Source organism: Methanoculleus sp., from assembly GCF_020696975.1.
GTDB lineage: Archaea > Halobacteriota > Methanomicrobia > Methanomicrobiales > Methanoculleaceae > Methanoculleus.
In genome coordinates this window covers 1-114801 of sequence record NZ_JAJGBK010000003.1, presented here as the reverse complement: position 1 = coordinate 114801, position 114801 = coordinate 1, and the positions used below count along the sequence as shown (strand labels likewise).

At 59.7% G+C, this 114801-nt stretch carries 114 protein-coding genes and 4 tRNA genes (1 of these 118 only partly in view); 46 read left to right on the top strand and 72 right to left on the bottom strand.

What is annotated here, in order from left to right; genetic code table 11:
• The 3 genes from QZ650_RS00870 to QZ650_RS00860 form a co-directional block, all read left to right on the top strand.
• A protein-coding gene (locus QZ650_RS00870) for a PAS domain S-box protein (RefSeq protein WP_292520226.1) crosses the window boundary here: on the top strand, positions 1–1241 show its 3' portion. Its footprint begins 1099 nt before the window's first position; the window shows 1241 of its 2340 coding nt (coding positions 1100–2340); its start codon lies beyond the left edge, outside the window; its stop codon occupies positions 1239–1241.
• Positions 1242–1387: 146 nt separating this feature from the next.
• Positions 1388–1828, top strand: coding sequence for a YkgJ family cysteine cluster protein (locus QZ650_RS00865; RefSeq protein WP_366829884.1), 441 nt, complete (start codon positions 1388–1390; stop codon positions 1826–1828).
• A 228-nt stretch (positions 1829–2056) separates the two neighbouring features.
• Positions 2057–2560, top strand: coding sequence for a GNAT family N-acetyltransferase (locus QZ650_RS00860; RefSeq protein ID WP_292520228.1), 504 nt, complete (start codon positions 2057–2059; stop codon positions 2558–2560).
• 105 nt (positions 2561–2665) lie between these two features.
• Here QZ650_RS00860 and QZ650_RS00855 read toward each other — a convergent pair whose 3' ends face one another.
• The 6 genes from QZ650_RS00855 to QZ650_RS00830 all read right to left on the bottom strand — a co-directional run bounded on the left by QZ650_RS00855 (position 2666) and on the right by QZ650_RS00830 (position 10154).
• Positions 2666–4708 (bottom strand): M13 family metallopeptidase, encoded by a 2043-nt coding sequence (locus tag QZ650_RS00855; protein WP_292520231.1) that lies wholly within the window; start codon positions 4706–4708, stop codon positions 2666–2668.
• A gap of 191 nt (positions 4709–4899) precedes the next feature.
• Positions 4900–6162, bottom strand: a complete 1263-nt coding sequence (locus tag QZ650_RS00850; protein WP_292520233.1) for a hypothetical protein — start codon at positions 6160–6162, stop codon at positions 4900–4902.
• Positions 6163–6299: 137 nt separating this feature from the next.
• A complete protein-coding gene (locus tag QZ650_RS00845) occupies positions 6300–7904 on the bottom strand; it encodes a hypothetical protein (protein ID WP_292520235.1) in 1605 nt (534 codons plus the stop codon).
• A gap of 329 nt (positions 7905–8233) precedes the next feature.
• Positions 8234–9079, bottom strand: a complete 846-nt coding sequence (locus QZ650_RS00840) for a cache domain-containing protein (RefSeq protein WP_292520237.1) — start codon at positions 9077–9079, stop codon at positions 8234–8236.
• A 179-nt stretch (positions 9080–9258) separates the two neighbouring features.
• Complete coding sequence (locus tag QZ650_RS00835; protein WP_292520239.1) at positions 9259–9753, bottom strand: hypothetical protein; 495 nt, start codon at positions 9751–9753, stop codon at positions 9259–9261.
• Positions 9754–9860: 107 nt separating this feature from the next.
• The gene (locus QZ650_RS00830; protein WP_292520242.1) at positions 9861–10154 is read right to left on the bottom strand and encodes a hypothetical protein; all 294 of its coding nucleotides are present in this window, start codon (positions 10152–10154) and stop codon (positions 9861–9863) included.
• Positions 10155–10360: 206 nt separating this feature from the next.
• Between QZ650_RS00830 and QZ650_RS00825 the strand changes: the two genes are divergently transcribed.
• Both QZ650_RS00825 and QZ650_RS00820 read left to right on the top strand, forming a co-directional pair.
• Positions 10361–10897, top strand: coding sequence for a PRC-barrel domain-containing protein (locus tag QZ650_RS00825; RefSeq protein ID WP_292520244.1), 537 nt, complete (start codon positions 10361–10363; stop codon positions 10895–10897).
• A gap of 99 nt (positions 10898–10996) precedes the next feature.
• Positions 10997–11125 carry a hypothetical protein gene (locus tag QZ650_RS00820; protein ID WP_292520246.1) on the top strand — a complete coding sequence of 43 codons (129 nt, stop codon included), beginning with the start codon at positions 10997–10999 and terminating at the stop codon, positions 11123–11125.
• On the opposite strand, the gene QZ650_RS00815 is transcribed toward QZ650_RS00820, so the two are convergent.
• From QZ650_RS00815 to QZ650_RS00800, 4 genes are read right to left on the bottom strand one after another with little or no spacing between them, the layout of a single operon-like run.
• Positions 11122–11910, bottom strand: coding sequence for an ABC transporter ATP-binding protein (locus QZ650_RS00815; protein ID WP_292520249.1), 789 nt, complete (start codon positions 11908–11910; stop codon positions 11122–11124). The genes QZ650_RS00820 and QZ650_RS00815 overlap by 4 nt on opposite strands.
• Entirely contained in the window at positions 11910–12962 is a 1053-nt protein-coding gene (locus QZ650_RS00810; RefSeq protein WP_292520251.1) for an iron ABC transporter permease, read from the bottom strand. The genes QZ650_RS00815 and QZ650_RS00810 overlap by 1 nt, the downstream gene beginning before the upstream one ends.
• A gap of 11 nt (positions 12963–12973) precedes the next feature.
• Positions 12974–14194, bottom strand: coding sequence for an ABC transporter substrate-binding protein (locus QZ650_RS00805; protein WP_292520252.1), 1221 nt, complete (start codon positions 14192–14194; stop codon positions 12974–12976).
• Positions 14191–14718 (bottom strand): hypothetical protein, encoded by a 528-nt coding sequence (locus QZ650_RS00800; protein ID WP_292520254.1) that lies wholly within the window; start codon positions 14716–14718, stop codon positions 14191–14193. The genes QZ650_RS00805 and QZ650_RS00800 overlap by 4 nt, the downstream gene beginning before the upstream one ends.
• 191 nt (positions 14719–14909) lie before the next feature.
• Here QZ650_RS00800 and QZ650_RS00795 point away from each other — a divergent pair, with 191 nt between their 5' ends.
• The 10 genes from QZ650_RS00795 to QZ650_RS00750 all read left to right on the top strand — a co-directional run bounded on the left by QZ650_RS00795 (position 14910) and on the right by QZ650_RS00750 (position 24471).
• On the top strand, positions 14910–15533 hold the full coding sequence (locus QZ650_RS00795; protein WP_292520256.1) for a DUF3800 domain-containing protein: 624 nt from the start codon (positions 14910–14912) through the stop codon (positions 15531–15533).
• Between the two features lie 48 nt (positions 15534–15581).
• Complete coding sequence (locus QZ650_RS00790) at positions 15582–17198, top strand: IS1634 family transposase (RefSeq protein ID WP_292522441.1); 1617 nt, start codon at positions 15582–15584, stop codon at positions 17196–17198.
• Positions 17198–17953: an FkbM family methyltransferase gene (locus QZ650_RS00785; protein ID WP_292517435.1), complete on the top strand. Its 756-nt coding sequence runs from the start codon at positions 17198–17200 to the stop codon at positions 17951–17953. Before QZ650_RS00790 ends, QZ650_RS00785 begins: the two co-directional genes overlap by 1 nt.
• 24 nt (positions 17954–17977) lie before the next feature.
• Positions 17978–18709: a methyltransferase domain-containing protein gene (locus QZ650_RS00780; RefSeq protein ID WP_292517438.1), complete on the top strand. Its 732-nt coding sequence runs from the start codon at positions 17978–17980 to the stop codon at positions 18707–18709.
• A 96-nt stretch (positions 18710–18805) separates the two neighbouring features.
• Positions 18806–19765: a polysaccharide deacetylase family protein gene (locus QZ650_RS00775; RefSeq protein WP_292517441.1), complete on the top strand. Its 960-nt coding sequence runs from the start codon at positions 18806–18808 to the stop codon at positions 19763–19765.
• 319 nt (positions 19766–20084) lie between these two features.
• Positions 20085–21065 (top strand): glycosyltransferase, encoded by a 981-nt coding sequence (locus QZ650_RS00770; RefSeq protein ID WP_292517443.1) that lies wholly within the window; start codon positions 20085–20087, stop codon positions 21063–21065.
• A gap of 210 nt (positions 21066–21275) precedes the next feature.
• Positions 21276–22067 carry a glycosyltransferase family 2 protein gene (locus QZ650_RS00765; RefSeq protein ID WP_292517446.1) on the top strand — a complete coding sequence of 264 codons (792 nt, stop codon included), beginning with the start codon at positions 21276–21278 and terminating at the stop codon, positions 22065–22067.
• A 209-nt stretch (positions 22068–22276) separates the two neighbouring features.
• The gene (locus QZ650_RS00760; RefSeq protein ID WP_292518082.1) at positions 22277–22537 is read left to right on the top strand and encodes a glycosyltransferase; all 261 of its coding nucleotides are present in this window, start codon (positions 22277–22279) and stop codon (positions 22535–22537) included.
• Between the two features lie 207 nt (positions 22538–22744).
• Positions 22745–23494: a phosphocholine cytidylyltransferase family protein gene (locus QZ650_RS00755; protein ID WP_292517449.1), complete on the top strand. Its 750-nt coding sequence runs from the start codon at positions 22745–22747 to the stop codon at positions 23492–23494.
• Complete coding sequence (locus QZ650_RS00750) at positions 23491–24471, top strand: NAD(P)H-dependent glycerol-3-phosphate dehydrogenase (RefSeq protein ID WP_292517452.1); 981 nt, start codon at positions 23491–23493, stop codon at positions 24469–24471. The genes QZ650_RS00755 and QZ650_RS00750 overlap by 4 nt, the downstream gene beginning before the upstream one ends.
• A gap of 8 nt (positions 24472–24479) precedes the next feature.
• Here QZ650_RS00750 and QZ650_RS00745 read toward each other — a convergent pair whose 3' ends face one another.
• The 4 genes from QZ650_RS00745 to QZ650_RS00730 all read right to left on the bottom strand — a co-directional run bounded on the left by QZ650_RS00745 (position 24480) and on the right by QZ650_RS00730 (position 29424).
• Positions 24480–25751, bottom strand: a complete 1272-nt coding sequence (locus tag QZ650_RS00745) for a CDP-glycerol glycerophosphotransferase family protein (protein ID WP_292517455.1) — start codon at positions 25749–25751, stop codon at positions 24480–24482.
• A gap of 232 nt (positions 25752–25983) precedes the next feature.
• Positions 25984–27054, bottom strand: coding sequence for a glycosyltransferase family 2 protein (locus tag QZ650_RS00740; protein WP_292517458.1), 1071 nt, complete (start codon positions 27052–27054; stop codon positions 25984–25986).
• A 10-nt stretch (positions 27055–27064) separates the two neighbouring features.
• Positions 27065–28498, bottom strand: coding sequence for a nucleotide sugar dehydrogenase (locus QZ650_RS00735; RefSeq protein WP_292517461.1), 1434 nt, complete (start codon positions 28496–28498; stop codon positions 27065–27067).
• Entirely contained in the window at positions 28495–29424 is a 930-nt protein-coding gene (locus QZ650_RS00730) for a Gfo/Idh/MocA family oxidoreductase (RefSeq protein WP_292518084.1), read from the bottom strand. Before QZ650_RS00730 ends, QZ650_RS00735 begins: the two co-directional genes overlap by 4 nt.
• Positions 29425–29548: 124 nt before the next feature.
• Between QZ650_RS00730 and QZ650_RS00725 the strand changes: the two genes are divergently transcribed.
• Together QZ650_RS00725 and QZ650_RS00720 are read left to right on the top strand one after the other, a co-directional pair.
• Entirely contained in the window at positions 29549–31027 is a 1479-nt protein-coding gene (locus QZ650_RS00725; RefSeq protein WP_292517465.1) for a flippase, read from the top strand.
• Positions 31028–31141: 114 nt separating this feature from the next.
• Positions 31142–31576, top strand: coding sequence for a GNAT family N-acetyltransferase (locus QZ650_RS00720; protein WP_292517467.1), 435 nt, complete (start codon positions 31142–31144; stop codon positions 31574–31576).
• Between the two features lie 45 nt (positions 31577–31621).
• Here the strand turns inward: QZ650_RS00720 and QZ650_RS00715 are convergent, their stop codons facing one another.
• Positions 31622–32074 (bottom strand): DUF5814 domain-containing protein, encoded by a 453-nt coding sequence (locus QZ650_RS00715; protein ID WP_292517471.1) that lies wholly within the window; start codon positions 32072–32074, stop codon positions 31622–31624.
• The gene (locus tag QZ650_RS00710; RefSeq protein WP_292517475.1) at positions 32071–32697 is read right to left on the bottom strand and encodes a DUF2150 family protein; all 627 of its coding nucleotides are present in this window, start codon (positions 32695–32697) and stop codon (positions 32071–32073) included. Before QZ650_RS00710 ends, QZ650_RS00715 begins: the two co-directional genes overlap by 4 nt.
• Positions 32698–32832: 135 nt before the next feature.
• On the opposite strand from QZ650_RS00710, the gene larE reads away from it, so the two are divergent.
• Together larE and thiI are read left to right on the top strand one after the other, a co-directional pair.
• Positions 32833–33606 (top strand): ATP-dependent sacrificial sulfur transferase LarE, encoded by a 774-nt coding sequence (gene larE / locus QZ650_RS00705; protein WP_292517478.1) that lies wholly within the window; start codon positions 32833–32835, stop codon positions 33604–33606.
• Complete coding sequence (gene thiI, locus QZ650_RS00700) at positions 33594–34772, top strand: tRNA uracil 4-sulfurtransferase ThiI (protein WP_292517481.1); 1179 nt, start codon at positions 33594–33596, stop codon at positions 34770–34772. Before larE ends, thiI begins: the two co-directional genes overlap by 13 nt.
• Positions 34773–35100: 328 nt before the next feature.
• Here the strand turns inward: thiI and pscS are convergent, their stop codons facing one another.
• Together pscS and QZ650_RS00690 are read right to left on the bottom strand one after the other, a co-directional pair.
• Positions 35101–36279, bottom strand: a complete 1179-nt coding sequence (pscS, locus tag QZ650_RS00695) for an O-phospho-L-seryl-tRNA:Cys-tRNA synthase (RefSeq protein ID WP_292517484.1) — start codon at positions 36277–36279, stop codon at positions 35101–35103.
• The gene (locus tag QZ650_RS00690; RefSeq protein ID WP_292517488.1) at positions 36276–36458 is read right to left on the bottom strand and encodes a hypothetical protein; all 183 of its coding nucleotides are present in this window, start codon (positions 36456–36458) and stop codon (positions 36276–36278) included. The genes pscS and QZ650_RS00690 overlap by 4 nt, the downstream gene beginning before the upstream one ends.
• A gap of 130 nt (positions 36459–36588) precedes the next feature.
• On the opposite strand from QZ650_RS00690, the gene QZ650_RS00685 reads away from it, so the two are divergent.
• The 4 genes from QZ650_RS00685 to QZ650_RS00670 are packed head-to-tail and all read left to right on the top strand — an operon-like array spanning position 36589 to position 43525.
• Positions 36589–37749: an exonuclease SbcCD subunit D gene (locus QZ650_RS00685; protein WP_292517491.1), complete on the top strand. Its 1161-nt coding sequence runs from the start codon at positions 36589–36591 to the stop codon at positions 37747–37749.
• Positions 37736–40909, top strand: coding sequence for an SMC family ATPase (locus tag QZ650_RS00680; protein WP_292517494.1), 3174 nt, complete (start codon positions 37736–37738; stop codon positions 40907–40909). Before QZ650_RS00685 ends, QZ650_RS00680 begins: the two co-directional genes overlap by 14 nt.
• Entirely contained in the window at positions 40909–41949 is a 1041-nt protein-coding gene (locus QZ650_RS00675; RefSeq protein ID WP_292517497.1) for a DNA double-strand break repair nuclease NurA, read from the top strand. The genes QZ650_RS00680 and QZ650_RS00675 overlap by 1 nt, the downstream gene beginning before the upstream one ends.
• Positions 41927–43525, top strand: a complete 1599-nt coding sequence (locus tag QZ650_RS00670; protein ID WP_292517500.1) for an ATP-binding protein — start codon at positions 41927–41929, stop codon at positions 43523–43525. Before QZ650_RS00675 ends, QZ650_RS00670 begins: the two co-directional genes overlap by 23 nt.
• Before the next feature lie 76 nt (positions 43526–43601).
• On the opposite strand, the gene QZ650_RS00665 is transcribed toward QZ650_RS00670, so the two are convergent.
• Both QZ650_RS00665 and QZ650_RS00660 read right to left on the bottom strand, forming a co-directional pair.
• Complete coding sequence (locus QZ650_RS00665; RefSeq protein ID WP_292517503.1) at positions 43602–44111, bottom strand: nucleotide-binding protein; 510 nt, start codon at positions 44109–44111, stop codon at positions 43602–43604.
• A 12-nt stretch (positions 44112–44123) separates the two neighbouring features.
• The gene (locus tag QZ650_RS00660) at positions 44124–44996 is read right to left on the bottom strand and encodes a formate/nitrite transporter family protein (RefSeq protein ID WP_292517506.1); all 873 of its coding nucleotides are present in this window, start codon (positions 44994–44996) and stop codon (positions 44124–44126) included.
• A gap of 764 nt (positions 44997–45760) precedes the next feature.
• Between QZ650_RS00660 and QZ650_RS00655 the strand changes: the two genes are divergently transcribed.
• A complete protein-coding gene (locus QZ650_RS00655) occupies positions 45761–47653 on the top strand; it encodes a chloride channel protein (protein WP_292517510.1) in 1893 nt (630 codons plus the stop codon).
• Positions 47654–47659: 6 nt separating this feature from the next.
• Here QZ650_RS00655 and QZ650_RS00650 read toward each other — a convergent pair whose 3' ends face one another.
• The 13 genes from QZ650_RS00650 to QZ650_RS00590 form a co-directional block, all read right to left on the bottom strand.
• Positions 47660–48925: a Coenzyme F420 hydrogenase/dehydrogenase, beta subunit C-terminal domain gene (locus QZ650_RS00650; RefSeq protein ID WP_292517514.1), complete on the bottom strand. Its 1266-nt coding sequence runs from the start codon at positions 48923–48925 to the stop codon at positions 47660–47662.
• Positions 48926–48928: 3 nt separating this feature from the next.
• Entirely contained in the window at positions 48929–50989 is a 2061-nt protein-coding gene (fdhF, locus tag QZ650_RS00645) for a formate dehydrogenase subunit alpha (protein WP_292517517.1), read from the bottom strand.
• 125 nt (positions 50990–51114) lie between these two features.
• Entirely contained in the window at positions 51115–51972 is an 858-nt protein-coding gene (locus tag QZ650_RS00640; RefSeq protein ID WP_292517520.1) for a site-specific DNA-methyltransferase, read from the bottom strand.
• A gap of 59 nt (positions 51973–52031) precedes the next feature.
• Positions 52032–52250 carry a hypothetical protein gene (locus QZ650_RS00635; protein ID WP_292517523.1) on the bottom strand — a complete coding sequence of 73 codons (219 nt, stop codon included), beginning with the start codon at positions 52248–52250 and terminating at the stop codon, positions 52032–52034.
• A 325-nt stretch (positions 52251–52575) separates the two neighbouring features.
• Positions 52576–54327, bottom strand: coding sequence for a circadian clock protein KaiC (kaiC, locus tag QZ650_RS00630; RefSeq protein ID WP_292517527.1), 1752 nt, complete (start codon positions 54325–54327; stop codon positions 52576–52578).
• A gap of 159 nt (positions 54328–54486) precedes the next feature.
• Positions 54487–56145, bottom strand: a complete 1659-nt coding sequence (locus QZ650_RS00625; RefSeq protein ID WP_292517530.1) for a PAS domain-containing sensor histidine kinase — start codon at positions 56143–56145, stop codon at positions 54487–54489.
• A gap of 44 nt (positions 56146–56189) precedes the next feature.
• A complete protein-coding gene (locus QZ650_RS00620; protein ID WP_292517533.1) occupies positions 56190–56534 on the bottom strand; it encodes a circadian clock KaiB family protein in 345 nt (114 codons plus the stop codon).
• A gap of 18 nt (positions 56535–56552) precedes the next feature.
• Positions 56553–56873: a circadian clock KaiB family protein gene (locus tag QZ650_RS00615; protein WP_292517536.1), complete on the bottom strand. Its 321-nt coding sequence runs from the start codon at positions 56871–56873 to the stop codon at positions 56553–56555.
• Between the two features lie 175 nt (positions 56874–57048).
• A complete protein-coding gene (locus QZ650_RS00610; RefSeq protein WP_292517539.1) occupies positions 57049–57861 on the bottom strand; it encodes a phosphoribosylformylglycinamidine synthase subunit PurQ in 813 nt (270 codons plus the stop codon).
• A 1-nt stretch (position 57862) separates the two neighbouring features.
• Positions 57863–60715 carry an AIR synthase-related protein gene (locus QZ650_RS00605; protein WP_292517542.1) on the bottom strand — a complete coding sequence of 951 codons (2853 nt, stop codon included), beginning with the start codon at positions 60713–60715 and terminating at the stop codon, positions 57863–57865.
• A gap of 278 nt (positions 60716–60993) precedes the next feature.
• On the bottom strand, positions 60994–61521 hold the full coding sequence (locus QZ650_RS00600; RefSeq protein WP_292517545.1) for a GNAT family N-acetyltransferase: 528 nt from the start codon (positions 61519–61521) through the stop codon (positions 60994–60996).
• Between the two features lie 327 nt (positions 61522–61848).
• Positions 61849–61921: transfer RNA gene (locus QZ650_RS00595), tRNA-Thr, on the bottom strand.
• A gap of 95 nt (positions 61922–62016) precedes the next feature.
• On the bottom strand, positions 62017–62292 hold the full coding sequence (locus QZ650_RS00590) for a DUF504 domain-containing protein (RefSeq protein WP_292517548.1): 276 nt from the start codon (positions 62290–62292) through the stop codon (positions 62017–62019).
• A 143-nt stretch (positions 62293–62435) separates the two neighbouring features.
• Here QZ650_RS00590 and mmp10 point away from each other — a divergent pair, with 143 nt between their 5' ends.
• Entirely contained in the window at positions 62436–63662 is a 1227-nt protein-coding gene (gene mmp10 / locus QZ650_RS00585; RefSeq protein WP_292517551.1) for a methyl coenzyme M reductase-arginine methyltransferase Mmp10, read from the top strand.
• Here mmp10 and QZ650_RS00580 read toward each other — a convergent pair.
• The 3 genes from QZ650_RS00580 to QZ650_RS00570 form a co-directional block, all read right to left on the bottom strand.
• The gene (locus tag QZ650_RS00580; protein ID WP_292517553.1) at positions 63643–65541 is read right to left on the bottom strand and encodes an ATP-binding protein; all 1899 of its coding nucleotides are present in this window, start codon (positions 65539–65541) and stop codon (positions 63643–63645) included. The genes mmp10 and QZ650_RS00580 overlap by 20 nt on opposite strands.
• Positions 65542–65660: 119 nt before the next feature.
• Entirely contained in the window at positions 65661–66227 is a 567-nt protein-coding gene (locus QZ650_RS00575) for a hypothetical protein (protein ID WP_292517556.1), read from the bottom strand.
• A complete protein-coding gene (locus QZ650_RS00570) occupies positions 66224–66904 on the bottom strand; it encodes a diphthine--ammonia ligase (protein ID WP_292517559.1) in 681 nt (226 codons plus the stop codon). Before QZ650_RS00570 ends, QZ650_RS00575 begins: the two co-directional genes overlap by 4 nt.
• A 234-nt stretch (positions 66905–67138) precedes the next feature.
• Here QZ650_RS00570 and QZ650_RS00565 point away from each other — a divergent pair, with 234 nt between their 5' ends.
• Positions 67139–67330, top strand: coding sequence for a hypothetical protein (locus QZ650_RS00565; protein ID WP_292517562.1), 192 nt, complete (start codon positions 67139–67141; stop codon positions 67328–67330).
• Positions 67331–67668: 338 nt separating this feature from the next.
• On the opposite strand, the gene QZ650_RS00560 is transcribed toward QZ650_RS00565, so the two are convergent.
• The 5 genes from QZ650_RS00560 to QZ650_RS00540 form a co-directional block, all read right to left on the bottom strand.
• Positions 67669–67741 (bottom strand) — tRNA-Asp (locus QZ650_RS00560).
• A gap of 30 nt (positions 67742–67771) precedes the next feature.
• A tRNA-Leu gene (locus QZ650_RS00555) sits at positions 67772–67856 on the bottom strand.
• Positions 67857–68058: 202 nt separating this feature from the next.
• Complete coding sequence (locus QZ650_RS00550) at positions 68059–68871, bottom strand: ZIP family metal transporter (RefSeq protein WP_292517565.1); 813 nt, start codon at positions 68869–68871, stop codon at positions 68059–68061.
• 651 nt (positions 68872–69522) lie between these two features.
• The gene (locus tag QZ650_RS00545; protein WP_292517568.1) at positions 69523–69741 is read right to left on the bottom strand and encodes a hypothetical protein; all 219 of its coding nucleotides are present in this window, start codon (positions 69739–69741) and stop codon (positions 69523–69525) included.
• 217 nt (positions 69742–69958) lie between these two features.
• Entirely contained in the window at positions 69959–70180 is a 222-nt protein-coding gene (locus QZ650_RS00540; protein ID WP_292517571.1) for a hypothetical protein, read from the bottom strand.
• Between the two features lie 383 nt (positions 70181–70563).
• On the opposite strand from QZ650_RS00540, the gene QZ650_RS00535 reads away from it, so the two are divergent.
• Positions 70564–71388, top strand: coding sequence for a DUF6293 family protein (locus QZ650_RS00535; RefSeq protein WP_292517573.1), 825 nt, complete (start codon positions 70564–70566; stop codon positions 71386–71388).
• 67 nt (positions 71389–71455) lie between these two features.
• Here the strand turns inward: QZ650_RS00535 and QZ650_RS00530 are convergent, their stop codons facing one another.
• Complete coding sequence (locus tag QZ650_RS00530; protein WP_292517575.1) at positions 71456–72526, bottom strand: hypothetical protein; 1071 nt, start codon at positions 72524–72526, stop codon at positions 71456–71458.
• Between the two features lie 179 nt (positions 72527–72705).
• Here QZ650_RS00530 and QZ650_RS00525 point away from each other — a divergent pair, with 179 nt between their 5' ends.
• Entirely contained in the window at positions 72706–72987 is a 282-nt protein-coding gene (locus QZ650_RS00525; RefSeq protein ID WP_292517578.1) for a hypothetical protein, read from the top strand.
• A 219-nt stretch (positions 72988–73206) separates the two neighbouring features.
• Here QZ650_RS00525 and QZ650_RS00520 read toward each other — a convergent pair whose 3' ends face one another.
• Positions 73207–73479 carry a hypothetical protein gene (locus tag QZ650_RS00520; RefSeq protein WP_292517581.1) on the bottom strand — a complete coding sequence of 91 codons (273 nt, stop codon included), beginning with the start codon at positions 73477–73479 and terminating at the stop codon, positions 73207–73209.
• A gap of 695 nt (positions 73480–74174) precedes the next feature.
• Here QZ650_RS00520 and QZ650_RS11835 point away from each other — a divergent pair.
• On the top strand, positions 74175–74897 hold the full coding sequence (locus tag QZ650_RS11835; RefSeq protein WP_366829723.1) for a helix-turn-helix domain-containing protein: 723 nt from the start codon (positions 74175–74177) through the stop codon (positions 74895–74897).
• A gap of 99 nt (positions 74898–74996) precedes the next feature.
• Here the strand turns inward: QZ650_RS11835 and QZ650_RS00515 are convergent.
• The 14 genes from QZ650_RS00515 to QZ650_RS00450 all read right to left on the bottom strand — a co-directional run bounded on the left by QZ650_RS00515 (position 74997) and on the right by QZ650_RS00450 (position 85689).
• Positions 74997–75107: transfer RNA gene (locus QZ650_RS00515), tRNA-Met, on the bottom strand.
• 72 nt (positions 75108–75179) lie between these two features.
• The gene (locus QZ650_RS00510) at positions 75180–76655 is read right to left on the bottom strand and encodes an acetyl-CoA carboxylase biotin carboxylase subunit (RefSeq protein ID WP_292517583.1); all 1476 of its coding nucleotides are present in this window, start codon (positions 76653–76655) and stop codon (positions 75180–75182) included.
• Between the two features lie 16 nt (positions 76656–76671).
• Positions 76672–78420, bottom strand: a complete 1749-nt coding sequence (oadA, locus tag QZ650_RS00505; protein WP_292517586.1) for a sodium-extruding oxaloacetate decarboxylase subunit alpha — start codon at positions 78418–78420, stop codon at positions 76672–76674.
• 54 nt (positions 78421–78474) lie between these two features.
• Entirely contained in the window at positions 78475–79128 is a 654-nt protein-coding gene (locus QZ650_RS00500; RefSeq protein WP_292517589.1) for an energy-coupling factor transporter transmembrane component T, read from the bottom strand.
• Positions 79110–79808 carry an ATP-binding cassette domain-containing protein gene (locus QZ650_RS00495; RefSeq protein WP_292517592.1) on the bottom strand — a complete coding sequence of 233 codons (699 nt, stop codon included), beginning with the start codon at positions 79806–79808 and terminating at the stop codon, positions 79110–79112. The genes QZ650_RS00500 and QZ650_RS00495 overlap by 19 nt, the downstream gene beginning before the upstream one ends.
• Entirely contained in the window at positions 79805–80476 is a 672-nt protein-coding gene (locus QZ650_RS00490) for an energy-coupling factor ABC transporter ATP-binding protein (RefSeq protein ID WP_292517595.1), read from the bottom strand. The genes QZ650_RS00495 and QZ650_RS00490 overlap by 4 nt, the downstream gene beginning before the upstream one ends.
• Positions 80473–80973 carry a biotin transporter BioY gene (locus QZ650_RS00485; protein WP_292517598.1) on the bottom strand — a complete coding sequence of 167 codons (501 nt, stop codon included), beginning with the start codon at positions 80971–80973 and terminating at the stop codon, positions 80473–80475. Before QZ650_RS00485 ends, QZ650_RS00490 begins: the two co-directional genes overlap by 4 nt.
• Positions 80974–81195: 222 nt before the next feature.
• On the bottom strand, positions 81196–82176 hold the full coding sequence (locus QZ650_RS00480; RefSeq protein ID WP_292517601.1) for a biotin--[acetyl-CoA-carboxylase] ligase: 981 nt from the start codon (positions 82174–82176) through the stop codon (positions 81196–81198).
• Between the two features lie 16 nt (positions 82177–82192).
• Positions 82193–82612, bottom strand: a complete 420-nt coding sequence (locus QZ650_RS00475; protein WP_292517604.1) for a DUF2111 domain-containing protein — start codon at positions 82610–82612, stop codon at positions 82193–82195.
• Positions 82613–82619: 7 nt separating this feature from the next.
• Positions 82620–83198, bottom strand: coding sequence for a hypothetical protein (locus QZ650_RS00470; protein WP_292517607.1), 579 nt, complete (start codon positions 83196–83198; stop codon positions 82620–82622).
• A complete protein-coding gene (locus tag QZ650_RS00465) occupies positions 83195–84631 on the bottom strand; it encodes an RtcB family protein (protein ID WP_292517610.1) in 1437 nt (478 codons plus the stop codon). Before QZ650_RS00465 ends, QZ650_RS00470 begins: the two co-directional genes overlap by 4 nt.
• Positions 84632–84640: 9 nt before the next feature.
• Positions 84641–85048: an archease gene (locus QZ650_RS00460; RefSeq protein WP_292517613.1), complete on the bottom strand. Its 408-nt coding sequence runs from the start codon at positions 85046–85048 to the stop codon at positions 84641–84643.
• A gap of 3 nt (positions 85049–85051) precedes the next feature.
• Complete coding sequence (locus tag QZ650_RS00455) at positions 85052–85321, bottom strand: hypothetical protein (RefSeq protein ID WP_292517616.1); 270 nt, start codon at positions 85319–85321, stop codon at positions 85052–85054.
• Between the two features lie 53 nt (positions 85322–85374).
• Positions 85375–85689: a DUF2551 domain-containing protein gene (locus tag QZ650_RS00450; protein WP_292517619.1), complete on the bottom strand. Its 315-nt coding sequence runs from the start codon at positions 85687–85689 to the stop codon at positions 85375–85377.
• 470 nt (positions 85690–86159) lie between these two features.
• Between QZ650_RS00450 and QZ650_RS00445 the strand changes: the two genes are divergently transcribed.
• From QZ650_RS00445 to QZ650_RS00425, 5 genes are all read left to right on the top strand, one after another.
• Positions 86160–87014: a protein translocase subunit SecF gene (locus QZ650_RS00445; protein WP_292517622.1), complete on the top strand. Its 855-nt coding sequence runs from the start codon at positions 86160–86162 to the stop codon at positions 87012–87014.
• Positions 87011–88471, top strand: a complete 1461-nt coding sequence (locus tag QZ650_RS00440) for a preprotein translocase subunit SecD (RefSeq protein ID WP_292517625.1) — start codon at positions 87011–87013, stop codon at positions 88469–88471. Before QZ650_RS00445 ends, QZ650_RS00440 begins: the two co-directional genes overlap by 4 nt.
• Before the next feature lie 60 nt (positions 88472–88531).
• Entirely contained in the window at positions 88532–88819 is a 288-nt protein-coding gene (locus QZ650_RS00435) for a thioredoxin domain-containing protein (protein WP_292517628.1), read from the top strand.
• Positions 88816–89466 carry an NADPH-dependent F420 reductase gene (npdG, locus tag QZ650_RS00430; protein ID WP_292517631.1) on the top strand — a complete coding sequence of 217 codons (651 nt, stop codon included), beginning with the start codon at positions 88816–88818 and terminating at the stop codon, positions 89464–89466. The genes QZ650_RS00435 and npdG overlap by 4 nt, the downstream gene beginning before the upstream one ends.
• Before the next feature lie 131 nt (positions 89467–89597).
• Complete coding sequence (locus QZ650_RS00425) at positions 89598–90143, top strand: aldolase (protein ID WP_292517634.1); 546 nt, start codon at positions 89598–89600, stop codon at positions 90141–90143.
• On the opposite strand, the gene aglJ is transcribed toward QZ650_RS00425, so the two are convergent.
• Positions 90114–91040 carry an S-layer glycoprotein N-glycosyltransferase AglJ gene (gene aglJ, locus QZ650_RS00420; protein ID WP_292517637.1) on the bottom strand — a complete coding sequence of 309 codons (927 nt, stop codon included), beginning with the start codon at positions 91038–91040 and terminating at the stop codon, positions 90114–90116. The two genes, QZ650_RS00425 and aglJ, sit on opposite strands and share 30 nt — an antisense overlap.
• 39 nt (positions 91041–91079) lie before the next feature.
• Here aglJ and QZ650_RS00415 point away from each other — a divergent pair, with 39 nt between their 5' ends.
• Positions 91080–91673 (top strand): DUF99 family protein, encoded by a 594-nt coding sequence (locus QZ650_RS00415; protein ID WP_292517640.1) that lies wholly within the window; start codon positions 91080–91082, stop codon positions 91671–91673.
• Here the strand turns inward: QZ650_RS00415 and QZ650_RS00410 are convergent.
• The 10 genes from QZ650_RS00410 to thiC form a co-directional block, all read right to left on the bottom strand.
• On the bottom strand, positions 91647–92093 hold the full coding sequence (locus QZ650_RS00410) for a universal stress protein (RefSeq protein WP_292517643.1): 447 nt from the start codon (positions 92091–92093) through the stop codon (positions 91647–91649). The two genes, QZ650_RS00415 and QZ650_RS00410, sit on opposite strands and share 27 nt — an antisense overlap.
• 56 nt (positions 92094–92149) lie before the next feature.
• A complete protein-coding gene (locus tag QZ650_RS00405; protein WP_292517646.1) occupies positions 92150–92674 on the bottom strand; it encodes a type IV pilin in 525 nt (174 codons plus the stop codon).
• Positions 92675–92981: 307 nt separating this feature from the next.
• The gene (locus QZ650_RS00400; RefSeq protein WP_292517649.1) at positions 92982–93323 is read right to left on the bottom strand and encodes an Lrp/AsnC family transcriptional regulator; all 342 of its coding nucleotides are present in this window, start codon (positions 93321–93323) and stop codon (positions 92982–92984) included.
• Between the two features lie 5 nt (positions 93324–93328).
• The gene (locus tag QZ650_RS00395) at positions 93329–93565 is read right to left on the bottom strand and encodes an LSM domain-containing protein (protein ID WP_292517653.1); all 237 of its coding nucleotides are present in this window, start codon (positions 93563–93565) and stop codon (positions 93329–93331) included.
• A 176-nt stretch (positions 93566–93741) separates the two neighbouring features.
• Positions 93742–94839 (bottom strand): fructose-1,6-bisphosphate aldolase/phosphatase, encoded by a 1098-nt coding sequence (gene fbp, locus QZ650_RS00390; protein ID WP_292517656.1) that lies wholly within the window; start codon positions 94837–94839, stop codon positions 93742–93744.
• Positions 94840–95240: 401 nt separating this feature from the next.
• The gene (locus QZ650_RS00385) at positions 95241–95699 is read right to left on the bottom strand and encodes an Hsp20/alpha crystallin family protein (protein ID WP_292517659.1); all 459 of its coding nucleotides are present in this window, start codon (positions 95697–95699) and stop codon (positions 95241–95243) included.
• A 63-nt stretch (positions 95700–95762) separates the two neighbouring features.
• Positions 95763–98186, bottom strand: coding sequence for a CDC48 family AAA ATPase (locus QZ650_RS00380; RefSeq protein ID WP_292517662.1), 2424 nt, complete (start codon positions 98184–98186; stop codon positions 95763–95765).
• A 66-nt stretch (positions 98187–98252) separates the two neighbouring features.
• Positions 98253–98822 carry a 5-formyltetrahydrofolate cyclo-ligase gene (locus tag QZ650_RS00375; RefSeq protein WP_292517665.1) on the bottom strand — a complete coding sequence of 190 codons (570 nt, stop codon included), beginning with the start codon at positions 98820–98822 and terminating at the stop codon, positions 98253–98255.
• Positions 98823–98880: 58 nt separating this feature from the next.
• Entirely contained in the window at positions 98881–99297 is a 417-nt protein-coding gene (locus QZ650_RS00370; protein WP_292517669.1) for a carboxymuconolactone decarboxylase family protein, read from the bottom strand.
• Between the two features lie 554 nt (positions 99298–99851).
• A complete protein-coding gene (gene thiC, locus QZ650_RS00365; protein WP_292517672.1) occupies positions 99852–101126 on the bottom strand; it encodes a phosphomethylpyrimidine synthase ThiC in 1275 nt (424 codons plus the stop codon).
• A 177-nt stretch (positions 101127–101303) separates the two neighbouring features.
• Between thiC and QZ650_RS00360 the strand changes: the two genes are divergently transcribed.
• From QZ650_RS00360 to QZ650_RS00315, 10 genes are all read left to right on the top strand, one after another.
• Positions 101304–102002, top strand: a complete 699-nt coding sequence (locus QZ650_RS00360; RefSeq protein WP_292517675.1) for an anaerobic ribonucleoside-triphosphate reductase activating protein — start codon at positions 101304–101306, stop codon at positions 102000–102002.
• A gap of 213 nt (positions 102003–102215) precedes the next feature.
• Positions 102216–102764, top strand: coding sequence for a dephospho-CoA kinase (locus QZ650_RS00355; protein ID WP_292517678.1), 549 nt, complete (start codon positions 102216–102218; stop codon positions 102762–102764).
• Positions 102761–103534, top strand: coding sequence for a sugar phosphate isomerase/epimerase family protein (locus QZ650_RS00350; RefSeq protein WP_292517681.1), 774 nt, complete (start codon positions 102761–102763; stop codon positions 103532–103534). Before QZ650_RS00355 ends, QZ650_RS00350 begins: the two co-directional genes overlap by 4 nt.
• Positions 103522–104475 carry a ribonuclease Z gene (gene rnz / locus QZ650_RS00345; protein ID WP_292517684.1) on the top strand — a complete coding sequence of 318 codons (954 nt, stop codon included), beginning with the start codon at positions 103522–103524 and terminating at the stop codon, positions 104473–104475. The genes QZ650_RS00350 and rnz overlap by 13 nt, the downstream gene beginning before the upstream one ends.
• Positions 104476–104496: 21 nt before the next feature.
• Positions 104497–105696: a magnesium transporter gene (locus QZ650_RS00340; protein ID WP_292517687.1), complete on the top strand. Its 1200-nt coding sequence runs from the start codon at positions 104497–104499 to the stop codon at positions 105694–105696.
• 32 nt (positions 105697–105728) lie between these two features.
• Positions 105729–106931: a potassium channel family protein gene (locus QZ650_RS00335; RefSeq protein ID WP_292517690.1), complete on the top strand. Its 1203-nt coding sequence runs from the start codon at positions 105729–105731 to the stop codon at positions 106929–106931.
• A gap of 14 nt (positions 106932–106945) precedes the next feature.
• Positions 106946–108781 carry a DHH family phosphoesterase gene (locus tag QZ650_RS00330; protein WP_292517692.1) on the top strand — a complete coding sequence of 612 codons (1836 nt, stop codon included), beginning with the start codon at positions 106946–106948 and terminating at the stop codon, positions 108779–108781.
• Positions 108782–109041: 260 nt separating this feature from the next.
• The gene (locus QZ650_RS00325) at positions 109042–109764 is read left to right on the top strand and encodes a hypothetical protein (RefSeq protein ID WP_292522440.1); all 723 of its coding nucleotides are present in this window, start codon (positions 109042–109044) and stop codon (positions 109762–109764) included.
• Between the two features lie 285 nt (positions 109765–110049).
• Entirely contained in the window at positions 110050–110301 is a 252-nt protein-coding gene (locus QZ650_RS00320; RefSeq protein ID WP_292517699.1) for a hypothetical protein, read from the top strand.
• A 29-nt stretch (positions 110302–110330) separates the two neighbouring features.
• Positions 110331–110516: a hypothetical protein gene (locus QZ650_RS00315; protein WP_292517702.1), complete on the top strand. Its 186-nt coding sequence runs from the start codon at positions 110331–110333 to the stop codon at positions 110514–110516.
• 1 nt (position 110517) lies between these two features.
• On the opposite strand, the gene QZ650_RS00310 is transcribed toward QZ650_RS00315, so the two are convergent.
• Positions 110518–111114 (bottom strand): hypothetical protein, encoded by a 597-nt coding sequence (locus tag QZ650_RS00310; protein WP_292517707.1) that lies wholly within the window; start codon positions 111112–111114, stop codon positions 110518–110520.
• Positions 111115–111296: 182 nt separating this feature from the next.
• Between QZ650_RS00310 and QZ650_RS00305 the strand changes: the two genes are divergently transcribed.
• Complete coding sequence (locus QZ650_RS00305) at positions 111297–111557, top strand: hypothetical protein (RefSeq protein ID WP_292517710.1); 261 nt, start codon at positions 111297–111299, stop codon at positions 111555–111557.
• A 20-nt stretch (positions 111558–111577) separates the two neighbouring features.
• Here the strand turns inward: QZ650_RS00305 and QZ650_RS00300 are convergent, their stop codons facing one another.
• The 3 genes from QZ650_RS00300 to QZ650_RS00290 all read right to left on the bottom strand — a co-directional run.
• The gene (locus QZ650_RS00300; RefSeq protein ID WP_292517713.1) at positions 111578–112375 is read right to left on the bottom strand and encodes a protein-glutamate O-methyltransferase CheR; all 798 of its coding nucleotides are present in this window, start codon (positions 112373–112375) and stop codon (positions 111578–111580) included.
• A 30-nt stretch (positions 112376–112405) separates the two neighbouring features.
• Positions 112406–112885, bottom strand: a complete 480-nt coding sequence (locus tag QZ650_RS00295) for a chemotaxis protein CheW (RefSeq protein ID WP_292517716.1) — start codon at positions 112883–112885, stop codon at positions 112406–112408.
• Between the two features lie 9 nt (positions 112886–112894).
• The coding region (locus QZ650_RS00290; RefSeq protein WP_292522439.1) for a PAS domain-containing methyl-accepting chemotaxis protein at positions 112895–114801 on the bottom strand (1907 nt) is incomplete at its 5' end.

The following is a 114801-nucleotide window of genomic DNA, read 5'->3' as shown; positions in this document are numbered from 1 at the left end:
TATCGGCACTGGCGCGGAGGCCGGGAGAGAGCATGCAGTTCGAGGTCCGCTTCAGGGGTCCGCGCGGAATGCACATGATCGAGGCGATCGTGACCAACCTCATAGGCGACCCCCATATCAGGGGCTTTGTCGTAAACGCCTGGGACATCACGGAGCGAAAGCGGACCGAGGATGCCCTGCGGCGGGCAGAACGGGAGAAAGCCCTTATTCTCGACTCGACTGTTGAGATGTTCGCCTACTACGGCACGGACCTCAAGGTGCTCTGGGTCAACCGCGCCGCCGCCGCATTCATCGGCAGGGAACCGGCGGACCTGGTCGGGCATCAATGCTACGAGATATGGCACAACCGTACAGGTGTCTGCGACATATGCCCGGTTGTCCTTGCCCGGGAGACCAGGCAGCCCCGGGAGGCCGAGATCACCACACCCGACGGGAGGGTCTTCTTCCTCCGGGGGTATCCCGTCACCGACGAATCAGGAGAACTTACCGGTCTCATCGAGTTCGCGCAGGATATCACCGAGCGCAAACGTGCAGAGGAGGGCCTCCAGCGCCGGACTGAAGACCTTCTCCGGCTCCAGAACGAACTGGAGGTATCCAACCGGGAGGCTAACCTTTACCTTGACATCCTCACGCACGACATCAGGAACACCGAGAACGTCTCGAACCTCTACGCCGAACTGCTCGTCGATATGCTGGATGGCGAGGCCGGCAGATACGCAGAAAACCTCCAGCGAAGCATCCAGAAGAGTATCGAGATCCTGGGCACCGTCTCCACCATCCGCCGGATCCATCAGGCATCTCGCGAACTCAAACCGATGGATCTCGATATGGCAGTCAGCAGGGTGATCGAGAACTTCCCGGGCAGGGCCATCCACTATACCGGGGCTCACTACCGGGTCCGGGCGGACGACCTCCTCCCGGTGATCTTCAACAACCTCATCGGCAATGCCGTCAAGTTCGGTGGTCCCGATGTCGAGATCACCGTCAGGGTCGAGAAACAGAACGGCGAGGTGCTGGTGACGGTCGAGGATACGGGCCCGGGTGTGCCGGACACTGAGAAGAACGAGATATTCCGCCGGTACGAGAAGAAGAAGCGGGGCGTCGGCGAGGGGCTCGGCCTCTACCTCGTGCAGATCCTCGTCGAGCGCTACGGCGGCAGGGTCTGGGCCGAGGACCGGGTGGCCGGCCACCCCGAGAAGGGCGCTGCGTTCCGGTTCACGCTGAAAAAGGTCGCGGAGTGACCGGGATGGGAGTTCCCGGCAGGTATTTCATCGTTGCGATGAGTACTACCGGGTAATGAGCATACCAGTACACCAACCGCCCGGCATTCGGGGAGGCGGTCGCCACGGCGTGTAAGTGCTGCCAGTGCGGCAGCTGCTGCAGCCACATGCGAAACGTCTACGCGACGATCGAAGAGCGCGGCAACCACACCTTCGTCGTGCACAACGCCTATACCGGGGAGACGAAGGAAGTGCAGGTCGACCCGGACAAGATCGTGTTCTTCGAGGACAGGAGCAGCATCAAGGAGCTGCCGGAGGCATGCCCCTTTCTGAGATTCGATGGGAAGACGGAAAAGGGATGGTGCACCGTCCACCTGACACGCCCCGACCTCTGCCGCGACTACTGCTGCTGGCGCCTGGTCATCCTCGATGCCCAGGGCAAAAGGGCCGGACGCGTGATGTACCAGACAACGTTCCTCCCGGACGACGACGAACTCGGCCGGCTCTGGGAGGGGGTGCAGCCGACGTTAAAAGGGCTCTCCGGCAGGGAATGGGATGATGCCGTCATCAATATCCTCACGGCAGCCGGATACCGTGTTCGCCGGTAGGGGCCGGGGGGCTCTGAAGAAGGCGATAGCCCTGTTCTCCCCCGGAGCCTGCTCCCGCTCCGGCCCCGTTATCCGCTCGCCCCCGGCGTTCCGACTACAAACCCATCCGGACCGGCCAGCATTAGGAATTCTGGAATAGAGCCACAATCGCGGATTTATTCTCCACCTGGTGGGCGTCATCGTCTGGTTTTAAAAAGGAAGACCGGAGAATACTCTTTATCAGAGAATATGGACGACCTGACGGTTACGCTCATCCCTGGGAGGAACCAGGAGAGAGAAGCAGTATTGGAACGAGCCCGGCGAGAATGGGCGGACATAATCCATTCAAACAGCGGAGCCAGGTATGCATGGGACGGGATCGCGGACTTTGACGAGGACCTGTTAATCCTCGAATCCCCCGAAGAACAACTACTTGGAGCGCTATCGTTCTGCACACGCTACGGCGACGAGAAGAACATCTACGTCTCCCGCATAGGGGTCATACAGGATCACCGGGGTTACGGGAAGCGGCTGATGCAGGAAGTAGCAAAGATTGCTGCCGGTAAGGGTCAGGGGATTGTTGCATTACCGACAGCCGAGGGGCAACGCCTCTTTTGCCGGATCGGAATGCGTCTTCGCCCGAGAGGGAGCCGATATGAGCCGGAGTACGCGTTCACCCCCGACGAGGCGAAGAGGTTTGCAGAAGACCGACTGACAGGTCCGGTTCTCGAGGTTAAAGGTTATCAGAAGTGACCTATTCTCGCGAGCAGGGGCGGTCCAGGTTCACCGGGGTCCGATCGCTTATATTAAAAATTGTAATTCGAGGCCGGCAGCGCTCTCCGGCCTGACCGAATCCCCTCACCAGATAACCGGCCTCTCCTCGACCTCGCGATAGAGAGCATCGCCGGGCCCGATCTCCGGGAAGGCCTCGTAGAACTCCGGGATGTTGAAGAGAACGCCGTTCACCCGGAACTTCGCCGGTGAATGCGGATCGATCAGCACCTGGTTCCGAAGCAAGTCCTCCCGGTCGTTCGCCCTCCAGAGGTGCGGGGCCGCGAGGAAGAACCGCCGGTCCGCGGCGGGGTCGGCCGACCCGTTCTCCACCTTCTTCCAGGCGTGGTAGGCTATGGTCAGGCCCCCGAAGTCGGCGATGTTCTCCCCGAGGGTGAGGTTGCCGTTGACGTAAAGGCCGGGGAGGACCTCGAACGCGTCATACTCGGCTACGAGCAGGACCGTCCTGTTGTTGAAGTTCGCGGCGTCCTCCTCCGTCCACCAGTCCCTCAGGTTCCCATCTTTGTCGTACTGCCTCCCCTGGTCGTCGAAACCGTGCGTCATCTCGTGCCCGATCACCCAGCCGAGTGCCGCGTAGTTGAAGGCGGGGTCTCTATCCGGGTCGAAGAACGGCGGCTGGAGGATGCCTGCGGGGAAGACCATCTCATTTCTGGTCGGGTCGTAGTAGGCGTTCACCGTCTGCGGGGGGATGAACCAGATACTCCGGTCGACCGGCCCGCCGATCTTCTCAAGCCCTTCCGGCCCGTGGATGAAGGTGTGGGCTCTGGCGGCACGGACGTTCCCCATGTACGAATCCGAGAGGTTCAGTCCCGAGTAGTCCGTCCATCGGTCGGGATACGCGATCTTCTCCCCCATGGCGGCAAGTTTCTCGCGAGCCGCGGCTTTTGTCGGCTCGCTCATCCAGGTGAGGTCTGCTATCCGCGTATCAAACGTCTCGCGGATGGCAGAAAACATCCCCGACACCATATCGCGGGTCCGGGGATCGACGTACCGGGCGACATACGCCTGCCCCACCAGATCGCCGAGGAACTCATTCTCCGCCGCTACGATACGCTGCCACCGGGGCTTCATCTCGGGAACACCGTAGAGCGCCGTCTGGTAGAAGGCGAAGTGCTCCTCCTCGAAGGATGAAGAGAGATAGGGAGATGCCCGGTCGATCAGCCGGTAGCGCAGGTAAACCTTCCAGTCATCAAGCGGCGCGGTCGCGAGCAGGGAGTTAAGCCTCTCCACGTAGCCCGGCTGATAGATGTGCACCGTATCGACCGGGCCGGAGCCCGGGATGGCGGCAAGGGTCTCCCACCCGATGGCGGGGTACCGCTCCTCGAGTTCGGCGAGGGTGTAGATGTTCGTGGTCATCTGCAGGTCGCGGTTCTCCTCAGAGGTGAGGTGGGCCGCAGCGAGGGCCTCTTCCAGTGCGTAAATGGTCTCTGCGTCGGCGGCGGCCTGTTCTGAGGAGGTTCCGGCGAGCACCAGCACCCGGGCTATGTGATCCCGGTAGGCCTCCTGGATCTCAAGGCTTTTCGTATCGTCGCGGAAGTAATAGTCCCGGTCCGGCAGGCCGAGCCCGCCCTGGTAGAGGGCCGCAACCATCACGGTGCTGTTCTCGGGATTGGCCCCGGCCCAGTAATAGTAGACCGGATCGAACCCCTCTTTCAGGAGAACGACCGTGGTCCCGGTCAGATCGCTCCGGGAGTCGATTGCGTCGATCATGGCGAGGAGGTCTGAGAGCCCGTCGAGTCCCTCCCGGTCGATCGCCCCGGTATCCATGCCCGACCGGTAGAATCTTCCAGGGAGGGTGACGTTCCGATCGGCGCTCTCCGGTGCGGCCGCCGCATCCTCAAGGAGAGTACGGAGGTCGTTATCCACCTGATCGCGCATCCCGGTGAATGTCGTGTAATACGGCTTATCGGCCGGGATGGGGTGTTCCGCTATCCATGCATCGTTGACGTAGGCATAGAAGTCGTCGCCCGGATGGACGGACTCGTTGAGGGCGAACTCGCTATCGGGCGGTTGCGGTACGGGATCAGGGATCGCTGTATCATCCGGGGCGAAACACCCGGCGCAGGTGAGACAGGCAATCAGGAGAAGGGTCAGAAGAACGCGTCTCATAAGGAGAGAATGTTTTTTTCCCGGGGAATAAGAGTTGTGATTCGCGTTTCCATCCCGTTTCGTGCGGCGGTTCAGGGAATAAGGGGCGGTGCGCGATGCCTGCAGGCACGGGGGCAGGCGGATATCGTTCAAGCATGAAACGGCATCGCTTGATGAAGATCGGTCGGACCTACCCGGGAGTTGCCGGGAACCTACGCTGCCATCCTGTCGGCCGGGGATCTTTTTCGGCCGTCGTCCGCCGTCCCGGCGACACGCATGATGACACCGACGTCCGGCGTCACCATACAGACGGGGAAGTAGCCGAAGAGCGACGCGTAGTCGATCTTGAGCGCCCGGTACCGGGTGAGGTCAAGGGTTATTCTCTCGAGATCCTGTGCCATCTGCGCCGTCACGGTGCCGCCCAGCGACGCCGCGACGAGGTTTCCGACGGCCGGGAGCACCTCCTCGTGGATCGTCTCGATCCTGGATGAGAGGAGGGATTCGACGAGCGTGCGGCTGTAACCTCCCTGCAGGTGCCGCACGACGATCATCTGCGCGAGGAAGATAAGGGCGAACATGCCGGCCCCGAGCTCGATATCGGCCTCGGCGGAGATGAAACTCTTGTAGGTCACCCCGGGGAGGACGATCGCCGCGATGGTGATGATGCCGGCAACGGTCGTCACGACGGCGGCGGTGAGCGCATACTTCAGCCCCCTGGTCCAGGCCTCATTATACTGCTCTTTGATGCGGGACTGCATGCCGAGTACCCCCGCAAAAAAGCCCCGCGAGTACGGCTGCACATACACGATAGCGACATAGAAGACGATGATTGCGGCGGACTGGATGACGACGATCACGGCGGAGTGCGGTGCAAACTCACCGTTCACGAGCCAGCCTGCAAGTGCGAAGATCGAGGAGAGGGTAAAGAGCACGAGAAAACCCGGGGCGAGCGGCTGGCAGTTGATGAAGAAGAGGTTCCAGCCGAGTTCGTAGAGGGAGTCCCTCTGTTGCGTGAGCCTTCTAGCCGTCTCTATCGCCTCGGCAGGGATGGCGGCGCCCTTTTCGAGACTCTCCCACGAGATGATCTCCTCAAGACTCGTCCTCTCGCGATTCCCAAGATCGTTGAAATACCTGATGTAAGACTTCAGATCCCCCGTATTGGTCGGGAGCAGAAGGAGGAAGGGGTTTATCATCAGGAATATGAAGGACGCCATAATCCAGTAGAGGAGATACTCACCTGTGTATGCGATAGAAAGCCCCAGGTTGATCAGGAGCACCGCTCCGAGGATGGGCGAGGTGTACTCAAGGCTCCACTTCATCCCGGCAAGAGTGGCCAGGTCATTTTCTGCCGCGGCGATGATCCTCTCCGCCTCAATCCGGGTGGATGCAAGTCTCTGCGAGAACTCGTCCGGCGAGATCGCCGGCGCTCCAGCCTCGCTACCCTTCCCGGACCGGCTTTCGTGCGGCAGTCTCATTGATCATAATTTCTCCGAGGGCATTCATAAAAATGCAGGTGCGGCGGGAGTACTCCAGATTGTGAGCCCGAACCATCCCCGGTCGTCAAAGTTCGCGGCAACCCGATCGCCGCCGTCATGGGGGCGAGGGAACATCCTCACTCTTCGTCGCCTGCCGCCGCCCGGGCCACAGGATACCCCTTCCCCGTCACCGCCCCGCCGGTTGCCGCCTCGAGGTCCGGCCACTTGAGGATAACCCCGTCCGTATCCTTGAGCGGGACGGGGGGATGCGTCTTCTGCGTCAGCATCGAGACGGCGTACATCATGATCCCGGCAACGACCGTCGGGGCGAAGGTGAAGAAGACCGTCCACTCGTTGTCCGGCGGGACGAGGGTCGGCGTCCCCTGCTGCACCGAGAGGACGACGGCGCCCGCCACCGTCGTGATGAGGCCGCCCACCATCGAGGCGATGGCGCCGGGTGCGTTCGCCCGCTTCCAGAAGAGGCCGCAGACGAGCGCCCAGAAGAGGCAGGCGAAGAGCAGGGTGAACCCGAAGATCATCAGGTCGTAGAGGCCGGGGGCAACGAAACTGATCCCGATGCTGAAGAGCCCGATGACGACGACGAGAGCGCGGGTGAACCGCAGCACCGTTCTGTCGTCCCTGGCGTGATCGGAGACCGCGCCGTGAACGATGGTGGTCGAGATCACGGCGGCCGACGCGAAGATCGCGGAACTCGCCGTGGACATGATCGCCGCCATCAGGGAGCCTACGAAGATGGCCATCATCCAGGGGGAGAGCAGGGTCTTTGCCAGGAAGGGCACGATCAGCTCGGGGTCCTCGGCCAGGATGGCGCCGTCGATCATGCCGGTGTTGACCATCACGATCCCGAGCAGGCCGAGAAAGATGGGCCCGAGGCCGGCGACCCAGTAGAGCCCCGCGCCAAGGCAGAGCCCCTGCTTCGCGGCCCGGTCGTCGCGTGCGCAGAAGACCCGCTGCGAGATATCGAGCGACGCGAGACTGCCAAGCCCCATACCGCACCATGCGGCGAACCAGGCCATAATGCCGGTGAGGGTCCACCCGATACCGCTCGGGGAGGCGTCGCTTGGGAGGATCGACCAGAAGTCTGTGGGGGTGTTCGCGGCGATGACCTCGAAACCGCCGACGAACGCGATGCCCGTCGGTATGAGGAACGCAAGGCCGAGGAGGATCAGAACCATCTGGATGTTATCGGTGATGATGACGGCGAGCATCCCGCCGAGGTAGGTGTAGACTATCACGATCAGCCCCGCGAGGACGGCGCTCTCGACGCCGGGAAGGCCGACCAGGACGTTGAGGATCTTGCCGATGGCGAGGATCTGCACCGAGGTCCAGAAGAGGAGCGTGGGGAGGGAGAGGAGCGAGGCGATGAGCGCGCCCCGCGTCCCGTACCGCAGGTAGTACATCTCACCGAGGGACGCGATCTTCATCTTCCGCAGAATCGTCACGAAGAAGATCGCCATCAGAAGAAGCGTGACGCCTGAGGCCCACGGGTCCGCGATGGTGGCGAGCATGTGGCCGCCGTAGGCCGCCCCGGCACCCCCGAGCAGGGTGCCGCCGCCCCAGAACGTGGCAAAGAGCGTCCCCCCGATGAGGAGGGGACCGACATTTTTATTGGCGACCAGGTACCCCTTCGACGTCTCGACGCCGCCACGGCGCTGGACGATGAAACCGATGGCAAGCATCGCTGCGAGGTACAGCAGGATAATCAGGAGTTCAAGGGTCATCCAGAAACCAGTATAAGTTTTCCTCTGGTGTTTTGAGGATTTCGGAATGCATCGCCGCGGATTGTGGAGAATGCCCGGAAAAATCCGGTTAAATGAACAATTATGGGGATTTAGAGGCCGGTTATGGCATTACGTCCGACACCGTAACGGAGCAGGAGAAGACCGCCTGCAGAGAATTGGGAATCCGGTTCAATCTCCCGGAGAGCCCTGACGAAGAATTGGGTGCCCGCCGTCCCGATAGGGACCACGCGGGAAGACCCGGCGGTGTATCCTCCGGGAGACTTCGAGGGTCCCGGCCCTTAGATCATATCTGAGAAAAAGAGAGAGTATTATGCGGTATTGTCCCGGTGGAGGGTCAGAGTTCCTGCCATCGTTGCCGCATCACCGCCCGGATTCGTCCAGGCAATGAAGAGGGTGTCCTGATCGGCCAGGGATCCCGTCGCCCATCCTCCCGGCTGGTCGATGAACGATATGGTCTCTTTGTCCGGGTTGAATATCCCTACAAACGTCTGGTTCTCCACCGTTCCGTCCGGCAGGGAGAAGACCTTGAACCCGCTGATGACCCGGTCGTTCTGCGCGTTGACCACCCATGTGTTCTCTCCGGCGGGCATCTCCTCGATCGTATCGTTCAGGGAGTACACGGCCCCGTCGTCCGCTCTCCAGACACCGACCATCGTGGGGTAATCGGCCCGGACCGTCGGGTTTGCTGCCGCAGGCAGATCGGCAGGGCCTGTGTAGATCCCGGACCCCAGCCACCAGTTCTCGTCCATCTGCACGGCATACGTGAGTTTTGATTCAACCGCTCCATTATGTGCGGGGTTGATGTAGGCAATCCGGTGGAAACTCTCCCCGCTCCGGATCGCATCGTTCATCTTCCGGAGGAACGCGCCCACATTCCCCTCGGTCTCATTCAGGCGGTTGACGCCGACCTTCTCCGGGTTGACCGGGTGGGCGAGGGTGGTGCCGTTGAAGTCATACGCGTAGATGTAGAGCTCGCCCTGGATGAACGAGCCGTTCGGGTCGCTGAATTCAGCGAGAGCCTTCTCTTTCCCGTTCTCTCTTACATAAGCAGCCGCGCTCTCGACGAAGGCGACGAGCGTCTCGTTCGAGGTGTACTGTGCCTGGGGTACAGTATTGTTCAGTGTCAGGTCAGCTGCACCGGACTCGTTCTGCATGCAACCGGCCGAGATCAAAGACAGGCCGAGAGCAAGCATGAGAGTGAATAAAATCGCGAGAGATCTCATTCTATCAGATTGCCTTTGCCCTCCGATAAATTTGCCGGCAGGCAGAGACCCGATAGCCTAAGAAGCCACGCCACGGCCGTTAAGGGGGCGCCGGGAGCCTGCCCGCGGCTCTACCTCCCCCCTGTCCCGGCGGCTGCCCGGTCCGTCAGCCAGGAGTAGAACTTCCGGTGCCAGAGCGGCACATCGAGCGGCCGGGAGAGCGACTGCCAGGCCGCCCACATAAGCCGGTCGGAGAGGCTCTGCCACTCGCCCGCCCGCTTGACCATATCATCGGCCGGCTGCCCGATCGCGTGCAGGATCTCGTGCCAGATGCGAAGGATGATCGCCTCATCATCCCTGTCCTCCGGTGTGACCCTGATACTCGCCCGGTTCTGCATCCCGCCCCCGAGGGCCCGCGCGGGGATCGCGTCGTCAAAGACGTAGACGGTTTTATCAGGGACCGGGAAGGGGAAGCCCTTCCACATCGGGTCCTTCTGGTCGAAGTAACGGACCTCCGGCGTCCCGGTCCGGACTGTGAACTGAAAATACGGCGGGATGAGCCGGAGGTGTGGCTCAAGCCTCCGCCGCAGTTCCTCGGTCTTGAAGAAGAGGTCGAAGTGAGGCATCGGGGGCGCATTGTGATACAGGTGGTAATAAATGATAAGGTCACCCGGAGACCCGGGCCGGCCCGCCCGCCGATCGCCGGGTATCGTCCGCCCCGGGAGGGTGACACCTATCCCCGGTCCCTCTGCGGTCGAAAACCTTCTGCGAGTGCTCCCTGCCGCTCGTCGATCCAGGCCCGGGTCCAGGCTTTAAGATCGCTGATGCCGGCAGACCCCTGCCTGTCACGCATCGCCCGCAGGTGATCCTCAAGCTCGTCGGCCAGTCCAAAGATCAGGGCCTCGGAGGCTTCTTCGGATAACGCCCCTTTCGCCTGCAGGCTGGCAGCGCCCAGGTCAAGGAAGCGCTGCAACTCGCCCGTTGCCTCGAGAATCGTGGTGAGATTCAGTCTGATGGTAGACCCCATGAAGAGGGGATTGACGCACGCAGTATATAAACAAATCTATTTTTTCCAGGGCAAATAAATGGACGCATTTCGATAAAGAGTAAAAAATATGACAAATATTGCCAAAACCGCCCATTTTTTCACCATCCCTTCCGGCAGGAAGGGCAGACCGGCCCGGCGGATCCTGTGCCTGCAGGCGTAATCATTTTATGGAGGCCCGGCACTCAGTGCACGCCCCACTTCAGGGGGTGCGCCTCCCTGATGTGGGAGCGATGGAGATGGAGAAGATGCAGGAGCGATCAGAGGTTATCCTGGAACGCAGGACACGGACGGCCGCAGAACAGTGGTTCATGTCGGCCGACGATATCCTGGACAAGAACGTGATCAACCCGCAGGGAGACGATCTTGGCGAGATCTCGGATATGCGGATCGGGTTCCCCGAAGGCCGGGTGCAGTACCTGGTGCTCAGGTACGGCGGCGTACTTGGTATGGCGGCAAAGAGATTTGCCATCCCGCCCGAAGCCGTGATCTACCGGCCCGGGGACGACGACTTCGTCGTGAACATCGACAAGCGGCGGCTGGACGACGAACCAGGCTTCGATGAAGACAACTGGCCCGAGGCAGCGGACTTCAGCCTGATCCAGTCGGCCGGGGCCATGACACCCCCGAGCAGGGAGGAGGCGGAGGCCATGAAGCGGGAGGAACCCCCGCCATCCGAGGTCGTCACGACGGAGCGGGTCGAGAGACGCCCGCGGCCGAGGTAACTACGATCAACGAACCTATTTTTGGGCCTGGAGGGCCTGCCTTCCCCGGCGGCTGACGGACCGGCCAGGGATAATTACTCCGGACGCACGAGCCGCGCCATGCCGGCACCCACGGACGGTTCGGGGTTGCCCGGAGCAACAGTTGGTGACGGGGGCCTGCGGGTGTGGCAGGTCGTCCTCATCGCGGTCATCGCCATATTCGCCCGGGAGGTGAGAAAAAGGGCCTAAACCTCGCCCGCCGGGTGTCCCGGCCGGACCGGAACCATATAGGGTGCTGAAAGGTCCCGCTTCACTACCGCCTGGATGCCGTAGACCGTCCGGAGCATCTCCTCGGTGAGCGCCTCCTCCGGCGCCCCGTAGCCGTAGACCGTCCCGGCCGAGAGCACCATGAGACGGTGGCAGTAGATGGCCGCAAGGTTCAGGTCGTGGAGCGCGATGACGACCGCAAGGTCCCTCTCGCTGGCAAGACCGCGGAGGACTTCCATGACCCCCATCTGGTGGCAGACGTCCAGGTTGCTCGTCGGCTCGTCAAGGAGGACCACCCCCGTCTCCTGCACGAGCGCCCGGGCGATCATCACCCGCTGGCGCTCCCCGCCCGAGAGTTCGCTGACCTTCCGGAGCGCGAGGTCCCGCAGGTCGAGGAGGTCGAGCGCTTCCGCAACCTTCTCCTCGTCCGCCGGGCTCACGGTCCAGTTCAGGTACGGCCGGCGCCCCATCAGGACGGTCTCAAAGACCGTCGAGGAGGTCTGGTTCCCGACCGACTGCGGCACGTAGGCCATCGCCCGGGCAACCTCGCGGCGGTGCATCGTGCGGAGTTCCTGCCCCTGGAGGAGCACCCTGCCGCTCCGGGGAGTGAGCATGCCGTCGATGCACCGGATGAGTGTCGTCTTCCCGCACCCGTTCGGCCCCACGAGCCCGAGGACTTCGCCGGCGGCGACCGAGAAGGTGATCCCGCGGAGCACCTCACGGTCCCGGTAGGCGAACGAGAGGTCTTCGACCGAGAGCCGGGCCATCAGGCATTCCTCCGGTTGAGAAAGAGATAGATGAAGAACGGCACCCCGAGGAACGCGGTCACGATCCCGACGGGGAGGACCTGCGGCGCAAGGACGCTCCGCGCGATGCTGTCGGCGCCAAGGAGGAGGAGAGCCCCGACAAGGCCCGAGGCGGGGAGAAGGGTGCGGAAATCGCCGCCGATGACCATCCGGGTGATGTGCGGGGCGACGAGCCCGATAAACCCGATCGTCCCGGTGAAACAGATGATCACCGCGGTGAGCAGGGAGGCGATCAGCATGAAGACGATCATCGAGCGCTCCACGGGCACCCCGAGACTGGCGGCCACCTCGTCGCCTTCCGCGAGGGCGTTGAGGTCCCAGGCGCGGTAGATGAGGTAGGGGATGGTGCAGGCGAGGACAAGGCTCACGATCCCGAGTTTCGGCCAGGTGGACTTGTCGATCGAGCCGAACGTCCAGAAGACGACCGCCTGGAGCTGCTCGGCGCTGCCGACGTACTGGAGAAGCGAGGTCACCGCCGAGAAGAGGTACATGACGGCAATCCCGGCAAGGACCATCGTCTCGGACCCGATCCCCCGGTAGCGGGCCATACCGTAGATGGCGAGCGCGGCAAGCAGGGCGAAGAGGAAGGCGTTGCCGATGACGAGGTACTCCCCACCGGCGACACCGGCACCGAGGACGATGGCGATCGAGGCGCCGGTGGTGGCCGCAGACGCGATCCCGAGGGTGAAGGGGCTTGCGAGCGGGTTACGGAGGATGCCCTGCATGACACAGCCCGCCACCGCGAGCCCGAGCCCGGCAGCGACCGCGAAGAGGACCCGGTGGAGCCGGAAGTCCCAGACGATGGTCGTTGCGAGGTCAGGGGCGTTGAGTGTCCCGGGGAAGAGGCCGGCCAGGATCGCGAGGTAGGACTCGCCCACGGTAAGGTCGGCCGACCCGAGCGTGATCGCGACGCCGATGAGGATGATGAGGGCGGTGAGGAGGCCGCCGATGAAGAGCGTCCGGGTCTTCTTCAGCCGGGTATACCCCTCTCGCAGTATGACATTCTGTTCCATGGCTGCACCGGTCACGGGTAGACGAACGTCCCTTGAGATGCGAGGTCGAAGTCGATCCCCTGGAACTCGGTGAGGTAGCGCTGGTGGACGGCATGCGGGTCGAGGTCGGCGAACCGGTCGGGGTAGAACCACTTCGCGAGGTAGGCCGTCCCGATGAAGTGCTGGGCGCCCCCGAGGATGTCGGAGTGGATGACGTAGACGCGGCCGTCCCCCACCGCGGAGATGCCCGACCATCCGGGCCGTTCAAGCAGCCCCGACCGGACGGCCTCGAGCGCCGCGGGGTCGTGGCCCGCGTAGCCGCCGGCGGCCAGGCCCTGCCCGGCCAGTTTGACGACGACCTCCGGGTCGGTGACGACGATCGCCTCGGGGTCGACGACGGGATACTCGGTGGTCCCGGTGGCGAAGGGGTTCACCCCTCCGGCAAGTTCGGTCTTCTCGTTGTATCCCGCTTTGGCCGCAACGGTCGTGTAGTCGAACCAGTACTCGAAGTAGACCCGGGCACGCTCATCGGCCAGGATGTCCGCCGTGCCGTCCCGGATCCGGTCCATCGTCGACTCGTAGAAGGAGGCAAACGCTTCGCCGCGCTCTTCGCGGCCGACCATCGAGGCGATCGTCCGGATCTCACCCGGGTAAGTGGCGGGCTTGAAGCAGTCGAACCGGAAGACCCGGATCCCGGGGCTGCTTGCCTCCAGTTTACTCTGAATATCGTCGCAGGCCGCGGTGCTGATCGTGGCGTAGAGGAAGACCGCGTCCGGCCGGACAGCAAGGACCTGCTCCATGTCGGGCGACCAGATCGACCCGACGTTTGCCTTCTCCTGGCATTCGGGGAAGAAGGTATCCTTACCGTGGCTGTACTTGTCGACGGCGACAACGTTTTCCATATCGAACCCGAGCGACCGCAGGGTCTCAAGGGACTCGCCGCTGAAGGTCACGACCCGGCGCAGGGGACGGTAGAGCGTCACCGTCCTCCCGGTCGAGTCGGTGATCTCGCACGGCCGGCCGTCCCAGTGGGTGTAGACCCAGGCGGCGTCCCGGATATCGGTCCGGTCGAGGTCTCCGGCGCCGTTCATGTAGGCGGTATCAAGGTAGGCGAGGGCCGCCGACGCGTAATCGGCGCTAGTGAGCACCCCGTCACCGTCGGTATCCCCGGGGATGCCGCCACCCGGCGAGGCCGAGACCGGGACGGCGATGAGCAGGAGGACGGCAAAGAAGAGGAGGCACCATCGGTTCATCGCCGACCACCCCACCACCCGGCGAGGGTGAGGCCGGCAACCGCCGCGAGGACCGCAAACGGCGAGGCGGCCTGCTGTGCAGGAGAGGCGGTCGGGCCCACACCGGCGCTCTCTGCCGACGTCTCGATCCCGTCCACCGCGACGTGGGATGCGGCAATCAGGCCGTCCGATTCGGCGAGGAAGTCTTCCCACGTTCCGGTGATATCCCCGCTCCCGGAGGCGGGGGCCCGGACAGAGTAGGTCACCGCGGTATCGTTCATCACCGCGAACGCGACCTGCTGGCCCCGGACGAGGACCCGGTCGTCAGGGTGCTCGGTTCCCGCGAAGGCGTAGCCGCCCGGCAGCGTCTCGACCACCCCGCCGAGGGCCATATCCTCGATCGAGAGCGAGACGGTGAATACCTCATCCGCCCCGGGCTCCGCAGTCGAGAGCGTCCGGGTGACCGGAGCGCCGCAGACCGCGGCCGGAATGACCAGAAGCAGGAGGACAAGACAGAATAGACGGTTTGCCGGGGAACCAATCATGGGTTTTCCTTTGTCGATTCGGTAATATGAATGTTTCTTATTTTGCTAACAAGTCTGAAAATTGGGTGTCCGCGGGTATATCGGGATGACGGCCCAGGTGGAGAGGTGCATCACAGGACACACCGGTGTGAGGCGGGAGGGTGCCGGAATCCTCACAGTCTTTATGGGGCGTACCCCCAATTATCTATTGCGTGAAAATATACGTCGATGAATCTGGAGACCTCGGATTTGGACAAAGGGCGTCTCGTTATTTTGTCCTTGCGGCCCTTGTAGTCCGTGATGAGCAGACGATTCGGCGCTGTTTTAAAAAGATCCGCCAGAGAAAACTCAAGAAATCACTCAGGGATCTCCCTGAGTTCAAGTATAACAACACAAAAGGGTTGATCAAAAACCGTATTTTGCAGTGCATAGCCGATTGCGATCTCGACATCGCCTATGCGGTGCTCCGGAAGGATCAGGTGTACGGTAGGCTGAGGGATAAACAGCAGATCGTCTATAATTATCTCACCAGGTCACTGATATCCAAGATTGCCAACCAATATGCGATCGAAGGATATATTTACGTCTGCATGGACAAATCAATGTACAACCTTCAACGTGACCATTTTGACGACTATCTCGCTTACCGCATGTTCGATAACGGCGTTCCCTGTGCGACACCACTTGACCAACTCGTCGTCGAACACGTTGATTCTCGAACAGAACCCTGCATACAGGCCGCAGACTTTGCAGCAGGTGCAGTCCACCAGCGGTATCGGGAAAACAATGAAACATATTATAGCCGATCATCCGCAGTAAAAATCACCCCTCTCTGAATATCCAAAACCGCAAGATCTTTGTACTTTCAGCAAATAACCTTCCATATGCCTCTCGTTGATGGTTTTGATGACTCTTCGATCCTCTCCATCGGTCATCTCGGCATTGTCGCCGGTGCCTACGACTCCCTGCAGATCGCCGGTGTGATTGATGCCGCCCTCCCAAAAACCCGTCACCACAACCTCACCCATGCTCAGGTGCTCAAGGCCATGGTTCTCAACGGTCTCGGGTTCATCGAACGCCGGCTCTACCTGTTCCCTGACTTCTTCGATGACATTGCCGTTGAACGTCTCCTTGGTGCCGGGGTCACCCGGGACCACCTCAACGACGATGTGCTCGGCCGCACCCTGGATGCGATCGCCGCCTACGGCCCAACTGAGTTATTCAACGAGATCGTGGCAGAATGTCTCCTTACCACCGACTTCGGTTCTCACTGCATCCATGTCGATACCACCAACTTCAGCGTCACCGGGGCGTATGAGCCCGACTGTGATCTGGGCGAGATCACGATCACCTACGGCCATCCGAAGGATGGCCGGTGGGATCTCAAACGGTTTGTCCTCGGGATGGCCTCAAATCAGTATGGGGTCCCGCTCTTCCTTCAGACGTTCTCCGGCAACGAATCTGACAAAGAATCGATCTTATCCATCATCCAGCACCTCAACGAGAACCTGAAATCGGATGAGAAAGTCTACCATGTGGCGGATTCGGCCTTTTACACGGCTAAGAACCTGCAAACTCTTGGGCAACACACATTCTGGATCAGCCGGGTTCCCGTTACGATCAGCGAGGTGCAGAATCTGGTTCGAACCGACGATCCATTTCTGCCCTGCACCGACGACCGCTACACCTACCAGGAACACTCGAGCGAGTATGCCGGGATCCGGCAGAAGTGGGTTTTGTATCGGTCTGCTCCGATGTATGAACGGGAGGAGAAGACGTTTGAGAAGAACCTAACGAAGAACCTTGATCAGGCGAGGAAATCTTTGCGGAAACTCTGTGCCCGGGAATTTGCCTGTGAACCGGATGCGCGTAGAGCAGCTGAGTTGTGGCTCAGCAAGCGTCCACGATACCAGTTCTCTGATCTTGACGTCACTACGATCACCCGGAAGCAGGAGAAGAGCCGAGGGCGACCGAAGAACGGGGAACCGGTTTTGGTGTCATATAAGGTCATAGCGGAGATCGAGGACAATCCTGAGGTTCTTGCCGAAGAGCGGCGGATCCTCGGGAGGTTTGTCCTGGCAACGAACGATCCGGCGGTGTCGGCCGACGAACTGCTCGCCAACTACAAAGGACAGGGAGCGGTGGAACGCGGGTTTCGGTTCTTGAAGGATACGTCGTTTCGGGTCGCGGAGATCTTTCTGAAGAAGACATCCCGGATCCAGGCACTGGCGATGGTCATGGTACTCTGCCTGTTCATCTATGCGCTTACGGAGTTTCGGTTGCGGCAGGAATTGGCGCGAACCGGGGAGACGGTGACCAGCCAGACGAAAAAACAGACGCAACGACCCACGATGAAGTGGGTGTTCTTCCGGTTCCGGAGGGTGCGGGAGTTCGTGGTGGTCGAGGAGGGGAGGAGGGTGAAACGGGTGGCGAATCTGAATGAGGAGTTGTGGAAGATTTTGGGGTTGTTAGGGAAGGAATATGAAAAATACTATTTGTGATGGAAGACCTGCGGAATGTGGGATCAATAATCCAAGCCCGATTCCAGATGGGCATAACTAGGATTGGGAGTTACCGGATCACATACACAGACATTCTATCTCTATATGTTGAGTATAAGGACATCTTTTGCCGCTTAATTTATCATTTTGAGAGTGAAAAACCCAAGCCCCTTATCATCGACGGTGGCGGATGTATTGGAATGTCTGTGCTTTATTTTAAGTCCGTATATCCTGAAGCCAGGATCATATGCTTCGAGCCGGACGCAGAAATTTTCAAGATATTACAGCATAATCTCACCACTAACGGTCTGAATGACGTCACCTTAATTAACGCAGGCTTGGCAAAAGATGAGGGCGTCCTAAGTTTCAGCTCAGATAACGTAGATGGAGGGAAAATTGTCCAAAATTCTCAAGGTAACATGAAAATACAGACTGTCCGACTGAGTAAATACATCTCGGGCACTATCGATTTTTTAAAGCTCAATATCGAAGGACAGGAGTTAGCTGTCCTTCAAGAAATAGAAGAATCTGGAAAACTTCATAATATAAATGAAATGGTGATCGAATACCATGGCTGGCCAGACGAAAGTCAAAAATTGGGAGAACTACTGACAATCCTCGATCGAAATAGGTTCAGATATCTGATCCATGACTTTGATAGGGAAACATGTAGCGCCAGTAAACCCCCTTTCCGCCTGCACTCTCAAACAACGTGGTTCTGTCTGGTTTACGCTCGAAGGCAGGATATTTCATAAATGCCAGCAACAATATTTATTCTAATGAAATCCGTCGCCTCTGGCATATTACATCAGATAGGATATATATCATTGGGTATAAAAAGACGGTTCCGTTGTCAGATCGATCTCGGAAAACTAGATCGTCTCTATCCAGCCAGCACCCTCTTCGGCTACGACCGGGGGCAACCTATTGATCGACACTATATCGAAAACTTCCTTTCGCAGCACAAAGAGGATATTCACGGCAGAGTGTTGGAGATTGGGGACAACACCTACACCAAAAAATTCGGTGGCACCAGTGTTGAAAAGTCCGATATACTCCATGCAGTTAAGGGGAACCCATCCGCTACGATCGTGGCTGACATCGCGCACGCAGATCATATTCCATCTAATTCCTTTGACTGCGTCATCCTGACCCAGACTCTCCAGTTTGTTTACGACCTCCCTTCAGCAGTAAACCATCTTCACCGCATCCTGAAACCGGGCGGTGTCCTCCTACTAACGGTCCCGGGGATAAGCCAGATATCTCGTTATGACATGGACCGGTGGGGTGAGTTCTGGCGTTTCACTACGCAGTCGGCACAGCGGCTCTTTGAAAAAGAGTTCTCAACAGATAATGTCGAAGTTGAGGCGTATGGAAACGTACTCGTCGCGATTGCCCTCTTACATGGTCTTGCTGCCGAAGAACTCAAACCAGAACATTTTGAATATCAAGATCCTGATTATCAAGTGCTTATCACCGTCCGCGCGGTGAAGTCCAAAACAGACAACTGACTTGGGATAACAATGGGCATCCGTAGATTGATACAATTACCAGATCGAATCTGGAAGGGTCTTCACTCTCAAGGGCTAATCCTCCTTTATCACCGTGTGGTAACCCTGGATACTGACCCGCAGCTTCTCAGCGTCACTCCTGAACATTTTGCCGGGCATCTTGAATATATTTCCGAGCATTATAATCCCATTAGTCTTTCTGAGTTGTATCAGGCACTGAAAGCAGGGAAAGTTCCGGATAAATCTGTCGTCATAACTTTTGACGACGGTTATGCGGACAATCTCTGGAATGCAAAACCACTCTTAGAAAAATATGGGATTCCGGCCACAGTATTTGTAACGTCCAGCCATGTTGACAGCGACAGAGAGTTCTGGTGGGATGATTTGGAGAGGTTACTGCTGCTATCGGATCAACTCCCAGATCAACTGGAACTTACCGTCAAAGGAAGAAAATGGAATTGGGATCTGTCCGGAGACCTAGGGGCCGAGAGTAGACGTAGATATGAGATCGAGCCAAAATCCTGGAACGTGACCATGGCATCTGATCCTGGTCCACAACATGCTGTTTACCGAGACCTTCATCGGCTCCTCAAGCCCCTCTCCCATGAAGAGCAAGAGTCCATCCTTTCCACTATCGCGCAATGGGCAGGGATGCCAAGAACTGGGCGGGAGACACACCGACCCCTCAATGTAAGCGAATTAAAAGAGCTTGATCGGGGAGGGCTGATAGAAATTGGAGCACATACGGCAACACACACAATGCTCTCTATGCAGCCAGTGGGTATACAAAGGACGGAGATTATCCGGGGTAAAGAATCACTTGAGGAGATGCTTGGTCACCCAGTGCAGAATTTTTCATACCCCTTTGGCGGCCGAGTAGACTTTAATCGAAAGACCGTCGAGATAGTGAAAGAAGCGGGTATCACTACAGCATGCGCCAACTATGGCTTAACCCTCATTGGAAGTACAGACCCGTACCGTCTCCCCAGAGTGCTGGTCAGAGGCTGGGATGTAGAAGTATTTTCATCCTGGATGAAGGATTGGTTTAATGAGTGAACCTGCTCTTCACATCCTTCAGGTAAGCACGCATGACATCGCCGGGGGTGCCGAAAAAATTGCATGGGACCTCTATACGTCTTACCGCGCTTATGGTCACCACTCATGGCTGACTGTAGGGATAAAAAAATCCCGGAATTCTGACGTTTTTTCCATTCAAAGTAGATTTAACAAAATTTTCCGACTCGTTCCAGCCAGTATCCGGAATTTTCCTCATGCATCAGGTGTCACAAAATTAGTTGACTTCCTGACAAATCCCGACCGGATCGACGCCTATCTTAAAGGCTATGAGGACTTTGATCACCCTGGAACCTGGAAATTGCTCGATCTAACCCCGGAACCCCCCGATATACTTCACTGCCACAACCTCCATGGCGGTTACTTCGACCTCCGTGCCCTCCCCCACCTCAGCCACCAGGTCCCGACCGTGCTCACCCTCCACGATGCCTGGCTCCTTTCCGGTCACTGCGCTCACTCCTTTGGCTGCGAGCGGTGGAAGACCGGGTGCGGTGACTGTCCGGCTCTCTCGATTTATCCGGCGATCAGGAAAGATGCGACGGCCTACAACTGGCAGCGCAAGGCAGAGATCTATAGAATGAGCCGGCTGTATGTCGTCACCCCCTGCCGGTGGCTCATGGATAAGGTCGAAGAATCGATGCTGAAACCGGGGATCGTGGCATCGGGGGTAATTCCCAACGGCGTAGATCTAGGTATCTTCCACCCCGCTGACCGGGCAGAGGCCCGACGGGAACTCGGGCTCCCGCATGGTGCAAAGGTCCTCCTCTTTGCAGCAAACGGCATCCGAAAGAACATCTGGAAGGATTACAGGACCCTGCAGTCAACCCTTGAGATGATCGCAAAAACCGGAACAAAGGTGCTCTGCATCGCCCTCGGCGAAGCAGCCCCGCCGGAACGGATTAGCAATATCGAGATCCGGTTCATCCCCTACCAGAAAGACCCCCGAAAGGTCGCCTGCTACTACCAGGCCGCCGACCTCTATCTCCATCCTGCTCGGGCCGACACCTTCCCTAACACCGTCCTCGAAGCCCTGGCCTGCGGCACCCCGGTTGTGGCGAGCGCGGTCGGCGGCATCCCTGAGCAGATCGTGGAGGGGCGGACGGGATTTCTCGTGCCGGTGGGGGATGCCCGCGCGATGGCAGGGCGGGTTCTTGAGTTGCTCGAAGACGAGGAACTCCGACAGCGAATGGGGTGGGAGGCCGCGGAGGACGCGGCACGGCGGTTCGGGCTGGAGAGGATGGCACGTGAGTATCTTGCGTTTTATCGGACCATCCTCAAATAACAAACCCCGGAACAGCCCGAGCTGCGGAAATTTCAGGAATATTTGAACTATTTCGTTCTTTTCTGTAGGATATTGCAATGTTCCGAAGAGGAGTATAGGGTTCAAAAGCACCCGGCGGTTTACTCTAATTTCGTAACCCAATGTTAATAACCGGGTGACATCATAGATAACATACCTATGATGTTTTATAGCCTCTAAAAGGATGATTATATGGAAGATTGTAAAATATCCATAATAACTGTATGCTTTAATTGCGAAGAACTTATAGATAGAACAATAAAAAGTGTTGTCGACCAGACTTATACAAACATCCAATACATCCTTATCGATGGGTTATCTTCCGATAAAACCCTTGAGATTGTAAAAAATTACGAGGAATATATTGACATATTGGTGTCTGAGAAGGATGATGGTATCTACGATGCCATGAATAAAGGGCTGGAACGCGCGACCGGCGATCTTGTTTACTTCTTAAATGCGGGGGACTATCTTCACGACAATGATGTATTGAGAAATATCGCTGAAAGATTCAGTGCTAACCCGGACAGTGATATACTCTACGGAGATTATATCTATTATGATGCAGTTGATGAGCAGCGGTGTTCCAGTTACCGTACCGGTATCCTGGATCTGATCCGCAGAGGATATTGCCATCAAACCACCTTTGCTAAAAGATCTACTTTTACAAAATATGGGGAATTTAACACTAATTATAAAATTTACGCCGATTTTGATTGGCTGCTCCGGGTCTTAATTGGATCCGGGCGAAGTACGACGTATATTGGTATACCTGTAGTGTACTACCTGAAAGGAGGGGAGAGCGAGAACCAGATTATAGCAAACTATCTTGAAAAAATAAAGGTAATACAGAAAAATATGGGGATTCGTGGATTGCTACCTCTTGGTATCTTTTTCCCGTCTATCATTTGGAGATATCTCATAAAGCAAATGGGTGACAACAAAAAACTGGCGAAGATCGATGAAGTTAAGGCAAAAAATTAGTCAGCGTCTGTCGAAAAAGTTCCAGATCAACTGAACCTTTTCCATAATTTCTTATAACCTTCTGCTGTCCTATCAAGAGTGAATTAACTTTGAATCATACGGTCACCGTGCCACTGCTGAAATCATACGCCCATGCCCCCAAAGTAGTCTGATACAGAGATTCTCGCTAGCGAGAGTAATATCTCTATTTGACAGTTCCTTGATTATACATTGCCCGCGCCGTAAACTCGGTCCTCGCCAAGACTGTCCAGGACGTTGAGGTGAATGTGGTGGACGACGGTTCCGACGATGGGGTTGCAGTTGTCAAGGAGATTGACGACCCCCTGGATCCAACTGATCCAGCAGGAGAATCAGGGGATATCGCCGGCGAGGATCGGAGGATTGAGATGGGCCGGGTGGGGCTGGTTGTGTTTCTGGATGCGGATGATGAATGGCTGCCTGGACACCTTGAGGTTCTGTTGAGATTGTAATATAACTCTTCACTAGCCGGTGTTCGAGATTAAGAAGAATCCTGGCAGGAAACCCCGGGCCCAAAATGCCGTAGTAAGGCCGCTACCCAGAATAGTGCGCAGCAGCCAGCCTGGTGGTCCTCCTCAACAACGGCCTTTGCGATACTACAACGAGATATCCGGAGCGCTGGGAAAACTATATATTTTAAAACTGAAACTCCAGTTGCTTTGATCGGAGTAATCTTGGCAGCGGGACGGGGGCGACGATTAAGCCGCGATATCGATCTGGATAAGATTGGCCCGAAATGCCTGCTCCCCGTCAATGGGTGCACGCTGCTGGAGAGGATGGTGGCAGACCTGGCCTCGTCTGGTGTAGATGCGGTCATCATCGTTGCCGGCTACAAGAGGCATGTCGTACTGGATGCCTGCAGGGCGCTTGAGAGCCGATATGGTATCGAGGTTCGTCTGGCCTATAACTGGGATTACGCCCGTACAAATACGGCTTACTCGCTTGATATCGGCCTTGCGGACGTAGATGAAGACGTTGTCGTATTTAACGGCGACATGCTCTACGACTATGCAATACTGCGTGAGCTCCTGGATATACGCCGGACTGCGATCGTGGTCGATAACAGAAAGCCGCTCACCAACGAGTCCTTTAAACTGAGGGTCGTGGATAGCCGGATAGAAGAGATGGGAAAGCATGTGCCGATAGAAGAAGCGACAGGGGAGTTCATCGGGATCTCAAAGATCGCTAAAATCGACCTTGATAGAGCAAAACGCCTGCTGAAGGTGCTGATTGCTGATGACCTGAATAACTATTACGACTTTATCTACAAGTCCTTATCGCAGGATGGAAGCCTTGCATACTTGTATACAAACGGGCGACCGTGGACCGAGATCGATGATATCCACGATTATGAGTATGCAGAGTGCATTGCAGGAATGTCCGATGGCACGCGAGGGCAGATTCAATGATAGGAAACGTCGGGATCATCGGCGCTGGAAGTATGGGTACCGCCCTTGCACAGAGCATCTCAAGGCAGGCAGGTGAGGTTACCATATATGGAAGGCGGCAGGAGGTTGTTGATTCGATTAACCATGACAGATCCAACACGAACTACTTCCCGGGTCTGCTCTTAAACCCCAATATTCACGCAAGACTGATCGGCGATGGAGCGGATATTCAGGACTGCGAGGTTGTTATTATTGCTGTGCCCTCCAGCGAGGTCCGATCGGTCATTCATACCATCCGTGATAACGTGAGGGGTGCAATCCTCGTTACGGTCTCCAAGGGTCTGGAGTATCCGTCGTTAAAGACGATGAGCGAGATAATCTCTGAGGAGACAGGGAACCCTGAGATTGCCTCATTCTCCGGACCGAACTTTGCCGATGAGATTGCATACGGCCATATCGCAGGGGCAACAGTCGGCACCGACAGTCCCTCCGTAAGGGCAGCGATCTCGGAGCTCTTCGAGGAGTTCACCCTTGATTTCTCCGACGATGTCAGGGCGGTCGAGTTGTGCGGTGTGCTCAAGAACGTCTACGCTATTGGGACGGGGATGTGGGACTCGGTCTATAGTAACTATAACGAGCACTATACGTTCTTGAATATCTGCTATAAGGAGATGTGTTCCTTCCTGGAGGTGATATCCCGCGATAAGGAGATATTCACGAAGTTCTGCTGTTTTGCGGATTTTAATCTGACAGCAAATGTGGATAAAAGCCGTAATCGAACACTGGGATTGATGGTCGGGAAGAATATCATAAAGGCTCCGTATTTTGAGTCCGGCGTGACCTTCGAGGGTGCGAAGTCCGTCAAAGGGATACTTGAGTTGGCAAACCGGCAGCGTATCAATATGCCTATTGCAACGTTTGTTTATGAGGTACTGAGCGGCAACAACGGTCTGAGGAAGACCGCCGATCTTCTCCTTAAGTATAAGTATCGAAGTTGAGAATCGCTCTAAAATCCTCCTCGGTCAGAGCCCTTCGTCCTGGAGAGGATCTCTTCCCAGACTCGCCTGGATGAATTCCCATCCTGGAACCCGTTGATCAGGTTGTTGACCGTCATCCTCTCCTGTTCATAATACGCAGGATCGGCAATGCACCTCTGGATCTCATCGATAAGCGCGTCAGTTGTTGCGACCTTTGGCCCCGGTGTCCAGAAGTCGTAAGGCTCCAGCAGAAAGCCCCGCGTTTGTGAATACTCTTCCAGATCCAGCGGCAAGAAGATTATTGGTCTATTCAGGAGCAAGAAATCAAAGTAGATCGAAGAGTAGTCGGTGATCAGTATATCGAACTCACCGAGCACCTCATAGATGCTGGTAAGGCTGGTCGTAAGCCGCTCCGATCTTAAGACAACGATATTCCCATCCGACTCTTTGAAACTCTCTTGAGAAAGCCAGTATTGTTCCTCATAGGGATGGAGTTTCAGGACGAAGAGTATGTTATTGTCTTGCAAGAACCTGTTGAGGCATTCAGATCGTAGCAGGTCCAGGTGCTCTGCCGTGCCTTCGACCCTGCCGTAACCCACCCGAAACGTCGGCATATAGAGTATCAGTGTTTTATAACCGGAGACGTCCCTCTCGAGCAATTCGGCCAATTCAGGTTCCCTGTGGTTCATGAAGAGATAGTCGTTCCGCGGCTGACCGGTAATGACGACCTTTCGCGGATCGATAAGGAAACTGGTGACCAGCGTGTTCTTCGTGATACTCGATGTCGCAATGAGGATATCCTCGGCCTCTACCCCCTTTCGGATGTCATGCAGTGCATCCTCTGTTTCGAGACGGTCTGCATAGCCCATGGCCTTCAGCGGCATCCCGTGCCAGAGGTTTACCAGATACTGGTTCTTCGCTTTGAACCTGCAGTAGTGGTTATGGGTCACGACGATATACTTCGATCTGAAGACGGTATAGATTCCACGAATACTCTTCTCGATATGTGCCGTGACCCCGTTCCGGGCCAGCACCTGTAGTATCTCAGGGTCATTGACCAGCCAGACGGTATCGTATGGTTGCTGCACCTGATTGGCTATGACGTATTCATACAGCGCTTTTGCGTTGTCTGAATAGTCAGGCAGGCTTGCAAAGAGGATCTGGTTATCCTTCTTCGGCACTATGGTGTTTAGAACTCTCAGTCCGACATTAAGCAGCTCTTTGATTACACCCTTCCCGAGCAGGGACCAGACTTCGTACGCCTTCTGCGAACCATTGGATATCGAGGATACTGCAGACATCCCTTCGCAGGGCTTATACCGGCATTAACCTAATAAACTTACCGAGATCTCAGGTGATCCGGCTCTGTTGAGACTCTTTTGAAAAAATACTTCTTCTTGAACCCCTGATCTTTGGACTTCCGATCTCCTGGTTACTCCCTTCTTGCGTCGGGGGCACGATTCCGCAGGCAGCCCATGCTCTTTATGGGCTTGCGACTCCGCCTCACCCCGGGTTGTCGGCTCCTGCCGTATCTTAAATATATATGTCGATCAACTCTCTCAGTCTAAGGCCCACCTGAAACAACGGAGACGGCATGGCAGCCATGGTACGCAAGATCAGCCTTCTGCGCCGAAGGTAATTTGTCCTGCAGGCCTCCAATATCCGGGCCGCTTCACCTGCTTCACCGGCGACAAGGCATCGTGCAGCTCTCGCAATCTCCTTCTTCATGACGTATTCTTTTACATCATTAAGCATCTCCCCGGGAACCCCGCCGCTCTCTATCGATCGGATGGCGGTTTTCACAAACGGCTCCGGAGCAAGAGGCAGTTGCCGTCCGCAGATCCTGTTGGCAGCCTCCCAGTGATAGATTGCTCCCATATACCAGCTGAACGCTATAGGGTATTTGAGGGCGATCTTGCCGAACAGGTCGGCATCTTCTCCAAACCATGCATCCTCGGGGAACCCGCCCATCTCGATGAAGATCTCCTTAGGGATGCATACAACCGATGTCCACACCGGATATTCGCCGAGCGTGGCGGATTTGAAATAGTTCGGGATTAAGCCCTTCCAGGGTGCAGGTGGAATCGCCCGATACTTTGCCCAGCGAAGCCTGCCACTCACCTTCTGAATCTTGTATGCCGTCGTGTAGGCTCCTGCGTCTGGAAACTCTTTCTGTAACATCAGGATCGTTTCCAGATGATGGGGCATCCACTCGTCATCGGCATCCAGGAACGTGATGAGATCACCCCTGCTTATGCCCACTCCCTGGTTCCTCGCGGCGGAGACCCCGGTCCCTTGCTGTCGGACAAACCAGATCCGGGGATCCCCGAACTCCTTCACTTTATCCTGGCCGTTATCCGTTGACCCTCCGTCTACTACGATGACTTCAAAGTCCTGGAAGGTCTGGTCCACGATAGACTGCAACGCCCGCTGGATATAGGGCCCTTTGTTGAATAACGGAATAATGATTGATATCTCTGGTTTTGTACTGATATCGGCCCATTCCGCATACCCCCGGCCTGCAGGTGGATGTTGGAGGAGACCTCGGGCATGCAGGCTCCCGCATGCAGGCCGCCCGCCGTCGACGACTGGTGCGACCTTCATGGCATCACCGTCACGGGGTGAGAGGGTGACTGTTCCTGTCACCCCGGCCAATGCCCTTGTAGATGAACCCCGCCCGGATGAAAAGATCCGGGTCGATGACGTTCCTGCCGTCGACGATCACCGGGTGCTCCCGGCCCGAGAGTTCCTTCACCCGTGCAGGATCAAGCGTGGCGTAGTGGTGGTGAGCCGTGAAGACCGTGACGACATCCGCCCCCGCGAGGGTCGCGTCCAGGTCGTGCGAGACCTCGATGCCCGGATAGTTCTCAACGAACGGGTCGTGGACCCCGACCTCCGCGCCCGCCTCCTTCATCGTCGCGAGGTAGGGTTCTGCGGGGGTGTTTCTGGTGTCGTCCGAGTTCTGGATGAACGCCCACCCGAGGAGCGCGATCTTCGCACCCTCCGGGGATCTCCCGGCCCGTTTGAGCCCCTCGACCGTCAGGTGGACCATGTGCCGGGGCATGAATTCGTTGATCGCTCGTGCGACGCCGAAGATCGACCCGGCCCCGTGCGGATACCACAGATCGCCGCCGAGGACCTGTGCCCCCCTCTCAAGGTGCCAGGAGTCTTTTGTCAGGCAGTGGCCGCCGACCCCGGCCCCGGGCCAGAGGACCGCCCGGGTGATCCCCTCACCCTTCAGGGAGTCGATTCCCGCCCGGACGTCGTAGACGTTGACGCCCATTGCCTCGCAGTGGAGGGCGAGCTGGTTTGCCGCGGCGATCTGGAGATCGCGGAAGGCGTTCTCGGCGGTCTTCGTCACCTCGGCCGCGGTCGCGGTCATCGGGATGATCGTGCCGGTCGTGAGAACGGGCCGGTAGAGTTCGGCCGCACGCCTCGTCGAGACGTCGTCGATCCCGCCGACGATCCGGTCGTGCTCCCGGATATTCCGGAGCAGCCGCCCGACCATCACCCGCTCGGGGGCGTGCGCCAGTGCAAAGTCCTCCCCGGCGACGAGCCCGGACTCCTCTTCGAGAACATCGCGGGCCATGCGCTCGGTCGTTCCCGGGGTTACGGTCGATTCGAGGACCACGAGCGTGCCCTCCGAGAGATTCTTCCCCACCGCGCGAAGTCCCTCGGTCAGGGCAGAAAAGTCCGGAATGAGGTCTTTTGGGTCCTTAAACGGGGTCTGGATGGAGAGGGTCACCGCATCACACTCCGCGATCGCTGCAAAATCCGATGTGCACCGGAACTTACCCGCACCAACGACCCTGCTGAGGAGCTCTTCAAGCCCCGGCTCCTCACCCTTGAGCGGCGACTCCCCCCGGTTCAGCATGGCGACCTTGTAGCCGGAGGACGGGGAATCACGCTGGAATCCGACGACTGACTCGAACTCCGGTGCGTCGGCAAAGAGCACCGCGGCCGGAATACCAACGTAACCCATCCCGACGACACCGATCTTCTTGATCGGGCCTCTCGCGTTGACGATCGACTGCAGCCTGCCGCTCATGCCAGCACCATCATAGGTGAGAAGCACCGCGCAATGTCCTCGCAGATCTCCATATTCAGCAGTGCCTGGGCAGGGCTGACCGGGAACTCCCTTCCTTTGGCGACACAGTCAAGGAACGTCGAGAGTTCAAGTTTTAACGGCTCCTGCTTGTTCACGAGCACCTTCTCGATGATGTTCTCCTGCACGTAACGCTCATCATCGGCTGCGTACTGCCCGGGTTTTCGGTGGATATAGATCTCCTGGGCCATGAAGTCCCCCTCGATGGTGAACTCCTCCTCCTCGATGTAGATCATCCGGATCTTCTTTGAAGACTTCCTGCTTGCCGAGAGGTAGACAGGTGTCCCATTAAATGAGAAGAGGGCGCTGCAGACATCCTGGTTGCCGCCGCCGGTGAGATGATAGTCCCCGGCGGGGAGGAGGACGTTTCGCACAATGTCCACGTCGTGGATCATCAGGTCTTCGACAACCGAGGAACTGTTCACCCGGGACGAGGCCGGGTTATGCCGCTTCATCTCGATATAGAGCGGATCCCGGACGATCTTCTTGATCTCGGGGACGATCGGGTTGAACCGTTCAATATGTCCGACCCCGGTGACGAGACCGTTCGGGATCTTCCCGATAAGCCGCCGGCTCTCTTCCGCTGTGGCGCAGACGGGTTTCTCTATGAGGAGGGATACCCCTGCGTCGAGTACCTGCTCGGCAACCTTGAAGTGGTAAGGCGTCGGGACGCAGACGCTCACTGCGTCTACGTCTCGGAGCAGGTCCGCAACTGTCGGGGAGGCTGTTGCCCCGAAAGCGCCGGCAAGGTCGCGGGCTGCCTTCTGGTTGAGGTCGTGCAGGTGGAGCGAGTCCACCGCCTTCAATTCCGAATAGACGCGGGCATGGTTCCTGCCCATCACTCCGACACCGATCACCCCTACATCCAAGATCTCACCGCCAGTAATTTTTGCTGCCTCGCGTCCCGGACCGGGAAGACCCGTCTTGCCGGACTGCTCTCGCCCCTTGCTTGCGCTCAAAACTAATAAATTTTTTGACGGCGAAACCAATGCTGTGTTCCGACCCAGGGGGTATCTTGCCCGTGTCATGCGTATTGACCCGATCCAGCGTCAGAGCCTCATCAGCCTCGCCTCAACCCTGGGCCTCACCGCCGTCGGGTTTCTCTCCACGATGCTCTTTGCCCACACTGTCGGTCCCGCGATACTGGGTGCGTACTTCCTCTTTGTTGCCTACTTCAGCATCTTCAACCTGATCGGGGACGGAGGGTTCGGGGGTGCCGCGGTAAAGCGGATCAGCGAGGGCGAGGATCAGAATGCATATTTTACCGCGTTTCTCGTCCTCCGCGTGATGCTGGTGGTCGTCTCGGTGGCCCTCCTCCTCATCGCACAGCCATACCTTGTCGACATCACTTCATCAGGGGTCTTTCCCTGGCTGGTCTTTGCGCTGGTCGCGAGCGTCTTCACGAGCATCACCATTAACGGGGTCTACGGCAGCGGGAAGGTCGGTGTCAACCAGATCGGCCACCTGATCGATAACCTGGTCCGTGTCGTCGTCCAGGTCGTTGCGGTCGTCCTCGGCTACGGTGTTGCGGGGCTCGCCGGGGGGTTCGTTGCCGGGCTCCTCGCGGCGGGGCTCGTCAACTACCGGTTCCTCGATCTCAAGCTCGCACCGTTTGGCCGCTCGCACATCGTGAGCCTCTTTGCCTTTTCATTCTGGGGTTTTCTCAGTTCAAGCGGTTCCCTTGTCTTCTCGTACGCCGATACCATCATGATCGGTTATTTCCTGACCGATACCGAGGTCGGTATTTACCGCGTGGCGCTCCAGCTCACACTGGCTGCAACGTTCGTCACCACAGCGCTCCATACCACGCTCTACCCGAAGATCAGTTACTGGGGGAAACAGCACGACCTCGCTTCGGTGGAGCGTGCGCTTGCCCGCGCCTTCACCTACTCGCTTCTGCTTGCGGTCCCGGTCGTTCTCGGCGGCTGGATCCTCGGCGAGCGGCTCCTCTACTTCTTCTATGGGGCGTCGTTCTCCACCGGGGCACCGGCCCTTATGATACTCCTGCTCGTCCAGGTAGCCCATGCCTTCATGTTCCTTCTGACGATGACCTTGATCGCCCTCGACCGGCCGAGAGACTCGTTCCGGGTGACGGCAATTGCGGTTGCTGCAAATATTGCGCTAAACCTCGCCCTCATCCCGACATACGGCATCGTCGGGGCGTCGGCGGCAACGCTCGTCACCATGGTGCTGAACACAGCGCTCGCCCATCGCGCTCTCTCCCGGAGCATCCGGGTGCGGATAGAACCCCGGGCCGTGGGCAATATCGTCCTTGCCGCGCTCGTCATGGCGGCCGTCATCGCGGGCTACTCGTACCTCGTCCCGCTCACGAACGTTGTCTTCGTCCTCGCGGCGGTCGCACTCGGCGGCCTGGTCTACGTCCTGCTGCTTCTCAGGATGGATCGTGGTATCCATGACGAACTGAAGGAGCTTGCCGGAAAACTCGGCATCCCCTGGCCCGGCGTGCTCTGATCTCGACGGGAGACTTCACTGGAGCACCCGGGCGGGGCAATCCTATCCATTCTGAACACCGAAGATGCCCTGCCGGTTCCGTTGAAATAACAGGTGCGACAATCCGTATCCACGATGACGAAAGAAGTCCGTGAACTGGAGCATGAAGAGTTCCCGCTTGCAGAGGAGATCTGGACGCACTACCGCGGCCAGAAGGCCGACCCGGGCCGGGAGAGGATCTTCGGTGTCTTTATTGACGGAACCCTTGCGGCGACGGCACGCTGCACCCGCCACCCGGGTGGCCTCGAGATGGACTGTGTCTTCACCCGCGACGAGTACCGCGGGAGCGGGTATGCGAGGGAGGCCGTGCAGAGACTTCTCGAAGAATGCGGCTCCGAGACGATCTACATCCACTCTACCCTTCCCCTGATCGGGTTTTATGAAAAACTTGGGTTTGAACTCATCCCTGAGGGAAGACTCCCGGAGAGTATCAGGGAGCGGTTCCTCTTCTGCTTCGGGGAGATGGCGGGATGCAACGTCGCCCCCATGATGCGGAACGCGGCGGCTTGAGCGCCGGGTGTCCCGGTAGTGCTGGAGAAACGCGGGGGGGCCGGCCTAGTGCTCGATCTTCCTGATATGATCGATGGCGTTCTCCGCCAGCCTCTCGCGCCCCTGCAGCTCGGCGACGTCCCGTATCGCCTCAAGCATGTGAACGGAGTCTTCGAGAAAACTCAGGATGTCGGCGGGGTAGAGGTCGATCCCGTATTCATCGAGGAGATGGGCACTGATCTGGCGGTGGTCGAGCCCCATCTCCCGGAACTCGATGATGGTTAAGGTGAACTTCCTCTCCGGGCACCCGCAGAAGGGAGCGTTCTTGCACTTGCAGTCCATGAAGTCACGGAAAAAGGCGAGGAGCTGTTCGTGCATCCGGTGGTCAAGGTTATCGAAGTTGATTGCCCTCCCGAGCGACTCAAGAAACGCGCCCGAGAAGATATGGTCCGGGAGCCGGAACCCCGCAGCCCGCTCAAGTTTCCGTGCCGCCCGGAACCGGGCCTTATCCGCAATCACGACGCTTCTCCAGGCTCCTCGTCGAACTTCGCGAGCGACTTCATGGCGTTGCTCATGGTCTCGATCTCGATGAGCCACTCGTCAAAGAGGCTCGGGTTCTCCGCGTCGTCCTTGATGTACTTCGCACAGCAGGTGGCCCCGTCGACCACGGCGGCCCCGATATTTGCCGCAACCTCGAGCGCTTCCTCGAGGTTCTCCTCGTCGATACCCCGGCCTTTCTTCACGAGCGTCTTGATATCCTTATCAAACTCGCCATCGAGGTATTTGCGGCAGGCGGTAAAGAGCACCAGCAGCGAGAGCTGGAGCGATCCGATGATGTCCTCGAGGTCTCCCTCGGGGAGGCCGGTCATGACGATCAGTTCCACATCGTCGAGTTTCTCGATGGCCTCCTCCTTCGTGAACCGGCCATTCTGGTAGAGGCGGATGATCTTTAAGACCGAGAGGGTGATATCCTCGGTGAAACTGTAGAGCATCTGCTCCCCTTCGGAGACTTCTTCGCCTTCTGCCGGCTCGAAACTTGCATCTTCCAGCGTTTTGATCCAGTTGTCCCAGCGCTCCTGATTGTAAAAAATATAGAAGAGTTTCATGGGTTCTGCCTGTTTGGCACTCGCTTTCTTCGCCATATCAGTACACATTCGGAGTGCCTCTGTTAAAAATCATTTGCTCCTGGTGCAAAGACTTAAATTGCCGCGATTTGTGAACCTGATTGGCGTGATGCGCGAAGATTCATGTAGTTCGAGCGAGTATAAGAAGAGAAGATGCGAGATATGTCGTGCCTGGCTTCGCTCCTGAGATCCTTTGAGCCCATTGCGGTCGCGCTCTCCGGCGGGACGGACAGTTCGGTCCTGCTGGCCCTCGCCCGGCGGCACGGGGTTCGGGCGATCGCCGTCAGCGTCGATACCGGTCTTACCCCCCCGGGTGAACTCCCGGCGGCTCGAGAGCTCTCGGAGCGTCTGGGCGTCCCGCACGTCGTGATAACGCTCGATATGCTTGATATCCCCGCGGTCCGGGAGAACCGGCCGGACCGGTGCTACGTCTGCAAACGGGCGATGATGGAGGCAATCGTCGCGGAGGCGAAGCGGCGGGAGTGCCGGACGGTGGTCGATGGGACCCACGCCGACGATCGGGCGGACACGCGGCCCGGTCTGCGGGCTCTCTCCGAACTCGGGATCAGGAGTCCGTTTGCCGAGTGCGGTATGGGAAAGGAGGATGTCGAGGCCCTTGCGAGGGAGCTCGGGGTTCCCGTCCGACCGCCGTCCGCATGCCTTGCGACCCGCATCCCCACCGGGGAGACGGTCACCCGGGAATGCCTTGCGCTTGTCGCTGCTGCGGAAGCCCTTCTTGCGCGGGAGATCCCGGGGACTATACGGGTCCGGTGCACCGACGGGCGCCGGGCCTCTATCGAGGCCGACCCGGCATACCGCCGGAGGCTGGAAGAGTTGCTCGATGCGGTGAAAGAGCTCGGCTTTGAGGATGTCGTGATAGCTCAGGCGGGCTATCGGGAGGGGGGTGCGGACTCGTGGAAGCGGTGATGATCCGGTACAGCGAGATATTCCTCAAGAGTGAGCCGGTGAAACGGCGGTTCATATCGATCATGACGGAGAATATCCGGCTCGCTCTTGAGGCCGAAGGGCTCACCCACCGCATCGAGACCCCCCGGGGAAGGGTCCTGATCTACGGTGATGAGCCCCGGCGGATCGCTGCGGCGGCCGCGAGAACCTTCGGGGTCGCGAGCGCGAGCGTCTGCACGGTGACCACAGCCGATATCGAGGGGATCTCGGCCACAGCCGTCGAGCACGCGGAGCGGCGCCTCCGGCCGGGGATGTCGTTTGCAGTTCGGGCGCGCCGGTCGGGTGTTACGGGGTTCAACAGCCAGGAGCTGGGGGCTGCGGTCGGTTCAGCCGTTCTCGACCGGATACCGGAGGCCAGGGTGGACCTGACGGCGCCCGATTATGAGGTCTTCGTGGAGGCCCGGGAGTTCGGCGGCCTTGTCTACGATGAGATGATCAGGGGGCCGGGCGGGCTCCCTTACGGGACGCAGGACGAAGTGATCGGCCTCCTCTCGGCAGGGATTGACTCGCCGGTTGCGTCGTGGCTGATGATGCGCCGGGGGTGCCGGATGGTGCATGTCAACATGAGGAGCGGCAGGTTCGGGGGGGAGGACGAGGAGAAGAACGTCCTCGCGAACCATGCCCGGCTCTCCGCCTGGGTCCCGGGGCACCCGCTCGACCTCCTCGTCGTGGAGATGGAGCCGTTCTTTGAGGTGATCACGGGCTTGAAAGAACCCCGTTACCGGTGCATCCTCTGCAAGCGGTTCATGCTCCGGGTGGCGGGGATCCTCGCGGAAGAGCGGGGCGCCTACGCGCTCGTCAACGGCGACAACCTGGGGCAGGTGGCCTCCCAGACGCTCGCGAACATGGCGGTGATCGCTCCGGCGACGCCCGTTCCGGTCCTCCGGCCGCTCATCGGGTTCGATAAGGAGGAGATCATCGAGCGCGCCCGCGTCATCGGGACGTTCAATGCCCGGCCCGGTAATGTCGGGTGCACGGTCGCCCCCCGCTACCCCTCGACGGCGGCGCCCGCGGAGACGATTGCGCAGATTGAGGAAGAGAACGATGTGGCGAGCCTCGCGGAGCAGGCGGCGAGGACGGTGCGACGGTATCGCGCGAAGAACGGGGTGGTTGAGGAGGCCGGGTGAAGGTTTTCCTCACGCTTCCATGCCCTTTTTCCCTACCTTCTATTACACACGCCCCTACACGGCTTCCGTGGTGATATCACGTTTTGGGGAGTGCGACTGGCCGAAGGGCAGGTGCATGAGCACCGTTAGGTGCGAGGGGTTGCAGGGGAGGAGGGTATGCCCCCCTCCCCTGTCTCTACCCCCCAGACGCGATATCCACTGGAAATCCGCGCATGGGTGTACGCAAGCGAAAGGTGCCTGAAAACTCTCAAAATTCAGATACGCGATAGGTAGGGCAGCGCTCCAGCACACACGCGCCCGCTCAAAAAATGAATTTCCAGATCTTTCTTCAGACAATATTCAGCCCGTTTGCCCGGGCAACCTCGACAAACGACTCCCCGACGTGCCGGATCTGCTTCTCCGTCAGCCCGAAGGTGTTGAACTTCCAGACCCTGGTGGAGCCGGGGATGACCCCGGTGATCCCCCGCTTCTTCAGGTCGCTTGAGAGGAAGAACCCGCGCTTCTTGTGCTGCTGCGCCACCGTATCGAAGGACTCCCGGGTATCGATCCGGGTCAGGGTGTGCTGGCGCGGGTAGTCGGAGAGGACCTTCGTCCCCTTGATGGAGAGGAGTGCGTCTACGACCGCCTGCGAGTGCGCCAATTCGGTCTCCCAGTGCTGCACCCGCTCCCGGACATGGGGGAACGAGGCCATCATGCCGACGACAGTGACACCCATCAGGGTGCAGCCCATCATCTCGACTTCCTTTAACCCGAACGTCCTGCCCGTTACGTCCCCCTTTGCCTGCGTCGTCCGGAATACCCGCTCTGCGTGCTCGTTTGTCGTCGCAAGGACGCCCGAGGGTGCCGGGGCCGCCATGCTCTTGTGGCCCGACCCGACCACGAAGTCGGCGCCGAGCGCTTTGCCGTCGACGGGCATGATCCCGACCGTGTAGGCCCCGTTGACGAGGACGGGGATGTCGTACTGGTGGGCGACCTTTATGATGCCCGCGACGTCGTGGACGTTCCCGAACTGGTAGTCGACATGGTCGACGAAGAGCAGGGGTGGAGTGCGCGAGAACTCCCGGATCACCGCCTCGATCTTCTCTGCCGCGGCGTCGGGGGTGATGTGGTTCAACTCATCCTTCGGGATCTCCCGCGGGATCCCGCCGGCCGCCTCGACCGCCATGAACTCCGTGTAGTGGGCAAGCGACGTGAGGATGACCGGATCGCCTTTCTCCACGTAGGTGCTCGCGACCGCCTGGAACCCCCGGCGCGCTCCGGGGACCACCCGCGCGGTGTCCATGTTCAGCCACGCGGCAAGGTCCGCGTGATACTGCGCGATGGGGGGATTTTTGATGTAGTCGAGCCGGGGAGGGTTTCGGCAGTTGTCGCAGACCGAGTAGCCGTCCCCAAAGGATATCGCCGCCTTCATGGCATCGGCGGTGAGCCGTCCGCCCGCCTGGATGGGGTCGATGTTGATGTACATCTCCTCGACGTCGCGGGATTCGATATCGACTGCACACTTCACCGGATCAACTCCTCTTCAAGGGTTGCGATCTGCCGCTTCACCTTCTCGAGGGTTGTTGCGGCGCGCGCTTTCTGCGCCTCGTCAAGGTCATGCCTGGGAGCTGTCTCCCGTAGCAGATACCGGAGGTCGGAGAGGAGGAAGAGCGCCTGAAAAACTGCATCTACGGCTCTTTTTGACACGAGATCACCATACAAATATCAGTGAGGATATATTAGTTTAAGCGTGTTTCAGGCAACGGGGCCGTGCCGAACACTTTCACGCCACGGAGATCAGGCATTTATACACAGGGGACACGGAGACTTATTGGGCATGAAGATCGTTCATTTGGCAGACACGCATCTCGGATTGTCGGCTTTTAACCGGGTAGATCCGGAGACCGGGATGAACCTGCGCGAACAGTTCATCTACGACAACTTCCTTGCCGCCATCGACCGGATCATCGGCTTACGCCCCGATGCACTCGTCCATGCGGGCGACCTCTTTCACCAGGTCAAGCCGAAGACCCGCGCCTACACGACGGCGCTCGACGCCCTCTCCCGCCTGCGGGACGCGGGAATACCGGTGCTCATGGTCGCTGGCAACCACAGTATGGCAAAGACCCGCTACACGGCATCGCCGTTTGAGGTGCTCGAGCGGGGCGGCTTTCGGGCAGGCGATCTCTACGTCGCTCACCACAACCGCTACCGGCAAGTCGAACTCGGGGACGCCGTCTTTCACCTGATACCGAATATGCTCCTTCCCGAAGGATACCGGACGGCGTATGAGGGGATCGAGTTCTCTTCCGGCACGAATGTTCTCGTCACCCACGGTCTTGCAAGCATCCTGAAGGATAAAAGGCTGCACACCGTCGCCGAGCACGAACTGGATGCGACGATCCTCTCCGACCGGTTCGATTATATCGCTCTCGGCCACTATCACAACCAGGTGCAGGTCGCCGACAACGCCTGGTACAGCGGGTCGCTTGAGCACTGCAACTACGGTGAGATAGCGGAGGAGAAGGGTGGTCTTGCTGTAGACCTGGCGTCAGGGAAGGTCGAGCATATCGACCTCCCGCGCACCCCCATGATCAGCCTCGGCCGGATCAACTGCGACGGGCTCTCGGCCAGAGAGGTCGTGGATGGGATCCTCGATGCGGCCGATAGCGCGGGTAAGAAGGTCTACCAGGCGATCTGCCAGGTCACCCTCGACGGGATACGCCGCGAGACGCTCCGTGCACTCGATCAGAAGGCCCTCGCGGAGGTCCGGAGCCGGATGCTTGACCTCAAACTGCAGGTGCTTGCCGTCGACGATCCGTCCCGGATCTTCTACGAGGACTCGCTCGTCGGCCTCGACTACGTCGCCGAGTTCGAGCGCTTCGTGGAGAGGGAGCACCTTGCCGGGGGCGACGAGGAGTTCGTGAAGAAGACCGGAACGGCGGTCCTCCGGTCGGTCATCGCGCGCCACAAAGAGGTGGAGAGTGCTTCTGAATAAACTCCGGATGAGGAACTTCAAGCGGTTCCGCGACCAGGAGATCACCTTCCAGGACGGCATCACGGGTATCGTCGGGAACAACGGGACCGGCAAGAGCAGTATTGTCGCTGCCATCCTCTTTGCCCTCTACGGGCTCCAGGGGACCGGGCTCGATGGAAACTACATCGTCAGCTCCTTTGCCGGACCGCAGGACGTCTGTGAGGTCCGCCTCGACTTTTTAGCCGGCGGCAACGAGTACGCTGTCGTCCGCAGGTTCAAGCGGCGCCCCTCCTCGACTCTCCACGAGGCGAACCTCTACCTGAACCAGAGACTCCTCGCAAGCAGCGTCCAGAAGGTTGGGCAGGAAGTGCAGCGGATCGTCGGCATGGGCGCGGGCGACTTCCGCAACACCATCTACGCCGGGCAGAAGGAACTCCTCACCCTGCTTGAGAGCCGTGCCGGGTCCCGCAAAGACTGGTTCATGCAGGTGCTGGGCATCGATTACCTCAAGAAGGACAGCATGGAGGACCTCAAAGGGGTCATCGATACCCGGGAAGGAACTCTGCGGGAGTTGTCGGGAAGACTCCAGGAACTCGACGCCGCTGCCATTCGCGACCGTCTCGTGACGCTTCGCACCGAACTTGCCCATGCGGAGGACGAACTGGAGCGGATCGGTGCCGGGGAGAGGGATGCCGCGGAGATGCTCGAGCGCGCCCGCAAAGAGCGTGATCGGCTGCTTTCGGTGCGCGACCGCTACCTGCACCTCGCGCGGGAGAGTGAGATGCTCACGAGCGAGATTGCACGGCTCCGTACCGAGTGCCGGGAGGAGGAGGCAGAGATTGCGGAGCGGCAGCAACTTCAGGACGAACTTGCAGAACTTGCCCGCCTTGCCGGTCGATACGAATCCCTGAAGGCGGAACTCGCCATGATGGCGGAGGAAAAGGTCGCCGCGGACCGCCTGACCCTTGAAGCGAAGGCCGCAGAGGAGCAGGGCCGGGAGTACGGTGAGCGCCGCGCGAAGATCGAAGCCGAACTCGCCGCACTGAGCGAGAGCAAGCAGGCGGTTGCCGGGCTTGAACGGCAGGTCGGGGAGTGGCAGACCCTCCGCGACCGTATCGCGGCGCTGAAGGCACTTCAGCCGGAGTATGACGCCCTCCGCGAAGAACTCGCCCGGATGGACGAACGGTTCGTCCAGACAGAGCGGCGGGTCCGGGAGAACCGGGCCGAGGTCGAGGGGATCGAGGAGAAGGTCCGGCGCCTTCGTGCGCTCGAGGCGGAGGTCCACGATCTCGATGCCCTTCGGGCACGTGAAGAGGTGCTCCTTCAGGCTCAGGAGTATGCCCGGCGGGAGGAGCGGTGTTTGCAGGAGGTTCGCACCGCGTCCGAAGAGATGAGCCTGCTCGAAAGCGAGATCGCCGGGCTTGCCCGGCAACTTGCCGGGATGGGCGCCATCGAGGAAGAGATCGAGTCCGCAGAGAGCCGGAAGGAGTACCTGACCTCGCGGCTCAGCGCATGTGCCGAGCGCCAGGAGGCGATCCGCGAGGAGATCCGGCGGCTGGCAGAACACCGGGCGGAGATCCTCACCGCAGGTCCGGAAGGGTCCTGCCCGATGTGCCACCAGAGCCTCGGCGAGCATTACGAGGGACTGGTCGGGGACCTTGCAACCGCTGCCGGGTCGATGCAGAAGACGCTTGCGGATCTCGAGCACGAGTATACGAAGGCAACCGTCGACCGCGAGACCCTGACCGCCACGCTGCAGGACCTTCACCGGCAGCGTCTCGCCTACCAGCGCTTAAAAGAGCAGCATGCTCTTTATGCGTCCCGGTACGAGCAGAGCGCGGGGGCCCTGCAGCGGTGGCAGGCTGAGGCCGGAGAGCACCGTGCCGCGATACGGGCGCTCGGCGTGGAGGGGTATGACCCTGCGGCGCACACTGCCCTCAAGGAGCGGATCCAGGCCCTCACCGGGAAGCGGGCGGCGGCCGATACCCTCCGGGGCGAGTGCAGCCGCCTCCCTGCCCTCCAGGAGGAGCGGCAGCGGCTCATCGCCGAGGTCGAGACTTATCTTGCCCGTAAAGAGGAGGTCGAGACGAAGATCTCCCGGCTCGGGTTCGACCCCGAGACCCGGCAGCGCCTGGAGAGTGAAGCCCAGGCTCTTGAGGCGTCCTACCGCGCGTACGCCGAGGCGCAGGCGCGCCTTCAGAGGAGGCCGGCACTGGAAGAGGAGTTGAACGCCACTCTCGCAAAGATAGACGTTCTCCGGGGGAGGCAGGATATCGCGCAGGATGCGCTTGCGCGCCTCTCGTTCGATCCGGGACGGTTCGCCAGCCTCGGTGAGGAGTGCAGCCGTGCCGAAGCGGCACAGCGGAGAGCGCTTGAACTCCGGGTCCGCCTCGAGGAGGTCCCGCGTCTCTCCCGGGCGCTTGAGGCGAAACGAAACCTCCTCGCGACACGGGAGAGCGAGTTGCTCCGCTCCAGGGCGGCCATCGAAGAGCTCGGTTTTGATGAACAGACGGTCGCGGCAGCAGAGGAGGCGCTCGCGGCCTGTGAGAGGGATCTTGCTGCGGCACGCGAGCAGAAGTATGCGGCGGCTGCCCGGATAAGCAGCCTGAAGGCGGATATCGAGGGCGAGACCGTGAGACTCTCCCGGTCGGAGGACCTCGTCAGGCAGCAGGAGACGCTCACCGAGGAGATCGGCCGCCTCAAACTGACCCGGTCGCTCATCAGGGACTACGGGGATTATCTCCTGCAGGTGGTCCGGGACCGGATCGAGGAGGAGGCGGGGAGGGTGCTTGCCGAGATCACCGATGGTCGCTACGGCACGGTGATGCTGGACGACGACTTCACCGTCCTCGTCCACGATATGGGAGATGACTACCCGGCCGACCGGTTCAGCGGCGGGGAGCAGGACGACATCGCCATAGCCCTCCGGGTCGCCCTCTCCCGGTTCCTTGCCGAGGTGAACCAGGTGCATGACTCCACGTTCCTGATCTTTGACGAGATCTTCGGGAGCCAGGACGAAGGGCGGCGAAACAACCTCCTCCGGGCACTCCGGACCCAGGAGGCCCATTTCCCCCAGATCCTCCTCATATCCCATATCACGGAGGTTCAGGACGAGTTCTCGACGACACTCATGGTCGAGATGGGGGCGGACCAGGCAAGCAGGGTTCAGGAGTTCGAGTGATGGTGGAACAGAAGACCCTCTACCTGAACGCGATCCGGCGGGTCGCAGGAAGGATCCGCGATTCCGTCCCGGAGGACCTTGCCGGGCGATTCAAAGCCGCCGGCGGGTTCGACGTGGCATCGTACCGCCGCTGCCGCCCCGAGTTCGGCGGGGCCGTCTGCGCGGTGGACGGGAGCAACGCCATCGTCCTCGATGCAGGCTGTTTTGCGATTGCCGCCGTCCGGGCATCGGTCAGCGCGTATGCCGGCGACGCGCGTCTCTGCCGTCGGACGACGCCTCTCCACATCGTCACGGTCAACCCGGGGACCGGGAACGAGGATTTTGATACGCTCTTTTACGACTGTTTCCACTCCTCCCCGAAGGTGCACCTCGACCACGACGACCCGATCCGGAACACCGCGGTCATCCGGGATACCCTCGAGTTCTGGGCGGCGATGGAGATGGCCGCGGAACTCGATACCGGGGACCTCATCGTTCTCGACGGCACGCTCCAGGTCCGCCACGCAAGCCACGACGAGGTTGTCGAGAACCTCCTGAACCTCTGCAATCTCCGGGGAGTGCTCATCGCCGCGGTGACGAAGCGGACGTCGCTCACCTGGGGCGGGGGGCACCCGATCGTCCCGGCGGCGGAAGGGCTTGCCCGCGACCTTGGTGTCCCTGAACCCTGGTACATCTGTGTCTCCGCCGCCGATGGCCTGATCGACCGCCGGGAGACCTACCTCTGGAAGCAGCGGGGCGAGCAGTACGTCGCGCGGCTGCACCCGCGGGCGGAGCGCGCGTTCAAGGTGGAGATCCCGAAATACTACAGCCCTGAGATGGTTGACCGGGTCTTCTCCGCGCTCGCCAGTTTTGCCGACGACGGAAGGGTCCCGGGCTACCCCTACCCGCTCCTCGATGCCCATCTCACGACCAAGATCGGGAAGGATGCGGTCGACCAGGTCCGCCAGGACATCATCCGTGGCATGGACCTGCTCGGCATGAACCTTGCCGACTACACCGGCATCTTTGGTGATTACCATGATGAGTTTGATCGATATTGACGGCGACGACGCCTCGAAATACCGGCTGATCGGGGACCGGGTGCTCAGTTACCGGTTTGCCATCCCCCACGATGAGGAACTCTTCCTCGGGGACATCTTAAAGATCACCGACCGCGTCAAAGGGCTGACGTTCTTTGCCAAGGTGAGCGACCTTCTCCACGACTGCAACTTCTCCGACCCCAAGTGGGATACCCGTCCCCATACCGAGCACTTCTACGAGATTGGGGAGGACGTCTTCATCCTCGTCGAGGCGATCCCGCTCGGTTACGTGGGAGAAGACGGCGCATTCCGGAAACCCCGGACGATCCCCGCGAAGTTCTCCCGCGTTGAGCGGCCGGAGTCCCGCGACTTCGCGTTCCTCCGGCAGGTGATGGGGGAGATCGAGGTCGGTGTGATGAAGACCGGTCAGGGTGTGCTTCGGGACGTGAGGGTGGCGCTCCATCCGGCGGTGATGCGCCAGCACATGGGCGTCTTTGCCACGACGGGCATGGGGAAGAGCAACTTCATGAAGGTCTTCTGTGCGTCCTGCATGCAGGCCCGGGCGTTCGGGCTCCTTATTGTCGACCCGCACGGCGAGTACGTTGCCGGTGGGCGGTCGTCGAGCGGTCAGGATACCCTGGGGCTCATCCACTACCAGGCCGGCCGGGAAGGGCTCGCGGTCTTCTCCACCCGGTCGGAGGAGTTCAGGAGAAAGTATCTTTTAAACCAGCTCTATCTTGACTACGACGACTTCCGGATGCCCGACCTCCTCCTCCTCTACGAGCACTCACCGCCCCAGCGTGAGGTCGTGGAGATGCTCGAGAGCACGCCGGGATCGGACGTGATCGACTTCTTCCAGAACACCGACTTTGCAACGTTTGATGCCGATACCTACACCGGCCGGCATCCCCGGATTGCGAACGACCTGAAAAACTTCTCGCCGAGCACACTCTCGGTGATGCAGCGGCGGGTCGCGGGCATGCTCAACCGTAACCGGGATTTTCTCAGGAGGCAGGGTTCCTCGATCCCGGACATCATGAAAGCGCTTCACGAGAACAAGGTCGTTCTTATCGATATCCCGGGGATGAGCGAACAGAGCGAACTCTTTGTCCTCTCGATCATAACGCGCAAGATCATGCGCAGCCACCAGGGTGAGGATGCAAAGAGCGAGGAGGAGCCAAAACAGGTGCTGATCACCATCGAGGAAGCCCAGCGGGTGCTGGGCTCGGGGCTTGGAAACACCCGGATCTTCCGGGAAGCCGCGATGGAGGGGCGGAAGTTCGGCGTGGGGCTCTGCGTGGTCACCCAGCAGCCGAAGAACATCGATGCCCGGGTCCTTGCCCAGTTAAACACCTTCGTGGTGATGGGGCTCTCCGACCGGGGGGACCGCGAGATGATAGCAAGCAGCGCAAAGCAGGACCTCTCGCGTCTCGATACCGAGATTCAGACGCTTGAGGCGGGTGAAGCGGTCATCAGCACCATCGGGATTCCCTTCCCCGTGAGCACCCGGATCCATCTCTTCGAGGAGTATATCGAGGAACTCAACAAAAAACCTCGAGCAAAGCCCATAGATGACGGACTTGAAAATACGTTTTAGATACGAAGGTGATGTTGGCAGGAAACCGTATTGTTTCCGCCGTCCCTTCACTGAATTGCTTGACACCCTCCGGGCGTCAGGATTGCTGATCGTTCTTGATCTTCCGTATGGAGACGCAGTTGATGACCGCATCCCCGGACAGGATGTAGCGTTTGACGACGACTCCGAGCACCTCGACCACATCCCCCTTCTTTACGTCTTCCGCCGGCGAGGTGAACATCTTGACCGATATCTCACCCGTCCGGTCGGCGACGAGGTACTGCGGCCGGTTGAGGAACTGGAAATACACCCGCTCGACGACACCCTTTATGCGTACCGGTTCGCCGAGCCTGTTCAGGTTAATCTCCCGTATCCGGGCATTCTTCGCTTCTGCTTCGTATACGGGCACCAGTGACGCATACTGTGTCTGGCTCATATAGTTGAGCGCTATTGGTATGAGGACCAGCATGACCGCCACGGGTACGCCCCAGATCAACAAGTGTACATCCCCGGTAGCAAGGACATACGCTGCCATCAGGACAATAAAAAAGAGGAAGACCGCCAGGACAACTGGCGACACCCTCACTTTGACATTTCCAATCTGCATCGTTAATCAGGGTTACTTGAGGGCTGCAATTTCCTTTCTGAATGCGACCCAGTAGAGGACACCGACGAAGAACAGACCGCCGACGATGTTGCCGAGTGTGACCACAATCACGTTGTTGGTCCACATGTTTACCCAGTTGACCGTAGCGACCGCCGTTGAGGGGTCAATACCCGTGACGAAGATGCCTGCCGGGATGAAGTACATGTTCGCAATGCTGTGCTCGAACCCGCTGGCGACGAAAGCGAAGATCGGGAACCAGATACCGACGATCTTGCCGATCGCGTCATCGGCGCATATACCGAGCAGGACAGCAAGGTTGACGAGCCAGTTACAGGCAATTGCCTTGAGGAAGAGCGACCATAACGCCATAGCGCCGACGTAACTCGTCTTTGCAGCCGCTATCCCTACTGCTCTCGTACCAAACGCGGTGATTGTTGCGACTCCGGCGGCATCGTAGCTGACACACGGCCCGTATGCCATGATGTACGCGAAGATAACCGACCCGATGAAGTTTCCGATATATACCCAGACCCAGAGGTTGAGCACGCTTGCCCAGCTGACCTTGTGGATGAACGCTGCCATGGGGGCGAGCATCGCGTCGCCGGTGAAGAGTTCGGCACCGGTCATGATCGTGATGATAAGCCCAACAGGGAAGACAGCACCCAGAATGAGCTGGGAGATACCGGGACTCGCGGCACCGAACCGCATCGCAACGTCGGTTGCCTGGATACCGGTCGAACAGACCGTCGCCAGAGCAGCACCCATCGCGATGAACGCTCCGGACAGGATACCACGCAGGACCATGTTCCAGGCCGGCAGTCCGACCTTGTACTTTCCTGCATCACCCGCTTTTGCTACGATAGCAACTGGAGGATGGAACACCATTTTTCATACACCTCTCTAAACGTCCTACCTATACCATCAGGTAATCCGAATGGATAGGTCTAATTAATCAGTAATTTGAGAGTGCTATTAATAGGTTTCGAAATGATCGTTATGCCTGCGACGTATAATCTAAATTCAAGCATTTATCTCTGCCGCAAGTTAATTCCTGCAACTAAACATCAATAGTCGACAAACGGCTCTTTTGCCTTCACTTTTGGCTGCACGCGGAATAAAACAGGTTTTTGGGATGGTATTTGGGCGGATATCCGGGAGGAGGCGCGCGGATCTCCTGATCGCGAGCCGTACTCGTTTCAGGGCGGCAAAAACCCGGTAAAATAATCGTCCCTGGGTGATTCAAGGATGCCATGTCTGCCGTGGTTCAGTTATATATGCTCCGGGTGGTCCTCTCTCGACCGGTCGCCCGTTCCTCTCGGGGGATGGGTGCCGTTGCAGGAGCGTCTCCTTTACGGTTGTGGTTGCACTCCTGTGAGGCGCATATGCCGGGGATTTCCGGCGGTTGCGGGCCTGCTCAGATATTTTCACCGTTCCCGGGATATCGGGGATTATAGGGGTGCTGCCGGGCATCTGGTGGTAACCGGCACCAGGATGTCATCGCGGGAGGCCACCCGGGCAGCTCCGGGAGCAATGCCGACTGTGAAGGCGCACCGGGATGTCTGACAGACGCGCATAGCCTTCTGCTATATATTGCCGCGCGAAGTTAATCAAATAACATAAATGTTAAACAAACTTACTCCCTGTATTCCATGCAGATCGAGGAAACCGTCACTCCCTATAGAAGGATTATACTCATCGCCATCGTTGTCGGTCTCATCTCCGGTATCGGTGCTCTGTTCTTCTTTGAAGGACTGAAATTGGGAACTGCATTTTTCATGGAAGGCATCGTCGGGTTCCAGCTCCCAAAGGAAGGGCAAACTCTCCAGGATATCGCTCAATGGACCCCTCCCGATCATCTCTGGATGATTCTCCCCGTCATATGTTTCGGGGGACTCCTCTCCGGCCTTCTGGTCTACACCTTAGCTCCGGAAGCGGAAGGGCACGGGACCGATGCGGCAATAAAAGCGTTTCATGGCGAGGGACGGGTACGCTGGCGCGTTCCCCTCATCAAGGCGGTCACTGCCGTCCTGACCATCTCGACGGGAGGAAGCGCCGGACGTGAAGGACCGACCGCACAGATGTCGGCCGGCTTCGGCTCGATCGCCGCCGATCTTTTAGGCCTCTCTGCGCGTGAGCGGAGGCTTGCTATCGCCACCGGTGTCGGCGCCGGAATCGGCACGATCTTTATGGCGCCTCTTGGGGGGGCAATCCTCGCTGCGGAGATCCTTTACAAACAGGATTTCGAGACCGAAGCAATCGTTCCCGCGTTTCTGGCTTCGGTCATCGGGTATGCCATCTTTGGCCTGGTTGAAGGCTTTGAACCGGTCTTCGGCCCCGGGGTGACCTTCTGGAACGTCTCCCAGATTCCGTTCTTCATCCTCCTCGGCGTGGTCTCGACTGCCGTCGGCCTGATCTACATAAACACGTTCTACGGGACGAACAGGGTTTTTAAAAGGGTATTCAGCAGTCTGAAGATCCCGAATCACTTCAAACCCTTCACCGGGGCATTTCTCACCGGCACGTTCGTTCTTGCTCTTGCGGCCTTCTCTCCTGAAGCGGCAATCGTCGGGCTCGCCAGCCTTGGAACCGGATATGGTTTCACACAACTTTCGCTGTACAACATGCTCCCGATCGGGGTGCTGCTCTTTCTCCCGTTTGCGAAGATCCTGACGACGTCGCTCACCATCGGCTCCGGGGGGAGCGGCGGCGTTTTCGCGCCGGGGCTGGTGATCGGCGGGGCGACAGGTGGCGCTTTCGGGTCGCTGCTGCACCTCGCCTTCCCGGGGAGCGTGCCCATTGAATCGGTGCCGGTCTTCGTCGTCGTCGGGATGATCGCTCTCTTCGGGGCAATCTCCCACGCGCCGATCGGAGTCATGATCATGGTCGTGGAGATGACCGGCGACTTTTCCCTGCTCGTGCCGGCGATGGGTGCCGTCTCGGTGGCGGTTCTTCTCATCGGTCAGTCCACCATCTTCCGTGAACAGGTGCTGAACCGGTCCCGGTCGGCGGCCCACCGCGACGAGTATACCATCGAGATTCTCCAGGAAATCCACGTGGACGACGTTATGGTGCCCCGCGACCGGATCGTCGCCGTATCGTCCGATGACACCACTGGAAAGGTGCTCCGTCTGATCGACGAGACGCTGCATACCGGGTTTCCGGTGCTTGATGGTGAAGGGAAGCTTGTCGGCATGATCGCCCTCGATGATGTCCGGGATAACCGGGCGAACGGCGAGCACGACATACTGGTGGAGGATGTCATGAGTTCGAGGGTCTTTACTGTGCATCATTCCTGCACGCTGCGCGAGGCCCTGGATCTGATGACCGAGCACGACATCCACCATCTGCCCGTCGTCCCGGCAGAAGACCCGAGGATGCTCTCGGGTTTTGTCACCCGAACGGACATCATGAAAGCGTATGTCAGAAAGGCGTCGCAATCCGGGGGGAAACACCATTCTACGGCGAACAGCACCCTGATAGAACCCCATACGGCGCCGGAAAGCAGTTCTGACGGGAAAAAAGGGCCGATGGTGGAGGGTTGAACCCCGTCAGCGGAAGATGTCGAAGATCTGGTCGCTTCCCGTCGCCTCAAGCCGTTCGCGCTCCGGTTTCTCCTCGACGAGCGCCAGCACCGGCGGGGTCATGTCCTCGCCCGGGTGGAACCCGAAGAGTTTCTCGAGATCGGTCTGGATTGCGTGGAGGAAGACCGAGTTCGAGATCTCGACGGGACAGAGTTCCTCGCACTGGCCGCAGTTGACGCAGGAGTCGGAGATGTGCGCGAACCGGATGAGGTGGAACATGAACGGGGGCGGAATCACGCCCGGTTCGACCAGATAATCCTTCCTTGTGCTGCAGTCGATACAGTAGCAGATCGGGCAGTTCTCGATGCAGGAGTAGCACTTGATACACCTGCTCGTCTGCTCGCGGATCTTGTTCAGGCGCTCCGTTCCTTCGCCGAGCGCTCCGAAGTAGCGGGCCCGCCACTTGTCGCCGAGTTTGAGCATGGCGTTCTCGACCTTGCCCCGGATCTCGATCCCTTTTGCCGGAGCCGTCTCCGTCGCCAGCGCGCCCGCCTGCACGGCGGCGTTGAGGAGGTTCGCCCCCTTCTCGGAGCAAACCTCGACAAACGTTGCGTTGCCGGCTTTTTCCCCGATGACGCCCCAGTTGCCGCAGGCGAGGTCTGCCTGGCGGGGGATCTTGATCTTGCACCGGCGGCAGTTCGAGCGGCGGCCGAGCCCCTCGTTTCCGAGGAGGTCCTCCGCTCCTTCTTCGAGTTCGTCGATCGAGACGGAGGCGTGCTGGCCGTCCTCTGTCTCGACGATGAACTTCCCTTTGTCGATCTCCTCCTTGACGACCGAATCGGGATCAAGACCGAGCCTGTCGCGGACGATGATCCGCGCCGTCTCCGGCCGGATGGTGCCGCCGCAATTTAAGCCGATCACGATGATGTTGTCCAGGTTGGCCTGGCCACGCTTCGCCATCTCGTAGATCGCCTTGACGTCGCAGCCTTTGAGGACCGTCGCGATCCGCATATTCGGGTCGGTCGCGAGGAGACACCGCCGCATCTGTTTGGGGAGGAGCAGGGTGCCGCAGTGGAGCGACCCGGCAATCCCCCCGATCTCGGCGGGATCGGTGATCAGTGCCGGGACCGCGTCGTAGACGTCCGCGCCTTTCCTGACTGCAAAGACCCCGTCGACCATACCGCTCTCGAGAGCGTGGCGCAGCAGCGCGGTGACCGCCCCGCCCGTCTCCGCTTTCGCGCGGAGTTCGTCGTCCGTTGTCCACGCGTAGAGTAAATCTCCTTTTCCTGCCATCTCTTACACCTCCGCAATCTTCTCGACCTTCACGGCGCAGGCCTTGAACTCCGGGATCTTTGCTACGGGGTCAAGCGCGTTATGAGTCAGCCTGTTTGCCGGGTGCTCCTTGTAGTGGAACGGGATGAACGTCACTCCCTTGATGATCCCGGGGGTGACCCGTGCGGGGATATCGACGGACCCGCGGCGGGTGCTTGCCCGGACGACCTCGTTGTCCTTGATTCCGAGTTCCTTCGCATCCTCGGGGTTGATCTCGATCCAGCCGATGGGCGCCTCCTTCTCGAGGCTCCACGATCGGCGGGTCATGGTGCCGGTGTGCCACTGCCAGATGGTGCGGCCGGTCGTGAGGACAAACGGGTACTCGGCGTCCGGAACCTCGGCGGGGGGTTTCCACTCGATGGGCGAGAAGACCCCGAGACCGTCGGGCATGGCAAACGTCTCCTTATGAAGGATCGGGGTGCCCGGGTGCTCCGCCGTCGGGCATGGCCAGTGCAGGCCGTCCGGGTCGAGACGGGCGTAGGACATGCCGTGGTAGGACGGCGTGACGGCGGCGACCTCGTTGAAGATCTCCTCCGCACTCTGGTAGGGGAACTGCTTCGCGTAGCCCATCCGGCTCGCGAGTTCGCTGATGATCTTCCAGTCTTCCTTCGCCTCGCCCGGCGGGTCCTGGGCCTTCTTCCAGCGCTGGACACGCCGCTCGGTGTTCGTCTGGGTGCCGTCCTTCTCCGCGTAGCATGCCGCAGGCAAAACGACGTCGGCAAGTTCGGCGGTCTCGCTCATGAAGATGTCCTGCACGACCAGGAACTCGAGGTTCTCAAGCCCGTGCCTGACGTGCTCGATGTCCGGGTCGGAGAGCATCGGGTTCTCGCCCATGATGTACAACGCTTTGAGTTCGCCGGGGTTGTCGGCAAGGATGTTGACCATCTCGGTGACGGTGTAGCCGACCCTGCCTTCGGCGATATCCTCGACACCCCAGGTCTCCATCATCTTCTTTCTGGTCGCCTCATCGGTGACCTTCTGGTAGCCGGAGTAGACGTTCGGGAGGGCTCCCATGTCGCAGGCGCCCTGGACGTTGTTCTGGCCGCGGAGCGGGTTGACGCCGCCGCCGGGTTTGCCCAGGTTGCCGGTGAGCATCATCAGATTAGCGGTCGATTTGACGTTGTCGACGCCGACGGTGTGCTGGGTGATCCCCATCGAGTAGATGAGCGTGGCAACATCGGCCTCTGCAATCCACTCGGCGGCGGTCTTGAGACTCTCGACCGGGATACCGGAGACCTTCGAGACATTCTCAAGACTGTAATCATCCTTCATGACGACTTCCTTGAGCTTTTCGAAGTCTTTCGTCCGGTTCGCGATGAAATCCTTGTCTTCGCGGCCATTCTTGATGATCTCCTGCATCAGGCCGTTTAGGATGGCGACATCCGTCCCGGAGACGAACGGCATGTAAAGGTCGGCCTGCTTGGCGGTCGGTGTGTTGCGCGGATCGGCGACGATCACCTTCGCGCCGCCCTCCTTTGCGCGGATGATGCTCCGCCCGATCAGCGGGTGCTGCTCGAAGGTGTTGCTCCCAAGAACAAAGACACACTTTGACTCGGCGATGTCCACGATCGAGTTGGTCATCGCGCCGGACCCGAAGACCGCCGCAAGCCCGGCGACGGTGGATGCATGGCAGAGCCGGGCGCAGTGGTCGACGTGCGGCGTCTTGAGGACCACCCGTGCGAATTTCTGCATCAGGTAGTTCTCCTCGTTCGATGTCCGTGCGGAGGAGAAGCAGGCCATCTCGTCGGGCTTGTAGGACTTGAACTTCTCCGCGATCAGGTCGTAGGCCTCGTCCCACGTCGCCTCGACAAACCCGCCCTCCTTCTTGATGAGCGGTTTTGTGAGGCGGTCGGGGCTGTTGATGAATTCGTGGGCATAGCGTCCTTTGGGGCAGAGTTTGCCCCCATTGACGGGTGCGCGCTGCCAGTGCGCCACGTCAAAGACCTTGCCGTCCCGGACGACAAGGTTGAACCCGCACCCGGTGCCGCAGTACGGGCATGTCGTAGACACATACTTGATATCCATTATTCTCCCTCTGGCAGGGACTACATGCCGCCTGAATTATATAATGTACGTGGTTCAGGCCATTTTTTTGAGGAATAATGGTGGGGGCAGAGCCGGGTATGTCATGCCCGAAGAAAGAGTCTGCATCAGTTCGGTCCTTCTTGCCGGCGTGCTTCGGCGATCCGGGCCTCTGCGATCGCCCGGTATTCCGGGTCGATCTCGAACCCGATATAGTCCGCGCCGACGGCGATTGCCGCGAGCGCTGTGCTCCCGATGCCCATGAAGGGATCGAGAACGAGCGTCCCGGGCCGGCAGCCGTGGAGCCGGATGCACATCTCCGGGAGTTTCTCCGGGAAACTCGTCGGATGCGGCCGGGACGAGCGGATGGTCCGGTAGGGGATGAACCAGGTGTTCCCCCGGTCGCGGAGGTCGCGTTCCGCTGCCTTCCAGCGGCCGATATTGCTCTTGTCCTGGTAGGGCACGCCTATGCCCAGTTTGTCGAGGGCCACGTCGCCCTTCTTCGTGAAGTGGAAGATGTGCTCGTGGCACTGGCTCAGATAGCGGGCGCTGTTCACCGGCTGGTAGTGGCCGACGGCAATATCCCCGGCGATATGCTCGTAGTTGCCCACATCCTCCTTCTCGATCGCGACCGACTTGACCCAGTGGATGACGTTCTGCAGTTCGAAGTGAGGACGGAACCGCTGGATGACATCGAAGGGTATCCAGGGGTCCCGGGGTTTGCCGCCGATGTTGAGGAAGAACGAGCCGTCGTCGGCGAGGATGCGCGCCACTCCGGCGGCAACCCGTCCCATCCAGTCGAGATAGTCTTCGCGGGGCTTTTTGTCGTCGTAGGAGTTGTACTCCTTCCCGATGTTGTAAGGCGGTGATGTGACGATGATATCGACCGAACCTGCCGCCAGGCGCTGCATGCCCTCTATGCAGTCCATGGTATGGATGGTGTTGACCGCAAGCCCCCCATACCCATCTCTCTCCTCTTCTGCCACTCCGATCACTTATGGGTTCGTGGTCCTCCGCAAAAAAGGTGAACGAACCGGGAGGGGTGTCAGGATGGTTCGTCCTCGCCCAGCACCTTCTGCCGGGCCCTCTCGAGGGCATCGATGAAGTCCTCGACCTCGTAGGGGTTGAGCCCCTCCGATCCCGGCTCGAGGCGTATGACCTCCAGAAGCGCATCTTTGAGGATCTCAAGACGGCTCTCCGGGGGGAGAAGGATCTCGAACCGGCGGAAGATGCGGTCGGAGACACAGACGAAGTTCCCGTGCATGGATGCAAACGTCAGGATCTCGTCTGCGGAGGGGACGTCCGCCTGATCGACCTCGATCTGGAGGACCGCAGGCGTATCGGCGCTCTCCTCTGCAAAACAGCGGGTGACCCTGATCTTCGTGGCAACTCCCCCGGTTCCGGCTGGATAATTCTCTATGGAGAATAATATTGTTGCGATGCCGGGGAGGATCGTTCCACCGGGCGACGCAGACAGGATAAGGGCGGGACCGCAGAGGGCCGATCACTCCAGCAATGTGGCTCATCAGGTAATCCTCACCGCATTGAGTCGGGATACCGAACTCCCTTCCTCTCAGGCGCCTCTCAACTCATTGTTCCCGGTCATGCTCCCGCGCTGCTCTGTCCGCCTGCCGCATGCGGGCAAGGTGCCCCCTCTCCTCTGATTGGGCTCGCTTTTTCCGGTCCAGCTCGCGGGAGAACCGGTCGAACTCTGTCTGCACCCCCTGGCACTCCGCCTGAAGGGCTGCGATCCGGGCTTCGAGCACCTTGCGCTTCCGGTCAGCCTCAATCCGCCGGGCGCGAAGTTCGTCCTCGCGGTTCCGGACCTCCTCCCCTTCCTCCATCTCGCTGATGTAGCGCGCCGAGCCGGTCAACACACCGCCTGGCCCGAGGTAGACGTCTGCGAGATCGATCCCTTCATCGGTGATGATGACCTCCCGAACCTGGTTGGAGTGCGCCATGCCCCGGGACTTCAGAATATACAGGCCCCGGTCCCGCTCGCTGCCGGACTCGATGAATTTGAGGAGGATCCACACATCCATCAGCGACGACATCTCGATCCTCGCCTGTTCAGGGGATCCATCCGCCCGCGTCAGGTCGGTGAAGAGCCCGGTGATCTGGTTGACCTTTAAATAGTCGACGAACCGGATCAGCATCGCCTTCGTGTCCGCCTCGCTGCCTACCGTGATGAGGCTCGATATGGGGTCAACAACAACAGCGTCCGGCCGAAAGATCTGCACATCCCGGAGCATGGTGGCAAGGTGCGTCTCAAGGCCGTACGCCGTCGGACGGGATGAGCGGATCTCAAGGTTTCCTGCATCAATCCAGGCCTGAAGGTCGATCCCGATAGATCGCATGTTTCGCACGATCTGGCTCGGCGACTCTTCAAAGGCGAAGTAGAGACACCGCTCGCCTCGCCGGCAGGCCGCATCTGCGAAAGCCGCGGCAAAACTCGTCTTGCCGCTGCCTGGCGCGCCTGATATCAGGACGCTTGAGCCTCGGTAGTAACCCCTGCCACCGAGCATCGCATCGAGCCGTTCGATGCCGGTGGAGACCCGGTCTTCGAGAGCTTCGTGTTCGAGGCCGAGGGTGGTGACCGGCATGATGACGATACCTTCGCGCGCCGTGATCAGGAACGGGTACTCGTTCGTGCCGTGGGTGGAGCCGCGGTACTTGACGATGCGCAGGCGCCGGGTCGAGATCTGGTTGGTCACCCGGTGGTCGAGGAGGATGACGGCGTCGGAGACATATTCTTCAAGGCCGTGCCGGGTCAGGCATTCGCCCTGGCCGCTCTCGCCGGTCACGACCGCCGTGACGCCCTTCTCCTTGAGCCAGGAGAGGAGCCGACGAAGCTCGGCGCGGATGATGCCTTCGTTCGAGAGGCCTGAAAAGAGGACCTCGATGGTATCGAGCGCGACGCGTTTCGCCCCGATAGAATCGATCGCATACCCGAGCCTGATGAAGAGCCCGTCGAGGTCGTACTCGCCGGTCTCCTCGATCTCGCTCTTCTCGATCCGGACATAGTCGATCGAGAGTTTCTCTTCCTCGATCAGCCCCGGGAGGTCGAAGCCGAGGGAGCGGACGTTCTTGACCAGATCCTCTGCCGTCTCCTCAAAGGAGACGAAGACACCGGGTTCATCGTAGTGCACCGCCCCGTTCACCAGGAACTGCATGGCAAAGAGCGTCTTCCCGCTCCCGGCTTTTCCGACGACAAGTGTCGGCCGCCCCTTCGGGAGCCCGCCGGCGGTGATCTCGTCAAGACCCTGGATGCCGCTCGGCACCTTTGCCAGAGCGAGTGCGCTATCCCCGGACGGTGCCGGAGCACCTCCTACCTGATCCATATTCGTTTGATGATCCGCATTCACCATAAAATGCTTCGAAACGCCGTGACCCGGCGCTTCTTTGCCCCGCACAAGAGGGCCGGGGGGAGCCGTATCACCGATCGAGCCACGCAGAGGCACAATCCCGGGGTCTTCCCTGTCCGGGACTCAACACAGTTTTCAGGCCTTTTTCAGCGTGAACCGGAACGCTGCGCCGCATTCCGGGCGGCCCGGCACCCGATCGTCGACCCAAATCCTGCCGCCGTAACGTTCGACCAGGATCTGGGCCAGATAGAGCCCGAGCCCCTCGCCGACACCTCGCTGCTTCTTCTCGTAGCGGTGGAAGATCGCCTCCTTATCCGCATCCGGAACACCGGGACCGGTATCCTCGACCGAGACCCGCACAAACCCCCCCTCATCCTCCGTCCGGACGACGATCGCGACGTCGGGACCGCCGTGCTTGACGGCGTTGCCGATCAGGTTGGAAAAGACCTCCGGGAGGAGTTCGTCACCCTGCACAAGGGATGAAACGCCCTCGTAGTGGATGCTGTTGTCTGGATGCCGGCTGATCTCATCACGGATGATTGCATCAAGTTCGACCGGCCGGATCTCGGGCAGTCCGTGATGAATTCTCCGGATCTTTGAGACGGTGCCCAGGATCTCGATGCTCTTCCTGACGCTCCGCTGGAGTTTCTCTGCATATTTGGCCGCTTCACCGTCGAGGGTGGCAAGGAGGAGTTCGGTGTAGAGATTCGAGACATTCTCGGTGTTTCCGATATCATGCGTCAGGATATCCAGGTAGAGGTTCGCCTCGCGGTGCGCACTCTCGAGTTCGCTATGAAGCCGTGCCCGTTCTTCTTCGGCACGCTTCTGCTCGGTTACGTCGGCGGCAACGCCGATGAGGCGTTGATGCCGCCCTTCCGGGTCCTGGAGTACCAGGCCCCGGCTTGCAACCCAGCGGAGGGAGCCGTCGGATGAGCGGCGGATGCGGAATTCAGCCATGTATTCACCATTGCGGGCGATGGCCTCATCTATGGCCTGCTGGATACGGGGCCGATCCTCCTGCACCACGACGGTCCTCCAATCGTCGCGCGTCTGCAGTGCGCCGGCATCGGGAACACCCCAGAGTTTCACCAGCGCTTCAGACGGAATAACCTTCCCGGAGGTCAGATCGATCTCCCAGGGCGCGAGACTGGCGGCATCGAGAGCCATCGCCAGCCGCTCTTCGCTCTCGCGCAGGGCCTGGTTGGATCTGGCAAGCTCGATGGTCCGCTCTTTGACCCGGTTCTCGAGTTCGGCATAGGCTCTCCTGAGAAGTTCCTCCGACTGCTTCTCCTCGGTCAGGTCCGTCACAACCACGGAGAAGACCTGCAGCCCGTCCATCCGCAGGAGTTTCAGGGAGAGGTGCACCGGCACCAGGTTCCCGTTACGCGCCTGGAGCATGCTCTCGCCCGCGGTGCCGGAGGGGTCCCCATTCTTCATCATCCCCCGGAACCGTTCCACACTGACAGGGGCGATGAAGCCATGGATCGACTCTCCCATCAGGTCCTGAAGGGGTATGCCGAGAAGCCGGGCGAACGACTCGTTGCAGTAGAGGATGGTGCCGTCGGTGGAGAGCGTCGCAGCCCCTTCCTGCATCTGCTCGACGAGTACGCGATAGGGGTGTTCGGCGGTGTTTAAGGTATAGACCTTCTCGCCCTCGTCCGTCGAGACGAGGAAGGCATCGACTTCTCCCCGTCGGATCGCCGAAAGGGTCTCTTCGGCCTCCGCAAAGCCTCCGTAGAGTTCTTCCAGTACACGAAGGAGTTCCTCCTCTCGCGGTAATCGAGGTACGTTCATTTCGGATGAGTCCTCTGGAGCGTATTCACCGGGAGAGCGCAAGTTCACTCCAACATCTTGATCCCAAGCCCGACAAGGATACGATCTTCGTCCGACATATCCCCGATCAACTTCCTGATGGGCAGGGGAAGCTGCTTGATGAGCATGGGCACCGCGAGGATCTGGGCTTCTTTTGCCAGTTCGGGGTGCTGGTAGATGTCAATCACCTCAAGATCATAACTCCCTTTGTAATTCGTCTCAAAGATGTTCTTGATGTTCTCGATCGCCCTCTGTGACCGGGGGGTCATCCCCGCTACATAGAGCCGCAGAATGTAGCGGGAGTCCGTATCCTTCAGTGCCGCCTCGAATTCTTCCGTGGTCCGGGCCTTTCTGTCGCTCTCGTTGCTCACCTGGTCAACTCCCTTAAATCAGGTTTTATTCCCGGGCCGTATATCTAAACCAACCAGGACCTTCTCGGTGTTCGAGAGATCGCCGATGATCTTTCTTAAGGGCGGGGGGAGTTTTCGGACCAGCGTGGGTACGGCGACTATCTGATCGCCACGTGCAAGCTGGGGATGTTCGATGAGGTCGATCACCTCGATCCGGTATCGCCCGCAGAGGTGCTCCTCGCAGAATTTCTTCAGGTTGGCAAACGCTGCAAGCGATTTCGGGGTCTGGCCTGCGACGTAGAGCCGCAACTCCCACACCTCTCCGTTCTCCTCGTCGGTCATCTCCTGTTGGGTACTCATCGTACTCCCTCTTACCCTCCCGACTACCTCTAGTTTTCCGTCACCGGCCGATCTGCCGGCCTGCCCGGGGTAAGCCTGATATCCGGCTCTCACACCTTCTTCCCCGTGAACCGGAATGTCATCCCTTTACCCGGGTTTCCGGGCACCCGGGATCCTGAAAAAAGTATCCCGGGGGTTATTCCCCGAAGTACGCAACGATGTTCCTGAAGAACTGCATGTTCATCGACTCGGTGGGCAGGGGTTTGCCCTCGCGCTTCAGCCGCTCTTTTCTCACCGGCCAGTCGTAGAGGTTCACGAACTCCATGGCCCGCTCGGGGTGCGGCATCAGGCCGAGGACCTTGCCGTCCGCCGAGGTTATCCCGGCGATATCCGCGAGCGCCCCGTTCGGGTTGTAGGGGTACTCCCCTCCCGCGGGGGAGAGGTCGTCGCGGCAGTACCGGAACGCGACCATCTCCTCCCGCTCGATCCGCTTTAAGGTCTCCTCGGAGCAGGAGAAGTTCCCTTCGCCGTGGGAGACCGGGCAGTAGAGGTGCGAGATGCCCTTCGTCCAGAGGTTATCCGCGGCAGGTTTCAGCGTGACGAACCGGCACTCCAGTACACCCTTCCGGTTCGGCATCAGGGCGATCTCGCGGGGGCGGTCCTGATCGAACGCGGGAACGAGGCCGAGATTCGCGAGGATCTGGAAGCCGTTGCAGATCCCGAGCACCAGGTTGTCTCCCGCGAGGAACTCCTTTACGTCGCTCCAGAGGTTGTTTCGGACGCGGTTTGCGTAGGCGTTGCCGGCGCCGGTGTCGTCGCCGTAGGAGAACCCGCCGGGGAAGACCATCAGCCGGTAGTCGGAGAGGGATCTCTCTCCCGCGATGAGGTCGTTGATGTGGACGATATCGGACGCCATGCCGGCCCGTCTGAGAGCTTCCGCCGTCTCCATCTCGGAGTTGATCCCGTAGCCGCTCATGATGAGGGCTCTTGGATTGTTTGCGCGAACCATATCAATACCCCCCGAAAGGCGCTTTATACGCAGTTTCCATTGCCGTCACCGGCTGCTCGATGAGGGTTTTCCCTCCTGCCGATACCCGGAAGGCCGTGCCGCCGACGCGGCCGATGAGGTGCGCGTCGCTGCCGAAGATCTCCTCGAAGGATTCGCGGTCGGAGGGGGCGACCGTGACGACGAGCCGCCCGAGCGACTCCGAGAGGAGGTAGGTGTCCGGGCGCATCCCGCCGGGGATGGCGAGATCCATGCCGATTCTCCCGGCGATCGCGACCTTTGCGAGGGCGACGAGGAGTCCTCCGTGCGTCACCGGGAAGGCGGACGCCACGAGTTTCTTCTCGATGGTGTCGGTCATCCTCTCGTAGCGCGCCTTTGCTGCCTCGATATCGAGGGACGGGACCGTACCCCCCTCGATACCGAGGTGCGCGAGGTACTCCGACCCGCCGAGTTCCTCCCGGGTCTCCCCCACGACGTAGACGAGGTCGCCGCCGAACTTCGCGTCCATCGAGACCGCGGTCGTGACGTCGGGGTGGACGCCTATCGATGTGATGAGGAGGGTCGGGGGTACGGAGACCTTCACGGGGTTAGAGTCGGCGTCGAACCCGGAGAAGTCGTTATACATGCTGTCTTTCCCGGAGATGAACGGTGTGCCGAACCCGACCGCGCCGTCCCGGCACCCGAACGCAGCCTGCTTGAGCTGCCAGAGCCGCCCGGGCGCGTCGGAGGAGCACCAGCAGAAGTTGTCGAGGAGCGCGATCGTCTCCATCGGGACGCCTATCGCGACGAGCCCGCGGATTGCCGCATCGATCGCGGCGAGTGCCATGCGGTAGGGGTCGAGTTCCGAGTAGGACGGGAAGAGGCCCTGCGAGAGCCCGACGCCCTTCATCGAGCCGGGGACGACCTTCGTCAGCGTGGCCGGGGTCTGGACCCGCCCGGCTCCCTGGACCGGGCCAAGGATGTGCCCGCCCTGGACGGTATGGTCGTACCGGGTCGAGATGAACTCTTTGGAGCAGATGTTCTTCCTTTTGAGCATCGCGAGGAGGAGGTCGTCGAGCCGGTCCGGGCACGGGAAGTCGGGCTCGGGATAGGCCGCCTTTACGGGCTTTGTCACGAGATGCTTCTTTGGCAGGCCGTCGTGGAGGAAGTCGAGGTCGACGTCCATGACGGCTTCGCCGTTGTACTCGACGACGCATCTCCCCGTATCGGTGAACCTCCCGATGACGGTCGCCTCGACCTCTCTCCTCTTCATCAGGTCCATGAACGCCTCGACCTTCTCCTCCGGGACGGCGAGCGTCATCCGCTCCTGCGATTCGGAGATCCAGATCTCCCACGGCGCCATGCCGGGGTACTTCAGCGGGACGCGGTCGAGGAGGACGTGGCACCCGCCCGACTCTCGCGCCATCTCGGCGACGGAGCAGGAGATTCCTCCCGCCCCGTTGTCGGTGATGCTCCGGTAGAGGTCGAGGTCGCGGGCCTCCTTGACGATGACGTCGGAGAACTTCTTCTGGGTGATGGGATCTCCGATCTGGACCGCGGTCACGGGGCTTGCCGGGTCGAGGGCTTCTGAAGAGAAGGTGGCCCCGTGGATCCCGTCTTTGCCGACCCGGCCGCCGACCATGACGATGAGGTCGCCGGGGAGAGCCTGCTTCTCGTGGAGCGGCTTTCCGTTACGGGCACGCGGCATCACGCCGACGGTGCCCGCGAAGACGAGTGGTTTCCCCACATAGCGGTCGTGGAAGTAGCACCACCCCTGCGGCGTCGGGATGCCCGAGCAGTTGCCGCCGACATCGACGCCGCGGACGACGCCCTCGAAGATCCTCCGGGGAGAGAGGATGGGATTCGTCCGGTTCTTCCCGCGGAAGAGGGCCGGCTCGGTATCGGGGTCGCCGACGCAGTAGCCGTAGATGTTGATGCAGGGCCTGGCCCCAAGGCCGAACCCGATCGTGTCGCGGTTCACCCCGACGATCCCGGTGAGCGCCCCGCCGAAGGGGTCGAGGGCCGAGGGGGAGTTGTGGGTCTCGACCTTGCAGGTCACGAGGTGCTCGTCGTCGAAGACGATTGCGCCGGAGTTGTCGGTGAAGACCGAGACGCAGATGTCGTCGTCGCCCTTTGCCTCACGGACGGTGTTGGTGGCCGCCTGGATGCAGGTCTTGTAGAGCCCCCGGGGGACGTCGTCGTCCATGGCTGAGGCAAAGATCGTGTGCTTGCAGTGCTCGCTCCAGGTCTGGGCGAGCGACTCGAGCTCGACATCCGTCGGCCTCCGTCCGAGCTCCCGGAAGTAGTCGCGGATCGCGTGGAGCTGGGCGAGGTCGAGGGCAAGCGGCCCGCGCCGCTCCCCTGTCTTGGGATCGACGATCCCCTCTTTCCCGATACGTGCGAGTTCCGGGTCGGGGAGGTCGAGATCGACGGTTCCGGCGGCCTGCAGGTCGTGGAGGCGGACGAAGGGGGTGATCGGGTCCATCCCCGTCTTGCCGTACTCCTCGCGGCTCCTGACGTGGACGCGGTTGACGAGCGGGTTTGCGAGAGCCGTTGTAAGCCTCTGGAGGGTTTCGGGCGTGAGGTCGCCGGCGGCGAGGTAGAGCTGCGACGAGAAGACCGCCTCCCCCTCGCCGAACCGGAACCCGAAGTAATCCTCGATGGTCTGTCTTGCCGTCGTCCCGGCGTTGTCGGTGACCCCGGGGAGGAACCCGACCTCGATCGCATAATCGAAGGCGGCCTCGGTCGGCCGGTCGACGGAGTAGTGCTGGACAACGGGGTTGCTGAGCTGCGCGCCGATCTGCGAGAGTTCCTCAGGGGTAAAGTCCCTCTGGGAGGTCGCTACGGTATAGACGTCGACAAGGTGCAGCTCGCGCACGGGGATGCCCAGCGAGCGGAACCTCTCGGTACGCGTCTGTAGCCGTGGATCGTGAGAATAACGAACCTCAATCCGGTGGACGTGAGAGGCCATGTATAAATATGGGTTGGATCTGGTGAAAAGGACTACGATGGGGTGGGGGTGCGGTTGGGTCGGAGGGGGGCCGGGTGAGATTTGAGACGCTTTAACCATACCCCTCTCTTTTTCAGCATGTCTGTGTCTCCGGAGCGCGCCGGGCTCATTTTGGGTGTATTTTCAAACAAGGTCAATAATGGGATCTACAAACTTTTTCTCGCCTGGATGATATGTAAAACATCAAAATAAAATGGAATGGTGTCCTTTTGTGGGCCTTCCGGGTTGACTAATGCCCTTCGAAAATCTGATTTTTCATAGAACCCTGCAGAGGTCGGTTTAGAGTCAACCGTTAGAATCCTACAGCCGACATGTTCGGTAGTGTCGCCCACAATAGAAAAGATCTCTATTAACATGTTAGTCCCGATACCGCAATGTCGGTAATCGTCGTGAACTGCCAGCCGTGCAATTTTTATTGCTGGGTAATATCGATATTTATAACCCTTTATTCGATCTCCCCGTATCATCTCCTCTTTTTCGATGCAATCGGTTACAAGCGTAAAATATCCCACAAGGGTCCCTTTCCAGAAAACGACTCGCGTGACTGAGAAGAAACTGTTCTGACACCGTAAGGCATCTTCTTTTAGAAATCCCTCTAAATCAACTTCTTCGGGGTTACTACAACAAGAAAAAGAATTAACATCAATTCCTTCGTGGAGAGTGATGTACTCCAACTCTTCATCAGGAATGGTTCTACCATTAAGATCGCTTTTGAGAACGCACCGCAGCCTCCCTGACTAAAAACTGGCCGCGCGTACTCAGGTCATTGTGCTCAAGGAATCTCTCAAACCTGCGAGCATCCTCACCTTTTAATTTCAACCCTAACTCTATAGCCTTCGCCATTACACCCACCCCGCACATGTGGCGTGCATATGCGTTATACGTAATACGATGAGATATACGCATCTGAAGAACTAATATATGTTTCCATACCTCTCGTCCACGAATTGATCGAGAATATGAGGCTCAATTTAAAATAGGCTAATAAGTTGGCTTCTTAGAGCCCCAGCCGAGATTTGAACTCGGGACCTGCTGATTACAAGTCAGCCGCTCTGCCAGCTAAGCCACTGGGGCATACCTTATATCGTGGGCGGTCTGCGGTAAAAAAGGTGGCGCCGGTTCCCCTCACTCCTCCTCGGCATCCCCCGGTTGATCACCATAACTCGCACCTAGCGGTGCTCACGCTCCGCTCCTATCGGAGCGTCGCGTTCCCAAACAACCTCACCATCATACAGTATCCGCCGGACCCGGTGATACGGAATACACGCCACGTGCGTCCCGGCGTCCACCTCCAGGTACTGCGCATCGAGCGCGACGACCCGGTCGCCCCGGACCGTCGAGCGGTCGCCGGGCGCCCCCCGGTCGACGTACTCGACCTCGATTCGGGAGAAGTCGTAGCCGGGGTCGTGATAGAACCGGAGCAGCAGCCGGTGGCTCGTCCGCATACCCTCTCCTCCACTGCAGCCTCGCGCCGTAGAATCATAAAGGTGCGGGATGCGCCGCCGGCCGGCCCGCCGGAGCGAATCGCAGGACGGCAGGAACCGGGTCTGCAACGTTCATAACAGAGGAGCACAGAAGTACCAGCAGGATGTCGCATCTCACCGTCGATCTCGGGGGCCGGCCCGGCCTCGACTGCCGGGGGTTCTGTTCGTACTGCTACTTCAAACACGTCAAAGGGACGACGTCGTTTGGCTGCAAATACTGCCTCCCCTTCCAGGTTGGCTGCGACTACTGCACCCGGGGGGTGCGGGAAGGATATGAGGGGTTCAAGGACCTCCGGACCGTCGCCGACGAGACGCTGGCAAACCTCCAGATCACCGGCGACGACATCGACCGGATCACCATCAGCGGCGGCGGGGACCCGAGCTGCTACCCGGAGTTCCGCGACCTCATCGAACTCCTCGGCAGCATGGAGGTCCCGATCCATATCGGCTACACGAGCGGCAAGGGGTTCGACGACCCCGGCATAGCCGACTTCCTCGTCGAGAACGGTCTTTCCGAGGTATCCTACACTGTCTTCGCCGCCGACCCGGATCTGCGGCGGCAGTGGATGCACGACCCGACACCGGAAGCCTCGCTCGCGGTCCTCGACCGGCTCTGCGGTGAGATCGATGTCTACGCCGCTGCGGTTGTTATTCCCGGTGTCAACGACGGCGAGGTCCTCGAAGAGACCTGTGCGTGGCTGGAGGAGCGGGGCGCAAAAGGGCTGATCCTGATGCGGTTTGCAAACCGAACCGACCAGGGGCTCATCCTCGGTAACGCGCCGCTCATCGAGGGGCAGCAGGTCCATACCGTCGACGAGTTCCACGATATCGTCACCGACCTAAACGAGCGATTCTCGATGAAGATCAGCGGAACCCCGCTCGGCGACCCCTCGATCGGCTCGCCGTTTGCGCTCCTCCACGAGCCCGATCTCTTGAAGAAACTCCCCCGGGTCCGGAAGCGCGCGACGGTGATCACCGGGAGCGTCGCGGCGCCCTTCATCCAGCGCCTCCTCTCGATCCGCGGCTCCACCTCACGGGTTGTTCGGGTCAGAAAGGAGATCGCCTGCCTCATCACCGCTGACGACCTCGCCGGGGTGAACCTGGCAAGGCTTGAGGATGTCGTCGTCATCCCCGGCCGGGCGTTCGTCCACGACGCCGAGGCCCGAAAGATCCTCTCCGCGGACGGTCTCGACCGCGAGGTGGTGCGCGGCCCCGATATGCTGACGGCCGATGCGGAGATGAGCATGGGGATGACCCGAACTGAAGTGCTCGATAAGGAGATGGAAGGGTTCGCAGCCCTGATCAACACGATCAACCGTTACGGCCGGTGACGGGCGGGCACGCCTTGAGCGTGAACCGGAACGCGGCGCCGGATTCCGGATGCCCCGGTACCCGGTCTTCGACCCATATCCGGCCACCATAACGCTCGATCAGGGTTCGGACGATGTGGAGTCCGAGACCCTTGCCGCTCATTCTGCCGCTTTTTCTAAACTTCTCAAACACCCGGGGCTTCTCGGCGTCCGGTATCCCGGGGCCGCTATCCTCGACCGAGACCCGAACGGCCCCGTCCTCCTCCCGGGTGGTGATCCCGATCGAGACACCTGGACCGCTGAACTTGACGGCGTTGCCGATGAGGTTTATGAAGACCTCGGCAAGGAGATCGTCGGCGGCGACCCATCGGGCCTGCGGGGTGTAGTGGATATCGGCGTCCGGGAAGAAGGGGATGACCCCCTTAACAACAGGATCGAGATCCACCGGCCCGAGCGCGGGGACCTCCTCAACAATCCGGCGGATCGTCGAGACATTCCCGATGATCTCGGCGCTCTGCCTGACGGCGGCCGCGAGTTTCCGGGCGAGGTTCTTCTCCGGCCCGGTGAGTGCCTCTAACAGGAGTGTTGCGTAGCCGATGGCGACGGCGTTTGCGTTGTTGATGTCGTGCGTCATGAGGTCCAGGTAGAAGTTCGCCTGCTTGTGAAGCCACATCCGCTCGACAGCGCTCCCGACCTCCCGGCCGATGGAGACGAGCACCTCCCGCTCGTCCGGTGAGAAGACGTGCACGGTCCGGCTGACCAGATTGATGGCGCCGATGACCCGCTCTCCGGCCATAATAGGAATGCTCGCAAACGCCTGTATCCCTGATCCGGCATCCTGCGGGCAGGCACGTGGGTAGTCCTCCACAAAGTGCGCCGCACCCTGCCCGAGAACCCTGTCGTAGGGTGGGGCGTTCAGGTCGATGATCCGTCGCCGGAACGAGAAGTCTTCCGGGAGCCCGGTCGCGGTGATCAGTTCGGCACTGGACCGGCCTGGATTGATCAGGTAGACCCCGCCGCCTTCAAAACCAAGGAGCGTCAGGGTCTTCTCAAGCACACCTCCCAGCAGTTCGTCCAGGTCCGCTGACGACGTGGCGGTCCTGACCACCTGGTTGATGACGTAGAGCTGGGTGTTCCTGCGCCTGACCTTCTCCTCCGCGCGTTTCTGCCTGGTGACGTCCGCAACACCGATGGCCAGGCCCCGGTACCCGGCGCTTCCGCCGGTGACCGGGGAGACGGCGAGCCTGGCGTCGACGATACCCCCGTCGGATCGCCGGAGCCGGAGTTCGGCCTCTCCATGTCCGCCCCTGCCTTGTTCGAGCAGGACGTTTGCCTGTGGGGCGTCATCCGGGTCGACGAAGGTGAGGAAGGAGACTCCCTGCATCTCATCCGCAGTGTAGCCGAGGATCTCCCCCATCCGGGTGCTGGCAAAGACAATAGTGCTTTCGCGGTCGGTCACCAGGACTCCCTCGTGCAGGCTCCCACCGATCTCACGCCACAGGTGCTCTATTCTCTCGAACGCCACCTCCGCACGTTTCAGGGCGAGGGTGTGACGGATGGTGCAGATCAGGAGTTCTGGGGTGAGCCCCTCGCGGACCAGGTAATCGTCCGCACCGTGCCAGAGCAGCCTGACCATCGTATCGAGGTCGTCACGCGAGACAAAGAGGATGACCGGAGTGCCGGGGGCTTCACCCCTCACCCGCGTCACTGATTCGGGATCCCGGTCGGGATCGAGCAGGATGAGATCGAACGGCTCTCGCCGGAGAGCGCTGAGACCGTCGGCAACCTGCCGGTGCGAGACCGTCTCGGCCGGGAGCCCGGATTCCCGGAGCGCCTGCTCGACCAGCCGGGCATCGCCCGGGCTTTCGGTGATGACGAGCAGCCTGAGGGGGTCGGGCATCCTTCACACCCCCGCCGGCAGAATCCGGGTATCGGGTAATTCTGGCATCATCTCCGTCGCGGTGCGCCGGGATACGCCCCGCTGTCTTGCTACCCATATCCGATATCCGGCGATAAGTCTTACTGAACGGTCTCTACCAGCTGGAGGAACCGCTCGATGACCCACTCGTTTCTGACCTCGGGGTGGAAGAGGGTGCCGTAGAGAGGGAGTGAACGGTGCCGGATTGCCTGGAGGCACCGGTCCGAGGCGGCGAGGGGTATGAACTCGCCCGGAACCCGCATGGCACATTCGTGCAGTTCGTATGCCGGAAAGGTCTCCTTCCCGGCGAAGAGCGGGTCGGGGGCGAGGACCCGAATGTCAGCCATACCGATCTCGCAGCATGGCTCGGTGCCGCCGCCGAAGGCTGCCGCGAGAGCCCGCATGCCGGAGGATATGCCGAGCACCGGACGCTCGAACGCGAGGAGCCATTCGAACCGCCCGGGGTGTCCGGCAAACCCGGTATCCCGGAGCGCCGTCCCGCAGAGGACCACCGCGTCCGCGGCCGCGACCTCAGGTGCATCGACGGTGGTGTAGTGGCGGGTCGTGAACGATGCCCCGATCCGGCCAAGGAGCCGTTCGACTGGCGCGACGAACTCGTCCCGGGAGAGCGAACGGTCGCGGTAGCAGAGGTCGACGACCAGGATCATTTCGCCACCAGCTCCGCCCGCTCGATCCTGAAGACGCCGTTGTAGTTCCGGTAGGCCTTCGATGCCTCCGTGATTGCGATCCGCCGGGAGAAGAAGGGTGCGTCGACGACGAACGTCTCCAATTCGCCTCCTTCCCCGGTGAGGGTGATCCGGTGCTTCCGGGCGACTGTGCGGAGGTCATCGAGGGTGCGGTGGTCGATCTCCCTCCCGAGCCAGGATTCGTCGAAGGGGGCGGAGAAGACACCGGCGATGATGACCGCAAAGCCGGCATCGATAAGTTCCTCCATGTAGGTCTCCTGGTCCACGTTCCAGAGCGGGTTGAAGCACCAGAGGCCCAGTTCCCGGCAGACCCGCTGGACCCTTGTTGCCTGGTAGACCGAGAGGATCGCCCCGGTGACGACCCCCTCGATCCCGAATTGCTCCCGGGCGGCAAGGAGGGCCCGTTCCAGGTCCTGGAGTTCCGTCTCCTTCTCCCCCTCCGTCTCCACCTCCACGAGGGGGAGCCCCGCCGCCTCGGCCTGGAGGGCGGCGAGGCGGATGTTCGGGGTGTGGAACATGTAACTCTCGGGGTTTCTGGAGACGACCGTGATCAGGCAGGCTACCTCCTCCTTCTGCATCGCCTTCCAGCAGGCGAAGAGGGAGTCTTTCCCGCCGGAGAAGAGCACACCGAGCTTCATGATCGTTCCTTTATTGTTCTCTTTTGGGCGCGATAACTCCTGCGGCGTTGTGCCGGCATGCGTTCCCCGGGAATCTCCCGCGCATGTGGGTAGGATTGCCACAAAATTGGTTGCGGTGCCTTATTCGGGGCAGCGGTTTGATTACTGGAATGCGCTGGATGGGCAGGATCAGGATTATAAGGTGTCGGATCTTCACCCGGTGTGGGCACCTGGAATGTGTCAGGAGGGCTCATTATGGCAGGAGATGGTCAGTATCCAGAAGAACAGATCGAAGTGGTGGTTGATTGCGTCCTGGTGGACTATCGGGGGGACTCCGAGTCGCGTGAGCGGGTCATCCATGCGCTTCTGGAGTGGGCAGAGGAGCACCCGGACGAGTGGGATGAACTGCAGGCACGCTGCCAGCAGCGCCAGGAAGCACTGGTGTAAGCCCTCTTGACCCGGGCATCATCTCTTCTATTCTTACGTTTCTGTGGGGTGAATTGCCGTAGAATGGTTCGCTCCCGCGCCTGTTCCCTGGCCGGCACTGTTCTTCATGCTCCTTTTTCAGGGGTGAGCCATTCCTCTGCCCGGAGCACCTGTAGCCAGATGGGCAGTTAGGCTTGTGATCCGGGTGGTTCTCTCCCCCTGAACCATGAGCGGTGCCGGGCATACATGAACGCCATCGACGGCTCCCTAAGTGAGGATGGCATGCAGTCTGATGCCGGGGTCTGAAGGGGATGCGGCGTCATGAACAGGGATGCTACACGGAGCACGGGGAAAATTGACGCCCAGGACGGAATTCGAATCCGTGTCGACGGCGTGACAGGCCGTCATGATAGGCCACTACACTACCTGGGCACTCTTTGTTGGTGGATCCGAGAAAACGAATGCGAGGGGAGCGATTCGAACGCTCGAACTCCTACGAGACTAGGCCCTCAACCTAGCGCCTTTGACCTGGCTTGGCAACCCTCGCCCGGATATGAACGGAGACGGAAGATGCATCGGTTGCGTTTTCGCGCCCCATTTACCTCATTTAATCTATCGTCATACCTGAAATACCTTTGTGTGGGGTGTGCTGAGGATAGGCTGAGAGCGGCAAAATGAGGCATCTTTCACACAGGACCGGCGGCGACGGGATGACCGTCTCGGGAAGGGTTCTTCCCGGCCCGCACGCATTAGCCGAACGTGACATCCAGTATCATCATCGTCACGAAACCGATGAGCAGGCCCGTTGTGGCTATCCTCTTATTCTCGTGCATCTGCGACTCGGGGATCACCTCTTCCCCGACGACGAAGATCATCGCGCCGGCAGCAAAGGCAAGGGCATACGGGAGGAGCGGCTGGATGATAAAGACCACGGCTGCTCCTAAAGCAGCAGCAACGGGTTCTACAATCCCGGAGAGCTGGCCGTACCAGAAACTCCTTGCCCGGGAATACCCCTCACCGGCGAGCGGGGCTGATACGGCAAAGCCTTCAGGGAAGTTCTGCAGGCCGATGCCGAGAGTGAGAGCAACCGCCGCTCCCAGGCTTTCGTGCGGGAGGCCTGCAGCGACGGCGCCAAATGTAACCCCGACCGCAAGCCCTTCGGGGATGTTGTGCATCGTGATGGCGATGACGAGGAGCGTTGTCCTGCGGAGGGACGATACCGGCCCTTCAGCCCCTGGAAGTGGATAGCCCGGGTGGATGTGCGGGAGCAGGGTGTCGAGCCCTCTGAGGAAGACCCCGCCGGCAATGAACCCGATGGCCGCCGGGATGCTGGCCTTAAGACCCGTCGATCCGGAGAGTTCGATCGCCGGCAGCAGGAGCGACCAGAAACTGGCCGCAATCATGACACCGGCCGCAAACCCGAGCATGCCGTCCAGTCTCCGCCGGTCTATAGCCTGCGTGAAGAAGACGCCCCCGGCGCCGAGAGCGGTCAGTCCCCAGGTGAAAAGCCCGGCAAGAAGTGCCTGGAGAACCGGGTTCAACCCGGCAAACGCGGCGAGCATGCTCTCATCCCGCGGCGGCGCGCGGGACCATGGCCCGGCGCCCGGTCGAACGACAGCGGTTCATCGCCATACCCCCATAACCCTGCCCCGAACATACGCGACCCAGATCGACCCTCTCTTCCTCTCCTGCGGGGCGTCTCCCGGTGCCTCGCATGCCGCCGGGCACACCTCCGCCAGCGCCGCTTGATTTGCTCTATGCATGCGGGATACAGCTCAGGAACCACATAAACCATCCGGCCTGCCGGTGGGCCGCGCCCTCCGGCAGAGTTGTTGGCAAGGGAGAGGAACCCGGCCTTGCCTCGCTCGCAGTTATTAATACCCTCCCCGCGCCAGGGGTGCATCATGACGCTCACCTCCGAGGAGGTCGCGTGGGACGTTGGCGGGATTTCTGTCCGGGGCACCCTGACCCGGCCTATAGGCACGGCCCCTCACCCGGGAATCGTCTTCGTCGCCGGGAGCGGACCGACCGACCGCGACTGGTGCTCCCCCCTGCTGCCCGGCACCAATTGTAGCGGCCGCCTAGTGGCCGAGGCCCTTACCCGTGAAGGGTTCATGACGTTGCGTTACGACAAGCGGGCCTCCGGACCGCATGCACAGGAGAATGCCCGCCGGCTCGTGGGCAGGATCAGCATGCAGAGCCATCTTGACGAACTAGTGGGTGCCGTCGACACCCTGCGCTCCGATGGCGATCTTACCCGACTCCAGGAGGTACTCGATGATCGTCTTGAACGTCTGATACATGATCTTTCGCGGCAGGCGTTCCCACAGCGCCCGGCGGCGGTATTCGCCGCTGTGCCCCCGGATGAAGTCTTCGACCGTTTTTATTGTATCGAGTGTGGGAGAGTGGGCGGAGCCGGCGCTTGCTGACATGATCTCAGGGTTGTTGTACGAGTATATAACAAGTTGATCCGCCGGGTATGGCGGAAGTTTCGCCGGGGATTTAAACAATGTAGTGGCTGAACGTTCAGTATATTGAACGTTTGCGAGGGGTAAGAGCCGACACCCACCTACACCCTCAAGGCCGGTGAGAGGGCCGTCCAAGCACTTCGGTCAAGTTAGTGAATCTTGAAAAATGCGGGCTTGTTGTTTAGCAATACCTTGAGGCAACACCCACAACGCCAAGTATTCCCAATGCTACACCGATGACAACACCACTTCCAATGGCAATCTGACCCACTATCCGGCTTACATCAGTCACGGATAAGAAAATACCAGCAAGAATGAGAACGCCTACGATTCCCGATGCAGAGAATCCCATTCCTGCAATCCTTTGAGCCAAAGTATCCTCTCCTTTAGATCTTTTTCCCACGCTTGAAGAGTTTTACATTCGGACGATACCGATCCCGGTATTCAACTGCAGGGCCCGTGTAGCCCCCTTTGCTGTCTACCTCAGTGATCCCTTTTTGTTTCACCAGTCGCTGTAACTCGGGCTTTGTTACAGGGGAAGTGCGACACTTGACTTCGCCTCGGGCTGTTCCTCTCTCATAGTCATGTTTGCCAGGGCCGCCGACATGACGAGCCCCATGTTCGGCTGATTTCTGTTTTTCGTAGTCTATACCACGCTTAGAAGGTGATCGAGTCATTTTCACACCTGATAAATAGAAGGACTCTTCTAGGTGATATACACATTCTCCTTAACGTCATTGGCATCGTTAACGTCATTAGCATATTGTGGGTGCAGGTGGGACTGAGATGGCGGGGATGGAAAAAGTCGTCCATATTATTCCACTCGGTCATGAGTATGACCGAGCGGTGAAACCGTTTGAAGATAGTAATGCAGATCGAGTGTATATTCTCACTCGATGGCATGATCCTTCTGCTGCAATGAAAATGGTTGATAACCAGCGCCACTACGCGAACAAAGTGAGAGACACCCTGTTAAAAAGAGGAATCGACGTAAGGTGCGAGTCAGTAAATTTATTTGACTTCCTTGAAGTAACAAAAAGCATTTCAAAAATTATTGTCAGGGAGAAGGCCGAAGGAAACAGGATTCAGATGAATATGTCTGCAGCCGGACGCTTGACTTCCGTAGCTGCAACGCTCGTTGGCATGCATCATGATGTGCAGGTCTACTACGTCCATGCTGATGATTATCCCGACGAGCCGGATAAGCGGCAGGAGCATGGCCTCAGCATCTGTGACAGTAATAAGGTCACTTACTTGACCAACCTGAAGTTCGACATGCCAGACCCCATCGGTATGAATATACTGGCATATCTCTGTGAAAAGGAGAAGAAAGTTAACACCAGGGATCTACTAGGCAAGTTACAAGAACTACAGGTCGAGGGCTTTCAAGAGTTGTTTTGTGATGACATTAAACTGACCGATAGCGATAAACACAAGGATAACCAAAGAAGAACCCTTCAAAGTCGTCAGTTAATGAAACTGAATAAAACAATCCTTGAAAAGTTGGAGAAGAAGGGATATATTAGACGAGAGAGGATTGGGAGAAATATATACGTCTCGCATACAGATACCGGAAAATATGTTGCTTATCTGAGTGGATTGGTGAAGTGATTACTCAAGGATTGATTGGCGACTAGGGTGCTGGAGGTGAAGTTGAGGCACCCCCACCCTCTCGTGATCACTGCTGCCTGAGCTTCTGATATACCCACTCTACTGCATTGATGAATTTGCGATAGTTCGCCTCATCCGCTAACACTTTGAGTGGAATGCTAGGGAGACGGTGAATCCCATCTTCGGGTATCCGAACCCCAGGGATTGCGTTGAGTTTGTGGAAGAACTCCCGGAGCGTCTGTTCCTCGGTGAATGGGGGATATCCTTTCAGGTATTTGAAATCGACTTCGATCTTGCCGGTCGTCCACACCGCAAAGACCTGATAGTTCCTGCCGGGTGTACTGAGCAGGGGGAAGAAAGACCCGCTATGCTTTCCTTTGCCCCACCAGATGTAAAGGCGCTGATTGTTCGCCCATGCCAGGAGATTTCTTGCTACAGAGACCAACGTGGGGTGTTGCTGTCCGAGTTCGGCCATGAACTCGGTTTCATTCCACCTCCGCACATCCGGAGCACCTTTCCGTTGCTCTGCCTTTGCCGACTGGCCGATGACCCTGGGAGCGACCATCCGCACGCCACCGTCTCCGGTGAACTGGCGCACCTCGATCGCCAGTACTTCGGCGGGATCCATCTGCTCGTTCAGGAACTCGACAACCCGTCGAAGACGGTTGGGAATTGTGTCGGCGGCGAAGATCAGGCGCACTTTGCCTGCCTGGAGGTTGGTCTTCACCTTCTCCCAGAACATATCGGGATCGACAGTGCTTTCGAGAAAGTCTGCCAGAGTCTCATCCGGGTCGGTTCCCCGCTTTTCACACGTTGCAGTATACATCCCTCGCAGCCGGTCAATCGACCAGTATGCCACGGCGTTTGCCGCATAGTCAAGCATCTGCCCGATGACCTCCCGCCGGATGCGGGTGTCTGTGCTTCGCTTCACCTCGACGAGTGTGGGAACCCCCTCCCGGTCAAGGAAGAGGTGGTCGAGGGAAAAATTGTCCCCTTCGTTCTCGTCTCCGGGGACGCCGACTTCCTGCTTCATTAGCAGGAGTGCCGGTGCATCATCGGCATTTGAGAGCAGGAGTTCCGGATGGTTCGCAAGGAGCCCCTGCAGTTCGGCTTCATACTCGTAGAGTGTCTCTCGCATCGGTACCAGGGTATCATCTTTAGAGACAAGATAAACTGGATCAGCCATATGTTTCTTTCCCGGTGGACGTAGCTTGGGTCGCTCTGGTTGCTGCAGGGCTTTTGCGTGCGCCTGTTCGCCTTGTAGAATAGTATTAGTGCTCGACACCTAAAGGTGCCGGATTGTTCAGGAGAGCGCCTTTGTGGCGGCGGTTCCGCTCCCGGAATAAGTCCGGAGTAAGGGTTTACGGAAGTTTGCAGAAGGGGCGAATACAGCACAGCGACCTCGACCTCAGGGTGCTGGTCGATGAATATGCACTGGACCTTGGGATCCATGCGACAAGAGCAGGGAGAGCCGCAGATCCAGGAAGGTTACACTCAGTACCCAAACCGGCGATCATAGCCGGTATGGTCCAGCCACTCGATGATGACTGCGTTTATATCGCCGTCGCGGACTACGGTATAGCCGCCACGAACGAGTGAGATTATACTTCCAGAGATTCTTCAGCGGTCCGTGTCTTTTATGGTAGTCTTTCGGAATCAGTTTCTTTGGCACCTGGATCCCGCAGAAGGCGTCTGCCTCTATTCTGCCGAGAGCACGGACCAGCAGTTCGGCTAACCGACGATCCCCGGGATCCGGGGAGGCCTGAAGGGCCAGGAAGGCCTCCCGCACCTGCTCGTCTGCAAAATAGATCCGGCACTTCATCGGAACCGCAGGTCTTCACGCAGTGAATACTTCCGGACCATATCCGGGTCGTGAATCCAGCAGATCGTCCCCCGTGAATCGCTTGCTATCTTCCCCGATTCCAGAAGATACTCGATGATCGTCTTGAACGTCTGGTACATCATTTTCTTCGGCAGGTTCTCCCACAAGGCCCGCCGTTTGTATTCGCCGCTGTGCTCCTGAATGAACTCTTCGACCATCCGGATCGTGTCGAGCTGGGGACTGTGTGTGCTCGGTTTACACGCTGGCATGAGTGCCTGTTAGTTGTATAAGTAAATATAACCATAAGATCCCGGCAATTATGTCGGGGAGGTTACCGCGACAAGAGCATAGTCGAGCAGCCCCTCGGTTATGTAGCAATGCGGCACCGGATGGTCGCAGGGGGACTTTATGATATCGAGGGGCCCTGGGCTTGTTATGAAGGACCCTGCTACCGATAAATCCTTCCAAAGTTTCAGAGGCCCCTCGATTTACCCCCTGTAGAAACTATGGGACTTGTGAGTAGGAGACGGACAAAGTATTGCGATGAGTGCGGGGCCAAACTTCTGGAGGGTGCAGGAACTGCCGGGCAGGAGTTTACTCTGGAAGTCCTCCTCGATATGATGCACCAGCACCCCTGGCAGCGATTGTTCCGTGCAGCTGGCTCTGTGAAGGAAAGGCGAAACTTGCCCTCTCTCCCCTGCTCCTGAGGCACCTCAAGGAAGAGAATTGAAGTGCTGAGAGAGGAAAACCGCAAAGCGGCAATCTGCTCTTCCTTCCTTTCAGACCAAGAACATCCCGGCAAAAAGGTCGGCAATCAGAGATCCAACCTGACCCCTCCGTGACTTGCTTTTCGCGCCGGACTTTCGGCGCCGGGATGTTGCGCTGAACGACCGGCGCTGTGCCGCTGCGCAATTAGATCATCAGGCTTTATAGAATTGGCCAACAATCCCCATACACCAAGGAGATGGACGAGAATGGCATCATCCCGATCCACCCGCACGATTTTGGCTCCTTCCCCCTCAGAACCCTCAATCCCACCACAAAACGCATCTTAACACTCCTCGCCACCGGCAACCACACACAGAGCCAGACCGCCCGCATCGTCGGAGTCTCGCGCCAGTACGTTGTCCAGGTTGTCAAAAAGTTCCTAGCCCTCGGTCTCCTCAAACTGTCACCCCACACCGGGGCAAATACAAACAAGCGGTTTGAGGCATCCTCATCCCTCAAGTACGTGCTTGAGAGCGGAGCCCTTGAAAACCTATGTTCCTGTCGGGTTCCTCACGTCAGAGTCAAGTACTGCTACATCACCGACGCCCCTCTCGCTTTTGACAACACCTCCCCCTCACGGTCCTTCTACATTAAATCATGGAATATGATAGGTGGCCCGCGACACAAATTCATGGTTCCCGGTACCATCGACATTGTCATTGATGTCCATCCGGGTTGTATCATTGCCTTACTCTGTCTTCGGCCAGAACATCCTTGTCGAAACCATCGAAGATGGCGACCTCAGAGCCAAGGTCGCCATTCACGACGCTGTACACCCATGGGCCAAAAAACAAGATCTCTTCGGGCGGCACATCACTCTCAGCGACCCCACACTTTCATGCAACTATGCTCCCCAAGCATGACGGCAGATATGAAACCTGAATCGGACTTGAGTTCGGGATGCGATAACCATGCATGAAGAGACTCTTTATCCCCGGAAGCCGAGTAGGATCGTGAGAGAACAATCTCGAAGGAAAAAGTTCCTTTTCAAAATTAGATTGGAAAACTTCTAAAATCATGCTGCGGGTGGGATCCGAACCCACGATTTCCAGATGTCCCAGGTTTGGACGCACCGTTTTTTCTCAAAACCCTATGAGTCTGGCGCCCTAACCGACTAGGCCACCGCAGCGCACAAAGTGCATCATAACAATGATGTATTGACAAATAAACCTTATGCTCCCCGAAAAAATAGGACGGGGAGTTACTTCAGGTTTTTCCGGAGATACACCTCGACCGCTGCGCCGATCGCCGCCACGTGCTTCCCCTGCCGGAGCGACGCGGCCAGCGTCTGCATACGCGCCTCCTCATCGTGGAGATAGCGGCGGAGATCCGTTGCGATATGCTCCTCCTGCAGGAAGTGCGTGTGCGTGTCGCCGGCGATGAAGTGGGCGTTCTGCATGATCGCGTAGTGGAGCGGGAGCGTCGTCTTCACGCCCAGGATGACATACTCGTAGATGGCCCGGCGCATCCGCTGGATTGCCTCCTCGCGGTTGGAGCCGAGCGCGCAGAGCTTCGAGATCATCGAGTCGTAGTGGGCCGGGATGGTGTAGCCCATGTGGATGCCGGAGTCGACCCGTATCCCCGGCCCCCCGGGGGAGCGGTAACGGACAATCTTCCCCGGATCGGCGGTGAAGTTGTTCAGGGGATCCTCAGCGTTGATCCGGCACTCGATCGCGTGCCCCCGGATGCCGATATCCTCCTGGTCCATCGCGAGGTCCTCACCGGCGGCGACGGCAATCTGCTGCTTCACCATATCGATCCCGGTGATGAACTCCGTGACCGTGTGCTCCACCTGCAGCCGGGTGTTCACCTCCATGAAGTAGTAGTTGCCGTTCGCGTAGAGGAACTCGACCGTCCCGGCGTTCTTATAGTTCGCCGCCTTTGCCGCGGCGATGGCCGACGCCGTCATCTGCTCCCGGAGGGTGGGCGTCATGATCGGGCAGGGCGCCTCCTCGAGCAGCTTCTGGTGCCGGCGCTGGATCGAGCACTCGCGGTCGTAGAGGTGGACGGTGTGCCCCTTCGCGTCCGCAAGAACCTGGATCTCGATGTGGCGCGGTTTCGTGAGGTACTTCTCGACAAAGATCGTCGGGTCCCCGAAGGCGGACTGGGCAATCCGCATCCCCTTGTCGATCGCCTCCTCAAGTTGCTCCTCGTTCTCGGCGATATGCATGCCGATACCGCCGCCGCCCGCGCTCGCCTTCACGATCACCGGGTAGCCGATCTCTGCGGCGACCTTCTTCGCCGCATCGACGCTCGTGACGCCTTCCGGCGTGCCCGGAAGGACCGGGACGCCGGCCTCGCGCATCATCCGTTTCGACCCGATCTTCGAGCCCAGCGCCTCGATCGTCTTCCACGAAGGCCCGATGAACGTCAGCCCTTCGTCCTCGACCAGTTTTGCAAACCCGGCGTTCTCCGCGAGGAACCCGTAGCCCGGGTGGATCGCCTCGGCCCCGGTCTTCCTCGCCACGTCACAGATCCGCTCCTTGTTGAGGTAACTCTTCGACGGGTGCGCTTCCCCGACGTTGAACGCCTCGTCGGCATACTTGACGTGGAGCGCGTTCCTGTCGGGATCGGAGTAGATGGCAACCGTGTCGATACCCAGTTCCCGGCAGGCGCGCATGACCCGGATGGCGATCTCGCCGCGGTTGGCGATCAGGATCTTATCGAAGTATTTCATCTCCCTGGCCAGCCTCTCATTCAATGACCATCAGCACGTCGCCGTTCTGCACGACATCGCCGGCATCCACGAAGATCTCCGAGACCGTGCCGTCGTGGGGGCTGCGGATGGGGTTCTCCATCTTCATCGCCTCGAGGACGATGAGGGTATCCCCCTTCTTGACGGTGCTCCCACGCTCGGTCATCACCTTCAGGACCATGCCCTGCATGTTGCTCTTGACGCCGCCGGCGACCTCCCCGCGGGGGATCCTCTCTTTTGCCGACTGTGTGGCCTCCGAACCCCTGACCGAGTTCCCCTCGACGGTGACGATACGGACCGAGAAGATCTCGCCGTCCACCTCCACCTCCATGGTGCGGGGAATATCCGGAATGCTCCCCGGTACGGCCACTACCGTCTCGGGGATCACTTCGGCCTGGCGCTCGCCCCGGAGGAAGGAGGGAGCGACGCTTGGGTAGATGATGTAGGTGAGAACATCCTCTTCCCGGGTGACGAGTCCCTGTTCCTTCGCCTCAGCCCGCATCTGCTCGTAGATGGGCGCGAGAAGGTCGGCCGGGCGGACCGCGACCGGCTCCTCGTCGCCGATGATCTCCTCCCGCACCTCGGGACTGATCGGGGCGGGGGAGCGACCGTAGAGGCCGCGGACGTAGTCTTTCACCTCTGTCGTCACGTTCCGGTAGCGCCCGCCCATCAGGACGTTGAAGACCGCCTGGGTGCCCACGATCTGGCTTGTCGGCGTCACGAGCGGCGGGTAGCCGAGGTCCTTCCTCACCCGGGGGATCTCGTGGAGCACCTCGTCCAGCCGGTCGAGCGCGTCCTGCTCCTTGAGCTGCGAGACAAGGTTTGAGATCATGCCGCCCGGGAGCTGGTAGATCAGGACGTCGGAGTCGACCCGGTCAGCGATGGCGGAGAAGAGCGGTTCGTACTTCTCGCGCATCTCGCGGCAGATGTTCCTGACCTTGCGGAGCTTGATGAGGTCGATCCCCGTATCGCGCGGCGTTCCGGCGACACTCGCGACAACGCTCTCCGTCGGCGGCTGGGAGGTGCCGAGGGCGAACGGTGACATGGCGGTATCAAGGATGTCCACGCCCGCATCGATCGCCGCCTGGTAACTCAGGGGCGCGACGCCACTCGTGCAGTGGGAGTGGAGGCAGACCTTGACGTCTGCTGCCTTCTTGATCCCCGAGATCAGGTCGCGGGCATCGTGGGGCATGATCAGGCCGGCCATGTCCTTGATGCAGATCGAGTCGCAGCCGAGCGCATAGAGTTCCTGCGCCATATCGATGAAGGTCGTGACGGAGTGGACCGGGCTTGTCGTGTAGGATATCGCACCCTGCAGGTGCGCGCCGACGTTCTGGACCTCCTCCATCGCTTTCTTCATGTTCCTGATATCGTTCAGCGCGTCAAAGACCCGGAAGATGTCGACCCCGTTTCGTGCCGACGCCTCCACGAACTTCTCCACCACGTCGTCAGGGTAATGCCGGTAACCTACAAGGTTCTGGCCCCGCAGGAGCATCTGTATGGGCGTGCGCCGAAGTTCAGCCTTCAGCATCCGGAGACGATCCCAGGGATCGTCGTTGAGGAACCTGATGCAGCTGTCAAAGGTCGCCCCGCCCCAGGCTTCGACAGAGAAGAAGCCTACGTCATCGATAGCACGGGCAAGAGGGAGCATGTCCTCAGTCCGCAGCCGGGTGGCGATGAGTGACTGATGCGCGTCCCTAAGCGTGGTGTCGGTTATATTGAGTGTATCAAATTTGGCAGCACACATCGAATTTTTGCACCTCGAAGGGCTGAGAAAATACCAATAAAGCCTCTAAAAAATTCATCCTAATAATATAAAAACGTCGCGAAGAGACAGGCAGGATAAAAACCCGAGAATTACGGCCGATAGGGATGCCAGAACATCCTTTGAGCCTGTTCTGAATCGCGGACTGATCCGCCCCCCGAGCGTATAGCCCCGTACGGCGAGAAGCCTTGCGATCTCCTCAGATCGCCGGATCTCTGTGACGATAAGGGTGACGGCGAGCGGGACGATCGAGCGGATCCCCGGCCGGATCCCCTTCAGCGCCATCGCTATTCGCACATGCTCGATGTCCTGCCGGATCACCGCAAGGCCCCCAATCCCCATCTCGGCAATGAGCCCGATCTCGAATCCTATCCGGTTACCGAGTGCCCAGACCGCCACGGCAAGCATCTCCCCTTCCTCCGTCTCGGCATATGCCCACGCAGCAAGCAGCAGGACCACGGTCATCCGGACGAAGTACGAGAGGCCCGGCCCGCCTCCCCACGCGGATACGAGCGCTGTGGCGGCGATCATCGCAATCAGGGAGAGGAGCACGCCCGGTCGCGGGAGGACCTTTGTGCGCGGTGTCGCAAGCAGCCACCAGACCAGGGCGGCGACGGCTCCCGCCGTGCTTGCAAACGCAGCAAGCGAGAGGACAACGGTGACAAGCAGCCTCAGCCGCGGATCCTGCATAGCGCCTCCCGGGCGTCGGAGAGCCTGATGTTCATAGGACGGGCGCCCTGTTCCAGAGCGCACCTGAGATACGGCGGGGCGTGCTGCCAGGATGGGATCGCGTCGGGCACACTGCCGCGGGCCGCGAGAACGCCTTCCTCCATCTCCCAGATCGCGTCCACCCGGGGAAGAACCGCGCGTTCGTGCGAGAAGACGACCGTGATGCCGGCATCCCGCTTCTCGAGCATCCTGCAGGCCCTCCTCTTCGCGGTGCAGTCAAGAGAACTGAACGGTTCGTCCAGCAGCAGCAGGTCAGGATCTCTCAGGAGCGCGCAGGCGAGGGTCAGCCGCTTGAGTTCGCCGCGGGAGAGGTGGAACGGGTCGTCGTCCGCACGCGCCGACAACTCCGCCAGCGCGAGCGCGTCCTCCGGCACAAGTCCCCAGGAAGCCGCCTCCCCGGCGATCGTCGGGGAGGTGATGTGGTGCTCGGGGAACTGCAGCAGGAGCTGCGTCGTCAGAACGCCGTGCCGCCGGACGGCCCCGCGTTCGGGCCGGAGGAGCCCCGCAAGCAGAAGAGCCAGCGTCGACTTCCCGCTCCCCACCGGCCCGCTGACCAGGTGCACGCCTTCGTCGAACGTGCCGCTACCCCGGAGGGTGAACGAATCCTGCGAAAAGACGAGATCCGCAAGTTCGACTCTCACCGGGACACCCTCCAGAGCGTGGGGTAAAAGCACGTCTCCTCGAGCGCGGAGAAGACCTCCTCCGGCGTGCCGTGGTGCCTGACGCGGCCGTTCTCCATAAAGAGAACGCAGTCCGCGGTAGCCGCAACGTCCATCGACTGCGTGCACCAGAGCACGTGGGCTGCGGCGCTCTCCCGCACCACGCGCTGGACGCGCTCCGCGGTCACGCCGTCCAGGTGCGAATCAGCCTCGTCCAGGACGAGCACCTCGGGGTCGCCGGCGCAGGCGGCGGCCAGCGCAACGAGCGCCTTCTCCCCCCCGGAGAGGGCCGCGACCTTCTTGCCGAGGAGGTGGCGGATGCCGACAACCTCCGCAACCGCCCGGACCGCCCTGTCCGTCTCGGGGCAGGGGCGGTGGCGGAACCGGGGCGTCGATGCGATCTCGTCGTAGACCCGGGAGAAGAGGAGCGTCCGGTCGGGGAACTCCCCCACCCATCCTATCTTCACGGCGGACGGCGGACGGTCGAGGAGCAGGACAGATCCTGCTTCGGGCTCCTCGATCCCGGAGCAGACCGAGAGCAACGTCGTCTTGCCGCTCCCGTTCGGCCCGATCACGGCAATGTGGCGCGCATCCACCGCAAGGCCGGGGATGTCGAGCAGCCGGTGTCGGAGACCGGTGATGCGGATCATGCCACCCGCTTCCCTATGGCGTATGCGGCTGCAGCCTTCACGGCATCGCCGATGATAAACGGGGCGACGCCGAGCAGGACCGCCTGAAGAAGCGGGATCGAAGCCGAATATGAAAGCCATACGGCGCCAGCCAGGAGATAGATTGCACAGGCCGCGATCAGCCCTGTGATCCGCGATGCCGGTGATTCGTGTTCGTAGGCGATCCCGGCGACGAGGGCGGCGGGGATGAAGCCGATCAGGAACCCGCCCGTGGGGCCGAGGAGCACCCCGAGGCCCGCCGTGCCGTTATGAAAGATGGGAAGGTTCGCCGCCCCGAGGAGGACGTAAAGCCCGACCGGTATCACCGCGTACCGCTTCATGACGATGCCGGCAAGGAGCACAAAGAGGGTCTGGAGCGTGAGCGGGACCGGGGGCAGCGGGATGGAGATCCAGCTCCCGGCGGCGATCAGCGCGATGAAGGTACCGCTGTAGGCGAGAATCCGGGCCCTGTGGATCATGTCAACCTGTTTATTTTGAGTGGTTGACATAAATGTCTGTTGATGCACGAACGCCGGGTAATCCCGGTGGCTCCCATCACATAATCTCAGGAGAATGCCGGGAGAGGGCAGTAAGGTGGACGGATGATCCTGGAGACATGCTTCGGAAAAAATTCTCAGGGTGTTCCGTTACCGGGGGAAGGTCTTCCCCGGAGCCCGGTACCCTAAAAAGTGTATGAGTGGTCAGAACTGGAAACAGTCCCCGGCGATGACCCGCTCAACCTTCCCGTTGTCCTTGCGGATGATCAGAGCGCCGTGGGCGTCGATATCGATCGCCTCTCCCGCGAAGGTCTTGTTGATCGTCTTGATGACCACCCGCTGGTCGATCGTCATGGAGAGACTCTTCCACTCGCGGATGATGGAGTCGTATTCGCCGTCTTCGAGCTGCTGATAGCGCAGTTCGAACTCCCGGAGAACCCGGGCAAGCAGCGCCACACGGTCGACCTCGTGGCCGACCTCCGCCTCGAGCGAGGTCAGGATATCCTTCAGGGGAGACGAGAGTTCGGCGAGCGATATGTTCGCGTCGATCCCGATCCCGAGCAGGGCGTAATGCACGGTATCCGCCTCTGCAGCAAGTTCCAGGAGCAGCCCGGCGACTTTCTTGTCCCCGATGAAGATGTCGTTAGGCCACTTGATGAGGGCACTGATGTTGTACTCCTTGCGGATGGCACGGGCAATCGCAACCGACCCGGCCATGGTGATCATGAAGAGGTGGTCGAGCGGGATCTTCGGCTTTAAGACGATGGTGGCCCAGATGCCGCCGGCCGGCGAGACCCAGGCGCGCCCAAGCCTTCCGACCCCGCCGGTCTGCTCCTCGGCGATGATCACCATGCCGTGCAGTTTCTCCGGGTCGGTCTCGCCGGCAAGTTTCTTCCCGATCCAGCTCGTGGAAGCCGTGCGGTCAAAGTGGCGGATCTGCTTTCCAATGAACCGGGTGCGGAGCCTTTTATGGATCTCGTACGGAAGGAGTCTGTTGCTCGGCGCCTCAAGGCGGTAGCCTTCCACCCGTGAGGACGATATACTGTATCCCAGCTTCCGGAGTTCACGCACCTGTTTCCAGACAGCCGATCGGGTGACACCCAGTTGCTCTGCAATCCGCTCGCCCGATACCGGGCCGGGTGATTCTTCGAGAATCTTCAGTACATTGATTGCCGTATCCTTCATGTCCATTACCTTTCCGCTACAGGCGACCCGGTTCCTCGCCGCAGACCTGTCTTCGGATCTCCGCGCTCTGCTCCATGAAGCCCACCAGATCGAAGATGCCGGTCACATCGACGATCCCGATCGCGCCGATGGCCCTGCCCTCATCGTCCCTTACCGGTGCCACCACTACCGGGATGCCTTTGTACGGCCCACTTTCTGGTCTGACCCTCAGTGTGGTGTTTTCGGCCAGAACCCTCTCGAGGACGGGACCCGTGTAGGCCTCGTCAATGACCTTTCCGTCCTCGATCCTGACCCCGGGGCGGTCCCGGGAGCGTGCCGTGACGGGCAGGCGGCCAAGCAGATCATGGAAGCAAATCATGACGGGAGCGAGATCGCGCGCGCTCGAAGAGACAGAGATGACGTACTGCTCCATGGTCGTATCCCTAGTTTTCATCATGGTTTATCTAGAATAAGGTTTCCCTCTCGCCGCAGGAGAACTCCTTCAAAAATTCGCGTGAAGGATACTCATGGATGCTGGAGACGAGGATCATGCCGTCCCCGATCGCCTTCCCGACGAGAAGCGCCTCGCCGGCAGCCGTGGCGGCAAGCGTCTCGCCGCCGTGGTCCGGGAAGGAGCCGTCACACTCGACGGCGGTCAGGTCGTATCCGGAGAAGAGCGAGGTATAGTTGTTCTCGCCGGTGAACCGGACGGCACGCGGCCCGTAGGAGAACGTGTAGGTTACCGGGAACGGGAGCCAGTCGTAGGCGTCGTCACGGCAGCATCCCGCCCCGAAGACCAGCAGCCGCCCGCCGTTCTCGACGAACCGCCGGATACGCCCCTCTGCAGCCCGGAGAGCGGGGAGAAGGTTCGAGTAGGACGGGTTTGCAAACCCCGTCGGCACGATGAGCGAGACGAACCTCCCGCGCCAGAAGGGAGAGGCGAGCATATGGGGGTTGACCATCTCGCAGCAGGCGCCGCAGTCCTCGATGAGCCGCGAGAACATGAGGGGACTGTCCCAGACTAGCCCGGTCCGGCAGGTCACCCCTTGATCACCCCGAGCGGCTCCAGCCGGGCAACGATCTCCGAGAGGCCCGCTTCATGCACGACGCGCACAACTTCCCCGCTCGGCTTATAGACCCCGGGCGCCTCTTCTGCGAGGGCCGAGTCGCTGTGAGCGCGTACGATGACCCCCTCTTCTGCGAGGTGTTCCCGGAGTTCTTTTCCGCTGACCTCTTTCTTTGCCTTCGACCGGCTGAGCACTCTCCCCGCGCCGTGGCAGGTGCTCCCGAAGGTCTTTTCCATTGCGGCCGCCGTGCCGTGGAGGAGGTAGGAGGACGTCCCCATGCTTCCCGGGATGATCACCGGCTGGCCGACCGCTGCATACTCGTGCGGAATACCGGCGGCTCCGGGGCCGAACGCCCGCGTCGCGCCTTTGCGGTGGACGCAGACCTCCACCGACGCGCCGTCGACATTGTGATGCTCAAACTTTGCGACGTTGTGCGCGACGTCGTAGATGAGCCGCATCTCGTCGTAATCAATCCCGAAGAGTTGCGCGAAGACCTTCCTTGCCTCATGCATGATGACCTGGCGGTTTGCCCAGGCGTAGTTTGCAGCGCAGACCATGCCGCCGTAGTAGGCGCGGCCCTCGGGGGAATCAACGGGAGCGCAGGCAAGCTGCCGGTCGGGGAGTTTGATCTGGTATCGTGCAAGCGCACTCTCGAGCACCCGCAGGTGGTCGGTGGCAACCTGGTGGCCAAGACCCCGTGAGCCGCAGTGGACCATGAAACAGACCTGCCCTTCGGCGATCCCGAAGGTCTTTGCAGCATCGGGATCGACGATCTCCCGCGCCACCTGGACCTCCAGGAAGTGGTTCCCCGCGCCGAGGGTCCCGATCTGCGGCACCCCGCGCTGGCGGGCTTTGGCGCTGACCGCTTCGGGGTCGGCCCCCGGCATCGCGCCCTCTCCCTCACACCGGGCGAGATCGGCTTCGGTCCCGAGCCCATGCTCAACCGCCCACCGTGCGCCGTCGACCATGATATCAGAGAGTTCCTTGTTTGAGACCCGCATGGTGCTCTTCGCACCCACGCCCGTCGGCACGACAGCAAAGAGCCTCTCGATCAGTTCCCGTTTCTTGCCGGCGAGATCGGCCTCGGTCAGGGGTGTCGTGATCAGCCGGACACCGCAGTTGATGTCGAATCCGACGCCGCCGGGGGATATTACCCCCTCGGTCATATCAAACGCGGCAACCCCGCCGATGGGAAACCCGTATCCCCAGTGGATATCGGGCATGGCAAGTGAGTGCTTCACAATCCCCGGGAGGGTTGCGACGTTCGCGAGCTGGCGGACGGCTCCTTCTTCGAGCGTCTCTGTCAGCGCCCGGGAGAGAAAGAAACGTCCCGGTACCCGCATGTTGGGAACATACCCGATGGGAACCTCCCATTCGAGGTCTCCGATTTTATTGATTCCGGCAAGCATGGCAACCCCTCAGATGTCGAAGATGATCTCCACCACATAACCCTTTTCTTCTTTAACGATTTCGAGATCGAAGTAGGATATCCCTTTGACGAGTGTCCCTCCGGAGTGCCGCGCGGGATCGAAGGGTTCGCCCCGTGCCGTTGCGGAGAGCCGGGTGCCCTGGATATCGACGTCGAACGTGCAGAAGACGGTGTTCTCGACCTCGGTGATGAAGAGCAGCTCCGAGAGGTAGTCGATAAGGAGGGTTTCAAGGCTCCCGGCTTCGAGGGAGACCTCCCTCGTTATGCCGCGATCTTCACAGGGCCCGTACATCACGTGGAACATGGCCCGGCCTGCTTCGGCAAAGATCTCAGCCAGGTCCGCGCCCCGCACCCGCATAAGGACGTCGGCTGTATGCTCCAGTTCTTCGAAACTCATGGCCTAGAATTCGTCATAGAATATAGGAATCATTCCCCTGTGGATGGACTCGATGTAGCGGGCCTGGTATTTTGAGACATAAACGGTGTAATCGCCGACGGGGACCTGGAGATCACTTGTTTTCGGCGGTTTTACTGACGTTGGCAGAAGGATGGGGCCACTGCAGGCTGTGCTCACTCTGAAATCGCGTTTTCTCTGGAGAACATATGATCGGACGTCGTCCGTGACGTATATGCTCCGCGATGGTCCTGACTCCCCTATGTTGCTCTGCATGATAGTCCCTCATATTGGTTCTCGATGTAAAAAAAGAGGTATGGTTTTGAGTGTTATGTTGTCCCGAGAATCTTTGCCACGACGTCTACGTATTGATCCTTTAACTCATAGATGGTATTCGTCCCCTCCGCGTTCCGCCTCACATGCAGGATGCCTATCCGGGACGCGATGATGCCTACCATGGATGCGACGGAGTGGTAACTGATCGAGAACTGCTCCTGCAACCTCCCGTAGATCTGGGGTATCGTCAGAGATTTTACCTTTATGAAGAGGTTGAGCAGCTCGTGCCGGATTCCGTCCCGGTCCCGTGAGAGATAACCTTTGAGTCGAGTTTCTATCTCTTTTTTGAGCTCATAGGGTGATCTCATATGTGCTTGTGATTCGGTATTTTATATATATCTTTTCTTTTCAATCGTTTAATCCGGTATTATGCCCGGAGGACGACGGTTGTCTGACGAAATGTGGCAAAAGGGTGTATAATAACACTATTCTCCCGAATGGCTTATTTAATCGCCGTGATCCGTTTTTAGCCGAATACAATCACGGTATGACGAACGAGGCTCTCCTTCTCTCCCCGATAGATATTCCTGCAAGTGCCCCGTATCCTAGGCACCCCGGCGACGCATGATGGGCGGCACATCAGGCACTTGAGGGGGGCCCTGGTCCTGTGCATCGCGACCTCTCGTTAGATAGGAGCGGGAGCACTGCACGGTCCAGAAGGGTCCCTGTCCCGTCCGGCAGGTTCCGGGACATGGGCGCGCTACCTGGCCGGATCTCGATTCGCACCTTATATGAATGAGCAACCCTTTAACCTATCACAATCGTACAGTTATACAGCATGGAATTTCCCAGATATGAAATCAACAAATACTCTCCGCGGCAGATGGTAGCGCTGCCGCTCGTTCTTCTCCTCCTTGCTGTGGTTGTGCTTGGCTACACCACGCTCACCACCGGCCTGCCCGTAACACCGGGCATCGACTTTGTGGGAGGAACGGCGGTGACGGTGTTTACCTCCGACAGCAGAGAGGCGATAGAGGCAACCTTCGCCGGGTATCCGCTGCTATCGGTGGGTGAGGGTATCGGCGACGGAAAGTACCTCCAGTTCGGCCCCATGGATGATACCCAATACCGGAGCCTCGTTGCGCTCATCAACGAACACTACCCTGATGCGAAGGTAGACCAGATCGGTGAGACGTTCGGAAAGACGCTCCAGGGCCAGGCTTTCCTCGCGCTGATCTTCTCGTTCATCGGAGTGGCTATTGTGATCTTCCTGGTGTACCGGCACCTGATAGCGTCGGGTGCCATCGTCCTCGCGGCTGTCTCCGATATCACCATCACCGCCGCGGCCATGCAGGTCATCGGCATTCCGCTCTCCCTCGGGACAACGGCAGCCCTGCTGATGTTGATCGGCTACTCTGCGGACAGTAACGTCCTCTTAACCACGCGCCTCTTAAAGCGCAAGGGAAAACTCGACGAGAAACTTTCCGGCGCCCTCAGAACCGGAATCATCATGACGACCACGACGCTTGCGGCCATCGCCGCCATGTGGGTCGTCTCGACGGCGGGACAGATCCAGATCATCAGCGAGATCGCAAGCGTCCTCCTCATCGGGCTCTTTGTCGACATGATGAACACCTGGATGCTGAACGCCGGGATCTTGAAGGAATACATTCTCCGGGGGAATAAGAGATGAACAGCGAAGCCATCAAGAACCTCATAAAAGACTGGCGGGTCGCCCTGCTCCTCCTGCTCGTCGTCGGCTCCCTCGTCGGCATCTACCTCGCACCCCCGACCCCTGATAAGGGACTTGAGGGGAACCTCCAGTTCGGTCTCGACCTTGAGGGCGGCTCATGGCTGCAGATGGAGTTCCAGTCTGTGGTGGTGACCTACTCGACAGACGGCTCGGTCGGAGACCTCGTAGAGAACCTGCGCACAGGCCTCGAGGCGGAGGTCATCCAGATCGACGAGGACCACCTTGAGATCCGAAAGAGCGTCTCCCGCGCCGATCTTGAACCGATCTTCGCGGCATCGGGCGCCTCGATCGTCACCTATCAGGAGGGCGTATCATCCTTCACCGCAGACGAGGTGAAACGGATCCTGAACGACAAGGTGAACGCCCTCGGGATGCAGGATGCGCGGATCAACCTCCTCACCCCGACGGGAAGCGAGTACCCGCAGTATGTACGGATAGAACTCGCCGGCGTCGATATGGCGACGGCGCAGGAGATCGTCGGCAAGCAGGGTCTCTTCGAGATCCGGGTCCAGACCACCGGAAACGAGACCGAGCATGTCCTCTACGGCGACCAGATCGCCGGTGTCGGCGTGCCGCAGAGGGACCCTGAAACCCAGGCATGGGGCGTCGGGTTCTCGCTCACCGAGACGGGGGCCCAGGCTTTCCGGAATGCCGCCCTCGAATCCGGAGCGGTCGACAACCCGAGAGCCCATCACCTGGTGATGATCCTCGACAACGAGACCGTCTACAGCGCTCCCCTCGACGGGAGACTTGCGACAGAACTCCGGTCGGGCCCGGTCAGTTCGCTCTCGGCGAGCACCGGGACCGGTGATGCCGGGCTTGAGGATGCGATGACCCTCCAGATCCACCTGCGAGCCGGCGCTCTGCCGGTGAAGGTGGATATCGTCGGGTCCGGTTCGGTCCCGGCGGCGCTCGGCGAGCAGTTCAAGACGGTGGTCGCTCTTGCGGGGCTGTTCGCGCTGCTCACCGTGGGTGTCGTCGTCTATTACCGTTACCGTGAGCCCTCGATCGTGATCCCGATGCTTGCGATCAACTTATCCGAGATCATCATCCTCCTCGGAATCTCCCGGTTCATCGTCCAGCTCGATCTCGCCACCATCGCCGGCCTGATAGCGGTGGTGGGTACCGGCATCGACCAGCTTGTCATCATCACGGACGAGGTTCTTCACGAAGGGCGCGTCCCGTCGCCGAACCTCTATCTGAAGCGTTACGGACGGGCGCTCGGGATCATTGTCGCGTCTGCGGCGACGGTCTTCATTGCCATGCTCCCTCTGGCGCTCATGGATCTTTCCACCCTCAGAGGCTTTGCCATCATCACCATACTCGGTGTCCTGATCGGTATTCTGGTCACGAGGCCCGCGTACGGAAAGATTATCATGGCGATCCTCTCAAAATAACAACCCTACAACAACATTTATTGCCCCGTTCACACCACTGTGTGAATGGGGTATAGTCTTATGGGAAAACCGGTTTTAATGGACTTCTTTGCCGAGTGGTGCGGTCCGTGCCACCAGCAGTCACCGATCATCGACGAGCTCAAAGCAAAAATGGGCGACCGGGTGGACATCAGGAAGATCGATGTCGGTATTGATTCAGAACAGACGCGGCAGTATGCCGCGAAGTATGACATTCAGTTCGTACCGACGCTCGTCATCGAGAAAGACGGGGCCCTCGTCCAGAAACTCGTGGGTGTCCAGGACCTCGCCAGGCTTGAGAGCATCTTGACCCCGCTGGTAGAGCAGTGAAGATCGGGATCGTTGGCGGAACCGGCGATATCGGAGAGGGCATGGCACTCCGGCTCTCTCCGAACTACGATGTGATCGTGGGGTCGCGCGAGGAGACAAAGGCGATCGCAACCTGCGATCTCTGCAGGGCCTCTCTGGAGGAGCGCGATCTGGCGTGCAGCCTGCTTGGCGTCACCAACCAGCGTGCGGTCGACGAGGCAGACGTCGTTGTCCTTGCGATACCGTTCAAGCACGTGGCCCCCACCCTCAAGGCCCTGACCGGGTTTGAGGAGAAGATTGTCATCAGCCCTGTCAACCCGATCGAACGAACGACTTATTTTTACTACGCCCCTCCCCCGGAGGGCTCGGCGGCGATGATGATCCGGGGGATGCTTCCTCCGGGCACGGTCGTCTGTGCCGCGTTCAACAACGTCGCCGCTAACAGGTGGCAGATGCTCGACGAGGCGCTGGACTACTCGGTTGCCGTCTGCTGCGATGACGAAGGTGCAAAACGAACGGTCATGGAACTTGTCAACAGTGTCTCAAGCCTCCGTGCCTACGATGCGGGGCCGCTTCGCGCCGCATCCCTCGTCGAGAGCGTAACGCCCCTCCTTCTCAACATCGCGCGGTTCAACAAACTGCGGGACGTCGGCCTGAAATTTGTGTAGGCCATTTTTCCCGGGAAGAGAGCCCGGCTCCGGTGGCCGGGGGTATCGCCACGCGCCCCGCCGCGCCGAAAGAGGCATGCACATATCCCTATCGTACCAATGTATTCTACAACGTCAGTCTGGTGCATAGCATGCTCGATCAGGAGTTTGAACGGATCGGAAAGCGGCTCTTCCTCGAAGGGCTTGTCGGAGCGAATTTCGGGAACATGAGCGTCCGGGCGGAGGAAGGCGGCTTTCACATCACCCGGACCGGCGCCTACCTCGACACCTGCGAGATGCCGGCCTTTGTTCCGGAGAAAGGCGACGCCCCGCGTGAAGCCTCGAGCGAGTACCGGGTCCACCGGGCGGTCTACCGGGAGACGCCCCATTGCGCGATCGTCCATGCCCACCCGGTTCACGCCGTTGCCGCCTCGCTCGATGCCGATATCATCCGGCCGGCCGACAGCGAGGGGGGGATGCTCTGCCCGGCAATCCCGGTCGTCACCGGGAGCCCGGGGACCGACGAGATCGCAGAGAACGTCTCCGGGGCGCTCCGGGACGGCCACATCGTCATCGTCCGGGGCCACGGGACGTTTGCCGCCGGAAAAACGCTTGATGAGGCGTACATCTACACATCGATCGCCGAGTACGCCTGCCGGATCCTCTTCCTATCGGGGCGGCTTCTGAGAACTCTGTAACTGCTCGATCTGGTGGATAGTCTCGCGGTGGAACCCGAGCAGCATGTCGCTGATCACGCCGAACATGAAGATCTGAAAACCTACGGTGATCAGGAGAACCGTGAGGATGGTGAGCGGCAGGTGCTCGATATCCTTGAGCCATTCGAGGACGACGTAGATGCCGATGACGCCTCCTGCAAGCGATATGAAAAGGCCGATGATCCCGAAGTAAAAGATAGGATTATTCGTCTTTGCGAGCCGGTATATCGTCGAGAATATCCCGATACCGTCATGGAACGGGTTTAATTTGGTCATGGTGCCGGGTCTTGCGAGGTATCTGACCGGGACGACCGTGATCCGCTGCCCGTTCCGTACCGCCTCGACCGCCATCTCCGTCTCGATCTCGAACCCCGCCTCTTTGAGGGTCATATGCCGGATCGAGTTAAGGGTGAAGGCGCGGTAGCCGGAGAGGATATCACGGAGGTCCTTGCCGTGCGCGATCTTGAACATCAGGTTGAGGACCTGGTTGCCGAGGAGGTTCAATCCCGTGAACGCTCCCGTCTCAGGGTTGCCGAGGCGGTCGCCGATGACGTGATCGAATCCCCGGCCGAGCGGGTCGAGCATCCGTTCCGCGTCGTCCGGCGAGTAGGTTCCGTCGCCGTCAAGCATGAGCACGTAGGGTTTATCGATGATCTCCACGGCCTCGATGATGGCATTGCCCTTCCCTTTTCCGGTCTGTGTCCGGACAACCGCGCCTGCTGCTCGCGCGATATCCGGTGTTCCGTCAGTACTGTTCCCGTCCATGACGAGGATGTGGCGAAACCCGCGTTCCCGGAACCCCTCGACCAGTCTGCCGATCGTCGGAGCCTCGTTCAGCGTGGGGATGAAGATGCATACCTCGTCGTACTCGATGTTCATCGGTATACTATATCCTACCGAGAATCATAAGGACTTCGCATGCACGTAGCCAAATCGGGGCTCCGGGTCCTCGGTATCGCCGAGAGTTACTCGGGGCGGGACCGGTCCACGCTTGCGGGCATCGTCATGCGAAAGGACCTCCGGATCGACGGGGCGGCCTTTGCCCGGGTGACCGTCGGGGGGTCGGACGCCACCGATGCAATCATCCGGATCGTTGCCGATCTTGCACGCCGGGACCTCAACCTCCTGATGATCAGCGGGAGCGTCATCGCCTGGTACAATATCATCGACCCGGCGGCGGTTCTGGACGCGACCGGTCTTCCCGTCATCATCACCACCTACGAAGCGTCGGAAGGACTCCTGGATGACATCCGCCGGCACTTCCCGGGCGATACGGCCAGGCTCGCGGCATACCGGCGGCTCGGCGACCGGATCCCGGTCGGGCTGCATTCCGGATACACGCTCTTCATCCGCCCCTACGGCCTCTCCCTTGAGGATGCTACCCGGATCTGCAACGACTTCACGCATGAAGGAAAGGTGCCCGAGCCGGTCCGGGTGGCCCGGCTCGTCGCCCGGGGTCTCGTCCGTTCGTCGGGATGTGCCGGGTCAGCCCCTGACGACCATGACCGTTGACGCCGCGTGATCGACAACGTAAGAACTGACGCTCCCGAGGATGAACCGATCGAACCGGCCCCTGCCGTGCGACCCGATCACCGTCAGGTCGGCGCCGAGCTCCCGGGCGAGAGCGGTGATCTCCGCTCCCGGGTGTCCCCGGCGCTTGTGGATGGTTATCCGGACACCGGCGGCGGCTGCCTGCCGTCCCGCATCGGCGAGGATCTCGTCCCCCTCCCGTTCGAGCGAGTCGAGGACGGCCTGCCGTGCTACATCAGGAGGCTCGAGTTCGCTGAGGGGGAGTGCAGGGTATACCGTGGTCTGGACAACATGTACGGCATGCACGGGGGCCTGCATGGCGCGGGCCATGGCCAGGGCCTCCTCGAGCGCCCTGCGGCTGATCTCCGAGCCGTCGACCGCCACAAGTATCAGCGTAAACATACGAGTCCCTTTGCGATGCATTGATACAAATATCTGGTCCCTGCAGGCGGTCCGTCTCATGCCCGCATGCTGTGCTTTGAGATTATCTTCCCGGTCTGTTTCTCCATGATCTCAACGGTGACCTGTATACCCGGGTAGAAGGTGTGGTCGGTGAGGTCCAGTTCCAGCTCCTCACCCGGGTTCCAGTGGGAGTTGCGGCACCCCTCCCCTCCGAGGGTCTTTACCCCGTAATGGTGCGACGGGATGAGACGGTAGCCGTTCAACGTCTGGACGGTGCAGACTTTCTGGCCGTTCTTGTAGAAGATCGCCTTCAGGCCGTCGTTCTCGTATGCCGTACTGCCGTTGTTGAGGAGGACGATCCTGCTTGCGCGGGTGAACTCCCCGGTCGCTTTACTGGTATGTGCAATCTCGGTGATGACGATCGGCGGGTCTGCAGGCTCCATCCAGGACCAGGACGGAATCATCGCGAGCACCATCAGCAGGACAAGAGCGGCGAGGATGATGGTGACGGCAACCATCAGGAGCGTCCCGTGCGTATCCGAGAGGGCGCATTCGCTCTCGGCGGTCCGCCTTGCGGGCACTCCGGTGCGGGTTGCCGGGTTTACAATTCGTCCGGACGCGGATCCCTTCCGGAAGTGATCCCGGGATTCTCTCCCCCATGATGAACTACGCTCGCCGGGCATACCTCGATGAGAGATTTGCTACTGATTATATAGTATTTACGGAAATGAATCCGGCTCAAGGGGAGTGAAACTGGAAATATCCTTATAGGCTGCCCGGGGATGCCGATTAGCGGTGTTATCCGGGGTTTGCATCTCCGTCATCCCGACGAAGAGGGTTGCCGGCACCTCCGGTCTCCGGGAGATACGCTATAAAAAAAGTGGTCGCTCACTCCTGATACTCTTCAAGAGCAAGCTGGTACATCCAGTCTAGGAGGAGTGCGCAATCTTCCGGGGTGCATTCCTGATCGCAGCCGATACACGGGAGAATCTCCCCGCCTGCGAGGATGACGCAGGGGTCGATTGCCCGCTTCTTCGCCCGCAGAAGATAGGTCTTTATCCCGTCGCTGCGGAACTCGATACGCTCGATCAGCCCGGCATCCAGCAGCCGCTTCACGATTCTTGAGCACTTTCTGCTATCGATGTCAAGTAACTTCCAGAGCTCGCTCTGGAGGACTCCCTGCCGATGGGACTGGATCACCTTGAGTGCTTCTTCCTCCTGGTCAGGCATGGCTATCAGAGCAGGGGTGCAATGGTCAGGATATTATTACCTCGTATGACGACGGTCCCCAGTGTGCGGCCTCTCTGGTCACCGTTATACTCAGTGGTCTCGTCCATATGCAGATTCAGGTGTTCATCCACCGCCACCAGTCTGCCCTGGAGTTTCCTGCCGTCATCCTTGATCTCAACGACGATTTTAGAGTCAACGAGAGAAAAAACCTTCTTTACGGGGAGTACAATGCCGTTAACCATCCGTTCTTATATGGTTATCCCCACGCATTAAGTTTTCCGTCAATCACTCCCGGTTAAAAACCGGCACCCTCGATCGGAGATCCGGGAGCTGCGGTTGAAACCCGGAGCGGCGGCTCGTATGATCGGTCAACCGCCCGGTGTGGGCCATGAGCCGGCCCGGTCAAGCAAAAAAAGGGTTACTCAGGGAGATCTTCCCAGCGGTCCTTGAACTGCTTCTCGACGCCGGGGAGAGTGGTATACTCCATCTCCTCGAGCGAGAGGCGGTGCGGTTCAAACGGTCCGTGGGCCCTGAGCGCGTTGGAGAGATCGCAGCACTGTTCGCGGACGCGGTTGAACGCCGGGTCGTCGAACATATCTGCAGGCCCGATCAGTTTCCCGTCGCTGACCTGGAACCCGAGACAGATGACCCGGGGCGGTCCGTCGAACGCGGTGCAGTTTGCATCGCAGACGCCCACCGGCATGAACGGCCCGTGGTGCGAACCGCGCATCCAGCCGGCAACGAGGATGGGTGTCCTGAATGGATCGATGACCTCGCCAACCGATGGGAACCCGCTCTGTGCCCTGACGACCATGACCGGGTCGTCCTTGCCGACGTAGCGACCGGCCATCAGGTTCAGCCGCTGGGTGCTTGTGGATGCCGCAATCGTGCCGTCCCTCTTCCAGACATACTTGATCACGTAGCGGCTCGGTGCTCCGATATAGGCAAGGAGGCTGTAGGACTCTTCGGGTGTGTTGAAGAGGATCCTGCGCTTCTCTATGACGTCGTGAACCTCAAAGGTGAATCCATCATGCATCGAGGGGTCGATGACGAGGCCGGACGTGCTGAAGGGGTCGGCGAAGATCTTGTAGAGGAAGTAGTTCCACGCCCCGGGCTCGGTCTTATCGGCCATGAAGACCAGGACCGGGTCGGAACCCCGCTCTTCAAACTCCATCTCGGCAACACCGGGTCCCATCCCCTTGACGTTGCCGCTGAAGGCATCTCCGAGCAGGTCCTGGCCGGCGCCGTAGAGTTTCATCTCCTTGGCGATGCCGGCGCACTCCATGAAGATATCCCAAGCCAGTTTGTGGATCTCTTCATTATCCTCGCCCCTGGTGTGCGTCATGATCAACTCGAGGTCGTCACCGCAGTGGGTGACATGCGAGTCGATGATGATGCTGCCTTCTGCTTCCTTGAGTCTCTGGGCGGCCACCTCAAGGATCTTCGGGTGGGTCCGGGAGTGCCCCGGGAAACTGCCTATATCTGCTTTAATTACGGACACGGTGGTCTTAACCATTTAATCACCACTACCTGGGCGGGCATAGCCCTTACGACTAGTAGATAGGTATTACTGTATATGTAGGTGTTGTTGCCTTGAAAAAAGGTTGGCTGCGGCAACCCATATAGCGGTTCGCTCTTTCTTCCTGTGATCCGGTTCCTGCACAGCACAGGCAGTGGAAGGCGGCACCAGGCCTATTGTTCGGCCTTTTTCTCTTTCTGGCTGATGATGTGGCCGGGAGAGTGGTTAGAAGGCCTGTAGGCGCTTTGTTCTGGAGGGATGGGGGTGGTGGCTCCTGCTGCGGTCGCGCGTTCTCTCCGATGAAAGGAGCCGGGACAACGCCCTTGAGGGAGGCGAAAAGAAGGGGTGCTGCCATCTGCCGGCACAATCATCTCGTCCCTCCCGGCAAGCATGCGTGCTCAGTCTATATGGATCGATTTGCCCCGGGAGAATTTGACCTCCAGGACGCCGTGCTTGTAGTTCGATTGCATGGAATCGGCGTCCACGGTTGGCATCTCTACCGAGGTCAGCTGGCTTGAGCCGGCGATGATCGTCAGTGTGCCATTGATGAGTGATAGGTGAATCGCTTCCTTCTCGATGCCCGGGAGATCGACTGCCACCGTCACGTCATCATCGGTCGTGTACATCTCTGCTATCGGCTCGATGCTTCCCTCTGACGAGTGTTCTGCCGGCGCTGCTGCGGGTTCTTCTGCTTCCTTTGCCGGGGTCTCCGGTTTGCCGGCGTCGTGGAGGATGATCTTGAACCCGTAGGCAAACGGCCTGTTCTGGTCTCCTTGCTCTTTGAGCCCCTGCTCCATGAGGCGTTTCATCAGTTCGTTGAGTTGCTGGAAGATGTCTTCTGGTGTGTTGTCACTCATGTATATCACGTGGTTTCTAACTCTGCTGATGAGGGAACGCCCCGGGGGGGTGGGGCGCTCCCGTCAGAACGCCATAGCCGTCTGGGGCAGCGGGCGTTCTATTCTGGCCTTTAGTTCCTTTGTGAGGCGTTTGATCTCACTGAAGTCTTTCTTTCTCGCGTAGACCGCTTCTCTGAGGGCCTGCGTCATATCCTTGACTTCCTGCTCGATCTTCCCGGTCTCCCGCATCCCGGCACGGTGGATGGTCGAGACGGCCTCTTCAAGGGCCGACCGCTGCTCCTGGTTGTAGAGGATCTGCCAGGAGTGGCGTTCGTTCTCCTCCAGCCGGTCGATATCCAGTGTGCCTCTTACGCGGGTGAGGGCGTCCTCGAAGTGCTTCCTCGTGATCTTTACGTTGCCGATCGCCTGGCGCCGTTCTTCCTCGGTCTTCCTGCCCATCGCGGCGATGAACTCGCGCATGGCGGATAACTTTGCTTCACGGACCAGTGCCTCGATATCGGCTCCGACGTAGCCCTCGGTCCTGTCGACCAGTTCGTCGGTGTCGACGTCGTTTGCAAGGATCTCCCTGTTCTTGAGGTAGACTTCGAAGATCTTCTTTCTGCCGTCCCGGTCAGGCGGCGGAACGTATATGATCCGGTCCAATCTGCCGGGGCGAAGCAGCGCCTCGTCCAACATGTCAGGGCGGTTGGTAGCGCCGAGAACCACGACATTGTTGAGCTCTTCGAGGCCGTCGAGCTCTGTCAGGATCTGGCTTACCACACTTTCAGTTACGTGAGATGATCCTATATAAGATCCGCGTTTCGGCATAAGCGCATCAATCTCGTCGAAAAAGATAATCGACGGTGCTGCTTGCCTCGCTTTCCTGAATACCTGACGAACGCCGCGTTCCGATTCCCCGACCCATTTCGAGAGGAGTTCCGGCCCCTTTACGGAGATGAAATTGCTTTCGCTCTCGTTTGCGACCGCCTTTGCAAGGAGCGTCTTACCCGTTCCGGGGGGGCCGAAGAGCAGGATGCCGCGGGGGGGTTCGGTGTCGAGCGATGCAAATATCTCCGGATATTTGAGCGGCCACTCAACGGCCTCCGCGAGCTCGGCCTTGACGTCTTCGAGACCTCCAACGTCCTCCCATTTGACATCGGGGATCTCTACGAGCACCTCTCGCATCGCGCTCGGCTCGACGTGCTTATGCGCTTCGATGAAGTCTTCGTTTGTCACACGGAGCTGGTCGATGATCTCGGCGGGGATCTCCTCCTCGATCTTGATCTGGGGGATGATCCGGCGGAGCGCGTGCATTGCAGCCTCTTTTGCCAGCAGCGCGATATCGGCCCCGACAAAGCCGTGCGTGGAGCGGGCGTAGTCTTCGAGGTTCACGTCGTCGGCAAGCGGCATGCCCCGCGTGTGGATCTGAAAGACCTGCTGCCTCCCCTTGGTGTCCGGGATGCCTATCTCGATCTCGCGGTCGAACCGGCCGCCGCGCCGCAGCGCAGGGTCGATCATGTCGGGGAGGTTCGTTGCGGCGATCACCACCACCTGGCCCCGGGTCTTTAATCCGTCCATCAGGGCGAGCAGCTGGGCGACGATCCGGCGTTCGACCTCGCCCTTCACCTCTTCGCGCTTGGGCGCGATCGAGTCGATCTCGTCGATGAATATGATCGAGGGCGCGTTCTCCTGGGCTTCTTCAAAGACCTCACGCAGGCGCTCTTCGGACTCGCCGTAGTACTTGCTCATGATCTCGGGGCCTGAGAGCGTGATGAAGTGGGCATCCACCTCGTTTGCCACGGCCTTTGCGATCAGTGTCTTCCCTGTTCCGGGCGGGCCGTAGAGCAGGACGCCTTTCGGGGGCTCGACGCCGAGGCGCTCGAAGAGTTCGGGATGCCGGAGCGGGAGTTCGATCATCTCCCGGACGAGCTGCAGCTCGCGGTCGAGACCGCCGATATCCTCGTAGTGGACGTCGCCCGCCACCTCCCGCTGCCCTTCTTTGGGCTCGTATGGGGTCTCTTTCAGCTCGATCTCGGTGCTGTCGGTGACAATGGCGATGCCTTTCGGTGCCACCCTGGAGACCGCGAACGTGAGCGGGTTGCCAAGGATGCTGACCCGGATGAGCTGCCCCTCGGTGACCGGCCGGCCGCGGAGGATCCTTCCCAGGTACTGCTCCCCGCCCACCAGACGGATGGGCTGGGTGGGCTGGATGGTGACTTTCTTTGCGTATCCGGCCTCTGTCTTCCTGATCCGGACGTTGTCGTCAATCCCGGCTCCGACGTTGCTCCGGGTGTTGCCGTCGATACGCAGGATTGCCTTACCGGTGTCCTGGGGAAAGCCGGGCCAGATGAGGGTGGCCGCCTTCTGGCGCCCCTCGATCTCGACGACATCGCCGCTGACGAGGCCAAGTGCCTTCATGGTGTCGATGCTCAGTCTGGCGATCCCCCGGCCGGCGTCTTCATGCGCCGCCTCCTTGATGGTCACCTCAACAGAATCGATGGTTGCCATGTGATTTCCTCTCCTGTTATGTTTACCATAGGTAAGTCAATCACATATTTATATTTTACTACTGTGTCAATTCTGTTTGTACCGGATGATCCTCTTTTCTGTAACGATGCAATCCATCTTTACGTCGTTATCGTCGGCAGGAATACTCTCCATCTGCTGGCAGGAGAACGCGATGCCGATCTTCTGCGGGTGCGGGTACCGGCAGAGAAAGCGGTCGTAGTACCCCGCACCGTAGCCGAGCCGGTTCCCTTCGGCATCGAAGGCGAGCATCGGTATGACGACGGCCTCGACATCCTCGGGCCGGGCTGGAAGCTCGTGGCCGATCGGTTCGGGAACGTTGAACGTGCTCGGGACGAGGACCGCCGGGTCCGGCAGGTAGGAGAGGCGGAGGCTGCAGGTCTCCCGTTCGATGATGGGCACGACGACCCGCACGCCCCGGTGGTTCAATTCCGCGATCAAGTCGCCGGTTTCGACCTCTGGGGCCTTTGCAACGTAGACCATGACGGTCTTAAACCCATTCAGGATCTCAAGGAGCCGCTCTTCAATACTGCTGCTGTACGCGGCAATCTCTTCGGGTGAGAGGTGGAACCGGGCCTCCTTTGCCTGCTCGCGGAGGACCGCCTTTGTCTGGCTCATTGCAGAGAGTTTTGGCTCAACCAGACCATAAAGTATGCATGCTCCGGGCCGAGGGGGGTCACTTCTCTGCTCCCGGCCCTTCGCCGCAGACCTCTCTGAACCGGCGAAGGGAGGAGGCAAGGACCCGGGTTTTGCCAATCATTGCGGCGATCAACAATACGTCGAGGATCTCGTCGCGGGACGCGCCTTCCTTCAGGGCGGCCCCCATGTGGACCTTCAGGCAGCTCTCGGCCCCTGCACCGGCGGCGGCCGCGACGGCGATGAGTTCGGCGGTCTTTGCGTCGAGAGAGTCCGGCCGTGAGATCCGGTAATCAGCGATGGCGGCGAGCGCGAAGACGTCGGGCCGGTCCCGGAGGATGGTGAAGATGAATGGCACGACGCCGAGCATCTCCTCTACGTCGCCGGTGATGTCGTCGCCGAGGTCGTCGGCGTGGGTGAGGAAGTCGTTGACTAACTGCTCATGTTCGGGTTTCATTGGGGTGACCTCTTATGGGTATTTTGATGGGGCGGGGCGATAATGGTGCGGTTTTTGATGTAGGGAAGTTCGGGTGTTCTTGTGTGCGAGTATATTGGACTGATATTTGTCTGCGATCCAGGTACACTGGACCGTGTGGGTATCGCCATTCACTGCCTCCGCCCCTGTGGGGCGGGGTGCGATGCTCTGAAAGAGCGGAGCATGAGCACCGCAGGTGCGGAGGAGGAGGCCGAAGGCCGGGTGGGGTGGGGATCATAGGCAAATCTGTGAGGCGGAGACAGGGGAGGGGGGACTCTCCCCCCTTGCACCTGCGGTGCTCAAGCTCGCTACGCTCGCACTCCCCGTCAGCCCCTCCCCCAAGGGCGATACCCCCACGAAAGCCGTGACGGGGTTACGTGACTGTGGGATAGACAGGTGCTACAGAGGCCGTTTGATGCCGTGGGATTGTCAGGGGCATCTCGGGTCAGATCCACTTGCACAAACAAGCACCCTCCGCTACCCGAAAAAACCTAAAAAGAGATCCCGGAGGGAGCGCCCCCGCTCCCCCCTCCCCATCAGAAATTAAAGTGCCTTCCAACAATCTTCAACGCGCAGTAGTCCCCGCACATCGTGCAGGCGTCGGCGTCGGCCGGCATCCGCTCGTCCCGGATCGCCCGGGCGCGTTCGGGATTGATCGCGACCGCAAACTGTCGCTCCCAGTCGAGGTCGCGGCGGGCGTGGCCCATCTCGAGGTCCGCGTCGCGCTTCTTGAGCTTGATCATATCCCCGACGTGGGCGGCGATCCTCGAGCTGATGACACCCTCGTAGACCTCCTCGGGCGTGGGGAGCGCAAGGTGCTCCGCCGGCGTCACGTAGCAGATGAAGTCGGCGCCGTAGGAGGAGGAGAGCGCGGCCCCGATTGCGGCCACCCGGTCGTCGTAGCCGGGGGCGATATCGGTGACGAGCGGTCCGAGCATGTAGAACGGTTTTCTGTTCGTGACCCGCTTTTGCAGGACGACGTTCGTCTCGATCTCGTCGACCGGGATATGCCCCGGCCCCTCGACGATCGTCTGGACACCTGCGGCGTGCGCCTTGTCCGCGAGTTCCGCGTTGATGAGCAGTTCCTGAATCTGGGCGCGGTCGGTCGCGTCGTGGACCGCACCCGCCCGCATACCGTTGCCGAACGAGAGGGTGACCTCGTGCTCTTTCAAGATCTCGACCAGGTAGTCGAACTCGGAATACAGTGGGTTCTCCTTCTCGTTGTGGAGCATCCATGCCGTCATGAAGGCGCCGCCCCGGGAGACGAGGCCGCCGTGCCGTCCCTGGTTCTGCAGGCGCTTCATCGTCTCGTAGTTGATCCCGGTGTGGATCGCCATGAAGTTGGTCCCGAGTTTCGCCTGCTCCGCCGTGATCCGGAAGAGGTCGTCCTCCTCCATGTGGACGACCGCCCCATGTTTCCGGGCGGCCTCGATGAATGCCTGGTAGAGCGGGACCGACCCGACCGAGAGGGAGGTCGCCTCGACGACCCGGCGCCGGATCTCCGCAAAGTCGCCGCCGGTGGAGAGCTCCATCAGCGTATCGGCGCCGGCACGCTCGGCCTGCCGGGCCTTCTCGACCTCCATATCGACGTCGACGATATCCGACGACGTCCCGATGCTCGCGTTGACCTTCGTCCGGAGCCCTTCGCCGATACCGCAGATCTTCACCTTCCGGTAGGGGGATACCGGGATGACGATGTGGCCCTCGGCCACGCCGCGCCTGACGAACTCCTCGGTTACACCTTCAGCTGCTGCGACGATCCGCATCTCCTCGGTGACGACGCCGTGTCGGGCGTCTTCTATGAGACCCATGGCCTTATATTTGAGGAAAAGAGTTGATAAAGGCTTGTTTTTGGGATCCGGGCTAAATCTGGCTTGCTCTCTTAACAAGTAAACTTTACTTTACCTTATTCAGATCTTTTTTTTCATAGCCGGAAAGCCAAGGCTTACAAGAAATAACGGAGCATTTCTTTAACGCCTGGTGATTACTTGCACGTCAATTTCGGAGGTTTTGTCCCGATCAGCACCGTCGACTGGCGTGGACGGGCGGCCTGCACCGTCTTTCTCAGAGGGTGCCCCGCACGATGCTTCTACTGCCACAACGTCGCCCTCCAGGGCGGTGAGGACCTGCGTGACGCAGACGAGATCATCGCGATGATCCGGAGTTCCCGCACGCTTGCAGGCGCCGTCGTCTTCTCGGGCGGGGAACCCACCCTGCAGGGGCCTGTGCTCATGCGCCTCGCCGCCGCCGCCCGCGAAATGGGGCTCTCTGTGGGCCTGCACACAAACGGCATCTTTCCCCGGGTTATTGAGGCCCTCCTTGAGGGTCATCTCGTGGACATGATCGCGCTCGATATCAAGACAACGTGGGAGCGCTATGACGACCTCCTGGGGCTTGCCGCCGCCGATGAGGTGAAACAGTCGCTTGACCTCTGCAGGAAGGCGAAGATCGACGGCAGCCTTGAGGCATGCGAGATCGTGATCACTCTCTTCCGGGGCCGCGAGGGCGATCTCCCGCCCATCGCGGAGGCTGCCCGCGGACTGGACCTTGTGCTCCAGCAGGGAGTCGCTCCCGGATTCGTTCCTCTGGCCCGGCAGGAACTCGAGGCGGCAGCAGCGCCGCTCGGCCGCAAGGTCCGGATACGGACCCGGGAAGACGGGGAGGTCGGGTACGACCCGGAGCGGTAGATTTCCGGCGGCGTACCACTCCCGGTTCTGCCGATGCAGCGATGACGTTAAGCATAATAGCGTCGGGAACGCACGGTTATGAAGACGCTTGTGGCGGCCGCCACAACCTGCATCACAGGAGCCGGGGCCTGGGCGCGCCAGGAATCTGCAGCCGGCCTCTCACCGGCCCGGTCCGCTGTTCTGGATAGAGTATAATAAGATGGAGAAGCCCTGATGAAGGTTATTGGAATCGTTGGCATGCCGGCGAGCGGGAAAGGAGAGGTGTCACGGATCGCCCGCGACCTCGGGATTCCCGTCGTGGTCATGGGGGACGCGATACGCGAACGGGTGAAGGAGGCCGGGCTTCCCCTGACGGATACGAACTGCGGTGCAATCGCGGGGAAGTTACGCGCAGACCTCGGCATGGACGCCATCGCCCGGATCACCATCCCGGCCATCGAGGCAACTGGCGCTCCTGTCGTCCTGGTGGACGGTATTCGGGGAGATTACGAGGTGACGACGTTCAAAGAACACTTCCGCGACTTCACGCTGATCGGGATCGCCTCGTCGTTTGAGACCCGTTACCGGAGACTTGCGGGCCGGGGCCGGTCCGATGACTCCCTCACCGCTGAAGAACTCCGGGTTCGCGACGAGCGGGAACTCGGATGGGGACTCGGCCGGGCTCTGGAGGAAGCGGACTGCCGGATCACGAACGAGGGAACCCTTGAGGAGTTCACTGCAGAGGTCCGCGCCCTGCTCTGCCGGCTGGGAGGGATAGCATGAGTCTTATTCCGTATTTTTCATCCTCGTCAAAAGTCTGGGAGTCACGGGACTGGATCTACGGGCTCGAGGATCTGGGATATGCCGGTTGGGAGATCGTTGCCGATGGGAAGTACCGACTGGATAACCCTGAGAACTTCGCTGCTATCCAGGATAACCTTGAGAGCACTGGCCTTCTTGCGACCGTTCACGCTCCGTATAGCGACTTAAACCTCGCCTCGCTGAACTACCCCATCTGGCGTGAGTCCATTCGCCAGACCTGCTGCTGCATCCACCACGCTGCCGACCTGACCGACCGGGTGACGTTCCACCCCGGGTTCGTCTCCCCTGTCGGGAAACTCGTCCCCGAGAAGGTCTGGGAGATGCAGAAGACTGCGCTTGTCGAGATCGGGAAGTACGCCGAGGACCACGGTGTCCTTGCATGCGTCGAGAATATGATCAGTATCAAAGACTTCCTCTGCCGTTACCCCGAGGAGATCCTCGGCCTCACGGAAGGGATACCGGGGATCGGGATCACGCTCGATCTGGGGCACGCCAACACCAACGGCCTCGTTGACGCGTTCCTTGCGCATGTCCGCGAGGTCAATCACCTGCACATCCATGACAACCACGGGCGGTCGGACGAGCACCTGGCGCTCGGGGACGGGACCATCAACTGGGAGAAGGCCGGGCGGGTCATCGCCCGGGACTACTCCGGCCGGGTCGTCATCGAGGGCCGGACGCTCGAAGAGGCGAAACGAAGCCTTGCAGCACTCAGGAAGTGGTTCGTATAGCCGGCGAGACACTGCATGTCCACTTTCTCGGCACGGCGGGAGCGCTCCCGTCGCCGCAGAGGAACCCCTCCTCGGTCCTGATCCGGCGGGGCTCTGACACCCTGCTCTTTGACTGCGGCGAGGGCACCCAGCAGCAGATGATGCGTGCCCGGACCGGGTTCACCGTGAACGCCATCTTCATCACCCACTGGCACGCCGACCACTTTCTCGGCGTCTTCGGGCTCGTCGAGACGCTTGCGTTCATGGGACGGACAGACCCCCTCCCGATCTACGGGCCGCCCTGGGTCGGCGAGTTCATCGACCTCGTCCAGAGGATAAGCCGCCACACCCGGGGGTTCCCCGTCACCGCTCACGCCCTCGAGCACGGCTCAGTCGTGCCCTTCAACGGCTACACCGTCCGGGCGTTCGCGACGTCTCACGGCATCCCCGGGCTCGGCTACGTGATGGAGGAGGACGAGCGGCCGGGAAGATTCAACCGCGAGCGTGCCATCGCGCTCGGTGTCCCGCCGGGCCCGCTCTTCGGGCGGCTCCAGCGCGGGGAGGAGGTCCGTGTCGTCCATGACGGCACCGAGACCGCAGTCCGGCCCGACGACGTGCTGGGTGATCCGCGCCCGGGGAGGAAGATTGTCTATACCGGCGACACTCGCCCGCTTCAGGGCCAGCCCGATACCGCCGCGATGATGCGGGATGCGGATCTCCTGATCCACGATGCCACGTTCGACGACCAGGAGAGCAGCCGTGCCCGCGAAGTCCTGCACTCCACCGCGGGGGAAGCGGGTGAGGCGGCAGCGGCCTTAAATGCCCGTATGCTTGCCCTGATGCACATAAGTTCCCGTTATACAAGCACAGCAAACCATATACGCGATGCAAAGCGACATTATGAGGGAGACGTGATCCTGCCGGCCGACCTGGCGGCGCTGGAGATCCCGTATCGGAGTTGATGGGAATGGACGGTGATGGTGATGGAGCAGGGCCTATCCAGCCAGAGCCGCCTGATTCTCACCGGCCTTGGCGCTCTGCTCCTCAGCGCTGCTGTCCTGAGCATTGCAGGCATCTACCTTGGTTCCGTCCGTGAAGTCCTCGGGCTGATCCCCGGCCTGATGGTACTTCTGCCGTCGATCATTCATACCCGGGGGAGCATCGCCGGCGTATTCGCATCCCGCCTCTCCTCGTCGATGCATCTTGGAGAGTTCTCCATCGAGTTTGCGGAGGGCTCCGTCCTTGGCGACAACATCCGCGCATCGTTTGTGGTGACGATTCTCATAGCGTTTGTCCTTGGCATCTTCGCTTACGCGGCAAGCCTGCTCTTCGGGTATCCCGTCGTGGGCGTCACCGATCTTGTGCTGATATCGGTCACGAGCGGTGTTATCGCGGGGGTTGTGGTGATGGGGATTACGCTGGTCGTCGCCCTTGCAAGTTACCGCTACGGCCTCGACCTCGATATGATCGCCGCCCCGACCGTCACCACCTCCGGGGATATCGTCACGCTTCCTATCCTCGTCCTCTCCGCGACGTTCATCATGCTCCTCTCTCCCTGGGTGCGCCTGGTGGCCGGGGCCGTCGCGGTTGCCGTCGCCGTCGCCACCCTCCTCTACACCCGCAACCGGCAGGAAGGGATCGGAGCGATCGTCCGGGAGAACCTCTTTCTCCTCATCCCGCTCAGCGCTCTCGGCACGCTGGCCGGGCTGACCTACTCGCTCAACCTCGACCGTCTGGTGGCGTTTGCGGTCTTTCTCGTCCTGATACCGCCGTTTACGGGCGGCCTCGGGTCGATAGGCGGCATCCTCGGGTCACGTCTATCGACAGAGATGCACACAGGCGAGCTCAACCCCTCATTTCTCCCCGAGCGCGGCGTTGTGCATCATTTTATTATTTCCTACCTCTATACGTTGATACTGCTTCCACTGCTGGCGCTCATCGCGCATGGTGCGGCGGTGCTCATGGGGTTAAACAGCCCCGGGCTTGGAATGCTGGTCACTATCAGTCTTGCAGCGGGTCTGGTCGTCATGACACTGGTGAATGGCGTGGCGTACGTCACAGCGAGCCTTTCGTTCCGGTATGGTCTCGATCCCGACAACTTTGGAATCCCTGTCATCACAAGCCTGATCGACCTGATCGGTGCGGCTACGCTTGTGGCGGCGATTGGCCTGCTATTGCAGTGAAAGGATATATGAAATCGACGGTTAACAGACCCATGATGGAACGTGAATACCAGCCAATCAGCTTCAAAGACGCCCTGATCGAGATGAAGGATGTCTCTGAACTGATGGTTGATCTCTCGTACTCTGCGATACTCTTCGACAGCAAAGAGATAGCGCTTGAAGTGATCAATCTCGAGGAAAGCATGAATAAACTGGTCTATCAGGCCAGAATTCAGAGCGTCCTCGGCGCCAGGCGCCTCGAGGAGGCGGAGGCGATGAGCGGCATGCTCCAGGTGGCCGAGGCCGCGGAGAGGATCGCGAACTCGGCCTCGGATATAGCAAAACTCATCCTGAAGGATATCAGGTTTCCAGCAAAACTCAAGCGCGTCTTTCCCGAGGCTGAGGAGATCGTCACCCGGGTTATCGTCAGCCAGGGGAGTGAACTTGCCGGCCGCACGCTCGGTGACCTCAAGGTCCAGAGCACGACGGGGATGCAGGTGATCGCCATCCGGCGTGGCAAAGGCTGGATCTACGATCCGGACAAGACCACCCGGGTGGAGAGCGAGGATATCCTGATCGCGCGGGGCCCGGAGGCCGGAGAGGATATCCTCTTTCTGATGGCGGGGATGGCGGAGCGCCCCCGGGTTGAGCCCTCACATGCAGGCGATGTCGATGACCTTGACCGGGCGGTCCAGCTGATCATCGAGATGAAGAACCTCTCCGAGCTCTCTGTGGGGCTCGCGTACACCTCCCTCCTCTTCAACAACAAGGACGTGGCGCACGAGGTGGTCGCCCTTGATTCGACGCTTGATGATATGCGCTACGACCTGGACCTCTGGATCCTCGAGGCGGCACGAAAGATCGAGGATGTGCGCTATCTCCGGGGCCTCCTGTACATGTCCTCGTTCGCCCAAGCCATCAGCGATTCGGCTCACTCTATCGTTGACGTCCTCCTCCGCGATATCGAGATCCCGCCGGTCTTCAAAAAGATCGTCCGGGAGTCGGATGAGATCATCACGCGGATACCCGTGGCAGGGTCGTCGCCGCTTGTGGGGAGGACCCTCAAGGAGGCGTCGCTCGGGACGGTGACCGGGATGGTCGTGCTCGCCATCAAACACGGCGACCGGTGGGTCTACCGTCCGGGGAAGGGTGTCCGACTGGAGAGCGGTGATATTATCATAGCAAAGGGCAGACGGGATGGTGAGTGCCGGTTGTATGAACTTGCCGGGTACACCGTCGAGCTGCCCGAAGAATGATTTGGTGAATTAGCATGGAAGATACAGAAGATACGATTGTCTATCGCCTCGGAGCGAACTGCGATCTCGACGAGGTGGAGGAAGGAAAGACGTATCTCGGGCGGGTGCAGGGATTTGCTCCGTTTGGGGTCTTTGTCCAGTTAAATGACCGGGTCAAGGGGCTCGTTCATAAGAGCAACGTGAAGTTGCAGCATACCGAGCGTGACCCGATCATCGTCCACGTCCTCCAGATCCGGAGCAACGGCAACATCGACCTTGAAGAGGTCACGCCGACTGTCTACCAGACCCGGAATGTGACCAAGAAGACGACGAGCGTCCTCCTTGCCGATATCGGGAAGAAGATAGGCAGGACGGTGCTGATCGAGAGTGAAGTCGCCCAGATCAAGCAGACGTCGGGGCCGACAATCTTCACCGTCGTGGATGAATCCGGCACCGCAAACGCGGCTGCGTTCATCGAGGCGGGCGTCCGCGCCTACCCTGAGGTGAACCTCGGGGATGTCGTCACCCTCACGGGTGAGGTGATGCAGCGCAACAATCAGCTCCAGATCGAGGTCTCGTCCATGGCGGTCATGGAGCCGGAGGATGCGGCACGGGTCCGGGAGCGGATCGATGCTGCGCTCGACAGGCGCGCGGAACCCCCCGACCTCCCGTTCCTGGTGGAGAGCGATGTCCTTTCTGCCCTTCGACCGCAGATGCGCCAGGTGGCAAAAGAGATCCGCAAGGCGGTCCTGACCGCGCGGCCGATCATCCTTCGGCACCATGCGGATGCGGACGGCATATGCGCCGCGGTTGCCATCGAACAGGCGGTGACCGCGCTGCTCCGGGAGAGCGGTGGGGACTTCGACGCGGAGTACTTCCTCTTCAAGCGGTCTCCGTCCAAGGCCCCGTTCTATGAGATCGAGGACATCACGCGGGATCTCGACTTTGCGCTCAAGGACAACGTCCGCTACGGACAGAAGATGCCGATGATTCTCCTGATGGACAACGGATCCACTGAGGAGGATATGCCGTCGCTCAAGGTGACCCGGATCTTCGGTCTCCCGGTGATGGTCGTGGACCACCACCACCCCGACGAGATCGTGGACGATTACCTGATCGGGCATGTCAACCCCTACCACGTGGGTGGCGATTACGGGATCACAGCCGGGATGCTGGGAACGGAGGTCGCCCGTATGGTCAACCCGGCGATCGAGGACCAGATCCGGCACCTGCCGGCGATCGCGGGGGTCGGGGACCGGAGCGAGGCGCCGGAGCGCGCTCGCTATCTGGCGCTCGCCGCGCCTGAATACTCCGAGGACGACTGCCGCGATATCGCGCTCGCGCTCGACTACGAGCAGTTCTGGCTTCGGTTCAGCGACGGGAGGGAGATCATCAAGGATATCCTGAACCTCTCCGGCGATCCCGACCGCCATGAGCGGTTCGTCGACCTGCTGGTCGAAGAGGCGAATCACGCGATCGAGGAGCAGCTCGAGGCCATCATGCCCCACGTCGAGAGCAGGATGCTTCCTAACGGCGCTCACCTCTTCATGCTCGATGTGGAACTGTTTGCCCACCGGTTCACGTTCCCCCCGCCGGGGAAGACCTCAGGGGAGGTGCACGACCGGCTGGTCAAAGCCCACCCGGGAGAGCCGGTCGTGACAATCGGGTTCGGCCCGGACTTTGCCGTCCTGCGTTCCCGCGGCGTTATGATGAATATACCCAGGATGGTGCGCGAACTGCATAGCGAGATCGCCGGCGGCGGCGTGAGCGGCGGCGGTCATCTTGTCGTCGGGAGTATCAAGTTCGTTGAAGGGATGCGTGACGTGGTGGTCGAGAGCCTGATCCAGAAGATTGGTGAGGCACCAATCTGATCGCTACTTCTTTCTTGCTTGGCAGTATGGCCCGGCTGGCCGGCCGATTGATTGTTGTTTAAAGACCGGCCGCAAGAAGAGGCTTTCCGGCCGCCGATATTCTCCTTTTATCCCGCTATTCCGGTATCTTCCTCTGAGGTTCCCTGCCGGGTAACTGTATGGTATCACCGCATCGTGGGGCAGCACCGGGCAGTCAGCGGCCTGGGAGTTTTGATGTTGACCGAAATATAAAAATACAATTATGTCTCACTGGAGTCCTCATGGCAGGAAACCGATGGACACTGGGAGGATTTCTGGTTGTGCTGCTTATGGCGGCAGCAGCCCTTATGTCTCCCGTAGCGGCCCAGAGCACGGCATCCTCGACTCCTCTGACCTGGACACTCCCTCCGACACCCGGCGAGACCCCGGAGGAGACCCTACCTGCTACTCTGGAGGATACCCCAGAAGAGACTCCAGAGGAGACCCTACTTGCTACTCTGGAGGATACCCCAGAAGAGACTCCGGAGGAGACCCTACTTGCTACTCTGGAGGATACCCCGGAAGAGACTCCGGAGGAGACCCTACCTGCTACCCCTGAGGATACCCTGGAGGAGACCCCTATAGAGACCCTGGACAACGAATTCCTGGAGAACGAGAGCCTCGAGGATGAAAGGTTCTACGCGACCCCGGAGAATGGGACCATCAATGGGACCCGGGGGGATGAGAGCCTCGATAACGAGACCGTCAACGGATCGTTAGAGAACGAGACCTTCAACGCCACCACCACGGAGGCCAGACCTCCCGTCACTATCGGGACGGGTGAGGTAACGACCGGGACAGCACCTGTAGAGACGTCCACGGTTGATCTGCCGACGTTCACGCCGATACAGGCGGCACAGGTAAATCCCAGCCCGACTTCGGCAGCCCCCCTCTCGATCATCGGCGTCATTGCGGCCATTGCAGCCGCCGGACTCCTTGTCGTGATCCTCGGGCGCAGGAGGTGATGGCAGAACACTCCGGCAGCAGGGGGGAGAGTGGTTCACCCAATCAAGGACCCGGTATCCACAACCAGTCCCGACGCGAGAGGGGCCGCTCCCCCCGGTATCCGCGCCGGCGGTGGCCGGTCGCCCTCTCATGATGCAAATCATGATCTTCACCCTACCGATAGACACGATGATGCCCATTTGTATGCAGTGATTTGTATACGCATCTTGCGATTTAACGAGTCCAAATAGATATATTTATATATTGGTTTGCACTAAAACCACTTGCTCTGAGGGAATTCGTAAATGTCAACAAAAGATCGTATTAAAGAAAGATATAGCGACACTCAGCGAAAGATCCTGTATCACCTCAAGTCGGGGCTGAAAGCAGGAAAATCATACTTCAAATCCAAATATATCGCAACCGATCTGGGGCTTTCGGCAAAAGAGGTCGGCATTAACCTTGCCATCCTCTCAGAGATCTGTGATGAACTGGATATCAGGCGCTGGAGTTATTCAAACAGTACGACGTGGCGTGTTACTCCCCGTCCATCATAATTTTATTCAGGAACGCTCTATTCTACGGCATGAAGATCATTGAGTTCGAAGCACCCGTCGAGTTTGTGGCAACCATCAACGACCACAAGGACTGCCTCATGTCTCAGGACAAGAGCCATGAGAATCCGGAAGTGCTCTGGTTCAACATCGACGTCCCGAAGGGTCACGGTGTGCGGGCCGGGGACCGGGTCAGGGTCACCATCGAAAAGATTTGAATCAGAGGTATCCGGGGAGCGTCTCCAGGGTGATGCGGTATGAGTCGACATCATCCACGCTGACGATGATGTAGAAGTCCTTACCTCCCCGCTCTACGTTTTTGACGATCGTGCCCGGATAGCGCAGATCTGCCCCTTCTATAATCATCCCGCTCTCCCGCTCCACGAGCGCCATCCGAAAGTGTGCTGCCTCTGGCCTTACCGTTGCAGAGACACTGCAGTTCAGTCTCCAGACCGTGTAAGGCACGTGGAACGTCTCAGTGACGCCCCCCCTCGCCTCCTCGATATATGCGAACGAAACGATATCCGGACTCTCCTTCCACAGGGGGTCGGACCCGCCATACTGTGTGAGGTTGTCAGGGAGATAGCAACGTGGGTAACTCCAGATCCCGGTCGTATAGGAGATCCTGGCGGGCTCAAGTGGCACGGGCAATGTCGGTGCAGGGGAGGCGGTGATGGGGGGTGTCGGCACGCTCTCAGGCGGGTTGCTTACCGGCGCTTCTGGCCCGGTCTCCATTGCAGGGGGGTGAAACACTATTCCTGCAACAGAGACGATGAGCAGGGCAGCAAGGATGCTCAAAATGTCGCCTTTATCCACAGATGTAGAGGGATGCGCGAGTTAAAAATACCTTCGAATTAATCTTGGCAATGACCTTTATACGGTCGCCGTTCAGCACGCTGGGTTCTAAGGAATACTATTTTGGCATTATGTCCTGCCTCATGTGAAATTTAATAGCGGAACTGTTAATATGGGGACTATACAAATGTCTAATTGAGAGCATGGAAGTTCCTGAAGCGCGTACATGGGTGATCTTTTATCTGCTCTCGTTCGTGGTGCTCCTCGTAGCAACATTCATCACATCACAGAACGACGGCCAGCGCTGGATCAGCCTCATGCTCATCATCGTCGTTGTCGGTGTGAACCTCTGCCTGTTGATCTCCGAGTTGAAGCGTTACCAGCAGCGGAAGGCCTTCATGCACCAGATGTCGAGATTTGACGAAACCGGCACGGATACAGACTCCTCCGGTCGCCGCTGGTAATATTCACTCATGCACTTGCGTCAGGGTGCCTTCTTCTGCAGTATCTTCTGCATAACGTTATAAGGGACAAAAAGGTGTTCCACTTCTCTTCCCAGGTACTCCGTCTTGCCCATGATATAGTAGCCGTCAATGCCAAGTGCCGTGTGGAAAAGATGTGCAAGATCGTTCTTCTGTTTCTCGGTGAAGTAAATCGTGACATTTCGGCAGGTGACAGCGTCGACATACCGCACGGCAGGAACGCCGGACATCAGGTCGTGCTGCCGGAATTTGACGAGTTCTCTGATGTGAGGGCGGACTTCAAACGTGCCGTTTTCGTGACTGATGAAGTGCTTGCGGACTCTCTTTTCATCTACATTCTCAAGTGCCTTTTGATCGTAGATCCCGGCCATGGCTTTTTGCAGCACCACGGTGTCGATATCGGTCGCGTATATCGTTACGCTGATATCCCGGTGGAGCGCCATCATCTCGTGTGCAAGGATGGCGATCGAGTAGGGTTCTTCACCCGTGGCACAGCCGGCACACCAGATTCTGATTGACTTCTTGCGGCGGGCGAGATCCGGAAGAATCTCCCGCCGTATCACCTCAAAGACCTCCGGGTCCCGGAAAAATTTGGTGACGTTGATAGTGAGGGCATTACGGAGCAGGTCAACCTCCTGTGGATTTGCCAGGAGATATTTGTGGTAGGTTTCGTAGTCCGTAGCGTTTGTCAGGCGCATCCTGGAGAGGATGCGCCGTTTGATATAGTCCTCTTTATAATTTGAGCACTTGATCCGGACCAGTCTTTCGATGCTCCTCTGGAGCGATATAAAGTCATCCATGCTGCGTTCTTCTCTTACCTGATTGCCGGTTTATGGGGTGTTCTGGAAATGTCCGAGATCATCGATTACTTTCTGGACATCGAGCCAGATAATAAGGGTTTTTGCCTCATTATTCTCTTCATTCCCTATCTTGATGACCGCTTTAACATAACCGCTAATCGAGGACGTAATACCGTCATTGATGCGTTCCATCTGCTCATCGCGAACCGAGATAACACTGTGGACATCATCGACGATGATTCCCACGTTTGATCCGCCTGCCACATCCGGCATCAGCACGACAATCTTTTGGTTCTCGATCCCCTCTGATTCAGGAAGACCAAGGAGATCTCTGAGGTCGATGATGTTTGTGATCTCGCCCCGCAGGTTGATGATTCCCGCAAGGTACCGGGGAGCACGGGGAAGGGGAGTGATCGGCATCATCTCCACGATCTCCCGTGCGATCTGGATATCCAGTGCGTAGTGTTCCTTCCCGAGCTGGAACTCCACCACGTCTACGGATGCTGCCATTCTCTCTTCTCAGTTCAGCTTGAACTGCCTCATCATCTTCTCGAGCTGTCCGGCCATATCTGCCAGTTCGTGCGATGCGCTCCCGACCTCCTCTGTCGACGCGCTGACCTCCTCTGCGAGTGCCGCCATATCCTCGGTGCGGGTCAGGCTCTCCTTGGTCATGTTGTTGGACTCGTCCATCTTCTGCATGACTTCGTTCGTGGAGTTTGCCTGGTCTTCGGTGGCCTTCGTTATCTCGGTGATGCCGTGGGCGACCACCTCCACGCCGTTGACGATCCGATTCAAGCCTTCAATGACCTTGTTGACGCTCTCGATGCCTGCCTGGATCTCCTGGTGGGATGCCTGCATGGAGCCCGTGGTCTTCTCGGTGCTGGCCTGGATGGTCCGGATCAGGTCCTCGATATCCTGGCTTGCCCGCTTGGACTCACCGGCAAGGTTCCGGATCTCGCCTGCAACGACGGCAAACCCGCGTCCGTGCTCCCCGGCACGGGCGGCCTCGATTGCGGCATTCAGCGCTAACAGGTTGGTCTGGTTGGCGATGTCGGCGATCAGTTTGACGATATTATTGATCTCGCGCATCTGGTTGTTGAGGGTGCTGATCTCGCCTACGGTCTGTTTGGAGATCTCCTCGACAAGCTGCATCTTCTTCGTCGCGACTTCGCCGAGGGAGGCTGCTTCGTTCCCCTCCTTCGAGGCCTTCGAGACGTGCTCCATGACCTCCTGCGACGTGCTAGCAATCTCCTCGATAGATGCCGAGAGATCGTTGATATCCTTCCCGATCTCCTCGATCTTCTCAAGCTGCCGCCGTGCATCCTCCGACGACTGCTGTGTCGAGCTGGCAACCTGCTCTGTGGCCCGGATGATCTCGTCGGAGCTCTTGCTGACCTCTTTTGTGGTCATCTCGACCTGATGGGCTGCTTTTGCCACCTCCCCGAGGAGGGAGCGGATGGCGGTCAGCGAGGCGTTGTAATCGATCTTCACCTTCTCCAGTGGGTCGTTGGATTCTGCGTTCACAAACGCCGTCAGATCGCCTTTTGCCATTGCGGCGAGCGCTTTCCCAAGTTCTTCGGCACTCTTTCCGAGTTTCTCGCCTTCCTGCTTCGCGGTCTCCATCAGATCCCGGATCTGGCTTTCTCTCTCCCGCTGCTCGGTGACGTCGTTATAGACGGTGAGGACCGATTCCAGATTGCCGGTACCGTCGAGGAGCGGTATGTTGTGCCTGTCAAGGATGTAGGTGCCGGATGGGAATTCTATCGTGGCCTCTCCGTGGCTTGCCTGCCGGCTCCGCAGGGTGTCGAGAGCCCCCTGGCCCGACTGGGAGAGATACTTCAAGTCGTGGATGGTGAGTCTTAGCGCCTGATCTTCGGTGTATCCTGAGAGTTTCAGGAAAGCCTTGTTCGCCATCTTCAGGGTCGTATCAGGGTTCCAGACGATGACCGGCATCGGGTTCTCCTGAACGATGACGTTCGTCCGCTCCTGAAGTTCCCTGATCCTCTCCATCTCCTCCTGCTGCTTGCTCCAGTCGTTCCAGACGTAGAAGGCCATCTCGATCTCGCCCTTCTCGTCGAGGATGGGGATGGCGTTCAAGGTCAGGTACTTCTTCACGCCGTCGGGCCACTTGACCATGACATCGGTTCGTGCGAGCTTCTTCGTCTCGTAGCAGGCGTAGAAGTGGTCGCCATCAAGGATGGTGATGTCATAGTCGTAGAGCTTCTTTGCAAGGGTCTCTTCCCGGGTTCCCCGCCACATCCGGGCATACTCGTCGTTGATGTCGATCCGGCTCTTGTCCGGGCGAAGCGTCGCGATCGCGAGCGGGTTCTGCTTGATCATCGTGTCGACGCGGTGTTCGACCTTCTCTGTCTCCTCTTTCTTCTCCTGCAGATCGGTCCAGTCGTTCCAGACGTAGAAGGCCATCT

Bases quoted from the DNA above. Each gene is read 5' to 3' on its own strand.
- QZ650_RS00660 (WP_292517506.1), bottom strand. From the start codon at position 44,996: ATGGTGTTCCATCCTCCAGTTGCTATCGTAGCAAAAGCGGGTGATGCA.
- QZ650_RS00450 (WP_292517619.1), bottom strand. From the start codon at position 85,689: ATGAGATCACCCTATGAGCTCAAAAAAGAGATAGAAACTCGACTCAAA.
- QZ650_RS00590 (WP_292517548.1), bottom strand. From the start codon at position 62,292: ATGCGGACGAGCCACCGGCTGCTGCTCCGGTTCTATCACGACCCCGGC.
- QZ650_RS00685 (WP_292517491.1), top strand. From the start codon at position 36,589: ATGAAGATCGTTCATTTGGCAGACACGCATCTCGGATTGTCGGCTTTT.
- QZ650_RS00745 (WP_292517455.1), bottom strand. From the start codon at position 25,751: ATGTCTGCAGTATCCTCGATATCCAATGGTTCGCAGAAGGCGTACGAA.
- QZ650_RS00740 (WP_292517458.1), bottom strand. From the start codon at position 27,054: ATGAAGGTCGCACCAGTCGTCGACGGCGGGCGGCCTGCATGCGGGAGC.
- QZ650_RS00665 (WP_292517503.1), bottom strand. From the start codon at position 44,111: ATGCAGATTGGAAATGTCAAAGTGAGGGTGTCGCCAGTTGTCCTGGCG.
- QZ650_RS00615 (WP_292517536.1), bottom strand. From the start codon at position 56,873: ATGAGTACCCAACAGGAGATGACCGACGAGGAGAACGGAGAGGTGTGG.
- QZ650_RS00400 (WP_292517649.1), bottom strand. From the start codon at position 93,323: ATGCCTGACCAGGAGGAAGAAGCACTCAAGGTGATCCAGTCCCATCGG.
- QZ650_RS00860 (WP_292520228.1), top strand. From the start codon at position 2,057: ATGGACGACCTGACGGTTACGCTCATCCCTGGGAGGAACCAGGAGAGA.
- QZ650_RS00485 (WP_292517598.1), bottom strand. From the start codon at position 80,973: ATGATCCACAGGGCCCGGATTCTCGCCTACAGCGGTACCTTCATCGCG.
- QZ650_RS00510 (WP_292517583.1), bottom strand. From the start codon at position 76,655: ATGAAATACTTCGATAAGATCCTGATCGCCAACCGCGGCGAGATCGCC.
- QZ650_RS00850 (WP_292520233.1), bottom strand. From the start codon at position 6,162: ATGAGACTGCCGCACGAAAGCCGGTCCGGGAAGGGTAGCGAGGCTGGA.
- QZ650_RS00780 (WP_292517438.1), top strand. From the start codon at position 17,978: ATGAAATCCGTCGCCTCTGGCATATTACATCAGATAGGATATATATCA.
- thiC (WP_292517672.1), bottom strand. From the start codon at position 101,126: ATGGGTCTCATAGAAGACGCCCGACACGGCGTCGTCACCGAGGAGATG.
- QZ650_RS00300 (WP_292517713.1), bottom strand. From the start codon at position 112,375: ATGGATGACTTTATATCGCTCCAGAGGAGCATCGAAAGACTGGTCCGG.
- QZ650_RS00325 (WP_292522440.1), top strand. From the start codon at position 109,042: ATGGCAGGAAACCGATGGACACTGGGAGGATTTCTGGTTGTGCTGCTT.
- QZ650_RS00305 (WP_292517710.1), top strand. From the start codon at position 111,297: ATGGAAGTTCCTGAAGCGCGTACATGGGTGATCTTTTATCTGCTCTCG.
- QZ650_RS00635 (WP_292517523.1), bottom strand. From the start codon at position 52,250: ATGCACGGGAACTTCGTCTGTGTCTCCGACCGCATCTTCCGCCGGTTC.
- QZ650_RS00465 (WP_292517610.1), bottom strand. From the start codon at position 84,631: ATGCTTGCCGGAATCAATAAAATCGGAGACCTCGAATGGGAGGTTCCC.
- QZ650_RS00425 (WP_292517634.1), top strand. From the start codon at position 89,598: ATGCTCGATCAGGAGTTTGAACGGATCGGAAAGCGGCTCTTCCTCGAA.
- aglJ (WP_292517637.1), bottom strand. From the start codon at position 91,040: ATGAACATCGAGTACGACGAGGTATGCATCTTCATCCCCACGCTGAAC.
- QZ650_RS00475 (WP_292517604.1), bottom strand. From the start codon at position 82,612: ATGATGAAAACTAGGGATACGACCATGGAGCAGTACGTCATCTCTGTC.
- QZ650_RS00335 (WP_292517690.1), top strand. From the start codon at position 105,729: ATGATGGAACGTGAATACCAGCCAATCAGCTTCAAAGACGCCCTGATC.
- QZ650_RS00575 (WP_292517556.1), bottom strand. From the start codon at position 66,227: ATGATCCTGGTCGTCGACCTCTGCTACCGCGACCGTTCGCTCTCCCGG.
- QZ650_RS00855 (WP_292520231.1), bottom strand. From the start codon at position 4,708: ATGAGACGCGTTCTTCTGACCCTTCTCCTGATTGCCTGTCTCACCTGC.
- QZ650_RS00545 (WP_292517568.1), bottom strand. From the start codon at position 69,741: ATGTCAGCAAGCGCCGGCTCCGCCCACTCTCCCACACTCGATACAATA.
- larE (WP_292517478.1), top strand. From the start codon at position 32,833: ATGCGAGATATGTCGTGCCTGGCTTCGCTCCTGAGATCCTTTGAGCCC.
- mmp10 (WP_292517551.1), top strand. From the start codon at position 62,436: ATGTCGCATCTCACCGTCGATCTCGGGGGCCGGCCCGGCCTCGACTGC.
- fdhF (WP_292517517.1), bottom strand. From the start codon at position 50,989: ATGGATATCAAGTATGTGTCTACGACATGCCCGTACTGCGGCACCGGG.
- QZ650_RS00675 (WP_292517497.1), top strand. From the start codon at position 40,909: ATGGTGGAACAGAAGACCCTCTACCTGAACGCGATCCGGCGGGTCGCA.
- QZ650_RS00735 (WP_292517461.1), bottom strand. From the start codon at position 28,498: ATGAGCGGCAGGCTGCAGTCGATCGTCAACGCGAGAGGCCCGATCAAG.
- QZ650_RS00320 (WP_292517699.1), top strand. From the start codon at position 110,050: ATGTCAACAAAAGATCGTATTAAAGAAAGATATAGCGACACTCAGCGA.
- QZ650_RS00435 (WP_292517628.1), top strand. From the start codon at position 88,532: ATGGGAAAACCGGTTTTAATGGACTTCTTTGCCGAGTGGTGCGGTCCG.
- QZ650_RS00815 (WP_292520249.1), bottom strand. From the start codon at position 11,910: ATGGCCCGGCTCTCGGTCGAAGACCTCTCGTTCGCCTACCGGGACCGT.
- QZ650_RS00720 (WP_292517467.1), top strand. From the start codon at position 31,142: ATGACGAAAGAAGTCCGTGAACTGGAGCATGAAGAGTTCCCGCTTGCA.
- QZ650_RS00835 (WP_292520239.1), bottom strand. From the start codon at position 9,753: ATGCCTCACTTCGACCTCTTCTTCAAGACCGAGGAACTGCGGCGGAGG.
- QZ650_RS00520 (WP_292517581.1), bottom strand. From the start codon at position 73,479: ATGCCAGCGTGTAAACCGAGCACACACAGTCCCCAGCTCGACACGATC.
- oadA (WP_292517586.1), bottom strand. From the start codon at position 78,420: ATGTGTGCTGCCAAATTTGATACACTCAATATAACCGACACCACGCTT.
- QZ650_RS00830 (WP_292520242.1), bottom strand. From the start codon at position 10,154: ATGGGGTCTACCATCAGACTGAATCTCACCACGATTCTCGAGGCAACG.
- QZ650_RS00800 (WP_292520254.1), bottom strand. From the start codon at position 14,718: ATGATTGGTTCCCCGGCAAACCGTCTATTCTGTCTTGTCCTCCTGCTT.
- QZ650_RS00570 (WP_292517559.1), bottom strand. From the start codon at position 66,904: ATGAAGCTCGGTGTGCTCTTCTCCGGCGGGAAAGACTCCCTCTTCGCC.
- QZ650_RS00415 (WP_292517640.1), top strand. From the start codon at position 91,080: ATGCACGTAGCCAAATCGGGGCTCCGGGTCCTCGGTATCGCCGAGAGT.
- QZ650_RS00490 (WP_292517595.1), bottom strand. From the start codon at position 80,476: ATGATCCGCATCACCGGTCTCCGACACCGGCTGCTCGACATCCCCGGC.
- QZ650_RS00380 (WP_292517662.1), bottom strand. From the start codon at position 98,186: ATGGCAACCATCGATTCTGTTGAGGTGACCATCAAGGAGGCGGCGCAT.
- QZ650_RS00610 (WP_292517539.1), bottom strand. From the start codon at position 57,861: ATGGTTCGCGCAAACAATCCAAGAGCCCTCATCATGAGCGGCTACGGG.
- QZ650_RS00785 (WP_292517435.1), top strand. From the start codon at position 17,198: ATGGAAGACCTGCGGAATGTGGGATCAATAATCCAAGCCCGATTCCAG.
- QZ650_RS00340 (WP_292517687.1), top strand. From the start codon at position 104,497: ATGGAGCAGGGCCTATCCAGCCAGAGCCGCCTGATTCTCACCGGCCTT.
- QZ650_RS00385 (WP_292517659.1), bottom strand. From the start codon at position 95,699: ATGAGTGACAACACACCAGAAGACATCTTCCAGCAACTCAACGAACTG.
- QZ650_RS00445 (WP_292517622.1), top strand. From the start codon at position 86,160: ATGGAATTTCCCAGATATGAAATCAACAAATACTCTCCGCGGCAGATG.
- QZ650_RS00530 (WP_292517575.1), bottom strand. From the start codon at position 72,526: ATGCGAGAGACACTCTACGAGTATGAAGCCGAACTGCAGGGGCTCCTT.
- QZ650_RS00710 (WP_292517475.1), bottom strand. From the start codon at position 32,697: ATGGCGAAGAAAGCGAGTGCCAAACAGGCAGAACCCATGAAACTCTTC.
- QZ650_RS00805 (WP_292520252.1), bottom strand. From the start codon at position 14,194: ATGAACCGATGGTGCCTCCTCTTCTTTGCCGTCCTCCTGCTCATCGCC.
- QZ650_RS00820 (WP_292520246.1), top strand. From the start codon at position 10,997: ATGCCGGCACCCACGGACGGTTCGGGGTTGCCCGGAGCAACAGTTGGT.
- QZ650_RS00315 (WP_292517702.1), top strand. From the start codon at position 110,331: ATGAAGATCATTGAGTTCGAAGCACCCGTCGAGTTTGTGGCAACCATC.
- QZ650_RS00865 (WP_366829884.1), top strand. From the start codon at position 1,388: ATGCGAAACGTCTACGCGACGATCGAAGAGCGCGGCAACCACACCTTC.
- QZ650_RS00295 (WP_292517716.1), bottom strand. From the start codon at position 112,885: ATGGCAGCATCCGTAGACGTGGTGGAGTTCCAGCTCGGGAAGGAACAC.
- QZ650_RS00355 (WP_292517678.1), top strand. From the start codon at position 102,216: ATGAAGGTTATTGGAATCGTTGGCATGCCGGCGAGCGGGAAAGGAGAG.
- QZ650_RS00350 (WP_292517681.1), top strand. From the start codon at position 102,761: ATGAGTCTTATTCCGTATTTTTCATCCTCGTCAAAAGTCTGGGAGTCA.
- QZ650_RS00440 (WP_292517625.1), top strand. From the start codon at position 87,011: ATGAACAGCGAAGCCATCAAGAACCTCATAAAAGACTGGCGGGTCGCC.
- kaiC (WP_292517527.1), bottom strand. From the start codon at position 54,327: ATGGATCAGGTAGGAGGTGCTCCGGCACCGTCCGGGGATAGCGCACTC.
- QZ650_RS00580 (WP_292517553.1), bottom strand. From the start codon at position 65,541: ATGCCCGACCCCCTCAGGCTGCTCGTCATCACCGAAAGCCCGGGCGAT.
- QZ650_RS00790 (WP_292522441.1), top strand. From the start codon at position 15,582: ATGCCTCTCGTTGATGGTTTTGATGACTCTTCGATCCTCTCCATCGGT.
- QZ650_RS11835 (WP_366829723.1), top strand. From the start codon at position 74,175: ATGGACGAGAATGGCATCATCCCGATCCACCCGCACGATTTTGGCTCC.
- fbp (WP_292517656.1), bottom strand. From the start codon at position 94,839: ATGGTTAAGACCACCGTGTCCGTAATTAAAGCAGATATAGGCAGTTTC.
- QZ650_RS00375 (WP_292517665.1), bottom strand. From the start codon at position 98,822: ATGAGCCAGACAAAGGCGGTCCTCCGCGAGCAGGCAAAGGAGGCCCGG.
- QZ650_RS00535 (WP_292517573.1), top strand. From the start codon at position 70,564: ATGGCGGGGATGGAAAAAGTCGTCCATATTATTCCACTCGGTCATGAG.
- QZ650_RS00395 (WP_292517653.1), bottom strand. From the start codon at position 93,565: ATGGTTAACGGCATTGTACTCCCCGTAAAGAAGGTTTTTTCTCTCGTT.
- QZ650_RS00840 (WP_292520237.1), bottom strand. From the start codon at position 9,079: ATGCAGAACGAGTCCGGTGCAGCTGACCTGACACTGAACAATACTGTA.
- QZ650_RS00765 (WP_292517446.1), top strand. From the start codon at position 21,276: ATGGAAGATTGTAAAATATCCATAATAACTGTATGCTTTAATTGCGAA.
- QZ650_RS00810 (WP_292520251.1), bottom strand. From the start codon at position 12,962: ATGGAACAGAATGTCATACTGCGAGAGGGGTATACCCGGCTGAAGAAG.
- QZ650_RS00500 (WP_292517589.1), bottom strand. From the start codon at position 79,128: ATGCAGGATCCGCGGCTGAGGCTGCTTGTCACCGTTGTCCTCTCGCTT.
- QZ650_RS00330 (WP_292517692.1), top strand. From the start codon at position 106,946: ATGGAAGATACAGAAGATACGATTGTCTATCGCCTCGGAGCGAACTGC.
- QZ650_RS00625 (WP_292517530.1), bottom strand. From the start codon at position 56,145: ATGAACGTACCTCGATTACCGCGAGAGGAGGAACTCCTTCGTGTACTG.
- QZ650_RS00455 (WP_292517616.1), bottom strand. From the start codon at position 85,321: ATGCAGAGCAACATAGGGGAGTCAGGACCATCGCGGAGCATATACGTC.
- QZ650_RS00460 (WP_292517613.1), bottom strand. From the start codon at position 85,048: ATGAGTTTCGAAGAACTGGAGCATACAGCCGACGTCCTTATGCGGGTG.
- QZ650_RS00410 (WP_292517643.1), bottom strand. From the start codon at position 92,093: ATGTTTACGCTGATACTTGTGGCGGTCGACGGCTCGGAGATCAGCCGC.
- QZ650_RS00655 (WP_292517510.1), top strand. From the start codon at position 45,761: ATGCAGATCGAGGAAACCGTCACTCCCTATAGAAGGATTATACTCATC.
- QZ650_RS00480 (WP_292517601.1), bottom strand. From the start codon at position 82,176: ATGAAGGATACGGCAATCAATGTACTGAAGATTCTCGAAGAATCACCC.
- QZ650_RS00550 (WP_292517565.1), bottom strand. From the start codon at position 68,871: ATGCTCGCCGCGTTTGCCGGGTTGAACCCGGTTCTCCAGGCACTTCTT.
- QZ650_RS00750 (WP_292517452.1), top strand. From the start codon at position 23,491: ATGATAGGAAACGTCGGGATCATCGGCGCTGGAAGTATGGGTACCGCC.
- QZ650_RS00565 (WP_292517562.1), top strand. From the start codon at position 67,139: ATGGCAGGAGATGGTCAGTATCCAGAAGAACAGATCGAAGTGGTGGTT.
- QZ650_RS00845 (WP_292520235.1), bottom strand. From the start codon at position 7,904: ATGACCCTTGAACTCCTGATTATCCTGCTGTACCTCGCAGCGATGCTT.
- QZ650_RS00650 (WP_292517514.1), bottom strand. From the start codon at position 48,925: ATGGCAGGAAAAGGAGATTTACTCTACGCGTGGACAACGGACGACGAA.
- QZ650_RS00370 (WP_292517669.1), bottom strand. From the start codon at position 99,297: ATGAAACCCGAACATGAGCAGTTAGTCAACGACTTCCTCACCCACGCC.
- QZ650_RS00670 (WP_292517500.1), top strand. From the start codon at position 41,927: ATGATGAGTTTGATCGATATTGACGGCGACGACGCCTCGAAATACCGG.